Origin of the sequence: Mesorhizobium sp. SARCC-RB16n (assembly GCF_008520305.1) — a bacterium.
Classification (GTDB): Bacteria; Pseudomonadota; Alphaproteobacteria; order Rhizobiales; family Rhizobiaceae; genus Mesorhizobium.
The window spans coordinates 206,587-317,670 of the sequence record NZ_ML703268.1 but is presented as its reverse complement, the minus strand read 5'-3'; the positions used below and the strand labels follow the sequence as shown (position 1 = coordinate 317,670).

At 62.5% G+C, this 111,084-nt stretch carries 115 protein-coding genes, 1 tRNA gene and 2 pseudogenes (2 of these 118 cut by a window edge); 70 read left to right on the top strand and 48 right to left on the bottom strand.

What is annotated here, in order from left to right:
- The 4 genes from C7I87_RS16600 to C7I87_RS16585 all read left to right on the top strand — a co-directional run.
- Positions 1-457, top strand: the 3' portion of a protein-coding gene (locus C7I87_RS16600) for a PIN domain-containing protein (RefSeq protein WP_149905200.1). Its footprint begins 11 nt before the window's first position; only the last 457 of its 468 coding nucleotides appear in the window; its start codon lies beyond the left edge, outside the window; its stop codon occupies positions 455-457.
- Between the two features lie 219 nt (positions 458-676).
- Entirely contained in the window at positions 677-2,179 is a 1,503-nt protein-coding gene (guaB, locus tag C7I87_RS16595) for an IMP dehydrogenase (protein WP_149905199.1), read from the top strand.
- A 31-nt stretch (positions 2,180-2,210) separates the two neighbouring features.
- Positions 2,211-2,753 carry a hypothetical protein gene (locus C7I87_RS16590; RefSeq protein ID WP_188393874.1) on the top strand — a complete coding sequence of 181 codons (543 nt, stop codon included), beginning with the start codon at positions 2,211-2,213 and terminating at the stop codon, positions 2,751-2,753.
- A gap of 25 nt (positions 2,754-2,778) precedes the next feature.
- Positions 2,779-3,198 carry an MAPEG family protein gene (locus C7I87_RS16585; protein ID WP_149905197.1) on the top strand — a complete coding sequence of 140 codons (420 nt, stop codon included), beginning with the start codon at positions 2,779-2,781 and terminating at the stop codon, positions 3,196-3,198.
- A gap of 49 nt (positions 3,199-3,247) precedes the next feature.
- Here C7I87_RS16585 and rnd read toward each other — a convergent pair whose 3' ends face one another.
- Both rnd and C7I87_RS16575 read right to left on the bottom strand, forming a co-directional pair.
- The gene (gene rnd / locus C7I87_RS16580; protein WP_149905196.1) at positions 3,248-4,399 is read right to left on the bottom strand and encodes a ribonuclease D; all 1,152 of its coding nucleotides are present in this window, start codon (positions 4,397-4,399) and stop codon (positions 3,248-3,250) included.
- A 75-nt stretch (positions 4,400-4,474) separates the two neighbouring features.
- Positions 4,475-5,719, bottom strand: coding sequence for an MFS transporter (locus C7I87_RS16575; protein ID WP_149905195.1), 1,245 nt, complete (start codon positions 5,717-5,719; stop codon positions 4,475-4,477).
- Positions 5,720-5,919: 200 nt separating this feature from the next.
- Here C7I87_RS16575 and aspS point away from each other — a divergent pair, with 200 nt between their 5' ends.
- Positions 5,920-7,710: an aspartate--tRNA ligase gene (aspS, locus tag C7I87_RS16570; RefSeq protein WP_188393873.1), complete on the top strand. Its 1,791-nt coding sequence runs from the start codon at positions 5,920-5,922 to the stop codon at positions 7,708-7,710.
- Positions 7,711-7,826: 116 nt separating this feature from the next.
- On the opposite strand, the gene C7I87_RS16565 is transcribed toward aspS, so the two are convergent.
- Positions 7,827-9,017, bottom strand: coding sequence for a hypothetical protein (locus C7I87_RS16565; RefSeq protein ID WP_149905193.1), 1,191 nt, complete (start codon positions 9,015-9,017; stop codon positions 7,827-7,829).
- A 333-nt stretch (positions 9,018-9,350) separates the two neighbouring features.
- Between C7I87_RS16565 and parC the strand changes: the two genes are divergently transcribed.
- Positions 9,351-11,603, top strand: coding sequence for a DNA topoisomerase IV subunit A (gene parC, locus C7I87_RS16560; RefSeq protein ID WP_149905192.1), 2,253 nt, complete (start codon positions 9,351-9,353; stop codon positions 11,601-11,603).
- 208 nt (positions 11,604-11,811) lie between these two features.
- The gene (locus tag C7I87_RS16555; RefSeq protein WP_149905191.1) at positions 11,812-13,026 is read left to right on the top strand and encodes an AI-2E family transporter; all 1,215 of its coding nucleotides are present in this window, start codon (positions 11,812-11,814) and stop codon (positions 13,024-13,026) included.
- Between the two features lie 9 nt (positions 13,027-13,035).
- On the opposite strand, the gene C7I87_RS16550 is transcribed toward C7I87_RS16555, so the two are convergent.
- The 3 genes from C7I87_RS16550 to C7I87_RS16540 form a co-directional block, all read right to left on the bottom strand.
- Positions 13,036-13,932: a DMT family transporter gene (locus C7I87_RS16550; protein ID WP_149905190.1), complete on the bottom strand. Its 897-nt coding sequence runs from the start codon at positions 13,930-13,932 to the stop codon at positions 13,036-13,038.
- A gap of 133 nt (positions 13,933-14,065) precedes the next feature.
- Positions 14,066-14,824, bottom strand: a complete 759-nt coding sequence (locus C7I87_RS16545) for an arginyltransferase (protein WP_015318275.1) — start codon at positions 14,822-14,824, stop codon at positions 14,066-14,068.
- 139 nt (positions 14,825-14,963) lie between these two features.
- A complete protein-coding gene (locus tag C7I87_RS16540) occupies positions 14,964-15,434 on the bottom strand; it encodes an RDD family protein (RefSeq protein ID WP_149905189.1) in 471 nt (156 codons plus the stop codon).
- Positions 15,435-15,639: 205 nt separating this feature from the next.
- Between C7I87_RS16540 and sthA the strand changes: the two genes are divergently transcribed.
- Positions 15,640-17,028 carry a Si-specific NAD(P)(+) transhydrogenase gene (gene sthA, locus C7I87_RS16535; RefSeq protein ID WP_149905188.1) on the top strand — a complete coding sequence of 463 codons (1,389 nt, stop codon included), beginning with the start codon at positions 15,640-15,642 and terminating at the stop codon, positions 17,026-17,028.
- 11 nt (positions 17,029-17,039) lie between these two features.
- Here the strand turns inward: sthA and C7I87_RS16530 are convergent, their stop codons facing one another.
- Positions 17,040-17,312, bottom strand: coding sequence for a DUF4242 domain-containing protein (locus C7I87_RS16530; RefSeq protein ID WP_149905187.1), 273 nt, complete (start codon positions 17,310-17,312; stop codon positions 17,040-17,042).
- 106 nt (positions 17,313-17,418) lie between these two features.
- On the opposite strand from C7I87_RS16530, the gene C7I87_RS16525 reads away from it, so the two are divergent.
- Complete coding sequence (locus tag C7I87_RS16525) at positions 17,419-18,456, top strand: AraC family transcriptional regulator (protein ID WP_149905186.1); 1,038 nt, start codon at positions 17,419-17,421, stop codon at positions 18,454-18,456.
- 53 nt (positions 18,457-18,509) lie between these two features.
- Here the strand turns inward: C7I87_RS16525 and C7I87_RS16520 are convergent, their stop codons facing one another.
- From C7I87_RS16520 to C7I87_RS16500, 5 genes are all read right to left on the bottom strand, one after another.
- Positions 18,510-19,619, bottom strand: coding sequence for a hypothetical protein (locus tag C7I87_RS16520; protein WP_149905185.1), 1,110 nt, complete (start codon positions 19,617-19,619; stop codon positions 18,510-18,512).
- Positions 19,619-20,233 (bottom strand): 5-bromo-4-chloroindolyl phosphate hydrolysis family protein, encoded by a 615-nt coding sequence (locus C7I87_RS16515; protein WP_149905184.1) that lies wholly within the window; start codon positions 20,231-20,233, stop codon positions 19,619-19,621. Before C7I87_RS16515 ends, C7I87_RS16520 begins: the two co-directional genes overlap by 1 nt.
- A gap of 11 nt (positions 20,234-20,244) precedes the next feature.
- A complete protein-coding gene (locus C7I87_RS16510; RefSeq protein WP_149905183.1) occupies positions 20,245-21,816 on the bottom strand; it encodes a substrate-binding domain-containing protein in 1,572 nt (523 codons plus the stop codon).
- A gap of 11 nt (positions 21,817-21,827) precedes the next feature.
- Positions 21,828-22,907, bottom strand: a complete 1,080-nt coding sequence (locus tag C7I87_RS16505; RefSeq protein WP_149905182.1) for a toxic anion resistance protein — start codon at positions 22,905-22,907, stop codon at positions 21,828-21,830.
- A gap of 228 nt (positions 22,908-23,135) precedes the next feature.
- Complete coding sequence (locus C7I87_RS16500; protein ID WP_149905181.1) at positions 23,136-23,795, bottom strand: alpha/beta hydrolase; 660 nt, start codon at positions 23,793-23,795, stop codon at positions 23,136-23,138.
- Positions 23,796-23,996: 201 nt separating this feature from the next.
- Here C7I87_RS16500 and C7I87_RS16495 point away from each other — a divergent pair, with 201 nt between their 5' ends.
- Positions 23,997-25,196 carry an OpgC family protein gene (locus C7I87_RS16495; protein WP_149905180.1) on the top strand — a complete coding sequence of 400 codons (1,200 nt, stop codon included), beginning with the start codon at positions 23,997-23,999 and terminating at the stop codon, positions 25,194-25,196.
- A 5-nt stretch (positions 25,197-25,201) separates the two neighbouring features.
- Here the strand turns inward: C7I87_RS16495 and C7I87_RS16490 are convergent, their stop codons facing one another.
- A complete protein-coding gene (locus C7I87_RS16490) occupies positions 25,202-26,278 on the bottom strand; it encodes a substrate-binding domain-containing protein (protein WP_149905179.1) in 1,077 nt (358 codons plus the stop codon).
- Positions 26,279-26,443: 165 nt separating this feature from the next.
- Between C7I87_RS16490 and C7I87_RS35265 the strand changes: the two genes are divergently transcribed.
- Together C7I87_RS35265 and C7I87_RS35260 are read left to right on the top strand one after the other, a co-directional pair.
- Positions 26,444-26,584 (top strand): hypothetical protein, encoded by a 141-nt coding sequence (locus tag C7I87_RS35265; protein ID WP_188393867.1) that lies wholly within the window; start codon positions 26,444-26,446, stop codon positions 26,582-26,584.
- Positions 26,585-26,727: 143 nt separating this feature from the next.
- Positions 26,728-26,877, top strand: a complete 150-nt coding sequence (locus C7I87_RS35260) for a hypothetical protein (protein WP_188393866.1) — start codon at positions 26,728-26,730, stop codon at positions 26,875-26,877.
- A gap of 15 nt (positions 26,878-26,892) precedes the next feature.
- Here the strand turns inward: C7I87_RS35260 and C7I87_RS16485 are convergent, their stop codons facing one another.
- Complete coding sequence (locus C7I87_RS16485) at positions 26,893-27,258, bottom strand: DUF423 domain-containing protein (protein WP_149905178.1); 366 nt, start codon at positions 27,256-27,258, stop codon at positions 26,893-26,895.
- A 38-nt stretch (positions 27,259-27,296) separates the two neighbouring features.
- On the bottom strand, positions 27,297-28,550 hold the full coding sequence (locus tag C7I87_RS16480; protein ID WP_149905177.1) for a multidrug efflux MFS transporter: 1,254 nt from the start codon (positions 28,548-28,550) through the stop codon (positions 27,297-27,299).
- Between the two features lie 115 nt (positions 28,551-28,665).
- Here C7I87_RS16480 and C7I87_RS16475 point away from each other — a divergent pair, with 115 nt between their 5' ends.
- Both C7I87_RS16475 and C7I87_RS16470 read left to right on the top strand, forming a co-directional pair.
- On the top strand, positions 28,666-29,331 hold the full coding sequence (locus C7I87_RS16475) for a GntR family transcriptional regulator (protein WP_149905176.1): 666 nt from the start codon (positions 28,666-28,668) through the stop codon (positions 29,329-29,331).
- A 129-nt stretch (positions 29,332-29,460) separates the two neighbouring features.
- A complete protein-coding gene (locus tag C7I87_RS16470) occupies positions 29,461-29,694 on the top strand; it encodes a DUF982 domain-containing protein (RefSeq protein ID WP_245458453.1) in 234 nt (77 codons plus the stop codon).
- Positions 29,695-29,741: 47 nt separating this feature from the next.
- On the opposite strand, the gene C7I87_RS16465 is transcribed toward C7I87_RS16470, so the two are convergent.
- Positions 29,742-29,888, bottom strand: coding sequence for a hypothetical protein (locus C7I87_RS16465; RefSeq protein ID WP_084637067.1), 147 nt, complete (start codon positions 29,886-29,888; stop codon positions 29,742-29,744).
- 198 nt (positions 29,889-30,086) lie between these two features.
- Between C7I87_RS16465 and C7I87_RS16460 the strand changes: the two genes are divergently transcribed.
- Positions 30,087-31,058, top strand: coding sequence for a glycosyl transferase family 90 (locus C7I87_RS16460; RefSeq protein ID WP_149905175.1), 972 nt, complete (start codon positions 30,087-30,089; stop codon positions 31,056-31,058).
- A gap of 152 nt (positions 31,059-31,210) precedes the next feature.
- Complete coding sequence (locus C7I87_RS16455) at positions 31,211-32,182, top strand: glycosyl transferase family 90 (protein WP_149905174.1); 972 nt, start codon at positions 31,211-31,213, stop codon at positions 32,180-32,182.
- A 128-nt stretch (positions 32,183-32,310) separates the two neighbouring features.
- On the opposite strand, the gene C7I87_RS16450 is transcribed toward C7I87_RS16455, so the two are convergent.
- Positions 32,311-33,354, bottom strand: a complete 1,044-nt coding sequence (locus C7I87_RS16450) for an aldo/keto reductase (protein WP_149905173.1) — start codon at positions 33,352-33,354, stop codon at positions 32,311-32,313.
- A gap of 283 nt (positions 33,355-33,637) precedes the next feature.
- Here C7I87_RS16450 and ppk2 point away from each other — a divergent pair, with 283 nt between their 5' ends.
- Complete coding sequence (gene ppk2, locus C7I87_RS16445; RefSeq protein ID WP_149905172.1) at positions 33,638-34,558, top strand: polyphosphate kinase 2; 921 nt, start codon at positions 33,638-33,640, stop codon at positions 34,556-34,558.
- A gap of 62 nt (positions 34,559-34,620) precedes the next feature.
- Here ppk2 and C7I87_RS16440 read toward each other — a convergent pair whose 3' ends face one another.
- From C7I87_RS16440 to C7I87_RS16425, 4 genes and pseudogenes are all read right to left on the bottom strand, one after another.
- Positions 34,621-35,268 carry a dihydrofolate reductase family protein gene (locus tag C7I87_RS16440; protein WP_149905171.1) on the bottom strand — a complete coding sequence of 216 codons (648 nt, stop codon included), beginning with the start codon at positions 35,266-35,268 and terminating at the stop codon, positions 34,621-34,623.
- Between the two features lie 181 nt (positions 35,269-35,449).
- A pseudogene (locus tag C7I87_RS16435) lies at positions 35,450-35,764 on the bottom strand (glyoxalase superfamily protein); the annotation flags it as partial.
- Between the two features lie 221 nt (positions 35,765-35,985).
- Positions 35,986-37,017, bottom strand: coding sequence for a porphobilinogen synthase (gene hemB, locus C7I87_RS16430; protein WP_149905170.1), 1,032 nt, complete (start codon positions 37,015-37,017; stop codon positions 35,986-35,988).
- Positions 37,018-37,128: 111 nt separating this feature from the next.
- Positions 37,129-37,950 (bottom strand): DUF2066 domain-containing protein, encoded by an 822-nt coding sequence (locus C7I87_RS16425; RefSeq protein ID WP_149905169.1) that lies wholly within the window; start codon positions 37,948-37,950, stop codon positions 37,129-37,131.
- 187 nt (positions 37,951-38,137) lie between these two features.
- Between C7I87_RS16425 and C7I87_RS16420 the strand changes: the two genes are divergently transcribed.
- From C7I87_RS16420 to C7I87_RS16345, 16 genes and pseudogenes are all read left to right on the top strand, one after another.
- Positions 38,138-39,178, top strand: coding sequence for an enoyl-CoA hydratase/isomerase family protein (locus tag C7I87_RS16420; protein WP_149905168.1), 1,041 nt, complete (start codon positions 38,138-38,140; stop codon positions 39,176-39,178).
- Positions 39,175-39,597, top strand: a complete 423-nt coding sequence (locus C7I87_RS16415; RefSeq protein WP_149905167.1) for a DUF6163 family protein — start codon at positions 39,175-39,177, stop codon at positions 39,595-39,597. The genes C7I87_RS16420 and C7I87_RS16415 overlap by 4 nt, the downstream gene beginning before the upstream one ends.
- Before the next feature lie 238 nt (positions 39,598-39,835).
- Positions 39,836-40,351 carry a transcriptional regulator LdtR gene (ldtR, locus tag C7I87_RS16410; protein ID WP_149905166.1) on the top strand — a complete coding sequence of 172 codons (516 nt, stop codon included), beginning with the start codon at positions 39,836-39,838 and terminating at the stop codon, positions 40,349-40,351.
- 349 nt (positions 40,352-40,700) lie between these two features.
- On the top strand, positions 40,701-41,954 hold the full coding sequence (locus tag C7I87_RS16405; protein WP_149905165.1) for a L,D-transpeptidase family protein: 1,254 nt from the start codon (positions 40,701-40,703) through the stop codon (positions 41,952-41,954).
- Positions 41,955-42,087: 133 nt separating this feature from the next.
- Positions 42,088-43,728: a Na+/H+ antiporter gene (locus tag C7I87_RS16400; RefSeq protein ID WP_149905164.1), complete on the top strand. Its 1,641-nt coding sequence runs from the start codon at positions 42,088-42,090 to the stop codon at positions 43,726-43,728.
- Positions 43,729-43,907: 179 nt separating this feature from the next.
- Positions 43,908-45,221, top strand: coding sequence for a serine hydroxymethyltransferase (glyA, locus tag C7I87_RS16395; RefSeq protein WP_015318249.1), 1,314 nt, complete (start codon positions 43,908-43,910; stop codon positions 45,219-45,221).
- Between the two features lie 98 nt (positions 45,222-45,319).
- Positions 45,320-45,898 carry a hypothetical protein gene (locus C7I87_RS16390; protein ID WP_149905163.1) on the top strand — a complete coding sequence of 193 codons (579 nt, stop codon included), beginning with the start codon at positions 45,320-45,322 and terminating at the stop codon, positions 45,896-45,898.
- Positions 45,899-45,922: 24 nt separating this feature from the next.
- A complete protein-coding gene (locus tag C7I87_RS16385; protein ID WP_149905162.1) occupies positions 45,923-46,252 on the top strand; it encodes a GlpM family protein in 330 nt (109 codons plus the stop codon).
- Positions 46,253-46,349: 97 nt separating this feature from the next.
- Positions 46,350-46,829 carry a transcriptional regulator NrdR gene (gene nrdR / locus C7I87_RS16380; protein WP_015318247.1) on the top strand — a complete coding sequence of 160 codons (480 nt, stop codon included), beginning with the start codon at positions 46,350-46,352 and terminating at the stop codon, positions 46,827-46,829.
- Positions 46,830-46,831: 2 nt separating this feature from the next.
- Complete coding sequence (gene ribD, locus C7I87_RS16375) at positions 46,832-47,968, top strand: bifunctional diaminohydroxyphosphoribosylaminopyrimidine deaminase/5-amino-6-(5-phosphoribosylamino)uracil reductase RibD (protein WP_149905161.1); 1,137 nt, start codon at positions 46,832-46,834, stop codon at positions 47,966-47,968.
- A 6-nt stretch (positions 47,969-47,974) separates the two neighbouring features.
- Positions 47,975-48,592 carry a riboflavin synthase gene (locus C7I87_RS16370; protein WP_149905160.1) on the top strand — a complete coding sequence of 206 codons (618 nt, stop codon included), beginning with the start codon at positions 47,975-47,977 and terminating at the stop codon, positions 48,590-48,592.
- A gap of 69 nt (positions 48,593-48,661) precedes the next feature.
- The gene (locus C7I87_RS16365; RefSeq protein WP_140755390.1) at positions 48,662-48,922 is read left to right on the top strand and encodes a CopG family ribbon-helix-helix protein; all 261 of its coding nucleotides are present in this window, start codon (positions 48,662-48,664) and stop codon (positions 48,920-48,922) included.
- On the top strand, positions 48,922-49,197 hold the full coding sequence (locus tag C7I87_RS16360) for a type II toxin-antitoxin system RelE/ParE family toxin (protein WP_149905159.1): 276 nt from the start codon (positions 48,922-48,924) through the stop codon (positions 49,195-49,197). The genes C7I87_RS16365 and C7I87_RS16360 overlap by 1 nt, the downstream gene beginning before the upstream one ends.
- An 80-nt stretch (positions 49,198-49,277) precedes the next feature.
- Positions 49,278-49,772, top strand: a complete 495-nt coding sequence (ribH, locus tag C7I87_RS16355) for a 6,7-dimethyl-8-ribityllumazine synthase (protein ID WP_149905158.1) — start codon at positions 49,278-49,280, stop codon at positions 49,770-49,772.
- Complete coding sequence (gene nusB, locus C7I87_RS16350; protein WP_015318243.1) at positions 49,769-50,269, top strand: transcription antitermination factor NusB; 501 nt, start codon at positions 49,769-49,771, stop codon at positions 50,267-50,269. The genes ribH and nusB overlap by 4 nt, the downstream gene beginning before the upstream one ends.
- Positions 50,266-51,464 (top strand): annotated as a pseudogene (locus C7I87_RS16345) (MFS transporter). Before nusB ends, C7I87_RS16345 begins: the two are co-directional and overlap by 4 nt.
- 14 nt (positions 51,465-51,478) lie before the next feature.
- Here the strand turns inward: C7I87_RS16345 and C7I87_RS16340 are convergent.
- Positions 51,479-52,051 carry an NADPH-dependent FMN reductase gene (locus C7I87_RS16340; RefSeq protein WP_149905157.1) on the bottom strand — a complete coding sequence of 191 codons (573 nt, stop codon included), beginning with the start codon at positions 52,049-52,051 and terminating at the stop codon, positions 51,479-51,481.
- A 219-nt stretch (positions 52,052-52,270) separates the two neighbouring features.
- Here C7I87_RS16340 and C7I87_RS16335 point away from each other — a divergent pair, with 219 nt between their 5' ends.
- The 6 genes from C7I87_RS16335 (at position 52,271) to C7I87_RS16310 (ending at position 59,515) form a co-directional block, all read left to right on the top strand.
- Positions 52,271-53,182, top strand: a complete 912-nt coding sequence (locus C7I87_RS16335) for a glycine betaine ABC transporter substrate-binding protein OsmF (RefSeq protein ID WP_149905156.1) — start codon at positions 52,271-52,273, stop codon at positions 53,180-53,182.
- A gap of 31 nt (positions 53,183-53,213) precedes the next feature.
- Positions 53,214-54,377, top strand: coding sequence for an ABC transporter permease (locus tag C7I87_RS16330; RefSeq protein ID WP_149905155.1), 1,164 nt, complete (start codon positions 53,214-53,216; stop codon positions 54,375-54,377).
- Positions 54,374-55,312 carry an ABC transporter ATP-binding protein gene (locus tag C7I87_RS16325; protein WP_149905154.1) on the top strand — a complete coding sequence of 313 codons (939 nt, stop codon included), beginning with the start codon at positions 54,374-54,376 and terminating at the stop codon, positions 55,310-55,312. The genes C7I87_RS16330 and C7I87_RS16325 overlap by 4 nt, the downstream gene beginning before the upstream one ends.
- A complete protein-coding gene (locus tag C7I87_RS16320) occupies positions 55,309-56,058 on the top strand; it encodes an ABC transporter permease (RefSeq protein ID WP_149905153.1) in 750 nt (249 codons plus the stop codon). The genes C7I87_RS16325 and C7I87_RS16320 overlap by 4 nt, the downstream gene beginning before the upstream one ends.
- Before the next feature lie 155 nt (positions 56,059-56,213).
- Positions 56,214-57,182 carry a glycosyltransferase family protein gene (locus C7I87_RS16315; RefSeq protein ID WP_149905152.1) on the top strand — a complete coding sequence of 323 codons (969 nt, stop codon included), beginning with the start codon at positions 56,214-56,216 and terminating at the stop codon, positions 57,180-57,182.
- 191 nt (positions 57,183-57,373) lie between these two features.
- A complete protein-coding gene (locus C7I87_RS16310; RefSeq protein ID WP_149905151.1) occupies positions 57,374-59,515 on the top strand; it encodes a sodium-translocating pyrophosphatase in 2,142 nt (713 codons plus the stop codon).
- A 110-nt stretch (positions 59,516-59,625) separates the two neighbouring features.
- Here the strand turns inward: C7I87_RS16310 and C7I87_RS16305 are convergent, their stop codons facing one another.
- The 3 genes from C7I87_RS16305 to C7I87_RS16295 all read right to left on the bottom strand — a co-directional run bounded on the left by C7I87_RS16305 (position 59,626) and on the right by C7I87_RS16295 (position 61,879).
- On the bottom strand, positions 59,626-60,585 hold the full coding sequence (locus C7I87_RS16305) for a glycosyltransferase family 2 protein (RefSeq protein ID WP_246696293.1): 960 nt from the start codon (positions 60,583-60,585) through the stop codon (positions 59,626-59,628).
- Between the two features lie 43 nt (positions 60,586-60,628).
- Positions 60,629-61,018, bottom strand: a complete 390-nt coding sequence (locus tag C7I87_RS16300) for a dTDP-4-dehydrorhamnose 3,5-epimerase family protein (RefSeq protein WP_246696294.1) — start codon at positions 61,016-61,018, stop codon at positions 60,629-60,631.
- A 345-nt stretch (positions 61,019-61,363) separates the two neighbouring features.
- Positions 61,364-61,879 carry an outer membrane protein assembly factor BamE gene (locus C7I87_RS16295; protein ID WP_149905150.1) on the bottom strand — a complete coding sequence of 172 codons (516 nt, stop codon included), beginning with the start codon at positions 61,877-61,879 and terminating at the stop codon, positions 61,364-61,366.
- 114 nt (positions 61,880-61,993) lie between these two features.
- Here C7I87_RS16295 and C7I87_RS16290 point away from each other — a divergent pair, with 114 nt between their 5' ends.
- From C7I87_RS16290 to C7I87_RS16260, 7 genes are all read left to right on the top strand, one after another.
- On the top strand, positions 61,994-62,536 hold the full coding sequence (locus C7I87_RS16290; RefSeq protein ID WP_149905149.1) for a ubiquinol-cytochrome C chaperone family protein: 543 nt from the start codon (positions 61,994-61,996) through the stop codon (positions 62,534-62,536).
- A gap of 3 nt (positions 62,537-62,539) precedes the next feature.
- Positions 62,540-63,088, top strand: a complete 549-nt coding sequence (locus C7I87_RS16285) for a YceD family protein (RefSeq protein WP_149905148.1) — start codon at positions 62,540-62,542, stop codon at positions 63,086-63,088.
- A 113-nt stretch (positions 63,089-63,201) separates the two neighbouring features.
- Complete coding sequence (gene plsX / locus C7I87_RS16280; protein WP_149905147.1) at positions 63,202-64,272, top strand: phosphate acyltransferase PlsX; 1,071 nt, start codon at positions 63,202-63,204, stop codon at positions 64,270-64,272.
- Positions 64,273-64,281: 9 nt separating this feature from the next.
- Positions 64,282-65,253, top strand: coding sequence for a beta-ketoacyl-ACP synthase III (locus tag C7I87_RS16275; RefSeq protein WP_149905146.1), 972 nt, complete (start codon positions 64,282-64,284; stop codon positions 65,251-65,253).
- Positions 65,254-65,355: 102 nt separating this feature from the next.
- Positions 65,356-65,679, top strand: a complete 324-nt coding sequence (locus C7I87_RS16270; RefSeq protein ID WP_010915609.1) for an integration host factor subunit alpha — start codon at positions 65,356-65,358, stop codon at positions 65,677-65,679.
- A gap of 215 nt (positions 65,680-65,894) precedes the next feature.
- Positions 65,895-66,434, top strand: coding sequence for a MerR family transcriptional regulator (locus C7I87_RS16265; protein WP_149905145.1), 540 nt, complete (start codon positions 65,895-65,897; stop codon positions 66,432-66,434).
- An 83-nt stretch (positions 66,435-66,517) separates the two neighbouring features.
- A complete protein-coding gene (locus C7I87_RS16260) occupies positions 66,518-66,820 on the top strand; it encodes a hypothetical protein (RefSeq protein ID WP_149905144.1) in 303 nt (100 codons plus the stop codon).
- 69 nt (positions 66,821-66,889) lie between these two features.
- Here the strand turns inward: C7I87_RS16260 and C7I87_RS16255 are convergent, their stop codons facing one another.
- Positions 66,890-67,867, bottom strand: a complete 978-nt coding sequence (locus C7I87_RS16255; RefSeq protein WP_188393864.1) for an ATP-grasp fold amidoligase family protein — start codon at positions 67,865-67,867, stop codon at positions 66,890-66,892.
- A 126-nt stretch (positions 67,868-67,993) separates the two neighbouring features.
- Between C7I87_RS16255 and C7I87_RS35255 the strand changes: the two genes are divergently transcribed.
- From C7I87_RS35255 to C7I87_RS16240, 3 genes are all read left to right on the top strand, one after another.
- Entirely contained in the window at positions 67,994-68,356 is a 363-nt protein-coding gene (locus tag C7I87_RS35255; RefSeq protein ID WP_188393863.1) for a hypothetical protein, read from the top strand.
- Between the two features lie 343 nt (positions 68,357-68,699).
- A complete protein-coding gene (locus C7I87_RS16245) occupies positions 68,700-68,984 on the top strand; it encodes a helix-turn-helix domain-containing protein (RefSeq protein ID WP_149905142.1) in 285 nt (94 codons plus the stop codon).
- A gap of 186 nt (positions 68,985-69,170) precedes the next feature.
- Positions 69,171-69,632: a YbaK/EbsC family protein gene (locus C7I87_RS16240; protein WP_149905141.1), complete on the top strand. Its 462-nt coding sequence runs from the start codon at positions 69,171-69,173 to the stop codon at positions 69,630-69,632.
- Positions 69,633-70,388: 756 nt separating this feature from the next.
- Here the strand turns inward: C7I87_RS16240 and C7I87_RS16235 are convergent.
- From C7I87_RS16235 to C7I87_RS16215, 5 genes are all read right to left on the bottom strand, one after another.
- Positions 70,389-70,465: transfer RNA gene (locus C7I87_RS16235), tRNA-Pro, on the bottom strand.
- Between the two features lie 56 nt (positions 70,466-70,521).
- Entirely contained in the window at positions 70,522-71,790 is a 1,269-nt protein-coding gene (locus C7I87_RS16230) for an O-antigen ligase family protein (RefSeq protein ID WP_149905140.1), read from the bottom strand.
- Positions 71,787-73,322 carry an undecaprenyl-phosphate glucose phosphotransferase gene (locus C7I87_RS16225; protein WP_149905139.1) on the bottom strand — a complete coding sequence of 512 codons (1,536 nt, stop codon included), beginning with the start codon at positions 73,320-73,322 and terminating at the stop codon, positions 71,787-71,789. Before C7I87_RS16225 ends, C7I87_RS16230 begins: the two co-directional genes overlap by 4 nt.
- An 88-nt stretch (positions 73,323-73,410) precedes the next feature.
- Positions 73,411-74,541: a glycosyltransferase gene (locus tag C7I87_RS16220; protein WP_149905138.1), complete on the bottom strand. Its 1,131-nt coding sequence runs from the start codon at positions 74,539-74,541 to the stop codon at positions 73,411-73,413.
- Between the two features lie 10 nt (positions 74,542-74,551).
- Entirely contained in the window at positions 74,552-75,115 is a 564-nt protein-coding gene (locus C7I87_RS16215) for a polysaccharide biosynthesis/export family protein (protein WP_140755335.1), read from the bottom strand.
- A 258-nt stretch (positions 75,116-75,373) separates the two neighbouring features.
- Here C7I87_RS16215 and C7I87_RS16210 point away from each other — a divergent pair, with 258 nt between their 5' ends.
- Complete coding sequence (locus C7I87_RS16210; RefSeq protein WP_149905137.1) at positions 75,374-77,689, top strand: GumC family protein; 2,316 nt, start codon at positions 75,374-75,376, stop codon at positions 77,687-77,689.
- 29 nt (positions 77,690-77,718) lie between these two features.
- On the opposite strand, the gene C7I87_RS16205 is transcribed toward C7I87_RS16210, so the two are convergent.
- The 6 genes from C7I87_RS16205 to C7I87_RS16180 form a co-directional block, all read right to left on the bottom strand.
- Positions 77,719-78,555, bottom strand: a complete 837-nt coding sequence (locus C7I87_RS16205; protein ID WP_149905225.1) for a GNAT family N-acetyltransferase — start codon at positions 78,553-78,555, stop codon at positions 77,719-77,721.
- A gap of 5 nt (positions 78,556-78,560) precedes the next feature.
- Complete coding sequence (locus C7I87_RS16200; RefSeq protein ID WP_149905136.1) at positions 78,561-79,313, bottom strand: aspartate/glutamate racemase family protein; 753 nt, start codon at positions 79,311-79,313, stop codon at positions 78,561-78,563.
- On the bottom strand, positions 79,310-80,128 hold the full coding sequence (locus tag C7I87_RS16195; RefSeq protein WP_149905135.1) for an ABC transporter permease: 819 nt from the start codon (positions 80,126-80,128) through the stop codon (positions 79,310-79,312). Before C7I87_RS16195 ends, C7I87_RS16200 begins: the two co-directional genes overlap by 4 nt.
- Before the next feature lies 1 nt (position 80,129).
- Entirely contained in the window at positions 80,130-81,041 is a 912-nt protein-coding gene (locus C7I87_RS16190) for an ABC transporter permease (protein ID WP_149905134.1), read from the bottom strand.
- A 90-nt stretch (positions 81,042-81,131) separates the two neighbouring features.
- A complete protein-coding gene (locus C7I87_RS16185; RefSeq protein ID WP_149905133.1) occupies positions 81,132-82,421 on the bottom strand; it encodes an ABC transporter substrate-binding protein in 1,290 nt (429 codons plus the stop codon).
- Between the two features lie 34 nt (positions 82,422-82,455).
- Positions 82,456-83,544 (bottom strand): ABC transporter ATP-binding protein, encoded by a 1,089-nt coding sequence (locus tag C7I87_RS16180; protein WP_149905132.1) that lies wholly within the window; start codon positions 83,542-83,544, stop codon positions 82,456-82,458.
- A 265-nt stretch (positions 83,545-83,809) separates the two neighbouring features.
- Between C7I87_RS16180 and C7I87_RS16175 the strand changes: the two genes are divergently transcribed.
- Complete coding sequence (locus C7I87_RS16175; protein ID WP_149905131.1) at positions 83,810-84,523, top strand: GntR family transcriptional regulator; 714 nt, start codon at positions 83,810-83,812, stop codon at positions 84,521-84,523.
- Here the strand turns inward: C7I87_RS16175 and C7I87_RS16170 are convergent.
- Positions 84,513-85,745, bottom strand: a complete 1,233-nt coding sequence (locus tag C7I87_RS16170; protein ID WP_149905130.1) for a GNAT family N-acetyltransferase — start codon at positions 85,743-85,745, stop codon at positions 84,513-84,515. The two genes, C7I87_RS16175 and C7I87_RS16170, sit on opposite strands and share 11 nt — an antisense overlap.
- An 89-nt stretch (positions 85,746-85,834) precedes the next feature.
- Here C7I87_RS16170 and C7I87_RS16165 point away from each other — a divergent pair, with 89 nt between their 5' ends.
- Complete coding sequence (locus C7I87_RS16165) at positions 85,835-86,893, top strand: polysaccharide deacetylase family protein (RefSeq protein WP_149905129.1); 1,059 nt, start codon at positions 85,835-85,837, stop codon at positions 86,891-86,893.
- 27 nt (positions 86,894-86,920) lie between these two features.
- On the opposite strand, the gene C7I87_RS16160 is transcribed toward C7I87_RS16165, so the two are convergent.
- Positions 86,921-87,136 (bottom strand): DUF2842 domain-containing protein, encoded by a 216-nt coding sequence (locus tag C7I87_RS16160; RefSeq protein ID WP_027143610.1) that lies wholly within the window; start codon positions 87,134-87,136, stop codon positions 86,921-86,923.
- 153 nt (positions 87,137-87,289) lie between these two features.
- On the opposite strand from C7I87_RS16160, the gene C7I87_RS16155 reads away from it, so the two are divergent.
- Positions 87,290-88,381, top strand: coding sequence for a COX15/CtaA family protein (locus C7I87_RS16155; RefSeq protein WP_149905128.1), 1,092 nt, complete (start codon positions 87,290-87,292; stop codon positions 88,379-88,381).
- Between the two features lie 81 nt (positions 88,382-88,462).
- Positions 88,463-88,672, top strand: a complete 210-nt coding sequence (locus tag C7I87_RS35595; RefSeq protein WP_210250637.1) for a hypothetical protein — start codon at positions 88,463-88,465, stop codon at positions 88,670-88,672.
- A 209-nt stretch (positions 88,673-88,881) separates the two neighbouring features.
- On the opposite strand, the gene argC is transcribed toward C7I87_RS35595, so the two are convergent.
- Together argC and speB are read right to left on the bottom strand one after the other, a co-directional pair.
- Entirely contained in the window at positions 88,882-89,808 is a 927-nt protein-coding gene (argC, locus tag C7I87_RS16150) for an N-acetyl-gamma-glutamyl-phosphate reductase (RefSeq protein WP_149905127.1), read from the bottom strand.
- Positions 89,809-89,831: 23 nt separating this feature from the next.
- Positions 89,832-90,839 (bottom strand): agmatinase, encoded by a 1,008-nt coding sequence (speB, locus tag C7I87_RS16145; RefSeq protein WP_149905126.1) that lies wholly within the window; start codon positions 90,837-90,839, stop codon positions 89,832-89,834.
- Between the two features lie 123 nt (positions 90,840-90,962).
- On the opposite strand from speB, the gene C7I87_RS36475 reads away from it, so the two are divergent.
- The 3 genes from C7I87_RS36475 to C7I87_RS16135 all read left to right on the top strand — a co-directional run bounded on the left by C7I87_RS36475 (position 90,963) and on the right by C7I87_RS16135 (position 93,415).
- Entirely contained in the window at positions 90,963-91,433 is a 471-nt protein-coding gene (locus tag C7I87_RS36475) for an acyltransferase family protein (RefSeq protein ID WP_281409060.1), read from the top strand.
- Positions 91,382-92,215, top strand: coding sequence for an acyltransferase family protein (locus C7I87_RS16140; RefSeq protein WP_281409059.1), 834 nt, complete (start codon positions 91,382-91,384; stop codon positions 92,213-92,215). Before C7I87_RS36475 ends, C7I87_RS16140 begins: the two co-directional genes overlap by 52 nt.
- Before the next feature lie 141 nt (positions 92,216-92,356).
- The gene (locus tag C7I87_RS16135; RefSeq protein ID WP_149905125.1) at positions 92,357-93,415 is read left to right on the top strand and encodes a glycerophosphodiester phosphodiesterase family protein; all 1,059 of its coding nucleotides are present in this window, start codon (positions 92,357-92,359) and stop codon (positions 93,413-93,415) included.
- A gap of 67 nt (positions 93,416-93,482) precedes the next feature.
- On the opposite strand, the gene rpsI is transcribed toward C7I87_RS16135, so the two are convergent.
- The 3 genes from rpsI to C7I87_RS16120 form a co-directional block, all read right to left on the bottom strand.
- Positions 93,483-93,965 carry a 30S ribosomal protein S9 gene (gene rpsI / locus C7I87_RS16130; RefSeq protein ID WP_010915637.1) on the bottom strand — a complete coding sequence of 161 codons (483 nt, stop codon included), beginning with the start codon at positions 93,963-93,965 and terminating at the stop codon, positions 93,483-93,485.
- Position 93,966: 1 nt separating this feature from the next.
- Entirely contained in the window at positions 93,967-94,431 is a 465-nt protein-coding gene (gene rplM, locus C7I87_RS16125; protein ID WP_010915638.1) for a 50S ribosomal protein L13, read from the bottom strand.
- 215 nt (positions 94,432-94,646) lie between these two features.
- Entirely contained in the window at positions 94,647-95,111 is a 465-nt protein-coding gene (locus tag C7I87_RS16120; protein ID WP_149905124.1) for a PaaI family thioesterase, read from the bottom strand.
- Between the two features lie 153 nt (positions 95,112-95,264).
- Here C7I87_RS16120 and C7I87_RS16115 point away from each other — a divergent pair, with 153 nt between their 5' ends.
- The 6 genes from C7I87_RS16115 (at position 95,265) to C7I87_RS16090 (ending at position 99,601) form a co-directional block, all read left to right on the top strand.
- On the top strand, positions 95,265-96,086 hold the full coding sequence (locus tag C7I87_RS16115) for an enoyl-CoA hydratase (RefSeq protein ID WP_149905123.1): 822 nt from the start codon (positions 95,265-95,267) through the stop codon (positions 96,084-96,086).
- A 10-nt stretch (positions 96,087-96,096) separates the two neighbouring features.
- Positions 96,097-96,519, top strand: a complete 423-nt coding sequence (locus tag C7I87_RS16110) for a VOC family protein (RefSeq protein WP_149905122.1) — start codon at positions 96,097-96,099, stop codon at positions 96,517-96,519.
- Positions 96,519-97,295: an AAA family ATPase gene (locus tag C7I87_RS16105; protein ID WP_149905121.1), complete on the top strand. Its 777-nt coding sequence runs from the start codon at positions 96,519-96,521 to the stop codon at positions 97,293-97,295. The genes C7I87_RS16110 and C7I87_RS16105 overlap by 1 nt, the downstream gene beginning before the upstream one ends.
- Positions 97,292-97,813 carry a CoA-binding protein gene (locus tag C7I87_RS16100; protein WP_149905120.1) on the top strand — a complete coding sequence of 174 codons (522 nt, stop codon included), beginning with the start codon at positions 97,292-97,294 and terminating at the stop codon, positions 97,811-97,813. Before C7I87_RS16105 ends, C7I87_RS16100 begins: the two co-directional genes overlap by 4 nt.
- Before the next feature lie 156 nt (positions 97,814-97,969).
- Positions 97,970-99,250: an O-acetylhomoserine aminocarboxypropyltransferase gene (locus tag C7I87_RS16095; RefSeq protein WP_149905119.1), complete on the top strand. Its 1,281-nt coding sequence runs from the start codon at positions 97,970-97,972 to the stop codon at positions 99,248-99,250.
- Between the two features lie 6 nt (positions 99,251-99,256).
- Complete coding sequence (locus C7I87_RS16090; protein WP_149905118.1) at positions 99,257-99,601, top strand: cupin domain-containing protein; 345 nt, start codon at positions 99,257-99,259, stop codon at positions 99,599-99,601.
- Positions 99,602-99,652: 51 nt separating this feature from the next.
- On the opposite strand, the gene C7I87_RS16085 is transcribed toward C7I87_RS16090, so the two are convergent.
- The gene (locus C7I87_RS16085; RefSeq protein WP_149905117.1) at positions 99,653-100,903 is read right to left on the bottom strand and encodes a cytochrome P450; all 1,251 of its coding nucleotides are present in this window, start codon (positions 100,901-100,903) and stop codon (positions 99,653-99,655) included.
- Between the two features lie 104 nt (positions 100,904-101,007).
- On the opposite strand from C7I87_RS16085, the gene C7I87_RS16080 reads away from it, so the two are divergent.
- A complete protein-coding gene (locus C7I87_RS16080; protein WP_149905116.1) occupies positions 101,008-102,111 on the top strand; it encodes an NAD(P)/FAD-dependent oxidoreductase in 1,104 nt (367 codons plus the stop codon).
- Between the two features lie 2 nt (positions 102,112-102,113).
- Here C7I87_RS16080 and C7I87_RS16075 read toward each other — a convergent pair whose 3' ends face one another.
- Positions 102,114-102,707: a hypothetical protein gene (locus C7I87_RS16075; protein WP_149905115.1), complete on the bottom strand. Its 594-nt coding sequence runs from the start codon at positions 102,705-102,707 to the stop codon at positions 102,114-102,116.
- A 335-nt stretch (positions 102,708-103,042) separates the two neighbouring features.
- Between C7I87_RS16075 and clpP the strand changes: the two genes are divergently transcribed.
- The 4 genes from clpP (at position 103,043) to C7I87_RS16055 (ending at position 108,395) form a co-directional block, all read left to right on the top strand.
- Entirely contained in the window at positions 103,043-103,672 is a 630-nt protein-coding gene (gene clpP / locus C7I87_RS16070) for an ATP-dependent Clp endopeptidase proteolytic subunit ClpP (RefSeq protein ID WP_027028064.1), read from the top strand.
- A gap of 294 nt (positions 103,673-103,966) precedes the next feature.
- Entirely contained in the window at positions 103,967-105,241 is a 1,275-nt protein-coding gene (gene clpX / locus C7I87_RS16065; RefSeq protein WP_023759839.1) for an ATP-dependent Clp protease ATP-binding subunit ClpX, read from the top strand.
- Between the two features lie 273 nt (positions 105,242-105,514).
- Positions 105,515-107,926 carry an endopeptidase La gene (lon, locus tag C7I87_RS16060; RefSeq protein WP_127869591.1) on the top strand — a complete coding sequence of 804 codons (2,412 nt, stop codon included), beginning with the start codon at positions 105,515-105,517 and terminating at the stop codon, positions 107,924-107,926.
- 196 nt (positions 107,927-108,122) lie between these two features.
- Positions 108,123-108,395, top strand: a complete 273-nt coding sequence (locus C7I87_RS16055; protein WP_027143628.1) for an HU family DNA-binding protein — start codon at positions 108,123-108,125, stop codon at positions 108,393-108,395.
- A gap of 82 nt (positions 108,396-108,477) precedes the next feature.
- On the opposite strand, the gene C7I87_RS16050 is transcribed toward C7I87_RS16055, so the two are convergent.
- Positions 108,478-109,500 carry an aldo/keto reductase gene (locus C7I87_RS16050; protein ID WP_149905114.1) on the bottom strand — a complete coding sequence of 341 codons (1,023 nt, stop codon included), beginning with the start codon at positions 109,498-109,500 and terminating at the stop codon, positions 108,478-108,480.
- Positions 109,501-109,690: 190 nt separating this feature from the next.
- On the opposite strand from C7I87_RS16050, the gene C7I87_RS16045 reads away from it, so the two are divergent.
- Entirely contained in the window at positions 109,691-110,257 is a 567-nt protein-coding gene (locus tag C7I87_RS16045; protein WP_149905113.1) for an SIS domain-containing protein, read from the top strand.
- A gap of 3 nt (positions 110,258-110,260) precedes the next feature.
- Positions 110,261-111,004, top strand: coding sequence for a creatininase family protein (locus C7I87_RS16040; RefSeq protein WP_149905112.1), 744 nt, complete (start codon positions 110,261-110,263; stop codon positions 111,002-111,004).
- A 42-nt stretch (positions 111,005-111,046) separates the two neighbouring features.
- Here the strand turns inward: C7I87_RS16040 and C7I87_RS16035 are convergent, their stop codons facing one another.
- A protein-coding gene (locus C7I87_RS16035) for a carbohydrate ABC transporter permease (RefSeq protein WP_149905111.1) crosses the window boundary here: on the bottom strand, positions 111,047-111,084 show its 3' portion. The gene runs 880 nt beyond the window's last position; 38 of the gene's 918 nt are visible here — the last part of the coding sequence; its start codon lies off the right edge, out of view; the stop codon is at positions 111,047-111,049.

Genomic DNA, 111,084 nt, shown 5'->3' with positions numbered 1-111,084 from the left:
CCTCGACACTAACATCCTTGCTTATGCTGAAGGCGTGAACAACGCCGATAAGCGTGACGCTGTTCTGGAATTGCTCCGCAACGTTCCGCAAGAGGCAGTTGTCATTCCGGTTCAGGTGCTTGGCGAACTGTTCAACGTGCTTGTTCGCAAGGCTGGACGATCTTCGCAGGAAGCTCGGGATGCGCTTCTGGGCTGGCGCGACGCCTTTCCGGTCGCCGGAACATCGCCTGAGGTTATGATGATGGCGGTCGATCTTGCAGCGGACCACCATTTCAGTATCTGGGATGCGGTCATCCTATCAGCTGCCTCGCAATCGAGTTGTCGGCTGCTCTTGTCGGAAGATCTGCACCATGGCTTCACCTGGGGCGGCGTAACCGTTGTCAATCCTTTCACATCGCCACATCATGAATTGCTCGATGCTCTGCTGGGCGCGGACCAGGTTCCAGGAAAAGTGTGAAACGGTTTTTCCCGTCCGGAACTGCGTAGAAACAAGAAGTTGGATCGGTTCCGCGGCGCTATCGACACTGAACCGATCCAGGAACCTTAACGACCATTCAACGATCGGCTTTTCATCGACGCTGCGACGTGTTACCAGCCACCGCCAATCCTGAAAGGGAAGAACGAGTCGGCGCTGTCCATTCCGGTCCAGCGCTTTTTCGCATTCAAAGGGCTGGCCATGGCAAAAATCATCGAAACGTCCACCGGCGCACTGGCGCTGACCTTTGACGACGTGCTTTTGCAGCCAGGTCATTCCGAGGTCATGCCCGGCCAGACCGACATCCGCACCCGCATCGCCGGCGACATCGACCTCAACGTGCCGATCCTGTCGGCGGCGATGGACACGGTCACCGAGGCAAGGCTTGCCATCGCCATGGCGCAGGCTGGCGGCATCGGCGTCATCCATCGCAATTTTTCGCCCGCCGAGCAGGCCGAGCAGGTGCGGCAGGTCAAGAAATTCGAATCCGGCATGGTGGTCAACCCGGTCACCATCGGTCCCGACGCCACGCTCGCCGACGCATTGTCGCTAATGCGTACCTATTCGATCTCGGGCATTCCGGTGGTCGAAAACGGCGGCACCGGCGGCCACAAGACCGGTCGGCTGGTTGGCATCCTGACCAACCGCGATGTGCGCTTCGCTTCCGATCCGGCGCAAAAGGTCTACGAATTGATGACCCGTGAGAACCTGATCACGGTCAAGGAGAATGTCGATCAGGACGAGGCCAAGCGGCTTTTGCACCAGCACCGCATCGAGAAGCTGGTCGTGGTCGACAAAAAGGGCAATTGCGTCGGGCTGATCACCGTCAAGGACATCGAGAAGTCGCAGCTCAACCCGCACGCCACCAAGGATGCGCAGGGGCGCCTGCGCGCCGCGGCCGCCACCAGCGTCGGCGACGACGGCTTCGAGCGCGCCGAGCGTCTTATCGAGGCCGGCGTGGACCTGCTGGTAATCGACACCGCGCATGGCCACTCACAGCGCGTCCTGGACGCGGTGACGCGGGCGAAGAAGCTCTCCAACTCGGTGCGCATCCTGGCCGGCAACGTCGCCACCGCGGAAGGCACGCGGGCGCTGATCGACGCCGGCGCCGATGCCGTCAAGGTCGGCATTGGTCCCGGCTCCATCTGCACCACCCGCATCGTGGCCGGGGTCGGCGTTCCCCAGCTTTCGGCCATCATGTCGGCGGTCGAGACGGCGCACAAATCAGGCGCCTCGGTGATCGCCGACGGCGGCATCAAATATTCCGGCGATCTCGCCAAGGCACTCGCCGCCGGCGCCAGTGCCGCCATGATCGGCTCGCTGCTTGCCGGGACCGACGAAAGCCCTGGCGAGGTCTATCTGCACCAGGGCCGCTCCTTCAAGGCCTATCGCGGCATGGGCTCGGTCGGCGCCATGGCGCGGGGCTCCGCCGATCGCTACTTCCAGGCCGAGGTGCGCGACACGCTGAAACTCGTGCCGGAAGGCATTGAAGGGCAGGTCCCCTACAAAGGACCTGTGTCTGGCGTGTTGCACCAGCTTGCAGGCGGGCTGAAAGCCGCTATGGGTTATGTCGGTGGCCGCGACCTTGCCGATTTCCGGGAACGCGCCACTTTTGTGCGCATATCCAACGCCGGACTTCGTGAAAGCCACGCCCATGACGTCACGATTACCCGCGAAAGCCCCAATTATCCCGGCGGAGCCTGATTCTTCCGGGCTTTGGCACAGCTTGACCGCCATGGTGCTGCGCTTGTCACGCCATGTCGCGGCGCTCTGTTTCCTCTCGGCAGCGGTTTTCATCGCCATGACGGTGATGGAATTCTTCTATTTCCGCCAGTTGAGCGGGGGGCTGCCCTCGCTCGACATGCGCTATTTCGGATTCACGCCCGACGAAGGCATGGCCTGGCTGACGGCGCTTGGCCGGCGCGGTGGCGAGATCATCCTGGTCTGGCATTACCTGACCTTCGATCTTTTGTTTCCGGCCCTGTTGTCGCTGACGCTGGTCAGCCTGATCCTGGCAACCGGCCGGCGCCTGAAGAATTTCCGCGTGCTGCCGGCGCAGGTGCAGGCAATCTTCGCGCTGGTCCTGGTGCTGCCTTATACGCTCGCCGACTACGTCCAGAATATCGCCGTGGCGCGTCTTTTGTCCGACTTCCTCTACGCCAACCCGGACTCGCTGTCATTCGCCTCGGCGCTGATCGTCACCAAATTCGCGCTTCTCGCCGTCCCGTCCATTGTCATTGCCGCTTTCTGGCTGGCGGGCCAAAGACATCAGAATTGAAGCAGAACAGGGCAGGGGCGACTTCATGAACCAGACGACGATCTTCTGGCCGGTGCTTGCGCAAGTTCTGCTGGTCTACATCGTTTATGTCGTCATGGGCCGGCGCCGCCATTTTGCGGTCAAGTCGGGTGAAGCCAAGGTCGGCCAGTACAAGGTTCGTTCGACCGAGCCGGCCTCCACTATCACCGTCGCGAACAGTTTGATCAACCAGTTCGAACTGCCGGTGCTTTTCTACGTGCTGTGCCTGTCACTGCACATGGCCAACGGCGTCAATTACATCACGCTCGCACTAATGTGGATTTTTGTCGCGTCGCGCTATTCTCACGCCTGGGTTCACCTGACCAGCAACAACCTGCTGCTGCGAAACCGCTCCTTCGTCCTGGGCGCGGTGGTGCTGGCGCTGGGCTGGATCTGGCTGGCCCTGCACTTGCTCGCAATCGTCTGAGCTGTGCCAACTCACTTCTCCGCAAGGGGAGAAGGAAAAGACGGCGCGCTTACAGGTCGAACACCGCTATTTTTCGCTTGTCGAACTTGATCCCGATCTCGCCGCGCACCAGCTTCAGCGCCTGTTCGCCGAACACGGCGCGCCGCCAGCCTTGCAGCGCCGGCACGTCGGCCTCCTCGCCCTCGGCGGCGATGCGGTCGATATCGTCGCTGGAGGCGAGCACCTTCGAGGCGACGCCCTGTTTTTCGGCGACGATCCTAAGCAGCACTTTCAAGAGTTCCGCAGCCGCATTCGAGCCCTCGGGCGGCTGGAAGTTTTTCGGCAATTTCGGCATCTGCTCCTTGGGCAGGGCGAGCGCGGTGTTGACCGCGCCGAGCAGTGCCGTCGCCGTCGAGGAGCGTTCCCAGCCCTTGGGCGTGGTGCGCAGCTTGGCAAGGGCTGTTGCATCGCGCGGCCCTTGTTGCGCGATCTCGTAGATCGCGTCGTCCTTGAGCACGCGGCCGCGCGGTACGTCGCGCTCGCGCGCCTCGCGTTCGCGCCATGCCGCCACGCCCTGCACGATCGCCAGCTCCTGCGGTTTGCGAAGCCTCATCTTCAGCCGCTTCCAGGCATCCTCGGGGTGCGGATCGTAGGTCTCGCGCGAGGTCAGGACATCCATTTCCTCGTTCAGCCAGTGGGCGCGATTTTCCCGCGCCAACTCGGCGTTGAGGTGCTGATAGACCTCGATCAGGTGGGTAACGTCGGCCAGCGCATAGTCGAGCTGCTTGTCGGACAGCGGCCGATGGCGCCAGTCGGTGAAGCGCGACGACTTGTCGAGCCGCGCCCCGGTGATGCGCTGCACGAGCTGATCGTAGGACACGCTGTCGCCGAAGCCGCACACCATTGCCGCCACCTGGGTGTCGAACACCGGATGCGGAACGAGATCGCCGAGATGGACGATGATTTCGATGTCTTGCCGGGCGGCGTGGAAGACTTTGACCACCGCCTCGTTGGCCATCAGCCTGAAGAAGGGAGCCAGATCGATATCAGGTGACAGCGGATCGATCAGCGCCGTCACGCCGGGCGCGGCCATCTGGATCAGGCACAGGATTGGCCAGAAGGTCGTTTCGCGGATGAATTCGGTGTCGACGGTAACGAAATCCGACTTTTCGAAAGCGGCGAGAACGGTCTCGAGTTCTTTCTGGGTGGTGATGACGTGCATCAAATCGCTTTTGGCAGGAGTAGGGTCTTCCTAGATTTCAGCCGGGAAGGCATTCGTCAAGCTGTGCTGCTGGCATCACGGCCCGTCCGGGCTGTCTGGATCACTATTTCTCCTGGCCAGCCGCGCGAAAATGGTCGAGGTGCGCAACAGCGCGGTGAAGCGGCTGCGCTTGCCTGCCGGTACTCCAGAGCGTGCCTGCATGCGGTAGAGAATGACGGCGATGAAAACCGCGTAGACCACTGCACTGAAGACAAACAGTGCGCTTGGCCCGAAATACTGCATCGCTGTCGAGGCCGCGAAAGGGCCACCAATGGCGCCGAAGGAATAGAACAGCATCAAGGCAGCGTTGATCAGCACGAACTCGCCGGCATCCGCGCGATCATTGGAATGCGCCGCCGACAGCGAATAGAGCGGCATGGCGAAACAGCCGAAGATGAAGATGATGATGAAGTTGAGCACCGGATTGCTGCCGGCGACGAACACCAGCGCCAGGGCCGAAAGCATCGCGCAGCAGGTCGTCATCAACAACACCCGGCGCCGATCCCAGCGGTCGGAGAGGTAACCGAGCGGATATTGGATGATGGCGCCGCCGAAGATGCCGACGCTGACGAAGGTGACGACGTCGGCGACCGACATGCCGATCTGCTCGGCATAGACCGGCGACAAGGTGCGAAAGGCACTGTTGGTGACGCCGACTGCGATGCAGCCGAAGCAGCCAAGCGGCGAAATTCGCCAGACGCGCGCCAGATCGAGCTTGACCTCCTCCGGCGGCGTCGGGTTGGAGCGGTCGCCGAGCGAGACCGGCACCAGCGACAGCGTGATCATGATCGACATGATGGCGAAGATGGTGAAGCCACCGGCGCCGAAGACCGGGATCAGGAACTGGGCTGATGTCACGGAGCCGGTATCGACCATCCTGTAGATCGCCAGCACGCGGGCGCGGTCCTTGTTGGTGACGCCTGAATTCAACCAGCTTTCGACGATGGTGAACAATCCGGCGAAACAGAAGCCGCCGGCGAAGCGCACCGCGCACCACATCACCGGGTCGAGAACCAGGACCAGCAGCAAAGTGCCGACCGAGGCGATCGCCGCCAGCGCCGAAAACGCCCTGATATGGCCGACCGCCTTCATGATGCGCGTGATGGCCAGGCAGCCGAGCAGGAAGCCGGCAAAATAGAAGGTGCCCATAAGGCCGATGTCGGAAGCCGAAAATCCTTCCTGCGCGCCGCGCAGCGCGATCAGTGTGCTCTGCAGCCCGTTGCCGCCGAGCAGGATGCCTGCGGCGAGGAGAAGCGGGATCAGCGGCCGGATGGAGGACATGAAAGAAGGCAATCACGTGTCGGTGATCTCTTCTTGGACCATTGTTCCAGTCAGTGCCAGCGGCATTTGCCGGCGGCGTTGGGCCATGACGCCCGCTTGCCTTGACAAATCCGGCCTCCCATGCGCTTTTCGCGCAAATTTTGAGGCCGGGCCGCAATGCTTCGGCCTGCCACCCAGCACCCCGGACTTTACCAATGACAATGCATCGTTACCGCAGCCACACCTGTGCCCAGTTGAGAAAGAGCGACGTCGGCTCGACCGTTCGCCTGTCGGGCTGGGTGCATCGCGTGCGCGACCATGGCGGCCTGCTCTTCATCGACCTGCGCGACCATTACGGCCTGACCCAGATCGTCGCCGATCCGGATTCGCCTGCCTTCAAGGTCGCCGAGACCTTGCGCGGCGAGTGGGTCATCCGCGTCGACGGCGAGGTCAAGGCGCGCCTGCCCGAGACCACCAACGCCAACCTGCCGACCGGCGAAATCGAGATTTTCGCCCGCGAGATCGAGGTGCTGTCGGCGGCCAAGGAATTGCCATTGCCGGTGTTCGGCGAGCCGGACTATCCCGAGGACATCAGGCTGAAATACCGCTTCCTCGACCTGCGCCGCGAGACGCTGCACCGGAACATCGTGGCGCGCACGAAAATAATCGCCGAGATGCGCAAGCGCATGAGCGAGGTCGGCTTCACCGAATTCTCGACGCCGATCCTCACCGCGTCGTCGCCCGAAGGCGCGCGCGACTTCCTGGTGCCGTCCCGCATCCATCCCGGCACTTTCTACGCGCTGCCGCAGGCGCCGCAGCAATACAAGCAGCTGATCATGGTGTCGGGCTTCGACCGCTATTTCCAGATCGCGCCCTGCTTCCGCGACGAAGACCCGCGCGCCGACCGCCTGCCCGGCGAATTCTACCAGCTCGATCTTGAGATGAGCTTCGTCGAGCAGGACGACGTGCTGTCGACCATGGAACCGGTGATGCGCGGCGTCTTCGAAACCTTCGCCAACGGCAAGCCGGTGACGCAGAAATTCCAGCGTATTCCCTATGATGTCGCCATGCGCAAATATGGCTCCGACAAGCCGGACCTGCGCAACCCAATCGAGATGCAGGCCGTCTCAGATCATTTCCGCGATTCCGGCTTCAAGGTGTTCGCCAACATTCTGGCCAATGACCCGAAGGCCGAAGTGTGGGGCATTCCGGCCAAGACCGGCGGCAGCCGCGCCTTCTGCGACCGTATGAATTCTTGGGCGCAAGGCGAGGGCCAGCCGGGGCTGGGCTACATCTTTTGGCGCAAGGAGGGCGACAAGCTCGAAGGCGCCGGCCCGCTCGCCAAGAACATCGGCGAGGAGCGCACCGAGGCGATCCGCCAGCAGCTCGGCCTTGCCGACGGCGACGCCGCCTTCTTCGTCGCCGGCGATCCGAAGAAGTTCGTTTCTTTCGCGGGCGCCGCGCGCACCCGTGCCGGCGAGGAACTCAATCTCGTCGACCGCGAACGTTTCGAACTGTGCTGGATCGTCGACTTCCCGTTCTTCGAGTGGAACGAGGAGGAGAAGAAGATCGATTTCGCCCACAACCCGTTCTCCATGCCGCAAGGTGGCATCGATGCGCTGAACGGCGAGGACCTGCTCGGCATTAAGGCCTTCCAGTACGACATGGTCTGCAACGGTTTCGAGATCGCCTCTGGCGGCATCCGCAACCACCTGCCCGAAACCATGGTCAAGGCGTTCGAGACGGTCGGGCTGGACCGCGCCACGGTCGAGGAGCGCTTTGGCGGCCTCTATCGCGCCTTCCAGTATGGCGCGCCGCCACATGGCGGCATGGCCGCCGGTGTCGACCGCGTCGTCATGCTGCTGGTCGGCGCCAAGAACCTGCGCGAAATCACCATGTTCCCGATGAACCAGCAGGCCTATGACCTGTTGATGAACGCGCCGTCGGAAGCGAGCCCGCAGCAGCTTCGCGATTTGGCGCTGCGCGTCGCGCCGACCAAGAAGGACGCCTGACCGGAGCTTCAGGCTTCACTTCAGGTATTCGCTCGAACCGGTTCTTCCGATTCGGCAATCCAACAAAAAAGCCCGGCATCGCTGCCGAGCTTTTGCGTATTGAGAGATCGTTTCGATCAGTCCTCGTTCGCCTTGACGCTGACGCCGAGTGTCTTCGGCAGGTCGAGCGGGTTCGACATGGCGCCCGCCATGATAAGCGCGAACGGCACCGACGCCGGCGGCTCGGCGGAGATTTCGAGGCTCTTCGGATCGTCGAGATATTTGCTCACCGCCGCGGTCACCTGAGCCGTCAACTCGGGATTGTTGAGCTGCGCCATGCCGAACGGCACGATCGCTTTGGCTTGGTTGGCGATGTCCTTGGCCGACATGCCTTGCTGCTTGCCGACATACTCAAGCACCTTGCCGGTCAGCGAATCGTCGTCGAAGCGGATCGAGGCGCTGTTGAACGAGAGCTGCTGCAACAGGCCGAGCATGGCCATGCCTTGCGCCGAATTGTCGGCGCCTTCCGGCTGTGCGGCCATCTTCTTCTGCATTTCCTGCAGCGACTTGATGAAGTCGATCGTGTAGCCGCCGAGGTTGAAGGTCATGCCGAGCGTGCCGGCATTCTCGACGGAGATGTCGTATTTCGACAGTTCCATCTTGCCGTCAGATGGCTGCCAGGTGCCGGCCATTTCGAGATTGCCCGAGATGTTCTGGTAGCCGAGCGCGTTGATGACCTCCTTGGACTTGGGATCGTCGACCAGCGAGAGATCGGCCGTGAACTTCTCCGTGTTGGCGGTGAACTCCATCGCCTTGCCGTCGGCAGGCGGCGTGATCTCGATGGCAAGGCCGTCCATCGAGAAGGCGGTCTTGTCGGCGACCTTGACCGTCATGTTCGACAGTTCGGCGGATTTGTACATCATCAGCGAGCCAAGCGGGCCGGTGGAGCCGTCGGCCGGTACCGTCATGTCGTGGATGACGAAGGGGCTGAGATCGAGGGTGACGCCGTCCTTGCTGTGTTCGAAGGCCGAGGTCGACACGGTGCCGATATCATAGCCGCCATTGGCTTCGGTGACGTTCTCGAGCTTGACGTCGCCGATCGGCAGCGCTTCCTTTTCCGCGGCCGGTTTCACCGACACGCCCTGCAGCACCATGCTGGTGTTGTCACCGGTCACGCCGGTCCAGGAGATCTCGACGCCCTGGGCCGCGAGTGCTGCCTTCAGCCGGTCCGCGACCGCGGCGTCCTGGGCAAGGGCCGCATTCAGCGGCAGTGTGAGCAAGAAGGTCGAAAGAGCGAATTTCCGGAGAGTTGAGCGGTTGATTGTCATCGCAAGGTCCCTGAGAGTGTCCTGAAAATTGTTTTTCAATTCTTTGCGCCATCACCATTCCGTGACGAACTGGACGGGAAAAAGGCGTGTCCCGGCACAATGGTCGAAAATCGCAGCGAAAGGCAAACCCGATCCGAACGCTATTGGAGAATGCGGTGAATTTGGCATGAAGGTCGGGCCGCCAAGCGTGCTTCGCAATAGATGTGGCATGTAACAGATTGATGTTGGCCGGCAAGCACGACCTCGCGGTTTCCTGTTGCAGAAAAGTGCGCAAATCGATCGGTCCGGTGCGCGCCTCTTGCCGCGAATCACCCGCTCGGCTAGGTCCAGCCCATGGGAAAAAGGCTTTTGCCGCCTGACAATGGCGGCGGCGATCATATCGAACCGGTCGACCTGAAGAAGGCGCTGGAAGAGCGCTATCTCGCCTATGCGCTGTCGACCATCATGCACCGGGCGCTGCCGGACGTGCGCGACGGACTGAAGCCGGTCCATCGCCGCATCATGCACGCCATGCGCCTGCTGCGCCTCAATCCCGACCAGGGTTTTGCCAAATGCGCCCGCATCGTCGGCGAGGTGATGGGTAAATTCCACCCGCATGGTGACCAGTCGATCTATGACGCGCTGGTACGGCTGGCGCAGGACTTTTCGATGCGCTATCCCTTGGTCGACGGCCAAGGCAATTTCGGCAACATCGACGGCGATAATGCCGCTGCCATGCGCTACACCGAAGCGCGCATGACCGACGTGGCGACCGAATTGCTTGCCGGCATCACCGAGGATGCCGTCGACTATCGGCCGACCTATAATGAAGAGGACGAGGAGCCGGTTGTGCTCCCCGGTGCCTTCCCCAATCTCTTGGCCAACGGCTCGTCCGGCATCGCGGTCGGCATGGCGACATCGATCCCTCCGCACAATGCGGCCGAACTTTGCGACGCCGCGCTGTACCTGATCGAGCATCGCGACGCACCGGTGGCGAAGCTGATGGATTTCGTCCAGGGGCCGGATTTCCCGACCGGCGGCATCATCGTCGACAGCCGCGCCTCCATCCTCGAAGCCTACGAAACCGGGCGCGGCGGCTTTCGCGTGCGGTCGAAGTGGAATCAGGAAGACCAGGGCAGGGGCACCTGGAGCATCGTCGTCACCGAAATCCCCTATGGCGTGCAGAAGGCGCGGCTGATCGAGAAGATCGCCGAGCTGTTGATGGCCCGCAAGCTGCCGCTGCTCGAGGACGTCAGGGACGAAAGTGCCGAGGACATCCGCGTCGTGCTGGTGCCCAAGAGCCGTTCCGTCGACCCCGGCATCCTGATGGAATCGCTGTTCAAGCTCACGGAGCTCGAAAGCCGTTTCCCGCTCAACATGAATGTGCTGTCGCGCGGCAAGGTGCCCAACGTGCTGTCGTTGAAAGGCGTGCTGCAGGAATGGCTGGATCACCGCCGCGACGTCCTCATCCGTCGCTCGAGACATCGCCTTGGCGAGATCGAGAGGCGACTGGAAATCCTCGCCGGCTACCTGATCGCCTATCTCAACATCGACGAGGTGATCAAGATCATCCGCGAGGAGGATGAGCCAAAGCAGGTCATGATGGCCCGCTGGTCGCTCACCGACACCCAGGCTGAAGCGATCCTCAACATGCGGCTGCGCGCTTTGCGCAAGCTGGAGGAATTCGAGATCCGCAAGGAATTCGATGGCCTGACCGCCGAGAAGAAGCAGATCGAGGCGCTGCTGGCTTCGGATGCAAAGCAGTGGTCGACGATCAAGTGGGAAGTCACTCAGGTTCGCGACAAGTTCGGCCCTGAGACCGATCTCGGCAAGCGCCGTACCCAGTTCGCCGATGCGCCCGAGCACGACCTGACCGACATCGCGCACGCCATGATCGAGCGCGAGCCGGTCACCGTCGTGGTTTCGGAAAAGGGCTGGCTGCGGGCGATGAAGGGGCATCTTGCCGATCTCTCGACGCTGACCTTCAAGGAGGGCGACAGCCTCAAGCTAGCCTTCCATGCCCAGACGACCGACAAGGTGCTGGTCTTCACCACCGGCGGCAAGTTCTACACGATCGGCGCCGATCGGCTACCGGGTGGCCGCGGCCATGGCGAGCCGATCCGCATCATCGTCGACATGGACAATGACCAGGACATCGTCACCGCCTTCGTCCACGATCCCAAGCGCAAGCTGCTGCTCGCCTCTTTCGACGCCAACGGCTTCATCGTTCCGGAGGAAGAGGTGGTCGCCAACACCCGCAAGGGCAAGCAGGTGATGAACGTCAAGACCCCCGACGAAGCCAAGCGCTGCGTGCCGGTCACTGGCGATCATTTGGCCATCGTCGGCGAGAACCGCAAGATGCTGGTGTTCGCGCTCTCGGAGATTCCGGAGATGGGCCGCGGCAAGGGCGTCCGGCTGCAGAAATACAAGGATGGCGGCCTTCTCGACCTCAAGCCGTTCACGCTGGAGACCGGTCTTTCCTGGCAGGATTCGGCCGACCGCACCTTCACCCGTTCGCGCGAGGAGCTGGCCGAGTGGATCGGCGCGAGGGCATCGGCAGGGCGTATGGTGCCGAAAGGTTTCCCGAGGACTGGCAAGTTCGGGTGAGGTGCTGATCTCCCCTAGGGAATGCGAGCCCGTCTCGATCCCTCAGGAAAGCGTAGCGCCTGTGTCGCCTGGCGACCCCTCGTGCCTGCGGGCCATCTCCCCTCGAGGGGCCTCAAAGAGAGAGATCCCAAGACATTTGGACTATCGTCACGATTGCTGCACTATCTCAGTGCATAACTGACTAGATGGGCCGGGGAGAACAGGGCGTTTGAAAGAAACCAGGATCCAGAAACCGGAACGACAGCAGCGCCTGTTCGGGCTTTCGACGCCGCTCCGTTCGGCCGTCATTCCGCCGCTGTCGGCGGCACGCTGGTTGCTGGTGCTGATCGTTGCCGCCGGTGTCTATTTCTTCCACGGTTTCCTGTTCCCGGTACTGGCCGCGCTCGTCATCGCCTTCGCCAGTTGGCCACTCTACCGTCGCCTGCTGGTCGGCGTTGGCGGCAACCGCACCATCGCCGCCACATTTGCCATCCTGTTCATCCTCGCCTTCCTGGTGATCCCGATCGCACTTGCCGGCACCTATGCGATCAACGAGGTGCGCGAATGGGTGGGCTGGGCGATAGAGACCAATCGGCACGGTGCGGTGACGCCGCACTGGATCGCCACCATGCCTGTCGTGGGTGAGTGGCTGAACGAGCAGTGGACGACCAATATCGGCCATCCCGGCGGCATCGGCGAACTGATCCAGCTGGTCAGCGGCGCCAATATCGGCAGCATCTACCGGGGCGCGCTTGCCGCCGGCGGCAGCGCTTTCAGTCTTTTTCTAACGCTGCTGTTCATGATGATTGCCCTGTTTTTCGCCTATCGCGACGGTGAAAATTTCGCCGGCCAGATCGATCGCCTCGGCGAACGCATCCTGCCGACCCGCTGGGAGCGGATCTCGCGCGTCGTGCCGGCGACCATTTCCTCGACCGTGACGGGCATGACCGTGATTGCCATAGGCGAGGGGCTGGTGCTGGGCATCGCCTACTGGCTGGCCGGGGTGCCGTCACCTGTGACGTTGGGCGCGCTGACCGGCGTGATGGCGCTCATCCCCGGCGGTGCACCACTGTCCTTCACCCTGGTGTCGATCTACCTCGCCGCCAGCGGCTCGCCGATGGCCGGCCTGGCGCTGTTCATATGGGGAACGGTCGAGCTGTTCATCGTCGACAAGACCTTGCGCCCCAAGCTCGTGGGCGGGCCGATAAAACTGCCCTTCCTGCCGACCTTTTTCGGCCTGATCGGCGGCGTCAAGACCATGGGTTTTCTCGGCCTGTTTATCGGCCCGGTGCTGATGGCGCTGCTGGTCGCGATCTGGCGCGAGTGGCTGCGCGAGGTGGAACTCTCCGACGAGGCGGCTGCCGGATCGGCCACCGAGATCGAGACCGGTCCGCAGATCGAGGCCCTGCCCGAACCAGGCGCCGCGAAGAAGGCCAGCGCCTGATCTCGGCCTCTACGCCGGATGGTGCACCGCGAGGTCGCCACGTTGCCTGCGCCCGTCATGCAATTGCCATAGCGAATGGGCGACCAGCGTGACAATCAGGATGCCGCCGCCGATCAGGCTGTTGCGGGTCGGCGTCTCGGCGAAGATCATCCACACCCAGATCGGCGCCAACACGGTTTCGAGCAGATAGAACATCGCCACTTCCGGTCCTGTAATGTATTTCGGCCCGGCGGCGAGGCAGAAGAACGAGATCGGCATGATGACGGCGCCGTTGAAGATGATCCACCATGGCGCGTTCACGTGAAAGCCTTCGCCTGTCACCATGAAGGCGGACAGCCCAAGCGGTAGAAGGACGCCGATGAGCGAGGTGAACCCCATATCCTTGCCGCTGGCGCGCGAGATGGTGATGGCGACCGCGATGAAGAAAGCTGAGCAGAGCGCCATGAAATCGCCGAACAACTTGCCGGTACCGACCGAGCCGCCGACGATGACCAGCACGCCGAGGATCATGACCAGCATCGCCACGATCGTCACCGCTCGCGGTCTTTCCCTCAGGAATATCCAGGACAGCAAGCCAGCGAACACAGTGTTGAAGGCCAGGATGAACACCAGATCGGCGGTCGAGGTGTGGAAGACCGCGGTAACGAAGGTGATCGAGGTCAGCCCATAGCATATCGCCACGATCAGTCCGGACCAGCCGGGGATCAGCGGCGGGACATTCCGGCTCAGCGCGCGCCAGACCGACCAGATGATCATCGCGGCGATGAAAGTGGTTCCGGTTCGCAGCAAAAGGATCGTCCAGGCGCCGCCATCCGCAAGGCGGATCAACGGTATGTCGACAGTCAGTATCAGTCCGCCAATGGCGGTTATCAAAAGGCCCTTCTGGTGATCGTGGTGAGAGGACATGCAGGAACTTTCGCAATGAAATGCAGGTGGCGGCCGATCGGCGCAATCGCGCACTCTCTCCAGCCGAGCGGCTGAAAGACCAGCATCCCCTGCCTTGAAACAGTTTAAGCGTGGATCGTGGGAAAACTCAGCGTCAGACCGCTTCGTTGGTGTAGCGCTCCCAGCCTTTTGGACCGAGATGCTCCTGCGGCATGAAGCGCATCTTATAATTCATCTTGCGCGAACCATTGACCCAGTAGCCAAGGTAGACATGGGGCAGTCCCATCGCCTTGGCACGGGCGATGTGGTCGAGGATCATGAAGGTGCCGAGCGAGCGGCTTTCGAAATCGGGATTGAAATAGGAATAGACCATCGACAGGCCGTCGGCCATCTTGTCGGTGAGTGCCACCGCGATGAGTTCGCCCTGACCCTTGCCGGTGATGAAGGTGTCGGGTCCGCGCCGCCGGTATTCGATCACCTTGGTGTCGACATGCGTATCCTCGACCATCATGGCGTAGTCGAGCACCGTCATGTCTGACATGCCGCCGCGGCGGTGGCGGGCATCGAGATAGCCGCGAAACAGCGAATATTGTTCGGTCGAGGGCTCGGCATTGTGCATGGCGCCGACGAGGTCGGAATTGTGCTGCAGCACGCGCTTCATGTTGCGGCTGGCGGTGAATTCCTGGGCCAGGATGCGCACGGATACACAGGCGCGGCAGGTCTCGCAGGCTGGCCTGTAGGCTATGTTCTGCGAGCGGCGGAAGCCGCCTTGCGTGAGCAGGTCGTTCATCTCCGAGGCCTTGTCGCCGACCAGATGCGTGAACACCTTGCGCTCGAACTGGCCGTCGAGGTAGGGGCACGGCGACGGCGCGGTCAGGAAGAACTGCGGCGACTGGGTCGGGTGCTGCGTCATCGAGCCTTGGAAACACTCCTTCGAATCGCTCTACCTTTGGCTCCGGCGGCGAAAAATTCAACAGGATTGTGAAGGTGTGGTTGACTGAACACCTTCACATTTGCGCTCAAAGAGCCGTGGTTTCTCTCGAGGGCCGGTTTTAGCGGCCAGTACGGCTGACGACCGTGCCGAGCAAAAGATCGTGCAACGTGCGCTTGCGGTCCGAAAACAGCGTCACCAGCAGGACCAGCGGCGACAGGATGACGTTGCCTGCCCAGAACAGCACGGAATGCACCACCGCGGTGAGGCCGTCGATCGGCCTGCCGTCGAGACGGTCGAGGCGGATGCCCATCATCTTCATGCCCGTGGTGGCCTGGTCGGCGCTGCCCAGAGTGTTCCAGATGTAGAGGATGGCGACTGCCGGCACCAGGACGCCGAACAGCGTCCAGCCAAGACCGAGGGTCAGAAGCCCGAGGAAGAATACCAGGATGGCGAACGGAATGGTCAGCAGGGCGACGATGATATAGTCGAGCACGCAGGCCAGGATGCGCCTTGTGCGCACGCCTTCATAAGCCCTGACATCGTCGATCCGGGTGTTGATGATTTCGCCGTCGAGAACGCGAGCGTTCATGTCATTTCCTCGTAACAGGGGCCTGCTTAGCCTGCGCCCACCTCATCAGAAATGGTGAAGGCCCATGGTGGAATCAAGATCGGGCCGTTTCGCCGCCGCGCGCCGGGCAGGACAGAACAGGCTGACGGCCTGAACCGGTTGAATTTGCGGTGCGGATGGCGTTAGCTTGCTGCGGCGCAACAAGACGCCGAGGGAACGGGGCAATATGGACTACGACATGCTGGTCATCGGCAGCGGCCCCTCCGGCCGCCGCGCGGCGGTGCAATCGGCCAAACTCGGCAAATCGGTGCTGGTTGTCGACCGGGGCCGGCGTCTTGGCGGCGTCTCGGTGCACACTGGCACCATTCCTTCGAAAACGCTACGCGAAACGGTGCTCAATCTCTCGGGCTGGCGCGAGCGCGGCTTTTATGGACGCGGCTATCGGGTCAAGCAGGATATCTCGGTCGGCGACCTGATCGAGCGCCTGCACAAGACGCTCGACCATGAGGTCGAGGTGCTGCAACACCAGTTCATGCGCAACACGGTCAAAAGTGCGCGCGCGGCGGTAAAATTTCTCGGCCCCAACAAGGTCAGCCTGACATCGGACAATGGCGACTACAGCGAAGTCGGCTTCGCCAATGCGCTGATCGCGGTCGGCACCAGACCGCATCGGCCGGGCGAGGTGCCGTTCGACAAGACCCGTGTCTTCGACAGCGACGAGATGCTTGAACTCCACCGCCTGCCGCGCACACTGACGGTTATCGGCGCCGGCGTCATCGGCGTCGAATACGCCACGATCTTTTCCGCGCTCGACGTACCGGTGACGCTGGTCGAGCCGCGCAACTCCATCCTCGATTTCGTCGACCGCGAGATCGTCGACGATTTCATCCACCAGATGCGCGACCGCGGCATGACGATAAGGCTGGGCAGCGCGGTCAAGGAAATCCGCTCCAAGCCGGAAACCGCGGAGGTGGAACTGGCCGATGGCCGCACGATCCGCTCCGAGGTCGTGCTCTACGCCGCCGGCCGCACCGGCAATATCGGCAGCCTCGGCCTCGACGTGGTCGGGATCGAAGCCGACTCAAGGGGCCGCATCAAGGTCGATCCGCAGACCTTCCAGACCAGCGTGCCCAATATCTATGCCGCGGGCGACGTCATCGGCTTTCCGAGCCTCGCCTCCACGTCAATGGAGCAGGGCAGGGTGGCCGCCTGTCATGCCTTTGGCGTGACCTTGCCGGCGCCGCCGGAGACCTTTCCCTACGGCATCTATGCGGTGCCGGAGATCTCGACGGTCGGCCAGTCCGAGGAACAGGTGCGCCAAAGCGGCGGTGCCTATGAGGTTGGCGTCGCGCGCTTCCGCGAGACGTCGCGCGGCCACATCATGGGCGTCGACACCGGCTTCCTGAAGCTGTTGTTCTCGATCGAGACGCGACGCCTGCTCGGCGCGCATATCGTCGGCGAGGGCGCCACCGAACTCATTCACATTGGCCAGGCGGTGATCAACCTCGGCGGGACGGTCGACTTCTTCGTCAACAATACCTTCAACTACCCAACCCTGGCCGAGGCCTACAAGATCGCAGGCCTCGACGCCTGGAACAGGATGGGGCGCGGGTAGGGGCGCGACGGCTATTCGGCGGTCGCCGGCTCGATAACGTTGCGGACCTGCGAAATCCGGTCGGCCGGAAACCCGGACCTCTCCGCGTGCTGGCGAACCAATCCTTCGTTCGCCGCGTAGTAGACGCAGTAGATCCTGTCGTCGGTCACATAGCTTTGGATCCACTGGATTTTGGGGCCAAGCGCGTCGAGCGTATCGCATGATTTTTGTGCTGCGCCTCGCAATTCAGAGGCTGAAAGCTTTCCGACGGCCGGCATATCGCGTTCGATCACGAATTTGGGCATGAATTCCTCCTGTCGACCAGCCATCATTGACGTGGTCGTCCGTTGGCGCGATGCTTGAGCAGCGCTTCGACGACAGAGAGCTTCCGTCGAAAAATCGTGGCAAGCCATGATCGAAACACCGGGCAGACTGATCGAACGACCGGCAGAGGGCCAACCCGAACCCAGGCAAGACCTGTTGCTTGATGTGCTGTCGCAGGTTCGGCTTTCGGGTTCGATCTTCCTGATGGGAGAGTATCGCGCGCCCTGGGCGCTGGATTCGCCGGAAGCAGCCGACATGGCCAAGCTGCTGGCGGTCGGATCGAAGCGGCTGATTCTGTTCCATATTGTCCAGGAGGGGCATTTCCAGATCAGCGCCCGCGGCGTCCATGTCGAGGCCGGCGCCGGGGACCTCATCGTGCTTCCGCATGGCGACCGGCACCTGATGGGCAATCCCGCGCTCGTTGGAGCCGTGCACGCCGCCGATCTCGTCCCGCCGCCGCCATGGCAAAGCCTGCCGGTGGTTCGCATCGACGGCGGCGGCGAAGCGGCCCGCGTCGTCTGCGGCTACCTGACCTGCGATCAGCTTCTTTTCAATGTCTTCATGCAGCGCCTGCCCGCCGTCTTCGCTGTCCGGCCGCGTCCGGGTGCGCTCACCGAATGGATGCAGGCCTGCTTCACCTATGCGCTGGATGAAAGCGCGAACGCTCGCCAAGGAAGCCGGCTGCTGATGGCGCGGCTGCCGGAGTTGCTTTTCGTCGAAGCCCTGCGGCTCTATTCCGAACAGAAAGCTTCGGATTCGGGATGGCTGGCCGCGGTCAGCGATCCTGTGCTCGGCCGTGCATTGGGCCTGCTCCACTCCGAGCCCAGCCGCAAATGGAGCAATGAAGAGCTGGCGAGACGCGCCGCCACGTCGCGGTCGGTGCTGGACGAGCGGTTCCGCAATCTGCTTGGCCAGTCGCCGATGCGTTACCTGACCGAATGGCGCATGCAACTGGCCGCCGATCTGCTGCGCGACACCAGCCTGAAGCTGCTGTCGGTGGCCGAGCGTTGCGGCTACGGCTCCGAGGAAGCTTTCAGCCGGGCATTCCACCGCTGCCTGGGGGCATCTCCGGCGCAATGGCGCGAGGCAGGCCTGTCCGCGAACAGCGCATCGGTATCGCGCTGACGCCTCAGGCGCATGTTCGCAAGCGACGAAGTCGAACTCGGTTCGACGCGTGCTCAGCCTTCCAACTGGGCAAGCAAAGCCAGCATCACGTCGGCTGACGGCATCGGCAGCACCGCTTCGATTTCCGCCGGCCGCACACCGGCGATCGCGGCATCGGCGCCGCCGGTGACGGTGCCGAGCGGCCCGCGGAATCCGTGTTTCGACCAGGCTAGTTCCTGCAGCTTCGGGCTGGTCAGCGCTTCCAGCAACCCGTCGACCGACGGATCGATGACAATCAGCGGATGTGCCGAGTAGACCGTGGGCCTGGGGTAGAGGATCTCGGGCTTGGCGCCCATGCCGGCCTGGACCCTTTGCCAGCGTGCGGGATCGGCGAGCGCCCATTCCACCAGCTGGTTCTCATAACCCACCACCATCGGCTCGGCGCCCAGACCACCGGCGATATATTGGTCGAACAGTTTTCCCGATGATGACGACTTCAGGCCCATGCCGCGGAAGATCGCCTTGGCTTGGTCGCCATGCTGGGCAAGCAGTTCCTGCGTCGCCACATCGCCGCTCATCAGGCTGAGCACCAGGCCCGCGAACATGAAACCGGAATTGGATCGGTCGGGATCGGTCGAGACGATGCGCGCCCGGCCGTAAAGTTCGTCGATGCCGAGGTCGGACCAGTTCTTGCCGGCCAGGATGGCATCGAGCAAGGCCTTGAGGTCGAGCTGGTTGTAACCGCCCTTGGCGGCGACCGTGACCAGGGCGCTTTTCTTCAACCCTTCGACCACCGGCCCCCAGGTGTAGACGACGATCGGCGAGTTCAGCACCACCTGGTCGTTGCGGATCGAGACGCCATTTTTGCGCGCAAGGTCGACCATGATCGACGAGGAGGGCCACAGGAATTGCGGCTTCTGGGTAAGCAGTGCCGGCTCGCGTACCATCTCCACCGAACCGGCGACACGTGCGTCAAGCTCAAGCCCATAGCCACCGAGCGCATGAACGACATCGGGATCGGCGAGGAAAGCCTGCTTCTCGCCGCCGATGAAACCGAACAGATGCGCCCTGTTGCCGAGATAGCCACGGAACTCGGGACGATCCTTCAGCGTCAGATAGCCGCCGGTGCCGGCAGCGGCGGCGCCCAGCAGACCCAGTCCGAAAGCGCGGCGCGAAATGGCCATCAGCGTCCGATATCCTCTTTCAGCGACTCCTGAATGAGTCGCAGGTCGACGTCGAGCGTGCCGAGTTCGCTATCGGCCAGGCTGTCGGCGTAATGCGCGAAAGCATCCTGCAGTTTGGTGATCACCGCGCCGACATTGGCAAGCCTTGCCTGGCTCGGCGCGCGCCGGTTGGCCAGCGTCGCATAACCTTCCGCCACTTCCGCCGCCTGCGGCACGTAGTAGGTGAGGAAACGCCGCACCGAGGGCGCGGTTTCCGGTTTCGTCTCGACTTTGGAAATCACGTCGGCGGCGATGTCGGACAGGTTCTTCACCTTGGCCTTCATGTCCTTGTCGGCGATCGATCCGGCCGCTGCGGAAAGCCGGTCCGCGGCCGGCTGCGCCTGCGCCAGCAGTTCGCGCGCGAACGCGACGCGGCTGCCGCTTATCGAGCTGAGATCGAGCCCTTCGAACAGCTGGCGCGGCGCCAGAACGAACACCAGCCCGGCAAAGACAAGGGCGGCGATGATCGCCGACACCAGAAACGGGAAATGGGTGTAGAAGCTCAGCCCAAGGAGCAGCGCCGCCGAGACGGCGCCTGCCACGATCCAGTTCCAGTCATTGCCGAAGCCACGCATCCCGGCAGGCTCTAATTGTAGCCGCGCGCGGCGCGGAAGGCGCCGGCCAGGTCGCCGCTGCCGTCGAAGACCCGCGCCGAGGTCGCCTTTGCGAGGCTATCGAGCTGGCTCTTATCCGCATCGCCGAAGGTGACGCCGAAGACCGGCACGTGCACGGGGGCGTCGCGCCAGTGAGCGAGAAACAGGTCAGCGCCGCCATCGGTGCGGCCGTCAGTCATGATGACGATGGCCGGCAGGTATTTCGAAAGATCCGCCGTGGCGACGATCTTCTGCAGGGCCTGGTCGGCGCAGGCGTACATGTCGGTGCCGCCGCCGGCGCGCTGCTGGGCAACGTCCGCCAGCAACTCACTCTGGCCCGCTGCGTCGCCGCTTGCCTGAAATGTGTCGCGCACGACGGCGTCGAAAGGCAGCACGAAGATGCGATCGGACGGCGTCCACTGCACCAGCACTTCGCTCGCCTTTTCCGGCGTGAACAGGAATTGCGCCGCCGCCTGCAACTGTTGCTCCCCCTTGTCCTCCATCGAACCGGAGAAGTCGAAGCACAGCGCCGTCAGCGACGGCTTGCGCAGCGCCTCCTGGTAGAGGTCGAGCGCCTTGCGGATCACCGCGGGCTCCGGCATGCGGATCGACGTCACCAGCTTGCTTGGATCGAAGTTCCAATCCGGCTCGGCGGTCGCCTGGATGGCCGCGCCGCCGAGCGGCAGCCGCCGGCCGGTATCGGCAATGCGCTTGCGCACCGCGTCGGTCTGCAGATAGGCGAGCAGGTCGGTGAAGAATTTCTCGACATCGGCGCCGCGCCCGTGGTCGATGAAGCCGAGCGGCGAGTCGCCGACGGCGACGCCGTCGGCCGGATAGATGGCATAGAGCGGCTCGTTGCCCATTTGCTTGAGCTTGTCGTTGGTCTCCTTCAGCGTCGCTTCGTAGTTCCACATCGCGTCATAGACGGTGCCCTTGCCGGCGCTGTCGACATAGAGGTCGGCGAGCCAGCCCGACGAGCCTGACGAGCGCTCGACACCTTGCAGCAGCGTGCCGACCGTATCGCGCACGCTCGGATTGTCGAGATCGCCGGGCTCGATCACTTCCTTGCCGCCAAGCGCGCTGGACAGCATGGCAAGGTAGGCGCTGGCGCCGGAATTGGACTGCGTCGCCGAGGTCATCAGGAATTTGAGCTTGCCGTCCTTCACCGCGGCCAGGATGTCCTTCATGAACACTGGTTTGCCGACCCAGCCGAGTTCGACGGCCTTGGATTTGCGCACGCCCAGAATGACCGGCATCTGCGCGATCGAGGTCAGGTTGCGCACCTTGCGGCCGGTATCGAACAGGTCGACCCAGACGCTCGATGCCGGCCAGACCGCGTCCTGGTCGAGACCGCCGGGCTTCTGCAGGCCAAGGCCGATGTCGAGCGAGCCCTGATAGGAAATAGTGCAGGTCGCGCCCTGCTTGGTGCAGAATTCCTGAGCGATCGGCTCCAGCACCGTGTTTTCGGAACCGGAGACGATCGAGAATTTCACATGGCTCGAATTGCAGGCCGCTAGCAGCACCGTGAAGGCGAGCAGCAGAACGGACGTCAGCGTCTTCGGCATGGCGGTTCCGATCAGGCCTGGGTCAACGCTTTCTTCAGATTGATCGTCATCTGGTCCATCTGCTTTTCGGCGTCGGCCCGCTTCTGGCGGCCCTCCTGCTGGACCTTCAGGACGCCTTGCACCGTGTCGATGAGGTCGCGATTGGCCTGCGCCAGCGTTTCGACATCGACGATGCCACGCTGCGCCTGCTCTTCGATCGAGATCGCCTGATCCTTCATCATCTTGGAGGTCTGGCGGATCATCTCGTTGGTGGCGTCGGTCACCGTCTTTTGCAGTTCGAGCGCCGACTTCTGGTTGGTCAGGCCAAGCAGAATGACCATCTTCTGCTTCCAGGCAGGCACGGTCAGCGCCGATGTCGCCTGCAAATTCTCGATCAGCGTCTCGTCGCCGGACTGGACGATGCGGATCTGCGGCAATTGCTGGATACCGAGCTGGCGCGCCTGCACCAGGTAGAAGACGCGCTTTTCCAGCCGATCGAGCGCCTGTACCGCGTCTTGATAGGTCTGCGCCTCCAGCGTGCCGCCGACATCGCCGCCGGCCGAATCGGCCGCTGCCTTCAGCTTTGGCAAATCGTTGGCGCGATAGTCGTCGACGAATTTCTTGCCGGCCTGAACATAGGCATCAAGCTTGAGAATGGAATCCTTTGTCTGCTCATGCAGGTCGTCGAGCACGGCAATATCGCGGCGCAGCGTGTCCTTGTGGCGGTCGAGTTCGAGACCGATGCGGTCGATCTGTCCCGCTACGTCCTCGTATTTTTCCTTGAAGCGTTCGAGCCGCGCCTTGAACGAAGAGAACAGGCCGCTGAGAAAACCCTGGTCCTTCAGCGAGGCCGGATCGAGATTTTTGGCCTTCATGATGATGTCGGTCAGGAGATCACCGGTGTCGCCGAGATCGCGGTTGCGCAACTGGCCCAGGATCTTGTCGGCATAGTCGCTGACGGCCTGCTGGGCGCGGTCGCCATAGACCGAAATGCCGGCACGGTCCCTGACGTCGATCGTACTTTCGATTCTGGCGATGTCGGACGGATCGGCAACGATTGCCGGCAATGTCGAAGTGTCGTCGAGCAGAGTGATGCTGTTCTTGTCGGCCATGCACACGTCCCCTCAGTGAACAGTATCTCGATAGCCAATCTGTAACAGTGATATGTCGCCGCTGTGGACAATGGAAGAGCCGGGCCGTTTTGTTGGTGAATCGCTGCGTCCCGACCCGAGCAACCGGTGTATCCTATCCGGCTGCCGCTTGCAGCGATACGGGCCGGCGCGAGCAAGCAGGGAACAGGACGTAGAGGTTTGCGCCTTCCGGCAAAGAGGCCGGTCTGCCTACGTCACGACGCCCGATCCCGCCAGCCAGTACCTGACGATGGCGGCGTCCGGGTCGCCGATTTCGTGGCCCGATGGTACAATCCGGGCGTCTATCTCTGTGCCGTGCCGGCTGAGCAGCGTCACCAGCGCCGGCGCGAAAGGCCCATAGGTCTCGTCGGCGGCTCCGGCAATGATGAGCGTCCGTGTTCCCGCAAGGTCCGTCGCCGGGACCTTGTCGAGCACCGGCATTGCCCTCAACAGCGCCGCCCTGCGGACAATGCCGGGATGGAGCAGCATCAGGCTCGAAACCAGATTGGCGCCGTTCGAATAGCCGAGGAATGTTGCGTGATCGAGATCAAGCCCATGGCGCCCGGCGGCTTTGCTCGCGAATGCCGCGAAGGCAGCTGTCTCCGAGTGGATGCTTGTCTGCTCGAAAGTGGTCGGGGTGATTCGCTCGAACCAGCGAAAACCGTCCTCCTGCGCGATGCGGCCACGCACCGCAATCAGGACGGCGTCGGGTGCAATGCGCTTCGCCAGCGGCACCATGCTTGTCTCGTCGACACCCGATCCATGCAGCAGGAACAGGCATTCACGGCGCCCTTTGCCGGCGCCGAGGAGACGATAAGGAAAGGCCAGATCCAGTGTCAACGGGCCATTTTCGATATTGGCGCCGGTCATATCGCATCCCGTTGATTATATGAGGTTCCGCTCAATTTGCCGGCTTCAAAACGCAATATTTTCATGCTCCGCGAAAGTTGATTGAACCAGGCGCATTCCAGCCCGTTTCTGCGTCGATATACTCCCTGTGGGAGGAATCGAAGCGGTGCGTCGGGGGTCGCATTGCTGGACATGAACAACCAGCTTTGAGGCCTTTTGTCGATGACTACCCCTGTTTCGCCAGATCGCGATTTGCGTATCTTGGAACGCGATACGCGTATCGATGTGCTGCGCGCACTGGCCCTGCTCACGATCTTCATCGACCATGTGCCGGGCACGGTTTTCGAGGCCCTGACCTACAAGAATTTCGGGTTTTCGGATGCGGCCGAAGCGTTCGTGCTGATTTCCGGCATCTCGGTCGCGCTCGCCTACGGCACGAAATTCCGGCCGGGAGGCCGGCTACTGGCGACGTTGAAGATGTGGCGGCGGGCGGGCGTGCTCTACGTCGCCCATATCGTCACGACCATGGTGGTGATGGCCCTGTTCTGCGCCGTGGCGGTGTTTGCCAAGCGGCCGGAACTGCTGAAGCTCATCAATATCGAGCCGCTGATGAAGAACACGCCGCAAGTGCTGGTCGGCATCGTCACGCTCGGCCACCAGCTCGGCTACAACAACATCCTGCCGGTCTATGCAGCGCTGCTTTTGATGGCGCCGGCCTTCGTCCTGTTCGTCAGCTACAGGCCCGTCGCGGCGCTTGTCGTATCGGGCACGCTGTGGCTCGTTGCCGGAATCTGGCAGATCGCGCCGCCCAATTATCCCGAGCCGGGCTTCTGGTTCCTCAATCCACTCTCCTGGCAGTTCCTGTTCAACATCGGCCTTGCCACCATGCTGCATGTCAGGCGCGGCGGTGTCATTCCGGTCAACCGCTGGCTTGTCGGCGCGGCCGCGGCCTATGTGCTGGCGGCGCTGGTGTGGGTGCATAGCCCGCTCTGGGGACAGATAACGTGGTTCAACCTGCCGGTGGTGATCGGCGGCTTCGACAAGACCTTCCTGTCGCTGCCGCGGCTGTTGCACATCCTTGCGGTCAGCTACCTCGTCGTCGCCCTGCCGGCGCTCTCCAGCCTGTTCCGCACCAGCCCCGACCATCCGCTGGCGATATTGGGCAAACGATCGCTGCCAGTCTTTATTGCGGGCACGGTGATCGCCATGGTCGCGCAGGTCATGAAGCTGATCAATCCGGGCGGGTTCGTCTATGATAGCCTGCTGATATCGGCCGGCATCGCCATGCAGTTCGCGCTCGCCTTCTATCTCGAATGGCTATCGACCATCGGCGGCTCGGGCAAGGCCCGTTCGGCCCAAAAGGATACCGCACCGGTTCGTGCGCCTTTCGGCCTCTCTACCGTGGCAAGAGCCAATCGATAGGCGGTTCAGCCGCGGGGCGGACCCGACGAGCTCCGCACGATTAGTTCGACCGGCAGTTGGTGCCGGCTGACCGGCCCGTCGCTCTCCAGGATCGCCCTGACGGCAAGGCGGCCCATCTCGGCAATCGGCTGGGCGATCGTGGTCAATGGCGGCTCGGACACCGCTGCTTCCGGAACACCGTCGAACCCGACGATGGAAACATCGTCAGGCACGTTCAGCCCGCGTGCGCTCAGCCATTCGAGCGCCACCAGGGCTATTCTGTCCGACATGGCCAGGATCGCCGTGGGCGGCGCGTCGGAGGCGAAGATGGTTTCGAGCCCCGCCTTCGTGCTCGCCACGTCGTTGGCGGTCTCATAGACGGGCACTTTGGATGTGTCGACGCCAACCCGCGAAAGCTCCCGGAGATAGCCGGTGAGGCGGTCGCGCGTCCCTGCATAGGTTGCGGCCCGGACCTGTTCAGCCGAAACAAGGCCCGTCCTGTCGTCGGCAAAGGGCAGCGCCAGGACGGCAAAGCGGCGATGTCCGAGATCGGTGAGATGGCGGGCCGCCATGCCGGCGCCGGCGATGTTGTCGACACCGATCGCGGCGACCGACCCGTCCTCGGAATCGAGGTCGAGCGCGACGAAGGGCAGCTTACGCTCGCGTGCCAACTCCACCAGGCGTGAGCCGCCTTCGATGCAGAACACGATGAACCCGTCGACCAGGGCGCTCTGGATGTTCCACGCAAGCTGCTCGTTGTTGGCGGCCGAAACCAGGGAGATGCCGGCTCCCGTCGCATCGCAGGCCTGTGAGATGCCGGCCATCATGACGCGCGCAAACGGATCGTCGAAGAAGTAGGAGAGGGGCTCGGCGGTGGCGACGCCAATGGCGTTGACCTTGCCGGCCCGCAGCAGCCGGCCCTTTGGGTCGGGCCCGCCATACCCCATCGCCTCGGCGGCAGCGCGAACCCGTTCGCGGACTTCCTCGCGCACGATCTCGGGGCGGCTGAACACATTGGACGCGGTGCCGTGCGAAACACCGGCGGCCTTTGCGATATCCGCCAGTCGGACGGGTCGTCGATTGCCTGAGGTGAGTGACGCCATTTGCGCAATGCCTCCTGACATGCATTTAGCACGTTCCCGAGCAGCATCTAGCATTTTGTTTGGATCGATTCAAATTTTGCTTGACCTGCGACAGCCGGGGTTCTATGTTTGAATCGATCCAAGTTGCAGGCATGTTCTGCTTGATTAGCCAGAGGGAGGAGCGCCATGCATCCCGTCAACTATCTCTACGACGACATCTATCGCAACGACTGGAATATCGGCTCGGCCGCCAAAGCCAGGCGTCGTGGTGAAACAGGCCCATGGATTCGCGACCTTCGCTTCCTGGTGGTGCGCAAGCGGAGCTGATCAACCGGCTTTTTTGCGTCCAATGATTGGATCGATTCAAGTGCAAGGAGGATGAGTCATGCATCCCATCAAACATCTGTTCGAAGACATCTATCGCAACTACTCCAATGATTGGATCGATTCAAGTGCAAGGAGGATGAGTCATGCATCCCATCAAACATCTGTTCGAAGACATCTATCGCAACTACTGGGGTATCGCGCCGGCCACCGAACGGCCGGAGGCGCGGCGGCGGGCAAAACCCGCCGCGCGCAATCGCGACCTTTGGATCCGCCGGGAACGCCGCCGGGATTGACCCGGAGCAATCACTTCAGGGTCGTGGACGCGCCACGGCCGAGATCGCTATCGCGAGCCAGCCTGCAATGAGCAGGGTGCCGCCGATCGGCGCCGACATCGGAAACAGCCTCGATCCCCAGAAATCGCGGGCGAGAAGATCACCCGCGAAGAGCAACAGCCCGGCGAGCAGAACGAGGCTTGCGATGCGCAGCCAGCGGTTCGCGCCGACAAGGCCAATGGCAAGAAAGACCGGCGCATGCATCAGGAGGAACGACGCGGCCGTGCCGGTGAAGGCGCCGCCACGGTGCGCGGCCGCTGCCGACAGCGCCACGCCCGCCGCGCCGACGAGACCGCCGGCAAATACGAAGAGACGGCTGCCGTTTGGATCGGCAAGGTTCATGGTCGGCGTGCTCCTTCTTCTTGCCGGTCGGGCGAGCCTCAAGGCTTGCCCGCTTCCAGCGCCATATGCCGCGTCCGCCGCGACTGGACAATCCAGTTGTAGACGGCGCCGAGCGCCATCAGCACCGACGTGCCGAGAAACACCGCCGGCATGCCGAAATGGCCGCCGACAAAACCGCCGGCCAGCGGTCCCGCGACCTGCCCGACATACTGCGCCGAGATCGCCAGGCCAAGCACGTTGCCGCCAACGCCGTCGGGAATGTTGTGCCTGATTACACTGGTGATGCAGGGCAGGAGGCCGCCCAGCGCCAGGCCCATCAGGAAACGCAGGCCGATAAGCTGCCAGCTGTTGGTGACAAAAGCCTGCGGGATGAGCAGCAGCGCCGAAACGGCCAGCGCTCCCACGACAACGTTCCAGTGCCCGATCCGGTCTGCAAGCTTGCCGACCCAGGATGCCGACAGGATGGTGCCGAGTGCCGCCGCCGACATCACAACGCCGGCGACGAGCGTCACCCGGCCCTGGTCCTCGATGAGCTGTTGCACATAGACGGTGATGATCGGCTCGATCGACATTGTGGCGAAGGCGAGCAGCATTCCGGTGGTCAGCATGGCCACGACCGGGCGCTTGTCCGGGATCTGCGACCAGCCGCTTTTCGGCTTTGCCGTCGATGCGGCTTTGGCTGGCTTGGGACGCGGGCTCTCCTTGATGAGGAAGGTGGTCGCCAGGAAAGCGAGAAAGATCACGCCGCCCGACAGGAGGAAGGTGGCGCGAATGCCGATTACCGGCGGCAGCACGCCGCCGAGCAGGGGCCCGACCAGCGAGCCCGCCGTAATCCCCGCCGACAGGACGCCAAGCGCCCAGCCGGAGCGCTCCTTCGGCGTCTGCATGGCCACCAATATGGTTGAACCCGAGGAGTAGCCACCGGCGAAGCCGATCAGCAGGCGCAGCAGGACCAGTTGCCAGACCGTCTCGACCATGCCTGTCAGCGACATGCAGATCGCCATGCCGAAGGAGGCGCGTACCAGCATCACCTTGCGGCCGTAGCGGTCGCCCAGGCGTCCCCACAGCGGCGCGACCATTGCCGCGGCGAAGAAGGTGGCGCCATAGGCGATGCCGGACCATTGTACGATGGCGGCGTGACCCTGTGCACCGAGCTGTTCGACATAGAGCGGCAGGAAGGGCAGCAGCAGGGTCATGGCGACGAGCGTGCTGAACGAGCCCGCGAAGCAGACCGCGAGATTGCGCCGCCAGTGGATGTTGTAGCCGCTTTGCCGCGTGTCTTCCTGCGTCATGTCCTGCCTGCCCGGTATCGGCGCTTGTTGCGGATACCATTTTGGGATACCAAACTGGTATCCGTCATGAACTTCAAGCCGGCCGCTGTCAATGTGGCTTCGGAAAGGACGCGCGATGTCGCAGATGCAGAATGTCGAACGGCAGCTTCGCGAGATGATCCTGGCGCTCGAGATCGGGCCGGGGGAGCGGCTGACCGAACGCTGGATCGAAAGCCGTTTCGGCGCCTCGCGCACGCCCGTCAGGGCAGCACTTCTGCGGCTGGAGACCGAGGGCCTGGTCGGCAGGGATGGGCGCGGCTGGACGGTCTCGCCCATCAACCTGGCCGAGCTCGAGCAGATCGCGGTCTATCGCGAGGCGGTCGAGGTCGCGGCGCTGCGGCTGACATGCGGGCAAGCCGACAAGAGTGTTGTCGATGTCATTGAGGCGATGCTTGATTCGTGCGACGAAAACACGCCGCGCGAGGAATGGCATCGTGTCGGCATGGATTTTCACATCGAACTGGCGCGGCTCTCTGGCAACGAATTCCTGTTCCGGGCGGTTCGTGACGCCATGACGCGCCTGTCGCGCGCCCGCTGGCTGGAAGTGCGTGACGAAACGGCCCTTGGCCGCGCCTGGCTCGAACATCGCGCCATCCTTGCGGCAACACGCCTTGGTCAGGCCGATGAAGCCGCGCGGCTACTGTCGGCCCACATCGTCGGCAGCCGTGACCGGCTGGTGACGTCGCTTGCCAACGACCGACGTGGCCTTCGCGCCAGGGGATTTGCCGTCGTCGCTGCCTAGTGCGGTCTCTGCGCGGCAACGCTCGCCGGAAAAAGAGGCGGCCTCTGGGGTGAAGCGCACTTTCGGCCTCGCTTCAAGCAAGCCGATGGCGTAAGAGCGGCGATGGAAAACAATCGGTTTGAAACGCCCGTGACCGTCAAATCCGTCACGGCGGGAAGCACTCAGCTCTTGCGTTCGGCAAGGGAGGCTTCCGATTACCTTCTCAACAGCTGGCCCGGCAAGCGCAGCGCCAAGCATCGTGCGGCGCTGCAGGCCTGCCACGACGCACTCGCCGGCGACAAGCCGGCGATGAATGCCCGACGCGCTTTCATCGCCGCGGCGCGAGAGGTGGATGTTTTCATCAGCGACAAGGCGCCAGCCTGACATAGGCTGGCACCGACAATTCGGATGGAGGCACGGCCCGCATGCCGTTACTCCTCGGTTTCGGTCTCTGTCTCGGTCTCAGGCTTCGAACGTTCGCGCGCGGCAACCTTGGCCGCCAGCTTTTCAGCCTTCTTGGCTGCTTTCTGGCGGTCGCGCTCCTTGCGTTCCTGATCGTAGTTTGGTGCTCGCGCCATATCGGCTCCTTTTGTCACTGCCTTGCGGCCCTGAACCTGCCTAAGAGCATTAGCCGTCAAACACAACAGCCGAAGCGACAATGCCTCGGTGCTGATGTCGAACAGATGCGGGGCTTGCCAGATGGGCGCCACAATGATGTAGGAAACGCGGGGCGCCAATGAATTGAGACCTGCCTGTTTGTTTTGATCAAGTGACCGATGGCCACAATTTCGCGGACCGCAGCAAGAGTTTTCTATTATGCGAGAAACGTCGCGCGCGATGTCGCTCCGCAAGCGCTGTTTCGCGCCAGGTTGGCCGGCCGTCTCGAAAGGGCCAGGCTTTCCGGTGAGGCGGCGCGCCAGCGCTTGAATTACTACAACAAGTTGCAGCAAGATTTCGCGCCAAGCGCCAATGCCAAGCGCATCAGCAAGCTGCCCTTCACTCCGACCATGTATTATTACGACCTGAAGGAATTCGCCCGCTACTTCGATCCGGATTTGCTCATCGACCTCGAATTCGGCGACGTCAGGCGGGTGCCGAAGGTGCCGGCGATTGTCAAGGATCGGCCGATCCTTGACGATGACGAGAACGCGATCATCATGAAGCTCGACAAGTTTCGTCACTTCCAGATGCCGGCTGACGCCATCTCGTTCGCCGACAAGCTGCCGATCGTCGTCTGGCGCGGCGATCTTAACAATCCGATCAGGACAAGATTCCTCAAGGCCGTGCGCGACCTGCCGTTCTGCGATGCCGGCTCGCACAAGCCGAACGCGCCGGCGGAATACGCCAAGCCTTTTCTCAGTATCAGCCAGCACCAGCGCTACCGCTACATCGTCTCGCTCGAAGGCAATGACGTGGCGACGAATCTCAAATGGATCATGAATTCGAAGTCGCTCTGCATGATGCCGCCACCGACTTATGAGACATGGTTTGCGGAGCGGCAGCTCGAAGCCAATGTGCATTATGTGCCGCTCGAGACGGATTTCTCGAATCTTGCGGACCATGTGGCCTATTTCGAGCGGAATCCGGCGAAGGCAGAGCGCATCATCGCCACCGCGAACGCCTATTGCCGGACATTCGACGACGAGCGGACCGAGCAGGCGATCTCCCTGCTGGTGCTCTACAAGTATTTCGTGCTCTCGGGCCAGATCAAACCTGACGCCGAGGTATGGCGCTACATAACGGGCTAGTTGCTTTCCACGCCGCCCTGTGCGCCTTATCGCGACGGGTAGCCACGCGTTCGAACACTGCCGGAATGCATGGCCCAATGATGCGCAATCATGCCACGGAACCATCCCGGCCATCATTTGTTTAACCGCGTTTATCTCTGATCTAAAGAACGATGGCCACCATAAAACGGACGACGGCAAGGGTCTTTTACTACGCGCGAAACGTCATGCGCGATATCGCACCCCAAGCTATCTTCCGACGACGGTTGGCGGGCCGCCTGGAGCAGGCGAGGCTCTCGGACGAGGCGGTGCGCCGGCGGCTGAATCACTACAACAAGTTGCAGGCCGCTTTTACGCCGGGCCCGGATGCGGTGCGCATCGACAAGATGCCTTTTGAACCAAGCATGTACTATTACGACCTGAAGGAATTTGCCCGCTATTTCGATCCGTCATTGCTTATCGACCTGAAGTTCGGCGACGTCAAAGGCGTGCCCGAGCTGCCGACGCTCGTCAAGGACCGGCCGATCCGCGCCGACAACGGCAACGCTGTCGTCATGAAGTTCAACAAGTTTCGCCACTTCCACATGCCCGTCGACGCCTTCGCCTTCGCCGACAAACGACCGGTCGTGATCTGGCGCGGCGACCTCAACAATCCGATCAGGACACGGTTCCTGGATGTCGCGCGCGACTTGCCGTTCTGCGACGTCGGTTCGCACAAGCGCAATGCGCCGGTTGAGTACAGCAAGCCCTTCCTGAGCATCAGCCAGCACCTGCGCTATCGCTACATCGTCTCGTTGGAGGGCAATGACGTGGCGACCAACCTCAAATGGATCATGAATTCCAACTCGCTCTGTCTGATGCCGCCGCCGACCTACGAGACATGGTTCGGCGAGAGCCAGCTAGAGGCCGGTGTCCATTATGCGCCGCTCGACCCGGACTTCTCCGATCTCCGTGAAAAGGTAGGTTACTTCGAGCAGCATCCGGCCGCGGCGGAGCGCATCATCGCCGCAGCCAATGCCTATTGCCGCAAATTTTCCAATGAACGGGACGAGCAGGTAATCTCCCTGCTAGTCCTCTACAAATATTTCGTGCTCAGCGGCCAGATCGAACCCGATCCCGAACTCTGGCGGTTCATCGGGAGCTAGAGCAATTCCAGGAAAAGTGCACAGCGGTTTTCCGTCCGGAATTGCGTGGAAAAAGAAGTTGGAGCGGGTCAGAGATTCTATCAAACGCTGAACCGCTCCAACTCTTGCTCTCGGCCTGACGCCGCTGATCAGATATCGCTGCGGTCGAGAACCATGTCGGCGGGGCCGAAGCGATCCTTCGCCGTCAGTTGCTGGTGCCAGTAGGGGTAGAGCAGGGGCGGCCGGCTGACCGCGTCGAGGCGCTGGCGTTCCTCGCTGCCGAGTTCCAGGGCGGCGGCCGCGAGATTGTCCTTCAGCTGGACGTCATTGCGGGCGCCGATCACCAGCGAGGAGACGGCAGGGCGGCCGAGCAGCCAGGCAAGGGCCACTTGCGCCGCCGATACACCACGATCCCCGCCGATGTCGACCAGCACATCGACGATCCGCCAGAGCCGGTCCTCGTCGCGGATCGGCGGCTCGGACCAGCCGGCAAGCTGGCGGGCGGTTGGGCTGTCGCGGCGGTATTTGCCCGACAGCAGGCCGCCGGCAAGCGGGCTCCAGACCAGCACGCCCAGTCCCTGGTCGACGGAGATCGGCAGCAGCTCGTACTCGGCCTCGCGCGCTTCCAGCGTATAGTGGATCTGCTGGGTGACGAAGCGTTGCTGGTGACGGCTATCGCTGATGGAAAGCGCCTTCATCACCTGCCAGCCGGAATAGTTGGAGCAGCCGATGTAGCGCACCTTGCCCTGACTGACCAAAGTGTCGAGCGCGGCAATGGTTTCCTCGATCGGGGTGAGGCCGTCCCACTCGTGGACGAAATAGATATCGATGACATCGGTTTTCAACCGCTTCAGGCTTCTCTCGCATTCGCGGATCAGATGATACCGCGACAGGCCCTCGTCGTTCGGGCCCTTGCCGATCCGCATCCGCGCCTTGGACGCGATCAGCACATCGTTCTTGCGTTTGCCGCCGAGCGCTTCGCCTATGATCTCTTCAGACAGGCCGTTCGAATAGACATTTGCGGTGTCGATGAGGTTGATGCCGGCGTCGATGCACATGTCGATCATCCGCTTCGCGTCGGCGAGATCGCTGTTGCCGACCGCGGCAAAGGGCCCGGCGCCGCCGAAGGTCATGGTGCCCAGCGTCAGTGTCGAAACCTTGAGGCCCGAACGGCCAAGGGTGCGGTATTCCATGTCAGATCCTCACGATTTGTTGAAGAGGCGCGCCGCCAAGGGGCAGGCCTGGAATGCGACCGGATATTTGTAGGACAATTCGGTCGGCTTGTCGCCATGCGATGGCGTTGGATCGAGGATAGATCGCTGATTCTGTCGTGCCGGCAATCGCGCCCTCACTGCAATAAAACCGTCACTGCCGGCCTATATTGAAGTCGGCTCAGGTGTTTCCATTCCCGGCCGCCGGCCAGCAATTTGGGGCGCCCAGAGGTAACCGACAGGGCTTGCAAGCGGAGCAGTTGATATGACCGAGCTAAAACAGAATTCCCCTGCCAAGGACTGGCTTGAAGCCGAACTCGCGGACACGCTCGACGAAGATTATGAGCTCGAATTGTCGGAGCCGGCGCTGTCGATGGAGATCGCCAAGATCTACAAGAACTCGCATCCGCCTTCGATCGATCGCATGCAGTATTTTCGCGACCTGATCACCTTGCAGTCCGAACTGATCAAGTTGCAATCCTGGGTCGCCTATCACAAGAAGAAACTGGTGGTGATTTTCGAGGGCCGTGACTCCGCCGGCAAGGGCGGCGTCATCAAGCGCATCACCCAGCGGCTCAATCCGCGTATCTGCCGCGTCGTGGCGCTTCCAGCGCCAACCGAACGCGAGAAGTCGCAATGGTATTTCCAGCGCTATGTCCCGCATTTGCCGGCAGGCGGCGAGATCGTGTTGCTCGACCGCTCCTGGTACAACCGCTCCGGCGTCGAGCGCGTGATGGGTTTTGCCAGCGCCGAGCAGGTCGAGGAGTTCTTCCATGACGTGCCGGAGTTCGAGCGCATGCTGGTGCGCTCGGGCATCACCGTGGTCAAATACTGGTTCTCGATCACCGACGAGGAACAGCAGATGCGCTTCCTGATGCGCATCCACGACCCGATGAAACAGTGGAAGCTGTCGCCGATGGATCTGCAGTCACGTGTGCGCTGGGAACAATACACCAAGGCCAAGGAGGAGACCTTCGCCCGCACCAATATCCCCGAGGCGCCCTGGTTCATCGTCGAGGGCAACGACAAGAAGCGCGCGCGGCTGAACTGCATCGATCATCTGCTGAAGCAGTTGCCGTACGAAGACGTGCCGCACGAGGAGATCACCCTGCCGGAACGCGTCTTCAACCCCGAATATGAACGCCAGGTCCTGCCGCGCGAGCTTTACGTGCCGGAGAAGTATTGAAATAGAGGTTCCCTTCTCCCCGTATAGTGACGGGGAGAAAGGAGCTATGCCAAGGGCTTCGCCTAAGCCCTCTTGATGATCACGTGCGTGGCAAGTTCAGTTGCCACCTGCTCGATGCACTGATAGCCAAGCTTTGGCATGTCGAGGCCGGCAAAAAGGTTCTCGCCCCTGCCAAGCAGCACCGGTGAGATCGCTAGGTGCATCTCGTCGATCAGTTTTTCCTGCAGATATTGCCGAATGGTGGAGACGCCGCCGCCGACCCGCACGTCCTTGCCGCCGGCTGCCGATTTCGCCTGCTCGAGCGTCGAATGGATCCCGTCGGTAACGAAATGGAAGGTCGTGCCGCCTTCCATCGTCAGGGATGCCCGCTTGTGATGGGTCAGCACGAAAACAGGCACATGATAGGGCGGGTTGTCACCCCACCAGCCCTTCCAGTTGTCGTCAGGCCATTCGCCACGGATCGGGCCGAACATGTTGCGGCCCAGGATCCAGGCGCCGAGGTTCTCGAAGCTGCGTGCCGCGAACGCCTCGTTGATATCGGTGGTGCCGCCCTCTGCCCCGAGCACCATTTTGCGGAAGGTGCGGGTGCCGACTACCCATTTGTGCAGGGATTGTCCGCCGATGCCGAGCGGATTTTGCAGATCCTGATCGGGACCGGCGCCATAGCCGTCGAGCGACAGGGTGAATGCGTTGACACGCAATTTGGACACGGGATGTTCCTTGATAGCTGATTTTGTTTCGCAAGCAGTTTATTTTAACAAGCAGATTGCGAAATACAACTGGGATTTCAAGGAAGACGAAGGCTCCTGCCAGATATTGCCGCAAGACGATACCGGATCGTTTTACCGGGAGTTTGACGGGCGGCCGTGTCGACGGCCGCCCGATCATCAGTCAGTCGCCGGTGGTTTCCATGAAGCGGATGTGGTTGCTGAACGGGTCGATGACCTCGACCGTCAGCAGCCCGTCCTCATCTTCCATGCCGGGATTCATGTAGCGGTAGCCCTTGCTCGCGAGTTCCTTGTGGAAGTCGCGGATGCCCTTCATGTAGATGACCATATTGCTGCCTGGCGTCGCGTCGCCGACATGTTCGGACAGGTGCAGGACAAGGTTGCCGCGCGAGACCTGTGTATAAAGCGGGAAGTTGTCGCCGTAGCGGTGCTCCCAGTCCACGGCGAAGCCGAGGTAGCCGAGATAGAATTCGTGCGCCTTGGCGAGGTCGCCTTCGCCCGACGGTGAAACGGGTCAGGAAGCCTCCTCTGGAGGCGTTCGCCATACCTCTTGGGCGAGGCGCGGACTGCCGGCCGCCTCCGGCCGTGCGGCTATGATAACTGCCGCCGCCGCTTTTTGTCACCGGGAATTCGAAGGAACCGCCGACCGGTCGAAAGAGTGGTGACACCTACTGAAAGGCATTGCCCGGGAAGTCGGGCCTATCCCTTCAGCATCACCGCCACTTCGGGCGCGAAATAGGTCAGGATGCCATCGCAGCCGGCACGCTTGAAGGCGAGCAGCGATTCCAGCATCGCCTTCTCGCCATCTATCCAACCATTGGCGCCGGCCGCCTTGATCATCGAATATTCGCCCGACACCTGATAGGCGAAAGTCGGCATCTGGAATTCGTCCTTCAGCCGACGGATGATGTCGAGATAGGGCAGGCCGGGCTTGACCATCAGCATGTCGGCGCCCTCGGCGATGTCCTGTTCGGCCTCGCGCACCGCCTCGTCAGAATTGGCGTGGTCGATATAGTAGGTCTTCTTGTCGCCTTTGAGCAGCCCGGCGGTGCCGACCGCCTCGCGATAGGGGCCGTAGAAGGCCGAGGCGAATTTCGTGGCGTAGGACATGATCGCTACGTCCTGGAAACCGTTGGCGTCGAGCGCGTCGCGGATGGCACCGATACGGCCGTCCATCATGTCGGACGGCGCGATGATGTCGGCGCCCGCGGCAGCCTGGATGACGGCCGCCGCCGCAACCTGTTCCACGGTTTCGTCGTTGACGATGATGCCATCGCGCAGGATGCCGTCATGGCCATGGCTGGTGAATGGGTCCAGCGCCGCGTCGGTGATGATGCCGATCTCGGGCACCGCCTCCTTTATCGCGCGGGTGGCACGGTTGATGACATTGTCCGGGTCGAGGATGTGCGAGCCGGTCTGGTCGCGCAGGCCGAGATCGACATTGGGGAAGGTGGCAAGAGCCGGGATACCGAGCTTGGCCGCGCGTTCGGCCTCCTTGACGGCAAGGTCGACCGACAGGCGGAAGACGCCGGGCATGGCGGCGATCGGTTCGCGGACATTCTTGCCCTCGACGACGAAGATCGGCCAGATTAGGTCGTCGACCGAAAGCCTGTTCTCCTGCACGAGCCGGCGCGACCAGTCGGCCTTGCGCATGCGGCGCAGGCGGCGGCTGCCGGTGACGTCGTCGACGCTGCGCGCGCCGGCAGGTTTTGCTGGGGTGAATTTGTTCATGGCCAAAACTCCGGATCGGCGGCTTTTACCACGAGCCCTTGGTGCTGACCAATGCGACACGTTTGTGCCAGCGTCTGAAGCTGCCACGGCGCTGTATACCACGGCTATTGGTCAGGGCTGCCCATTGCCCGAAAGGATCTGTGCCGCGCCTTTGATGGCCACACGGAACGCTTCGTCGAAACTGACGCCACGCACCTGCCAACGATAGGTCTTGCCGTGATCGGCCAGTCGCCAATCGGCGATCCAGCCTAGCTCCCTGTCGCTCCATAGGATGCTGCCGGCGAGCGCTTGGACGCCACCGGCCTGTTTAGCCAGCCGATCCAGCCTTGCCATGTCGGCGGCACGCAGTGCTTCTTCACTCAAGCCGGCAAGCTGCGCGGTCTTCGGAAATACGACATGTATCAGTATCGGGCCGCTGGCATTGACGAAGGATTCGCGCATCGTCTCGCCACGCTTTTCCTCGGCGCTCAGCACGAAACGCCGGGCGCCCTGTTCGATGGTGAGAAAGACGGCGAGCGTCGGCCGTTCGCCAAGCCAGGGCCTGCTGCCGAGCGACGCCAGCACCTTGTCGATCACATCAGGCTTATAGAGGCAGGTGAGGTCATGCGGCCGGTCATGCGTGCCTTGCTCGTCATGAATTGGAATGCCCTCCAGCCGGTCGCGGTAGCGAAAGCTGTCGACAAAGCTGCCGGCCTTGTCGCGCAGTTCCGCCATTTCTGGTTTCCCAAGCAATCGCTGATCGCCTGAAACCCTGACCAGAACCCGGTCCAGGCAGTCCTTGAAGCCTATCTGGCGGTTCACTTCGCCCTGGCCCGTGACGATGGTCTGCGCCTGGTAGAGCTCTTCGATCGTGGCGGCGAATGCAGCGCACGGTGCCAGGCAGGCGATCATAAGTCCGACCGTCAGAAGCGCGATACGAAGAAATCTGGACATGGCTGAGCCTCCCCGGAAGCCGTCCCGCGCGCGGTATAGGCACGTCGCCTGCAGCGGCGACGGTCTTCGTAGCATCGGCCACCGCTTGCCGCCAAGACCGCGGCCGACAGGCTGCTGCCATTGACGCACCCATGCGCCGCCTTTAGCACTTCAGTCCCGCAGGCGCGGGGACAAGGATTCTCTGGCGATGGATTTTGGTGGAGGCGACGAAATTCGCTTCGAACGGTTGGGCAGGGCCGGCGTCGTCACGCTGACGCGGCCGCAGGCGCTCAATGCCGTCACCCATCGCATGGTCAAGGCGCTGGACAAGGCGCTGCGTTCCTGGGAGCGCGACGACGGCGTGGATGTCGTCGTCGTCAAGGGCGAGGGCAGGGCGTTTTCGGCCGGAGGCGATATCCTGCACATCTACGAAGCTGGCCGGGCCGGAAAGCCGCCGGTCGAATTCTTCGCCGACGAGTATCGGCTCAACGCCTACATCGCCCGTTTCAAGAAACCCTATGTGGCGCTCATCGATGGCATCGTCATGGGCGGTGGGGTCGGCATTTCCTTCCACGGTTCGCACCGCGTGATGACCGAGAATGCCCAGTTCGCCATGCCGGAGGTCGGCATCGGCTTTTTCCCCGATGTCGGCGCCAGTCATCTGCTGCCCGACCTTGGCGGCTCCTTCGGCATGTATCTGGCGCTGACAGGGAATCGCATCCGCTATGGCGATGCGCTGTGGTCGGGGCTGGCCACCCACACCATCAAGGCCGAAGACCAGGCAAGCGTCCTCGATCGGCTGGCGCTGACGGGCGATCCTGAATCGGTGCTGCGCGGTTTCTTTGTTCCGGCCAAGCGGGAAACCGACAGGCCGATCCTGGAGGCGATCGCCCGCCATTTCGCCCAACCGTCGCTGCCGGATCTCATCGACAGCCTGGATCGCGCGGGCAAGGACGAATTCGCGGCCAGGACGCTGGCGACGATCCGCTTGCGCTCGCCGACCAGCCTTCGGGTCGCCTGGCGCCAGATCAGCGCCGGGCAGACATTGTCGATGGACAACTGCATGAGGATGGAGTTCCGCATCCTGAACCGCATGCTGGCCGGCCGCGATTTCTACGAAGGTATCCGCGCCGCCATCATCGACAAGGGATCCAAGCCGCAATGGCGGCCGGCTAAGATCGATGCGGTCAGCGAGGCGGACGTCGAGGCCTATTTTTCTCCGCTCGGCGATCGGGAGCTTGAGCTGTGAGCGAGGTGACATCGAGACGCGTCGTCCTGCAGCCCTCGGCGGTCGAGGTGATCTTCGCCTGGTTCCAGCGCGTCATCGCGGGCTACTGCCTGCTGTTCGGCATCCTGTACTGGATCAAGCTGATCGGATTCTATCCGGGCTCGCTGTGGCGCTTCGACCTTATGCCGGTGCATTGGCAGGTGGCGGCGGTGATGCTCGCCGTGTTCTTTCCCTTCGCTGCCGCGGGGTTGTGGATGCTGGCGTCCTGGGGGCCGGTGATCTGGTTCATATGCGCGGTCACCGAGACGGTCATGTATGCCGGCTTTCCCCAGCTTTTCGGCTATCATCTGCTGATCATCGTCTCGCACGCCTGCGTGGCGCTGCTCTATATCGTCTTTCGCGTCGTCATCTACCTGCAGAAACGACCGGCACGGCACTAAGCCCTTGTGCGCGTTGACGACATGGCGACCGCTTGGATCCGGTCCCGCGATCGTTGCCTAAATCTTTAGGTTAATCATCCTTGCTCGGGTGACCGTTCGTTAAGCGTCTTACGAAACCTCTTACCGGTAAGCTCTTGTTAGCCCTAGCGTTTAAGTCGAATTTTATGAGTATTCGATAGTGTCGCGATCAAGGTGAAAAACAAAAAATCACCAGGGCGACAAACGAGAGGCAAAGACAATGATCAATTCGCGTCCGGCGGCGAAGTCCGCCAACGTTTCCGACGATCGCCGCGAGGCTATCCGTTCCCTGTACATGGAATCGCTGCAGCTGGTCGAGCGGCTGCACCGCCGTCTGCTTGATGTCATCAAGGACGAATTCGACCGCAACGGCCGTTCCGACATCAATGCCATCCAGGCGCTGCTGCTCTTCAACATCGGCAATTCCGAACTGACCGCCGGCGAGCTGCGTTCGCGTGGCTACTATCTCGGCTCCAACGTCTCCTACAATCTGAAGAAGCTGGTCGATCTCGGCTTCATCAACCACCAGCGCTCGCGCATCGACCGCCGTTCGGTCCGCGTCTCGTTGACGCCGAAAGGCAATGAAGTGGCTGATGTGGTCGCCGGTCTCTATGAGCGTCATGTCGGCTCGATCGAACAGGTCGGCGGCATCAACACCGACGAGTTCAAGCAGATGAACCGCGCCCTGCAGCGGCTCGACCGCTTCTGGAACGACACGATCGCCTACCGGATGTAAGACCATCCAGGAGACGGAGCCACGCCGCAGAAGCGTGGCCGAAACAGCGACCTCCAGTCAGGGCCGGTGCCGAAAAGCACCGGTCTTTTCTTTCTTGCGCCCGGCCAAAGCAAATTACGGGCCAAGGCCACGTTGCCGCCATATTCCAATGGAACCGAGGATGGCAGTGATGCTGTGGTGAAGACCATGCGTCCACCCGCAACCGTGTCGCGCCTCTTGCCTTTGTCGCCAATGTGATACGGACCATGGTTGGCTAATTGTTAAGATTGCCGATTTTAGAGTGCGGGCGAGATCGCGCGATGATCGACCCAGCAAGTGATCGAACGCTACAAGAATGTCTGGAATGTCCATGAGAACCAGCCGCCGTTTTTTCCTTTCCGGAGCCTCTGCCCTCGCCGCCGCCGTGGTGGCCGGCCGTGCCAATGCGCAGGATGTGATCGGGGATATCCTGAAATCCTCGGCCCGCGGCAACTGGGATGACCAGTTCGACGCCCGCGCTAGCGAAGGCGGCAAGGTGGCCTCGACGCTGCCGATCTTCAGCCCGCAGACGGTCGCCTTCACCGAGCAGGCGGTCGCGCAGTATCAGAACATCGTCTCGCAGGGCGGCTGGACAGACGTTCCGGCGACCAAGAAGCTTCAGCTCGGCGTCGACGATCCGGACGTGGTGCCGCTGCGCAAGCGCCTGATGGTGGCGGGCGACCTGTCGCAGAGTGCCGGCATTTCGACGGCTTTCGATTCCTATGTCGACTCGGCTGTCAAGCGCTTCCAGTTGCGCCATGGCCTCCCGGCTGACGGCTCGATGGGCAAATACACCTACGCCGCGATGAACGTGTCGGCGCAGATCAGGCTTGGCCAGCTGCAGACCAATCTGCAGCGGCTGAAGGAGAAGGCCGGTACGCTGGGCAGCCGTTATGTCCTGGTCGACATTCCGGCGGCGCAGGTCGAAGCGGTTGAGAACGACCGCGTCGTGCTTCGCCACACCGCTATCGTCGGCAAGATCGATCGCCAGACGCCGATTGTCAATTCCAAGATCAACGAGATCATCGTCAATCCGTACTGGAACGCACCGGTCTCGATCGTGCGCAAGGACATCATTCCGCTGATGCGGAAGGACCCCGACTATCTCAAGAACAGCCATATCCGCCTGTTCGCGCCCGATGGCAGCGAGGTCGATCCGTTGACGGTGGACTGGTCGACGGACGACGCCGCCAAGTTCCGCTTCCGCCAGGATCCCGGCTCGGAAAACGCCATGGCGTCGGTCAAGATCAATTTCCCGAGCCCCGACGGCGTCTACATGCACGACACGCCGCAGCAGAGCCTGTTCGGCAAGATGATGCGCTTCGATTCTTCGGGCTGCGTGCGCGTCCAGAACGTGCGCGATCTCGTGACCTGGATCCTGCGCGACACGCCCGGCTGGGATCGCCAGCATTTCGAGGCAGCCATCAAGACCGGCCAGAACACGCCGATCCAGGTCACCAACCCGGTGCCGGTGCATTTCCTCTATCTCTCGGCCTGGTCGACAGGACCCGGCGTCGTCCAGTTCCGCGACGACGTCTACGCGCTCGACGGCGCCAGCGAACTGCAGATCACGTCTTCTCTATAACTGGCTGACATTTTTGAAAAAAAGCCGCTCTCAGGGCGGCTTTTTTGTTGCGGACGCCGTCAGATCCAGCTCCTCGTCCGGCTGGACGAAGCTCCGACGATTGGCCATGGTCGGCGAACAGCGGAATCGTGCCATGGGCGTCGCCATCTTCATTCTCGTCGTGCTCGTCTTCGTGGCGCTGTCGGGCGCGCTCGTCCGGCTGGTTCGGGTGCCGCTGCCGGTGCTGCAGATCGCCATCGGCGCGGCCCTTGCCTGGCCGGTCAGAGGTCTGGATGTCGAGATCGATCCGGAACTTTTCCTGCTGGTGTTCATCCCGCCGCTTCTGTTCGGTGACGCCTTCACGGCGCCGAAACGCGAACTCGTCGCCCTGCGCGGACCCATACTCGATCTCGCCATCGGGCTCGTCGTCTTCACCATTGTCGGCTTCGGCTATGCGCTGCACTGGCTGGTGCCCAGCATTCCGCTCGTCGTCGCTTTCGCGCTGGCCGCCGTGCTGTCGCCGACCGACGCCGTGGCGGTGTCCTCGATCGTCGACCGGAATGTGGTTCCGTCCCGGCTGATGCACATATTGGAGGGCGAGTCGCTGCTCAACGACGCGTCGGGCCTTGTCATGTTCCGCTTCGCGGTGGTGGCGGCATCGACTGGCAGCTTCTCGCTGGCGGCAGCCTCGCTCAGCTTTCTCTACGCCGTCGCGGCCGGCATCCTGGCCGGTGTCGCGGCCCTGTTCACCGCCGCCAAGGCGCTGCAACTGCTCAGCCGCATTGGCGGCGTGCCGGCCGAGGCGCAGGTGCTCATCACGATCCTGCTGCCCTTCGTCGCCTATCTCGGCGCCGAGCACTTCGGCGCCTCGGGTGTCCTGGCGGCGGTGACCGCCGGCTTGCTGACCGGGACCACCGGTATATTCCGCTTCCTCGGCGTGTCGGCGCGCATGCAGACCCTGTCGCTCTGGGCGACGCTCACTTTCGTCTTCAACGGCGCTCTGTTCATTTTGCTCGGCCTGCAGCTTCCCGACATCATCCGCAAGGTCCCACCGGAATTGTCCAGCCGGCATTGGCTGATCGAGCCGGTGGCGACGGTGCTGGTCCTGACGCTTTGTCTGATCGGCCTGCGCTTCCTGTGGATCTGGGTCGGCGACATCGCCCAGGCGATCGCGGCGCGTCTCGGCAAGCGCAAGGCCACGCCGTTCGGATTTCGCATCCGGCTCGCCGGCTCCGTGGCCGGCGTGCGCGGCGCCATCACATTGGCGGGCATTCTGTCATTGCCGCTGGCTTTGCAGGATGGCTCGCCCTTTCCTGCACGCGATGTGGTGATCTTCCTTGCCGCCGGCGTCATCATCTGCTCGCTCGTCATTGCCAGCTTTGCCTTGCCCAGGATCGCGCGGGGACTGGTCGAGCCAGGCGAGGATCCGGCGGCGGCGGAGGAGCGCCGGGCGCGTGTCGGCGCCGCCAATGCGGCGATCGCCAGGATCGAGAGCATCGCCAACGAGGCAGGCGAGGGCGAGGCGGTCGAGGCCCGGCTGGCCGTCGCCGACAGCATCGTGGCAGGTTACCGTAGACGCATCGCAGCTTCGGACGAAGCAGACGAGGCCCGCGCCGAGGCCCGCGAGGCCGGCAGACTTGAACTGGAACTCAGGGCGGCGGGCATCGAAGCCGAGCGCGCTGCGCTGCGCGACATGTTCCGCAGCCGTGAGATCAATGATCACACGATGCACGCGCTGTTTTCCGAAATCACCTTGACCGAGGCCCTGCTGAAGCAGCGGCGGGGCAGGAAATAGCGGTCTGCCCCGATCCTTTGCCGCAAACCGGCTAGCAAATTTCGCGCCGCAAACGTGGCGAGCCCAAAACAACTGTGTTAATGGCCCGGCGAACGCAATGCATGTCGCCCGGACCGTCCAGTGGTTTGGGACGACGGCATGCACGAATTTGCCCTTCCAACCCTAGGGGAACTCAGGCCATGGCAACAGCAGCGGCGGCGTCCAACAAATTCGAATCCTTCTTCGAAACCACCTTGGAAGATGCCGATCCGGAGATCTTCGGCGCCATTCGCAACGAACTCGGTCGCCAGCGCCACGAGATCGAGCTGATCGCCTCGGAAAACATCGTCTCGCGCGCCGTGCTCGAAGCGCAGGGGTCGATCATGACCAACAAATATGCCGAGGGCTATCCGGGCAAGCGCTACTATGGCGGCTGCCAGTTCGTCGACGTGGCCGAGGAACTGGCCATCGAGCGCGCGAAAAAGCTGTTCGGCTGCAACTTCGCCAACGTCCAGCCGAATTCCGGCAGCCAGATGAACCAGGCGGTATTCCTGGCGCTGCTGCAGCCCGGCGACACCTTCATGGGTCTCGACCTCAATTCCGGCGGCCATCTCACCCACGGCTCGCCGGTCAACATGAGCGGCAAATGGTTCAAGGTCGTCTCCTATGGCGTGCGCAAGGACGACCATCTGCTCGACATGGACGCCATCGAGAAGACCGCGCACGAGACCAAGCCGAAGCTGATCCTGGCCGGCGGCACCGCCTATTCGCGCATCTGGGACTGGAAACGTTTTCGCGAGATCGCGGATGCGGTCGGCGCCTATCTGATGGTCGACATGGCGCACATCGCCGGCCTCGTCGCCGGCGGCGTGCATCCCTCGCCCCTGCCGCACGCCCATGTGGTGACGACCACCACTCACAAATCGCTGCGCGGCCCGCGCGGCGGCATGATCCTGTGCAATGACGAGGATATCGCCAAGAAGATGAACTCGGCGGTGTTCCCCGGTCTGCAGGGCGGCCCGCTGATGCATGTCATCGCCGCCAAGGCGGTGGCCTTCGGCGAAGCACTGAAGCCGAGCTTCAAGGTCTATGCCGAAAGCGTCGCCGCAAATGCCAAGGCGCTGGCTTCCAGCCTCAAGGAGACCGGACTCGACATTGTCTCCGGCGGCACCGACAACCACCTTATGCTGGTTGACCTCAGGCCCAAGAACGCCACCGGCAAGCGCGCCGAGGCGGCACTTGGTCGCGCCAACATCACCTGCAACAAGAACGGCATCCCCTTCGACCCGGAAAAGCCCTTCGTCACTTCGGGCGTGCGGCTGGGCACGCCGGCCGGCACCACGCGCGGCTTCGGCCAGGCCGAATTCCGTGAAATCGGCAAGCTGATCGCCGAGGTGCTGGATGGGCTCAAGGTCGCCAATTCCGACGAAGGCAATGCCGCGGTCGAAGCGGCGGTCAAGGCCAAGGTCGTTGCATTGACCGATCGGTTCCCGCTCTATCCCTATCTCGGTTGACCATCCTTATCCCGGTTGACCCGGCGCGAAGTGTCATCTTTTATCCACCGCCAGTGCGTCACCCCTGATCGGGTGACGCATGGAACTGGAGATTGATGATGCGCAATTTTTGTCTTGCCGCACTCGGTGCCTTCGGCTGGCTGGCCGCTTGCGGACCTGTTTTGGCGCAGACGCAGCCCGGCCCGGACATGCCCGCCACCAGCACTTTTGGCCGATGGACGACCATGGTCGATACGCTCGACACCGGCCAGGATGCGCACAAGACCTGCGCGGCCTCCACGGCGTTCTTCGATGCGGGCGGCAATTCGGGCACGCTGACATTGTCGATCTCGACCGGCGACGCGCTGCCGCCTGATGCTTATCCGGCCGTCATGATCACCATCGACAACCGGACCTTGCCGACCGACAAGAAGATCACGGCCATTTTCGGTGATCCCGGCGTCAAGGTTTCCGCGACGGTTTACTCCAACGATGCCGTCAATGGTCGTCCCAGCTGGACGATCGACAACGAGGCCAAGACAAGTCTCGCCTTGCTGCGGGCCATGCGAAAAGTCACGTCGCTCGACGTCACGTTCGGTAAGCAGACCGTCGCCAGCATTCCGATGGACGGTTTCACGAAGGCCTATCGCAACCTCGGCACATCTTGCGGCTTCCCAACCAAGGACGTTGCGCCCTAACGGCTTGGCTGGAGCAGGGGACCTATGGACATTCTCTGGAAAGGCGTGGTCGGCGGGCTGGTGACCGCGCTGATCGTCTGGGCGTCCAAGCGGGGCAATGTCTTGCCCGGCATCCTGCCGCTGGCGCCGACCTTTGCCGTCATCGCGTTGCTCGCCGTCGGCGCCAAGGGTGATCCAGGCGGATTCCGCGATGCCTGCCTTGCCGGAATGAAGACGATTCCGGCCTATCTCGCCTTCCTCGGCGCCTGTTGGCTGTTCATCGGCAAGGTCGACTATCGTCTGGCTGTTGCCGGCGGCATTGCCGTCTGGCTGCTTGCCGCGCTGGCAATCTTCCTCGCGCCTCGCTATCTCTGAGGCGCGGCAGGCCGTCGACGAAATGGAACTGCTTCAATCCGCACCGGAAAGGCTCTAAGCCTTTCACCCCACAAGATTCGCGAACCCAAGGCTCTCCATGCGCTGTCCCTATTGCCAGTCCGAAGATACGCAGGTGAAGGATTCGCGCCCCGCCGAGGACGGCGCGGCGATCCGCCGGCGGCGTGTCTGCCCAGATTGCGGCGGCCGTTTCACCACGTTCGAGCGCGTGCAGTTGCGCGACCTCGTCGTGGTCAAGAAATCAGGCCGGAAAGTGCCGTTCGACCGCGACAAGCTGTTGCGCTCGGTCGAGATCGCGGTGCGCAAGCGCAATGTCGACCCCGAACGTATCGACCGCGCGGTGACCGGCATCGTGCGCCAACTGGAAAGCTCCGGCGAAACGGAAGTGGCTTCCGGCGAGGTCGGCCGGCTGGTCATGGACGCACTGAAGTCGCTTGACGATGTCGCCTACGTGCGCTTCGCCTCGGTCTATCGCAATTTCCGTGAGGCCAAGGATTTCCACGAGCTGCTCGGCGAGCTGAAGGGGGACGAGGAAAAGAGCGAAGAGGACGCCGGCTGAGCATGGCAGCACCGCACCGCAGCGAGGCCGAGCAGGCGGCCCTTGACCGCCGTTTCATGGCCGCGGCCTTGCGGCTGTCGCGCAAGAATGCCGGTCGCACCTCGACCAATCCATCCGTTGGCACGATCATCGTGCGTGACGACGGTTCAGGTCCGATGATCGTCGGCACCGGCGTCACCGCGATTGGCGGCCGGCCGCATGCCGAAACCGAGGCGCTGGCGGAGGCCGGCGAACTCGCGCGCGGCGCCACCGCCTACGTCACGCTCGAGCCTTGTGCCCATCACGGCCGCACGCCGCCTTGCGCCAACGCGCTGGTCAATGCCGGCATTGCGCGTGTCGTGGGTGCGGCTAGCGATCCCGATCCGCGGGTCTCGGGCAAGGGCTATGCCATCCTGCGCGAAGCCGGTGTCGAAGTGGTGGAAAAGGTGCTGGCCGCCGAAGCTGCCGAACAGATGGCGGGCTATTTGATTCGCTCTCTGAAAAAACGCCCGGAAGTTGTTCTGAAGCTTGCGCTTTCCAGCGACGGCAAGATCGGCAGGGCAGGCGCCGGTCAGGTCGCGATAACAGGCGACATGGCGCGCCGCGAAGTCTACCTGATGCGTGCCGAGGCAGACGCCATTCTGGTTGGCATCGGCACGGCGCTGGAAGATGATCCGGCGTTGACGGTGCGTTTGCCCGGACTGGAGAACCGTTCACCCGCGCGCATCGTGCTCGACCGCCAGATCAGGCTGCCGGAGGGCTCGAAGCTGGTGTCGGGCGTCGATCGCGTACCGCTTTACGTCGCGGCTTGCCTGGAGGCCGATCCGCAGCGCCGGGCGACGCTCGAGCGCGCCGGCGTGCGCTTCATCGGTACGGAGACGCACGAGGGCGGCGTGGCATTGCCGGAGCTGCTCGAGGATCTGGCGGCGCTCGGCATGGCAAGCGTGCTGGTCGAGGGCGGCGCCAAGGTGGCGAGCGCCTTCCTGGCCGACGGGCTGGTCGACCGCATCGTGCTGTTCCAGGGACCGGAAGCAATCGGCGGTGACGGCATTGCATCGCCTGTCGACGCCGGCCATATCCCGGCAGGTTTTCGCAAGCTGCGCGAGATGCGGTTCGGCGAAGACGGTTACGCCGAATGGATCAGGGATTTTCAGGGATAGCGATCGATGTTTACCGGGATTGTCACCGATATCGGCACCGTGGCCGCCATCAAGCCGCTGCGGGAAGGGGTGGGGCTGCGCATAGACACCGCCTACGATCCGCAGACCGTCGCCATTGGCGCCTCGATCTCCTGCGGCGGCGTCTGCCTGACGGTCACGGCGTTGCCCGACGCCGGCGCGAACGCGCGCTGGTTCGAGGTCGAGGCCTGGGAGGAGGCGCTCAGGCTGACGACGGCCTCGGGTTGGAAAACGGGCACCAGGATCAATCTGGAGCGGGCGCTGAAGGTCGGCGACGAACTCGGTGGCCACATCGTTTCGGGCCATGTCGACGGCACCGCCGAGATCGTCGAGCGCAGGGATGAGGGCGACGCAGTGCGCTTCACGCTGGAAGCGCCGCGCCATCTGGCGAAATTCATCGCGCCAAAGGGCTCTGTTGCGCTCGACGGTACTTCGCTGACCGTCAACAGTGTCGAAGGCACCCGCTTCGACGTGCTGTTGATCCATCATTCGCTGACCGTCACGACCTGGGGCGAGCGCAAGGGCGGCGACCGTGTCAATCTCGAGATCGACACCATGGCCCGCTACGCGGCGCGCCTGGCGGAGGCCGCGAAAGAGGGGCTGTAGGTACAGCCTCAATCTCACTCGACGCAATCTACTTTAATCGCTATGATTAAACTTGATTGCGAGGCTCGAATGGACACAAAAGTTATCACCGCTCATGTCCCGCTCCCGCTTGCGGAGAAAGTGGACCAACTGGCTGCTCGACTTGAGCGTCCGCGCGGGTGGATCGTCAAACAAGCCCTTTCCGCTTGGGTTGATTTGGAGGAGGAACGTCGACGGCTCACGCTTGAAGCGCTGGCCGATGTCGACGCTGGTCGGGTTATAGACCACCAGGCCGTTCAGGCCTGGGCCGAGAGTCTGGGTACTGAAAAGCCACTGCCGGTACCACGTTGATGGAGCCGAAGTGGACCAGTAAGGCTTTGTCCGATCTGGTCAGGCTTCACGACTTTCTTGCACCAGTAAACAATCAGGCGGCAGCCCGTGCGGTGCAGTCGCTGGTTGCCGCCCCAGCACGGCTAATCGAGTATCCGCGTATCGGGGAGAAGCTGGAAGAGTTCGAGCCGCGCGAAGTCCGCCGCATTTTGGTCGGCAACTACGAGATTCGCTATGAGATAGCGAACACCACGATTCTGTTGCTGCGCCTGTGGCACACGCGAGAGGATCGATAGGACGACTAGCCCACGGGCAATCTTCCGCTTGCGATCAATCCGGCTTCGGCCTAAGTCACCGGCAACCCCCGGAGACTTCTATGGCTGGCATATCCCAACACGGCAAAGCCTTCATTCGCCCGAAGGCGAAAGCGCATTTGCTCATCATCGAGGCACGCTTTCACGACGACCTTGCCGACGCGCTGCTCGACGGCGCCACAAGCGCGCTCGATGAAGCGGGCGCGACTTACGACGTCGTCACGGTTCCAGGTTCGCTCGAAATTCCCGCAGTGATCACCTTCGCGCTCGATGGGATGGCCGAAGGCGGGACGGATTATGACGGTTTTGTCGCGCTCGGCACCATTATCCGTGGCGATACCTATCATTTCGACATCGTCGCCAATGAATCCAGCCGTGCGCTCATGGACCTGTCCGTGCAGGACTCGGTCTGCATCGGCAACGGCATCCTGACCACCGAGAACGATGCGCAGGCGTGGACGCGGGCCAAGCGCTCGGAAGGCGACAAGGGCGGCTTTGCCGCGCGTGCGGCGCTGACCATGATCGCGCTGAAGGAACAATTGGGAGCGCGATCGTGAGCGAACCCGCTTCGCCAGGACAGCCCGCGGTGCGCCATGCCAACAAGCGCGGTGCTGCCCGTCTGGCCGCCGTGCAGGCGCTCTACCAGATGGATGTTGCCGGCAGCGGCGTGTTCGAGATCACCGCCGAGTACGAGGCGTTCCGCCTCGGCAAGGAAGTCGACGGTGCGCTCTATCGCGAGGCGGACGCGCAATGGTTTCGCGCCATCCTGACGGGCGTCGTCGAGAACCAGAAGACCATTGATCCGATCATCCGCCAGGCGCTGACCGACGACTGGCCGCTGTCGCGCCTTGATTCCACGCTGCGCGCCATTCTGCGCGCGGGCGTCTATGAACTGATGAAGCGCGAGGACGTGCCTGTCGCCGTCATCGTGACCGAGTATGTCGATATTGCCAAGGCCTTCTACGAGGAAGACGAGCCGAAGCTGGTCAATGCCGTGCTCGACCGAGTGTCACGTCGCGTGCGTGGCGAGGGCCGCGGCAAGGACGCTTCATGACGGCCATCGCCGTCGAGGCAGGCAAGGAGGCGCGGCGCACCGCACTGATCCTCGCCGCCTCGCAGGCGATCATCGGCTCGGCGGCTCCGATCGCCATCTCCATGGGCGCGCTGGCCGGGCAATATCTGCTTGGCGCCGACAAATCCCTGGCGACGGCGCCCATCACCGGCTTCAATCTCGGCGTGGCGCTCGGCGCCTTGCCCGCGGCCGCCATCATCCGATGGCTGGGGCAGCGCGGCGGCTTCATGACCGGAACCGTCGTGACCGCGCTCGGCGGGCTGGTCGCCACCCTGGCATTGTTCCACGGCAGCTTCTGGCTGTTCGCGTTCGCATTGCTCGTCATCGGCGTCGGCGGCGCCTTCGTCCAGCAGTTCCGTTTTGCCGCTGCCGACAACGCGCCGCCGGCGTTCAAGGCGCGCGCCATCTCCTTCGTGCTCGCCGGTGGCATCATCACCGCCATTCTCTCATCTTCACCCGCGAATTGTTCGCGCCTGTCATGTTTGCCGGTTCTTTCGCCTCGATCCTGCCGCTGGCGGCGGTCGGCGCCATCATCCTGTCGTTCCTGCGCTTGCCGGCGAGGGCCGCGAGCAAGGTGGACGTCGCCGACGGCGATGCCAGACCTCTTGCCGAAATCGTCACAAAGCCACGTTTCGTCGCGGCGCTCTTCTGCGCCGTCGGCAGTTACGCGCTGATGAGTTTCGTCATGACCGGCGCGCCGCTCGCCATGGTTGGCTGCGGCCTGTCCGAGGACGATGCGACGCTGGGCATCTCCTGGCATGTCATGGCGATGTTCGGGCCAAGCTTCTTCACCGGCTCGCTGATCCATCGCTTCGGCGCCGAGCGCGTTGTCGCCACCGGCCTGCTGTTGCTGACCGGCTGTGCCGTCGTTGCCTTGTCTGGCTTGGCGCTGTGGCAATTCTGGGCGGCGCTGATCTTGCTCGGCCTCGGCTGGAATTTCAGCTTCATCGGCGCCACAGCCATGGTGGCGGCCAGCTACCACCCTTCCGAAAAGGGCAAGGTGCAGGGCTTCCACGACTTCGTCCTGTTCGGCTCCGTCGCCTGCGCGTCGCTGCTGTCGGGCATGGTCTACAACGCCTGGGGCTGGACGATGCTCAACTGGATGATCTTTCCGGTCGCCGCACTTTGCTTCGTGGCACTCGGCGCGCTGAAGATCACAAGCTTGCGGCCGGCTTGACGCCAATTTGAAAGTTATGCGTCCGGCGGCAGAACCTGAAGCACACGCGCTATGAACATGTGGAACTCAGCCATATAGTTGCGCAGGAAGTCCTCCGTGGATTCAACCGTCACCTCGCCGTCGTCCGTGATCAGCCCCGGCGTGAACTGGATATAGGCTTCGGGGGCATTCATCTGCGGTGAGTTGCAGAAACTCAGAACGCTGCGCAGGCTTTGTTGGGCGATAGCGGTCGCGATAGCGCCCGGCGATGTTCCGATGACGGCGGACGGTTTGCGCGCGAATGAATTCTTGCCGTAGGGGCGACTGGCCCAGTCGATTGCGTTCTTCAGTCCGCCGGGGATCGAGCGGTTATACTCCGGGGTGACGAACAGCACGGCCTGGACGGAGGCGATCGCCTTTTTGAAAGCCTGGGCCGCCGGTGGGAAATTGGCGTCATAGTCGTAACTGTAGAGCGGCAGATCCTTGAAGACGATTTCCGTCATTTCGAGTTCGGGAGGGGCAAGTTGAACAAGCGCCTTCGCGAGCTTGCGGTTGATGGATCCCTTGGCAAGGCTGCCGATGAGATAACCGACCTTGTGTATGGCCATGACACGCTCTCCGTGTTTACCGCCCGCACCCTCACGGCATTATCCACCGGAAGGCGGCCGATCGCCAGCCCGCTGTTGCCGCCACGCCGAAATCGGCGCGTCGGGAACAAAAATATTGCGCTGATCCCCCTTTTTATGAAACCGTGTGCCCCGACTGGCCGTTGAAGCCATGCTCATATGCGGCCGCCGCATTCCGGTTCACAGCAAGGGGTTTCTACAATGTTTTCAGTCAAGGTTCTGGCCAGCGCGGCATTGGCGCTGGCCATCACGGCGGCTTCCGCGAGCGCCCAGGTTGTCGTCTCCTCGAAGATCGACACCGAGGGTGGCGTGCTCGGCAATATTATCCAGCTTGTTCTCAACGCCAACAACATCAAGACCACGGACCGCATCCAGCTCGGCGGCACGCCGGTGGTGCGCAAGGCGATCACCGCCGGCGAGATCGACATCTATCCCGAATACACCGGCAACGCCGCCTTCTTCTTCGAGAAGGCCAATGATCCCGTGTGGAAGGATGCCGCCAAGGCCTATGAGACGGCCAAGAAGCTCGACTACGACGCCAACAGGATCGTCTGGCTGTCGCCGGCACCGGCCAACAACACCTGGGCAATCGCGCTGCGCAAGGAAGTCGCCGAAACCAACAAGCTCGCCACGCTGTCCGACTTCGGCAAATATATCGCCGGCGGCGGCAAGATTGTGCTGGCGGCCTCCGCCGAGTTCGTCAATTCGGCTGCAGCCCTGCCGGCCTTCCAGACCACCTATGGCTTCACATTGAAGCCGGACCAGTTGATCACCCTTTCGGGTGGCGACACGGCAGCAACCATCGCCGCGGCCGCCAACCAGACCAGCGGCGCCAACGCGGCCATGGTCTACGGCACCGATGGCGGCATCGCGCCGTCAGGTCTCGTCGTGTTGACTGACGACAAGGGCGTGCAGCCGGTCTACCAGCCGGCGCCGATCATCCGCGAATCCGTGCTGAAGGAGCACCCGGAGATCGAGACGCTGCTGAAGCCGGTCTTCGCCAAGCTCGATCTCGTCACGCTGCAGGAGCTGAACGGCCGCGTGCAGGTCGGCGGCGAGCCGGTCAAGGGCGTCGCCGAGGATTTTTTGAAGAAGAACGGGTTTTTGAAATAGTCAGCCTGAACTCGTGACACCGGTGCGAGGCATGACCATCCGCTTCGACAAGCTCGGCGTGGTCATCGCCGCACTCGCTGCTTACGCCGCGTTTCTCGCACCATTCGCCACCTTCCGCGCCAACCGCATCGTTCCCGGCCAGGCACGCCCGATCCTCGAAGCTCTGCCGGTAACGACCGGTCCGCTGCTTTTGGCGATCCTCGTCCTGGCCGCCCTTGTCGCCCTGTTCAGGACACCGCTAATCTTGCGCCTTGCAGTCAGCGTCGTGGCGCTTGTCGCGCTCGCGCTGCTCATCGGCGTCGCCGGTACATTCCTCACTCCGGCAGGCAATACCTTTGCCCGGGTCTCGCCGGCCTCCGGCTTCTGGATTCTGATCTTCGCCTTCACGCTTTTGCTCGCCGACGTGCTGACCAGGCTCAACCTGTCGCCCTGGGCGCGCGTCGGGGTGCTTGTGGTTGCGGCGCTAGCCATCGGCTTGCTGCTGATTTCGGGACGCTGGGACAGCCTCTCGATCCTCAAGGAATATTCCAACCGCGCCGACAGCTTTTGGGCGGAAGGCTCCAAACATGTGACCCTGGCTCTCGGCTCGTTGCTTGCCGCCGTGATCGTCGGCCTGCCGCTCGGCATCCTGTGCCACCGCGTCGAGAGCCTGCGGGCCGGCGTCCTCAACGTCTTGAACATCATCCAGACCATTCCTTCGATCGCGCTGTTCGGCCTGCTGATCGCGCCGCTCGGCTGGGTCGCAACCCATGTGCCTGGAGCCGCCGCGCTCGGCATCAGGGGCATCGGTACGGCGCCCGCTTTCGTCGCGCTGTTCCTCTATTCGCTGCTGCCGGTGGTGGCCAACACCGTGGTCGGGCTAGCCGGCGTGCCGCGTGCCGCCAACGACGCGGCGCGGGGCATGGGCATGACGGACCGCCAGCGCCTGTTCGGTGTCGAGTTTCCGCTGGCCTTTCCGGTGATCCTGACAGGCATCCGCATTGTCCTGGTGCAGAATATCGGCCTTGCCACCATCGCCGCGCTGATCGGTGGCGGCGGTTTTGGCGTGTTCGTGTTCCAGGGCGTCGGCCAGACGGCGATGGACCTGGTTCTGCTCGGCGCCGTGCCGACCGTCGCGCTCGCTTTCGCCGCGGCCATCATCCTCGACGCGGTGATCGAAATGACCGCCACCAAGCGCAGGGTAGAAACGGCATGATCGAGATCGAAGGCATCACCAAGCGCTATGACGCGACGACGGTCGTCGACAATGTCTCGATGGTCATCGAGCCGCGCACGGTTTGCGTCATTGTCGGCACTTCGGGTTCCGGCAAGACGACGCTGCTGCGCATGATCAACCGGCTGGTCGAGCCGACATCAGGCATCATCAAGCTCGACGGCGCCGACAATCGATCGGTGCCCGGTTACCAACTGCGCCGCAGCATCGGCTATGCAATCCAGGGCCACGGCCTGTTTCCGCATCGCACCGTGGCGCAGAATATCGCCACCGTGCCGGTGCTGCTTGGCTGGGACAAGGCGCGCATCAAGGCTCGCGTCGATGAACTGATGACGCTCTACCAGCTCGACCCCCAGGGATTCGGGCCGCGCTACCCGCACGAACTGTCCGGCGGCCAGCAGCAGCGCGTCGGCGTTGCCCGCGCGCTTGCCGCCGAGCCCAACGTGCTTTTGATGGATGAGCCGTTCGGCGCGCTCGACCCCATCATCCGCACCAAGGCGCAGGAGGATTTGCTGGCGATCCAGAAGCGCTTCGGCACCACCATCATCCTGGTCACCCATGACATGGAGGAGGCCGTGCATATGGGCGACAGGATCGCGGTGATGGATGCCGGCAAGCTCGTGCAATATGCAAGGCCGGCCGAGATTCTGGCGAAGCCGGCCAACACCTTTGTCGAGACGTTGGTAGGCGCCAGCGAAAGGCCATTCAGGCTGCTGTCGCTGGGGCGGGTGCGCGATGCGGTCGAGCAGGGCGTCGCCGAAGGCGAGGCGATCCCTGGCGACGCCAGCCAGCGTGACGCGCTTGCGGAACTTCTCTGGTCCGGCAAGCCGGCGCTGCCGGTGAAGGGCGCCGACGGCAAGCCGCTCGGCCGCGTCACCGTGGATGGCCTGGTCAAGCGGGCGGCGAGGCCGGCATGAAAGCCTGGCTGCCTCTGCTGCTCAGGCTTGCGCTGGTGGTGTTGCTTGTTGCCTTCATCACCAGTCCAGGTTGGTTTGAGCCGTTGCTGAGGCCGCTGACCGAAAATAACGCTCCCGCGATCTACAACCAAGGCAGCCTGCTGACGCTGACGCTGCTGCATCTGCGTACCGTGTTGATCGCGACCGTCGCGGCCACCATCGTCGCTGTGGCGCTCGCTATCCTCGTCACCCGGCCTGCCGGCGCCGAATTTCTGCCGCTGTCGCGCAGCCTGGTCAATATCGGCCAGACCTTGCCGCCAGTGGCGGTTCTGGCGCTCGCCGTGCCGGCGGTCGGCTTCGGCGAGAAGCCGACACTGATCGCGCTGTTTCTCTACGGCCTGCTGCCGATCTTCGAGAACGCGCTCACCGGGTTGACGACACTGCCGGCCAATGTCGTCGAGGCGGCGCGTGGCGCCGGCATGACCGGCTGGCAAAGGCTCACCAAGGTCGAACTGCCGCTTAGCGCGCCGATCATCCTTGGCGGCATCAGGCTGTCGGTGGTGATCAGCTTGGCCACCGCCACCATCGGCTCTACGGTGGCCGCCAGGACGCTCGGCGAGGTGATCATCGCCGGCTTGCTGTCGAACAATCTGGCCTTCATCCTGCAGGGAGGCCTTATCGTGGCGGCACTTGCCGTGCTGATCTATGACGGACTATCCGCGGTCGAGCGCTACACGGCGCGCCGGATGGGACGTGAGGTGGAATAGCTGTCAGCGCGCGTTGGCAGGACAAAGTGATCGAGAATTGCCGCCAAGGGCGCCGACTTCTCAAAGGCCCTTGCCATTGTCTTGAAAATTGCAACGCTTGTTCAACCAAGGTGAGTGCAAGGCGCAGGCTCAACGGCACCAGGTGAGGCAGGAAGATGGATTGGCTAGCAGGCCTCGGTCGCAGGCTTTGGCGCTCCGGTCAAGCAAGGCCGGCGCGGCCAGTCGGCTTCCCGATTGCGGTCCTGTCGTTCGACAGGCCGGGCTATCTGCGCCAGATGCTCTACAGCCTTCGCCCGCAGATCGCCGAGCCGGACAGGGTGGTTCTGTTTCAGGATGGCGGCTGGAACCGCTGGAGCGGTCGCCAGAAGGGCAGTGCCGAACTGATTGCGCAGTGCGTTGCTGCCTTTCGCCGGATTATCCCGTGGGGAGAGGTAGTCGAGGCGCCGGAAAACCTCGGCATCGCGCTGAATTATGAGCGCGCCGAGCGTTACCTGTTCGAGGATTCGCGGGCTGAGAAGGCGCTGTTTCTCGAGGATGATCTGGTGCTTTCGCCCAACTATCTCGGCGTCGTCGGGCAACTCCTCGATCTCGCCGAGCAAGACCAGCGCATCGCCTATGTCGCGGCCTATGGTGATCTCTGGGCCGGCCGGCGCAGCCAGCGGCGCCGAGCACACGACCTCATCCCGATGCACGAGAACTGGGGCGCCGCGCTCACCCGATCCGCCTGGCTGGCCGAGCGTCCTTTTCGCAAGCAATATCTCAAACTGGTCGGCGATTGCGACTATTCCAGGCGCGACCACGAAGCGATCAAGGCTTTCTATTCCGGACGCGGCTGGAAGAATGAGATCACCAGTCAAGATGCCGCCCGCTGGATAGCGTGCGCCGAACGTGGCGCGGTGCGTGTTACCACCTTCGCCTGTCACGCCCGCTACATCGGCATGCACGGCGAACATTCCACTCCCAAGCTGTTCAAGGCGTCGAAGTTCGACAAGACGGTGGTGTTCAGGGGCACTCCGCCTGATTTGGCCGCACCGACGGACGATGAGGTGGCATTGTGGCTGGGTACCGAGCGCCAGCGCTTTCAGGGCGGCGGCAAGCCGTTCTATGTCGGGCACGGGCTGTGATCCGAATTTAATCGGTTTGCACGAAAGCAATGCGGCGAAAGCCGGGCAAAAACCGAACAATATCTTGACGTTCGCAGCCCTGTTTCGCATACACCGATGCGAAGAGGGGGATTCCATGCACGGGATTCCGTCTTTGTCTCAACGGCCCAGGGAGGGGTTCTTTTGGGCCAACAATCGAGGAAAACCCGGCAATGACCATAATTTCCGCCGTCATCGCCTGCGGCTTGCTTTCTGTCCTTTACGCCATATGGGCGACACGTTCGGTCCTTGCGGCCGATCAGGGCAACGCACGCATGCAGGAAATCTCCGCCGCCATTCGCGAAGGCGCGCAGGCCTACCTGGCACGCCAGTACACCACCATCGCCATCGTCGGCGTGGTCGTGCTCCTGCTCGCCTGGTGGCTGCTGTCGATCACCGCCGCCATCGGCTTCCTGATCGGTGCTGTTCTGTCGGGTGCCGCCGGCTTCATAGGCATGCATGTTTCGGTGCGGGCCAATGTGCGTACCGCGCAGGCGGCTTCCAACAGCCTTGCCGCCGGCCTCGATATCGCGTTCAAGTCGGGCGCCATCACCGGCATGCTGGTTGCTGGCCTGGCCCTGCTTGGCGTGTCGATTTATTACCTCATTCTCACCCATTTCCTCGGTCTCCAGCCGAACGATCGCATCGTCATCGACTCGCTGGTCTCGCTCGGCTTCGGCGCTTCGCTGATCTCGATCTTCGCCCGTCTCGGCGGCGGCATTTTCACCAAGGGGGCCGACGTCGGCGGCGATCTGGTCGGCAAAGTCGAAGCCGGTATTCCGGAGGATGATCCGCGCAATCCGGCCACCATCGCCGACAATGTCGGCGACAATGTCGGCGACTGCGCCGGCATGGCCGCCGACCTGTTCGAGACCTATGCCGTGACGGTTGTCGCCACCATGGTGCTGGGCGCCATCTTCTTTGGCGGCACCGCCATCCTTGGTGCCGCGATGCTCTATCCGCTCGCCATCTGCGGCGCCTGCATCCTGACCTCGATCGTCGGCACCTTCTTCGTCAAGCTCGGCTCCAACGGCTCGATCATGGGCGCGCTTTACAAGGGCCTGATCGTGACCGGCCTGCTGTCGGTCGTTGGCCTCGGCGTCGCCACTTCGGCCACGCTCGGCTGGGGCGAGGTCGGCACGGTCGCCGGCATCGTCATAACCGGCAAGAACCTGTTCATCTGCGGCCTCATCGGTCTCGTCGTGACCGGCCTTATCGTGGTGATCACCGAATACTACACCGGCACCAACAAGCGCCCGGTCAACTCGATCGCCCAGGCATCGGTGACCGGCCATGGCACCAACGTCATCCAGGGCCTCGCGGTCTCGCTGGAATCGACGGCGCTGCCGGCGATCGTCATCGTCGGCGGCATCATCTCGACCTACCAGCTCGCCGGCCTCTACGGAACGGCGATCGCCGTCACCACCATGCTCGGCCTTGCCGGCATGATCGTCGCGCTCGACGCCTTCGGCCCGGTCACCGACAATGCCGGCGGCATTGCCGAAATGGCCGGGCTGCCCAAGGAAGTGCGTCACTCCACCGACGCGCTCGACGCGGTAGGCAACACCACCAAGGCGGTGACCAAGGGCTATGCCATCGGTTCGGCCGGCCTCGGTGCACTGGTGCTGTTCGCGGCCTACTCCAACGACCTGAAGTTCTTTGCCGCCAATGGCGACAAGTATCCCTACTTTCAGGGCATGGGCGAGATCTCCTTCGATCTCTCCAACCCTTACGTCGTCGCCGGCCTGATCTTCGGTGGCCTGATTCCGTATCTGTTCGGCGGCATCGCCATGACGGCCGTCGGCCGCGCTGCGGGCGCCATTGTCGAGGAAGTGCGCAAGCAGTTCCGCGAGGATCCGGGCATCATGGCCGGCACCTCGAAGCCAAACTATGCGCGTGCGGTCGATCTTCTGACCAGGGCGGCGATCCGGGAAATGATCATCCCCTCGCTGCTGCCGGTGCTGGCGCCGCTCGTCGTCTATTTCGGCGTACTGTTGATCTCGGGCTCGAAGGCGTCCGCCTTCGCCGCCCTTGGCGCCTCGCTCCTCGGGGTCATCGTCAATGGCCTGTTCGTCGCCATCTCGATGACTTCGGGCGGTGGCGCCTGGGACAACGCCAAGAAGTCGTTCGAGGACGGCTTCACCGACAAGGATGGCGTCAAGCACCTGAAGGGTTCCGAGGCGCACAAGGCTTCGGTGACCGGCGACACGGTCGGCGATCCCTACAAGGACACCGCCGGCCCGGCGGTCAACCCGGCGATCAAGATCACCAACATCGTGGCCTTGCTGCTGCTGGCTGTGCTCGCGCACGGCTGAGCGAGAGCAGTGAAAAAGACAAACCCGCGGGAAGCGATTCCCGCGGGTTTGTCTTTTCAGGTGACTGGTCGCTTGGTCCTGGAGCCCGGGCGCCGCGCCCGGGGCAGCCACTATTCTCCGGTTTCTTCCCGCTTGCTGCCTTTGCGGTAAATGGTCAACAATTCATCCACGCTCGGTTCCCGTACAGGCATGGGCGGCAGGCCGCGTACCTCTCGCAGCATGAGGACAAAGGCACCGCGTCGGTATTTGCGGCGAAACTCGACGGATCTCGGATGAATGCCGCATGCAGCCCAAATCCTGCGTTTCAAATAACTGGATTTCTTCAGCCGGGACGGCACCGCCGCTGCGGCAAGAACCCTGATACGCAGATCGTCCGGTATGCGCATGCCGTCGATGAGTTCCTCCTGTTCCATCGCCGTGTCTTGGAGATAACTGCCGCTGCGCTGGCCGGAGAAGATACTTAGCACCGTCAGATGCGGCATGGTCGCGATCACGGCTCCCTTTCGCCAGGCCCGGAAGAGCCAGTCCTGCGAACTTTCGCAAGAGCATTCGCTGGCAATCCGCCAAGGGCCGAGCCAACCCAGCGATGCCCGCCTGACCACCTGTGCCGATCCGTATCCGGCTGTGACGACGGGATCGTAGAAACCGTCTTTGCCCATTCCGTAAATCGAGGTCTTGAGAGCATCGCCTTTCATCAGCACCGGTTCAATGATGGCTCCGCGAGCGATGACGACATCCGCGCCGGTCGCATCGATCCATCCAGTGGTCGCGGCAAGATGGTCTGGAAACCAGAGGTCGTCGTGATTGAGCAAGGCGACGAATCGGCCGCGTGCCCGGGCAAAGCCGATATTGTTGGGACCGGATTGTTCGCCGAAATTTACCGGCAGGTCGACATAGGCGATGCGGGGATCGGCGAATTCGGCGATGACCGCCGCGGTATCGGGGCGACAGGCATCGCCAATCACCAGAATTTCAAAATCCTGCAGGGTCTGGCGTAAAACGCTGCGCAGCGTCTGTCGCAAGGCCGCGGGACGATTGTGGGTAGCAATCACCACCGAGACGAGCGGCACGCTCCGCCCTGTTGCATCATCGGACAGGCGCGATCCTTCCACGCTACACCAGTTTGTAGGGGATATGGTCCGTATCGGGAGGCAGCCGCCAGTGGTCAGGCGCGTCGTACGCATAAGCCTTATCGACCAGGTTGAGCAGCAGAGCGGTCTCGGGGCCTAGCGCCGCCACGCCGTGCCACACGCCTGGCGGGATGACGACAATCGCCGGCCGCAACGCACCGACGATCTTGTGCCAGACCTTGCCGAAGCTGGGAGAAGCCTTGCGGCCGTCATAGAGCGATATGCGCACGCTGCCGGCGCAGCAGAAAAGCCGATCCAATGTCACCTTGTGTGCATGCCAGCCCGTCACGGCACCCGAATACATCGTGCGCTGGAAGACCTGGCCGACAGGCAGTTGATCGAGATCCCATTCGTCCCGAAAAATCTCGGTCAGATAGCCGTTGGACGTCGCGACCGGCCTGATTTCCTTGATCTTGACACCCTCGATCGTCGGCGGTCAATGGCCAGCCAGTCGGGTGTCACCGTTTGCCGGTCGGATGTCCCCGCGGCCATCCATCCTTCCGGTGCTGCGCGCTCGTCACTGTTCATTTCAAAACCTCAAGCCCGGCGGACTTGATACGGACATGCCTCATTGCTGGCAAGCCGGCTTGGCTTTGACCAAACAAAAACCCGTGAGATCGCTCCCACGGGTTTTCGGTCGCCTGAGACATTTCTGTTCCCCAAGTCAGGGAGCAGGATTCTAGGGAGCAGGATTCTAGGGAAGCAGGATTCCTGGGGATCAGGGAGTGCCGCCGCCGGGAATGCCGGGTGCCAGCTTGCTCGCGCCGTTGATGATCTGGCTGAGGAAGTTCTGGTCCTTGCCGCCGGTGGGCGTGGTGCGCGAAATGAAGTCGAAGATCTTGCCGTCCTTCAAGCCGTAATTGGCGATCTGGGTGACGCGGCTGTCCGGGCCGAAATAAACCGCCAGCACCTTCTGGTCGACCAACCTCGGCTTGTCGAAGGCGACGTAGCGCTTGCGCGTCTGCGAGATATAGTAAAACGCCTCGTTGTCGAAAGTCGCCGTGGTTGACGGCGTGCCGAGCGCCAGAAGCACCTGCTCGCGGCTGGACCCGACCGGCACCGAGTCTATCGCCTGCTTATCGAGGACATAACCTTGCGTGAACGTCTCGCTCGGATTGAGGTCGCCGATCATCTTGTTGGTGTGGCATGCAGACACCGCCGCTACGATGGCCAGCAGCGAGATCGCGCCGGCAGGCCTGGAAGTGAAAGTCGACTTGAAATTCAGCGCGCGCAACAACAATTCTCCATTCCATCGCCGCAACTTGCGCTGGGCCGCAAAACCGGTAAACCAGCTTGCTTGCCGATGCAACAAGGCCAATTCAACAAACGGTCCCCGGAGACCATCCCCATGTTCCAGCGCCTTTTTGGCCGCGAACGCCAAGCTAACCGCGCCATCACCGAGGCGCTTTACGCACAAATCGTGGCGGCGGCGCGGCAGAGTGTTTTTTATTCCCACTGGAATGTGCCGGACACGCCGCTTGGCCGTTTCGAGATGCTTTCGCTGCACATGTTCCTGGTCCAGCACCGCTTGCGCGGCGAGGATGGCGTGGCGCAGGAGATCGCGCAGGTGCTGATCGACGAATTCTTCCTCGATGTCGATCATTCCCTGCGAGAATTGGGCATTGGCGACGTTGGCGTGCCAAAGCGCATGAAGAAACTGGCGAAGATGTTCTATGGCCGCACCGCCGCTTATGATGATGCGCTGGAACGAAACGATCATGAAGCGCTGACCGCGGCCCTTGCCCGTAATGTCTGTCCCGACGCTGGCGCCTGGCCGGAAGCATCGCGTTTGGCCAGGTATGTCGCAGACGCCAGCCGGCAACTGAGTGCGCAGCCGACCGAATCGATCGTTGCCGGCACTCTCGCGTTTCCAGAAGCCAACGGAGGCTGATCGATGAAGCACGCGGATATGAAAAGTCCGGTATCCTTTTTCGCCAATGTCGCCCGGCTGCCGCAGAAGGGGCTGCCGGTTGTGATCGAGGCCGACGCCGCACAGCGCGCCGCGCTCGCCGAGGCGCATGGGCTGCTGTCGGTCGAAGCCTATCGCGCCGAACTGCTGGTCGCGTCGTGGAAGCGCAACGGCGTCAAGGTCAGCGGCCGTGTCGAGGCGGACATCACCCAGGCCTGCATCGTCACGCTCGACCCCGTCCAGGCCCATATCGATGAGCCGGTCGAGGCACTGCTCTTGCCCGAGGACTCCAAGCTCGGACGGCAGGGATTCGAAGGCGGCGGCGAGATCCTGCTCGACGCGGATGGGCCCGACAGTCCCGAGACATTTTCGGGCGACATCATCGATGTCGGAGCGCTTGCCGAACAGTTCTTCGGATTGGCGATCGATCCCTACCCGCGCAAGCCCGGCGCCTCGCTTGGTGCCGGTGACGACACCGGATCGGCCGAGAATGAATTTCAGCAAAAACTGCGATCCTTGCTGGGAAAATCCTGAAAACCTCGTCCGCGACGGAAAAGTCGGTTGTGCGACAGCCTAAAACCGCTATTTTCGCCGAGCCTTTGCGATCTCTAAAACGACTTGCCGCCTAACCGTGAGATGAATACCGCGTGATCAGGATTTCCATCGATGCCATGGGCGGCGATCACGGACCAACCGTGGTCATTCCAGCGCTCATGACGGTCGCGACCCGCCGTCCCGACATCCGCTTCGTCATCTACGGACGTGAAGAACTGGTTCGCCCCGAACTGGCCAAGTTTCCCAAACTGGCCGAGGTCAGCGAGTTCTTCCACTGCGAGGTCGCTGTCAGGATGGACGACAAACCGAGCCAGGCGCTGCGCCATGGCCGCTGGAAATCGTCGATGTGGAAGGCGGTCGAGGCGGTCAAGTCGGGCGCCGCGGATGCATGCATCTCCGCCGGCAACACCGGCGCGCTGATGGCGATGTCGAAATTCTGCCTGCGCACCATGGCCACCATCGATCGCCCGGCGATCGCGGCATTGTGGCCGACATTGCGGGGCGAAAGCGTGGTCCTCGACGTTGGCGCCACCATTGGCGCCGATGCGCATCAGCTCATCGACTTTGCCATTCTCGGCACCGGCATGGCACGCTCCGTGTTCGGCATTGCCCGGCCGACCGTCGGCCTGCTCAATGTCGGCGTGGAAGAGATCAAGGGTCAGGAAGAGGTCAAGGAAGCGGGACGCATGCTTCGCGAAGCCAACATGGCCTCGATGAATTATCATGGCTTTGTCGAAGGCGACGATATCGGCAAGGGCACGGTCGACGTCGTGGTGACGGAAGGCTTCGCCGGCAATATCGCGCTGAAGACGGCGGAGGGCACCGCGCGGCAGATCGCGGGTTATCTGCGCGCCGCGATGAGCCGCACTCTGATGGCCAAGATCGGCTATGTCTTCGCCAAGGGCGCCTTCGACCGCCTGCGCGAAAAGATGGATGTCGGTCGCTCCAATGGCGGCGTGTTCCTGGGGCTGAACGGCATCGTCGTCAAAAGCCATGGCGGCGCCGATTCGGACGGATTCGCCGCGGCAATCGAACTCGGCTACGACATGGTGCGCAACAATCTGCTCGACCGCATCGAGGCCGACCTCGATCTGTTTCATGCGCGCAACCCGCATGCCCTGACATCTAGGAAATCCGACGTCGTTATCGACGCAAAGGAATAGGAAAGAATTTTGATCAGATCAGTTGTGCGCGGCACGGGCGCCGCGCTGCCCCGCCGCATCATGAAGAATGCCGATTTTGAAGGCATGGTCGAGACCTCGGACGAGTGGATCGCCCAGCGCACCGGTATCCGCCAGCGCCATATCGCGGCTGATGACGAGACGACGGCTTCCCTGGGCGAGGCCGCGGCGCGCGCCGCCCTTGCCGATGCCGGATTGACCCCGGACGATATCGATCTGATCGTGCTGGCGACCTCGACGCCCAACAACACATTCCCGGCCACTGCCGTCGAGATCCAGAACCGGCTAGGCATGCAGCACGGTTTTGCCTTCGACATGCAGGCGGTGTGCTCTGGCTTCGTCTATGCGGTGACGACAGCCGACCTCTATATCCGCGGCGGCCTGGCAAAGCGCGTGCTGGTGATCGGCTCGGAGACCTTCTCGCGCATCCTCGACTGGAGCGATCGCTCGACCTGCGTGCTGTTTGGCGACGGCGCCGGTGCGATCGTTCTGGAAGCGGGCGAGGGGGCCGGCGCCATTGCCGACCGTGGCGTCCTGGCGGCCAGCCTGCGTTCCGACGGCGCGCACAAGGAGAAGCTTTTCGTCGACGGCGGGCCGTCCACGACGGGAACGGTCGGTCATCTGCGCATGGAAGGCCGCGAGGTCTTCAAGCACGCGGTCGGCATGATCACCGATGTCATCGAAGCGACCTTCTCGACCGCTGGCATTACCGCCGACGATCTTGACTGGTTCGTGCCTCATCAGGCCAATAAACGCATTATTGACGCTTCGGCAAAAAAGCTTGGGATTGCAGAGCAGAAGGTGGTGGTGACCGTCGATTTGCACGGTAACACCTCGGCTGCCTCCGTACCGCTGGCCCTGTCGGTGGCCGTCGCGGACGGCCGCATCAAGAAGGGTGACCTGGTGCTCCTGGAGGCAATGGGTGGCGGCTTCACCTGGGGCGCCGTTCTGGTTCGCTGGTAAGTGGACAACGGTCCGGTTTCGGTCCTTGACCTTGCCGGATCAATTACTTAGGCTCTGCCGTTGTTGTGCCGATTTTTATGTTTGAACTGATGGGACGGTCGCATGGGGGGAAAAACACTTACGCGCGCCGACCTTGCCGAGGCCGTCTACCGAAAGGTCGGTCTATCGCGCACTGAATCCGCAGAACTCGTCGAGGCGGTGCTGGACGAAATCTGTGAAGCGATCGTGCGCGGCGAGACGGTGAAGCTGTCGTCCTTCGCGACATTTCATGTCCGCTCCAAGAATGAGCGCATCGGGCGCAATCCCAAGACCGGCGAGGAAGTACCGATCCTGCCGCGCCGGGTGATGACCTTCAAATCGTCCAACGTGTTGAAGAACCGCATCTTGCGTTCTCACCAGAACAGCAAGGCCAAGGGCGGCAAATAGTCTTCATTGCACGGTTGAAAACCGGCGCCGCGATGACGGCGGGCTTGAATATTGCTTCACAAACCGCTGAAATAAGGTCCGATTCGGCAGCATGGCCGGATTGGTGTTCTGGTGTATGATCGATTCCGCGCTTGCGGAACAAGCTCTTCCCTTCGTTGAGCGTGATCTCGTCTGAAGACCGTTCCGGGCCGCGCTGCAGCGTGAGGATTTCGCCCATGGACAAGAGCCCTGACGCCTTCCGCACCATCAGCGAGGTCGCAGAAGATCTCGACCTGCCGCAGCATGTGCTGCGTTTCTGGGAGACGCGCTTCAACCAGATCAAGCCGATGAAGCGTGGCGGCGGCCGTCGCTACTACCGGCCGCAGGATGTCGAACTGATCAAGGGCATCCGCCATATGCTCTATGACCAGGGCTACACCATCAAGGGCGTGCAGAAGCTGCTGCGCGAAAACGGCAATCATTTCCTGGTCGCCATCGGCAATGGCGACATGGCCGCCGTGGAGGCGATCTCGCAGCGCAAGCAGGCCGACCAGGTGACGCTGACGCCGGCCGCGCAGCCGCGCGGCGGAGATGACGAACTGGTTGGCCAGCCAAGGGTCAAGCCCAGCCGCCGCTTTTTCGGCCTGGGCAAGAGCGACGAGGAAGGTCCGGTTGCGCCGGACGCGTCGAAGCTCTCGCGTGACAATCGCGCTCTGCTGCAGGAGGCGCTGTTCGACCTCCTTGAATGCAAACGTCTGCTTGACCAGGTGCGCTGACCGAGTGCCTTCGACGCCTTGAAACCGGAACCGGCGGTCGGGTGAGGCGTTACGTTTCCTTCTGCAAGACAAGGAAACGCATGATGGCATCATATTCGACCCTTTCGGACATCCACCTTGAAAAGCAGGTCGCGGCTCTCTCGAGGGAACTCGCGGCGTTGCGCAAGGCAGTGTCAAAGCGGGGTGGCGCTTACTATGAAGGCGGCCGCGATGCTGCCCTTGAGACATATTCGGATCTCGCGGAGCGCCTGCGCGATGCCATGCCGGCGATCCGCAAGCAGGGCCGGGTGATCGAGAGATCGGCCCGCGACCATCCGGCGGCGGCTGCCGCGGTCGGCCTTGTCGTGCTCGGCCTGGTCGCCAGCCTGCTGTTCAGCCGGCGCTGACTGCTACCCCAGGACAAGGAATCTCGAGAGAAATGGCGGCTCGCCTTTCCAGGCCGGCCGCCATTCATATCAGCGATTTTTCGTGCCGCTCTGGCATTTGGCGCGAAGCGCGTCGGCATAGAGGCGCACGGCCCCCTTGTGTTTCCGACGTAGGAATGCGGATTGATCGAGCCGCCACAGCCGCTCGATTTCCGCCGCGATCGCCGGATTCGTCCATGTGCCATACCCAGCGGCCGAATAGACGGTGATCTCGCCGGCATAGAGACGATCGTCGGTGACCAGAAAGTCGATACGGATATAATCGAGGTCGCCGGCTATGCCGGGCGCAATCGAGATCGCCTGACGGACATGGGCGACGAGCCGCGCGTTGACAGGCAAGGCCTGATCCTCGCCGGGATAGTCCGGATCGCGGCCAGGCAACGGATTGGCTTCTCTGTCGAACAGCAGCGAACGCTTGGCGTGCTTATCTTCCGCCCAGACATGGGCTATCACCCCGCTGCAGACATGGACCTTGATGTCGGTGGCTATTGTGCCGCCGCTGAGCGTCAGCCGCTCCTCCACGAAAACAGCCGGTATGACAGGCCAATAGGCCCATTCGCCATTGCGTCGGCCGTAGCGTTTCTTGAGCCAGCGGCTCGCCTTGCGCATAATAATGACGCGATCGGGATCGCCGTTGGAAACGAACGTGTTCATCGCGCAGCCATGGTTTGCCTTGACCACGACGTCTGCGGCCAGCAGGCCCGGTGGGATGTCGGCGGCGTCGCGCCCCGACCAAAGCGTCTTTGGCATGGCAATCTCGGGACAGGCATCCCGGATATGGACCTTCGCCCCGAGCTTGTCGGTCAGCGTCACGAACAGCGGGTTGCGATCGAGGACTTTTCGCCAGAGCAACAACTCGTGGTAGCGCACGGGGGCGGCCGGATTGGGCAGATAGCCCAGTTTCATGAAAAATCGCGCGACAAGGACAGGGTGGCGCAGCGTCAGCCACAAGCGCGCGACCGACAGGACAATGCGGTCTGTCCGGAAAAGAGCGGCCTTGGCCGTCATCGGGGATACCTGGCCTTGTTGGCGAAGCCTGATCCGGAGCAGCGGACCGGTCGGAAATATCCCTTGCAGTATCGCGATTTGGCGTCGCGTTAAAGCTCTTGTTGTCGCAATAGTCCGGGCCTGGCATTGCATGACCAGGAGAAGACCAGCCTTGAACAAGAAGCCAAGGCCGGTCTTCTCGCAGGCAGTCTGACTTGCTTAGGCCTTGTTGCTCATCTTCTTCATGTGGTGGTGGTGATGATGGTGATGGTGATGGTGGTGGTAGCGATGATGGTGACGATAATGATGGTGGTGACGATGGTGATGATGCTTTGCCATTGGGGCCGCGTCCGCGCTCGTCGTGCCGATCACTGGCACCACGAAAGCGATTGCAGCTGCAAGCCCGAGGGCCGAAAGGAGGGACTTCTTCATTGGATCGTTTCCTTTTTTCGCTGGCAGGTATCAATCGGGCCGATATCCCGACCGCCGCGAATGGAATTACGCTCCTGAATTTTTTCGTCAGTATTTCCCGATTGTAGAATCTTGTTTCTGAACTGTTTCCGAGGAAACCGGCCTCCTGCTCCATCATCGACAGAGCCGAGCACCGGTCTCTTGCTTCCTGTTTTGGCCTACATCGGCGGGATCACGTCATGGGGCGAAACTGCCGGGCAAAGCCGCTCGCGCGTTCAAAACAACTTGAGCGGACAGGGCGAGGCAGCCGCATGGGCGCCCCGCTTCACGATCCCGTGACGGCCGGTTTGGTGCTTGGCAAATCGCTGGCGAGAGGGCATCTTCCTGCTCGTCTCAGGCAACATCCATTTTGATCAAACGCTTTCAGCCAACGGAGTTGCCAATGCCCAACAATGCAAAAAGCCACGCCCTCTCCGAACCATTAGCCAACGAGATCGGGCCAGATTACAACACCCTCAGGGCAATGCGGGAAACGCGCGGATATAGCCTCGAAGCGCTTTCCCTGACCTGCGGCCTCTCGGTGGACGAGATCGAGGACATCGAGAGCGGCCGGGCGGCCGACCCGGCGAAACTGCGTCGTATTGCGTCCGCGCTTCGTCTGCCCCAGGACGCTCCCATTGCTTCCGCCGCACCGACTCTGGCCGCTCAAGGCCGGCCCCAGGCATAGAATCGGCAGTAGGCATGCTCAAGAAACCCGCCAAGGCCCGCTTGGCGGGTTTCTTGTTGATGCAATGGCGTTCTCCGGCAGGCCGGGCTTGCCGATTTGCAGATCGCACGTGTTTATACCTGCCGCATCCAAATCCGCGCCAATCGCATCCGCCGTGCATCGGGTCTGAACCATGAGTTTTTCGATATGAGCCTGGATTCCGTTGGAGCCTTCTTCGCGGCCCACGCGCCGGATATCGAGATCATCGTCACGCAATCAAGTTCGGCGACGGTAATGCTGGCTGCGGAGGCGCATGGCGTCCTGCCGGCGCAGATCGCCAAGACGATCTGCCTTCGTGTCGGCGAGCGCACCATGCTGGTCGTGACCAGCGGCATCGCCAGGCTGGACAACCGCAAGTTCAAGGACCAGTTCGGCGGCAAGCCGCGCATGCTGGACGCACAGGAGGTTGTCGCCGCCACGAGCCATCCGGTGGGCGGCGTCTGCCCGTTCGGCCTGCCGTCGCCGCTGCCGGTCTATTGCGACGTCTCGTTGCGCCAATTCGCCGAGGTCGTACCCGCCGCCGGCGCCACCAACGCGGCGGTGCGGATTAGCCCGCAGCGCATGGTTGAGCTGGTTGGCGCCGAGTGGATCGATGTGTGCCAGGGATAGAGGTTAGGCCCATATTTCGTTTGATGATCACTGTAAGATTCTAAATTTGAGACGCGGAAGCTAATCACCTAGAGGATTCTATAAATATCGCCTCGATTGGCATATCATAATATATATATTTCTTTCTGTTGTATGATTAACTCTTGTCCCCCTAAGAACGTAGTGATTTTCTGTAAAAATCGCGCTGTAGGGCTGAGGCAATCAAATGGCGGCATTGGGCTCTAACGAACTCGTTAGCTATGCGCTAAGATTTTGGGGTTCCGAGAACACCGTTGTTACCTTAATATACGGGCTGACCTTTGCGATTTACGTGATAATTTCGCAATGTCCTGACGTTCGACGCATGATAAGGGACTACTATAAGACACTATTATTTTTTGCTTATTCAGGAAACATTTTGATAGTAATACTGCTTGTCAGGCTTTGATGGCTTGAGTCTTCTATTCTGGAGGAGGCGGGAACAAGCGCTGCCGCGCAAGGAGCTATCTTTCACGCATGCATTGTTCGAGTTTTACTCGTCGCTTTTAGTTTCATAATGTACGTCACAGTGCTTCACTACGTTAAGGTAAGACCAATTGGGGGCCTGCCTTCTAAAATCACCGAGGTTAAATCTAAGTGATGGCGTGCGGCGCCCGCCGAGGATAGTCATTTCGGGCTGCCGGGACGGATTGGGCGAGTTGAAGGCCTGTCGTTCCGAAAATTAGAAAGGCGCCTTCCAGCGCCTTCGATAAAAACTAGGGACTTCAAGGAAACTAATGGTCGGAGTGGCCGGATTCGAACCGACGACCCCTTGACCCCCAGTCAAGTGCGCTACCGGGCTGCGCTACACTCCGGACCGGTCGCGATGTATCGTGATAACCCGGCTCCGGTCAACCGATTTCCGCGATAATTATCTCGCCGCGATCGCGGGTTTGATCGAGGCAGGCGATACCGGCTGTAACAGCCGCTGGTGGCGGTATTCCAGGGCGATGGCGCCCCAGATGAGGCCGAGCAGCAGATACATATGGCGCCAGTGATCGATGTCGATGAAGGTGCCGAGCCCGATATTGCCGATGAAGGCGACGTAGGCGCACAGAAGGTAAGGTTGCCACGGCCGGTCGCGAAGCAGGATGCGGAACCCGGCTGAAATCGTCCAGACGACCAGCGTCAGGAACGAGACGAAGCCGAGCCAGCCATAATCCATCAGCATCTTCAGCCAGATGTCGTGCGTGTCCTCGCCATAGATCGTGCCGAAGACCAGCGGCCCGATGCCGAACGGATGTTCCATGGCCATCTGGAAACCGATCGTGTAGCGCGCGAAGCGGCCGAGGCGGGCGGTGTCGTAGCTCTGTTCGAGATGGGCGCGGTTGGAAAACATCTCCGCCACGCCGGGCAATTGCAAGATGACGATGATAGCGATGGCCAGCAGCGACAGCGCGGCGATCGTCATGATCACCACGCGCAGCCGGAACATTCCACTGGCGCTCTGCAGGAACAGGCAGCCGGTGAGCAGGACGGCCGAGACCGCGAACATGCCCCAGGCGCCGCGCGAGAACGAGAAGAAGATGCCGGCGCTGATGATCAGCAGCGGCACAGCCAGCAGCGGCATGCGCGTGACCGGTCCGGTCAGCAGCAGATAGAGCAGGTAGATGCCGGGCAGCACCAGAAACGGCCCGAACACGTTCGGGTCCTGGAAGGCACCGGCGGCTCGGTCGTATTTGGTGAACATTTCCGCGCCGGGGAAAGCATGGAAATAGCCCGCTATACCAAGCAGCGACGTCGCCACGGCCGAGACGACATAGGCGTTGAAGATCAGCCGGTAGAGGTCCGGCTGCGTGGCGGTGACCGATGCGAAGAAGATGGCGCTGAAGGCGAGAAACAGCGACACTGCGAGATAGAGCGGCGTGTTGGCAAGGTTCGCCATCTGCGTCATGGCAATCATACCGCCGATATTCATCGTCATCAGCAGCACCAGAAGCGGCATGGCCGCGCGCGAAATCCTCAGGCCGAAGAGAGCCCAGATGGCGATCAGCCCGGCCATGTAGATTTCGTAAGGTGCCGGCTCGCTGATGACGAAACCCGACAGAAGAATGCCGAGCACGACCGCGCTCGAGGAAATCAGCGCGATCAGCTTGGCGTTGACCGCCGCGCGCGGCAGATCATGGCTGATCGCGCTCAATAGGCGTTTTCCGTATTGAGCAGGCGGATCGGTGTCAGGAACAGGATCCGCAGATCGAACAGCAACGACCAGTTCTCGATGTAATAGAGGTCGTATTCCGTCCGCATGCGGATCTTCTCGTTGGTGTCCATCTCGCCGCGCCAGCCATTGATCTGCGCCCAGCCGGTGACACCGGGCTTGACCTTGTGGCGCGCGAAATAGCCATCGACCACCTCGTTGTAGAGCAGGTTGTGCGATTGCGCGGCGATGGCGTGCGGGCGCGGACCGATGAGCGACAACGAGCCGAGCAGCGAGTTGAAGAATTGCGGCAACTCGTCGATCGAGGTCTTGCGGATGAAGCGGCCGACACGGGTGACGCGCGGATCGTTCTTGGTCACGGTCTGCTTGGCGGTCGGATCCGACCTGTCGGTGTACATCGAACGGAACTTGTAGACCTCGATCACCTCGTTGTTGAAGCCATGCCGCTTCTGTTTGAACAGAACCGGCCCCTTGCTGTCGAGCTTGATGGCGATCGCGGTGCCAAGCATCACCGGCAAGAAGACGACGATGCCGATGAGGCTGAAGATGATGTCGAAGGCGCGTTTGGCGACCGAATCCCAGTCGTTGATCGGCTTGTCGAAAATATCGAGCATCGGCACCGAGCCGATATAGGAATAGGCGCGCGGACGAAATTGCAACGCATTGGAATGCGCTGACAGACGGATGTCGACCGGCAGCACCCACAGTTTCTTCAGCAATTGCAGCACGCGCGATTCGGCGGTCAGCGGCAACGACACGATCAGCATGTCGATGCGGGCGATGCGGGCGAATTCGATCAGTTCCGAAATGGTGCCGAGCTTGGGATAGCCGGCGACGAGGGCTGGCGAACGCTTGTCGCCGCGATCATCGAAGATGCCGCAGATACGGATGTCGTTGTAAGGCTGCTTTTCCACCGAGCGGATGAGCACTTCCGCCGCCTTGCCGCCACCGACGATGACGGCGCGCCGTTCCATGCTGCCATCGCGCGCCCAGCGCCGGATCAGCTTCGACATCATCAGCCTGAGACCGAAGAGGCAGACGAAGGCAACGACGAACCACGTGCCGAACACCAGACGCGAATAGTCTTGCGACATCTTCATGGCGAATGCCGTCAACGCCATCAGGGCGAAGGTCCCGGCCCAGACCAGCAGGATGCGCCCAAAATTGGCGATCGGCCGCATCAGGGCCACGACCTGGTAGCAATCCGTGACATCGAGCAGCACCACGGCGAGGAACGACGCGGCGGCGATCGTCAGCGGATATTGCCAGGCGAGGTAATTGAAGAATCCGACATAGTAGAAATAGACGCAGAGCCCCGAGACCAGCAGCACCGCGAATTCGACCATGCGCAGCACGCCGCTGACCATGATCGGCGACATCGTATCGCGCCGGTATTGCGACGCGACCTGCCGGGCAACGTCGTTCATGCCGCCGGGCTTGTCGCCGTCGGCAGGGCCGTCGAATTTACGCACCGCTTCCGATGAAAAGCGGCGCGCGGGGTCGATCTCGTTCATGGGACAGTCCGCAAAGCTTCCCCAGGGTGATTAGCAAAAGAGAGCTAAGAAACCCTTGAAACAACCTGTGGCTTTGGAGGGGCTTGAGCTAACTTGCGAGCGCGGCGAAGTAAGCCTTCTCGATTTCGGCGGCCATGACGTCGGCACCGAAGCGCGCCCTGAGCGTGGATTCATCGGGCATCAATTTGCGATAGGCGGCAAGGTCGCCCAGCGCCTGGCTCATCTTGTCGGCGAGCTCGGTCGGATCTGGTCGGATCAGGGCAGGAGAGCCTGAACCGAAAATCTCCGGTATGCCGCCGACCGAGGTCGCAATCATTGGTCTTGCCGCGGCAAGTGCCTCCAGCACGGTATAGGGCATGGCTTCGGCGCGCGAGGGAACGACGACGAGCGCCGCCAGCACAAAGGCCTCCCGGGCCGGCATCGGCGGCAGGAAGCGGACATTGCCTTCAAGTCCCAGGCGCTTCACTTGCGCGTGGTAGCGGGGCAGGTCGTCGCCGTCGCCGACCATCACCGCATTCGGTGTGCGCCCGAGCCGGTGCGCGGCGGTGGCCAGGGCATCGATGAAGATGTCGGGGCCCTTGAGGTCCCGCATCATGCCGATATAGAGAAAATCGGCGGCATCGGCCCTGACGATCACGGGTTCGAATTCGGTGGCGCGAAGCCCATTGTAGATCAGTGTGTTCGGGATCGGCGGCTCGCCCACCTTCCTGCGATAGGTCCGTCGCTCGTAGTCGGACACGAACAGCAGGCTATCGGTGAAGCGCGCCATGAGATACTCGAGCGCGAAGAACAGCTTTCCGGTGGCTGTGTTCTCGTCATAATGGAGAGAGCCGCCATGCGGCGAATAGAGGCGGGCTACGCGAGACCTTGATACCCGCAACAATGAGCCGAATAGACGGGCATAGGCGCCACCCTTGGCGCCGTGCCCGTGCAGCACGTCCGGCCGCAATTCCTTGATGATCCCGTAGGTGCTCCGGGCCGAAGTCAGGTCGCCCGGGCCGACATGGCGCTGCATTGGCGTGCGATGGATGCCAAGCGCCAGCATGTCCTTCATCTGCTCGAACAGGCGCTCCTCGAATTCGCCGCCGGTGGTGGAGTCGCAAACGATGCCGACCATATGGCCGGCGGCGACCTGCGCTTCCGTCAGGTCGCGCACGTGCCGGAAAATTCCTCCGACGGGTGAGCGAAAGCAGTGGACGATCCTGAGCCTGTCCGCCACGAGGTGTCTGTCAGAACAGGCGTTCGCGGACGTAGACGGTATCTCCCGGCAGCAGTGGATCGGAGGTGACCACGCGGCCGGTTATGACCTTGCCGTTGATGTCGCGGGTGATGTCGACGCTCTCCTGGTTGGCGCGTGGCGTGAAGCCCCCGGCGATGGCGATGGCCTTCTGCACAGTCAGGCCGGGCACGTAGGAATACTGGCCGGCAGCGCCCACTTCGCCCATGACGAAGATCGGCCGGTAACGATCGATCTCGACCGAGACATCGGGATCGCGCAGATAGCCCTGCCGCAATTTGTCGGCGATCTCTTTTTCCATCTGCTGCGCGGTGTGGCCACGTGCCGGTATGGCGCCGACGAGCGGGAAGGAGATGTAGCCGGACTGGTCGACGCTGTAGCTGTTGGTCAGACCGTCCTGCTCGAACACGGTGACGCGGACGCGATCGCCGGCGCCGAGGCGATAGGGCTGGTCTAGGACCTCGTGAAAGGCGGCCGGCGTCGGCCGGTAACTGGAGCAGCCGGCGAGCATCGATACGGCAAGCAGTGCGCGAAAGAGGGAAGCAGTGCTTTTCATGACCGGACAGGTACCTTCGACTGGCCGCTGCGGCGTCGCAGCAAACATCTGGGATCGGGTCCGTTATCATCCTGTTAGGGTTAATGGCCGGTAAAGGAGCCCGCCGATAGCGCTCAACGCAGGCCAGGGTTTTGCGATTTTATCGATTTTTTGCTGTCGCCCGCCAGTAAACCCTAATGGAAGCTTACCGTGATCTTAACGGCTGAGTTACCATAGTTGTTTACGGTGCATCCTGACCCCAGTTTCGGAGTAGGATGCATGTCCGTTCAATCCGCGGCCGCAGACGTCGACGTTGATCTCAGGCAGCTCTTCGCCAGCCTGGGGCGGAACTGGCTGCGGATTCTGGTCTTCGTTCTCGTGGTGACGGGACTTGCCTTCGCGGCTGCGTCGTTCGCCACACGGTACTACAAGGCCCAAACGCAGGTGGAGATCGCTCCGCGCGAATCCGTCTACACCCGTGCGGCCGGCAACAATGACGGGGACAAGCCGATCCTTGATGAGCAAGGCGTTGCCACCCAGGTCCAGATAATTTCATCCAACGAAATCCTCAAGCAGGTAGCGCGGAAGCTCGGCCTGTCGGGGTTGCACGAATTCGACGAGACGGTCGACATGTCGGCATTGAACCGGCTGCTGGTCCTGTTCGGGTTGAAGAATGATCCGACGGAGATTCCGGTCGAAGAGCGCGTCCTGAAGAAGATGCGCGAGAAGCTCAACGTCTACGGCGTTGAAAAGACTCGCATCATTGCCATCGAGTTCTCTTCGGAGGATCCGAAATTTGCCGCCGCCATCCCCGATGCCATTGCCGCCGCTTATATCGCGGGGCAGGGCGCGGCCAAGAGCGAATCGAACACCGCCGCCGCGGACTTCCTGGCGCCCGAGATCGCCGACCTGTCCAAGCAGGTCAGGGATGCCGAAGCCAAGGTCGCGGCTTACCGCGCCCAGTCAGACCTCCTGATGGGCGGTAACAATTCCACCTTGGCCACACAGCAACTGGCCGAACTGTCGACCGAGTTGTCGCGGGTGCGGGCCAACCGCGCCGCCGCCGAAGGCACGGCCGAGAGCGTGCGCAAGGCACTGCAGAATGGCGGATCGCTGGATTCACTGCCGGAAGTGCTGTCTTCCGATCTGATCCAGCGTTTGCGGGAGCGGCAGGTCGAGTTGCGCGCCAACATCGCCGATCTCTCGACAACGCTGCTCGACAATCATCCGCGTATTCGCGCGGCCAAATCACAGCTCGCCGATCTAGACGCGCAGATTCGCAGCGAAGCCCAGAAGATCATGAAGGGCCTGGCGATGCAGGCCGATGCCGCCAAGGCGCGCGAAAGCCAGCTCGTCGCCGACGTCAACACGCTCAAGGCTGCTTCGGCGCAGGCCGGCGAGCAGCAGGTCGGTCTCGACGCGCTGCAGCGCGATGCCGCCGCCAAGCGCCAGCAGCTCGAAGTTTACCTGACCAACTATCGCGAGGCGGCGTCGCGTCAGGATCGCAACTATGTTCCGGTCGACGCTCGCATCGCCTCGGCGGCTTCGGTCCCCTCCGAGCCGTACTTCCCCAAGGTCGGGCCGATCGTTGGCGCTGCCGCCGCGGCGTCACTTCTGCTGGCGGCGGTGTTCACGCTGCTGCGGGAGCTCTTCTGGGGCCGCGCCATGCGCCCGGCCAGCGGAGCGCGGTTTGAACCGATCGACGAGGTGGCGATGCCGCCAGCCGCTTATGAGGAGCCATCCACCCGCTCGGAGCCGGCAGCCGCCAACCAGTTCGCCAATCGCGCCGCCGAGCCATCATCATGGCCCGAGACGGTCACGGAAACACCGGAGCAGCCACGGCCTGCCGCCGAGGTCGAGCCTGCCGCCAGAGCGGAGCCTGTCGCCGAACCTGAGTCCTTTGGCAAATCCGTGGTCCAGCCTGGGCCCGTGGCCGAGTCTGAACCCATAGCTCAGCCTGAACCTTTGGCGCAGGTCCGGCGGCCGCGCTCCGTGCTCGGCGAGATCGACGTCGAGAAGGCTGCCGAGAAGCTGATCGCCAGCGGGGCCGCGCGCGCCATATTCGTTTCCCCCGAAGGCGACGAGGCGGCGGCGTCGGCGATCCTAGTCGCGCGCGAGGTTTCCGACGCCGGCCTGCGCGTCCTGCTGCTCGACCTCACGGCCTCGGGTGCTGCCTCGCGGCCGATGCTGGACAGCGGTCTTTTCCCCGGCATCACCAATCTGCTGGCGTCGCAGGCGCAGTTCAGTGACGTGATCCATGCCGACCTCTACTCAGACTGCCATGTCATTCCCGTCGGCACCGCCGATCCGGTCCGTGCCATGCGCGCCGCCGACCGGCTGCCGATCATCATGCAGTCGCTGACGACAGCCTATGATCTGGTGGTGGTCGAATGCGGGCCGGCCGATGCACAAGGCATCAGTCGTCTGGGCGGCGAGGCCACCGAGGTGTTCCTGTCCATGCTGGAGCCCGACGACGAGGTGACGCAGGCCGCGGTCAAGCTGATCGAGAGCGGCTATCCCAACCTGACGCTGGTGACGCCGTTCGGTCATGCGCCGCCGGGCACCCCGGTGCCGGGTCGGCGCTCCGCGGCTTGAATGAACCGCCATTCCGCAGCCCGCCTGGCCTATCCCAGTTCCAGCGTCGTCAGGCCGAATATCCTGTCGGCGTCGAGCTTCGGCGGCGGGCCCTTGTACATGCGCGTGGTGGTGAAGGTCGGCGAGAGGCCTGCCGCCTCGAGCGCTGCGATGAAGTCCACCTTGGTGGCCGGAACATCGATGTGAAGGTCGCCTCCTGCGCAGGCGCCTGCCAGGTCTTCGAGCAGTTCCAGCGCGGTCTGCATATCGTCGGCGAAGAGCGGGCCGATCTTGAAGCCGCTGCGGCAGGATCGCGCCACCGCATAGCCGGCCGTTCCCCGCGGCGTGATCGCCGCCAGCGCGCGGTGCGGCGGCAGCAGCCATCGCTGCAGGAAAGAATGGCGGGACGCGGGAAAGCAGAGCGCGTCATATCCGATGATGTCGGGCATCAATTGCGCCGTCACCATGCGAGGCCGTTCGGCACCGATGGCCAGGGCTGCGGGGCGCCCGCTGTAACGAATGGTCTCGTAGAGCGGCCTGAACCCCTTGCTCTCGTAGTTGGCCCGTTGCTCTTCGACGCCATCGAGCCCGATGGTGCGCCCGGCCAGCCTGTTCATGCCCGTGGTCCACGCCGCCTTGCCATAGCCCTTGCCGCGCATGTCCGGACGGCAGATGTAGAGGCCGACGAAACCAAAATCGCGCCCATAGGCCACCGCCGATATCCCGGCGACCATTTCGCTGCCGTCAAAGGCGCCGATGAACCCCCCGGGATCCGCCGCCTGGAATATCGCCGCATCGGCAAGGCCGGGGTTCCAGCCCTCATCAGCCGCCCAGTCGATGAGGTCGGCCAATTCCCCCAGTGACAGCGTGCGGATGATCGGTTTCATGGTGCTCACTCAGCAGCGACTGCTCCTGGGGAGAACGATTTCAGCATACCATGATAGGGCTTGGCGAGCGGGTTCGCATAGGCACCGCGCTTCGATGTCGAGAGGCCAAGAGCCACCAGGGCCTCGGCTTGCTTCAAAGCGGCTCCGACGCCGTCAACGACAGGCAGGCCGAACTCGCTCTGCAACCTGTGGGCAAGATCCGCCATGCCGGCGCAGCCAAGCACGATGGCCTCGGCGCGATCCTCCTCCACGGCCCGGGCGATCTCGTCGCGGAGCTTGCCAACCGCTCCTGATGCCGGGTCCTCGAGTGCCAGCACCGGAATCTCGGCGGCTCGCACGCGCGCCCGACCTGACATGCCGTAGCGTTGCACCAGCCCCTCGACCGGCACACGCGAGCGTTCGGTGGTGGTTACGACAGTGAAACGCTGGGCAATGAAGCAGGCCATGCTAAGTGCGGCCTCGCAGATGCCGATGACAGGGATGGCCGCCATGGCTCTGGCGGCATCGAGGCCGGTGTCGTCGAAGCAGGCGATGATCGCGGCCTGCGCCCCGGCACGTTCGCCGGCGGCGATCTCCGTCAGCAGGCCGGGCACGGCCAGTGCCTCGTCATAATAACCCTCGATCGAGGCCGGTCCCATGGACGAGGTGACGGCGACGATTTCGGTCCAGACACAGGCGACACTGCGCGCGGCCGCAGCGATCGTCTCGGTCATGCTCGCCGTCGTGTTGGGATTTACCACCAGTATCCGCACTGTCACGCTCTGGTCCGGCGGCGGCCGACATAGAGGATGGCGCCTAGCGTCGCCAGGATCACCAGGAAGGAAAACACGGTGGTCACCGTGCCCAGCGCGTAGAGCACCGGCGTGGTGACATTGGTGGTCATGCCGTAGATCTCGAGCGGCAGAGTGTTGAAGGTTCCCGAAGTCATCAGTGTGCGGGCGAACTCGTCATAGGACAGCGTGAAGCCGAACAGGCCGACGCCGATCAGGCTTGGCGCGATCATCGGCAGTACGACATGGGCGAAGGTCTGCCAGGATGAGGCGCCAAGGTCGCGCGCGGCTTCCTCATAGGCAGGCGAGAAGCGGTTGAAGACGGCGAACATGATGAGCACGCCGAACGGCAAGGTCCAGGTCAGATGCGCGCCGAAGGCCGACGTATACCAGGCCGGACGCAAGCCGACCTGCTGGAAGACGACGCCGATGCCAAGCGAAATGATGATCGAGGGTACGACGAGGCTGGCGACCGACAGGTAGAACAAAGCGGTGGCGCCGCGAAATTTCTGGCGGAAGGCCAGCCCGGCCAGCAGCGAGACGACGACGGTGACGATCATCACCATGAGGCCGAGAACCAGCGAGCGCTTGAAGCTGCCGCCGAAATCGCCGACCGCCTGGCGCTCGAACAGATTGGCGAACCAGTGCAGCGACACGCCGTTGAGCGGGAAGGTGAGGCCGCCGGTCTCGCCCTGGAAGGAGAGGATCAGGATCGCCGACAGCGGGCCATAAAGGAACAGTACGAACAGTGCGAAGAACACCGCCAGCGCGTAGAATTCGAGGGTGCGTTTTTCGTGGCTCACGTCACAGTTCCCTGCGGATGTCGACGATGCGCAGGATGCCGGCGACCATCAAGAGCACCAGCACCAGCAGCACCACGGCGTTGGCGGCGGCGGCCGGATATTGCAGCAGCGACATCTGGTTCTTCATCATGAGCGCGACGGATGCGCTCTGGCCGCCCGACATCACCTGCACGGTGGAGAAATCGGCCATCACCAGGGTGACGACGAAGATGGTGCCGATCGCCATGCCGGGCTTGGCCAGGGGGATGATGACGTTCCACAGCACTTGCCAGCCGGACGCGCCGGCATCGCGCGCGGCCTCGACCAGCGAACGGTCGATGCGCATCAGCGTGTTGAAGATCGGCGTCACCATGAACAGCGTGTAGAGATGCACCATGGCGAGCACGACCGCGAATTCCGAGTAGAGCAGCCATTCGATGGGTTTCGGCACCAGGCCCAAATGCACCAGCGTCGAGTTGATCAGTCCGTTGCGGCCGAGCACCGGGATCCACGAGATCATGCGGATAATGTTGGAGGTCAGGAACGGCACGGTGCAGACCAGGAACAGCACCATCTGCATGGCGGTGGTGCGGATATGAAACGCCAGGAAATAGGCGACCCAGAAGCCGATGAACAAGGTCAGCGCCCAGACGATGGCAGCGAATTTGATAGTGTTGAGATAAGTTTTCCACGTGACCCACGAGCCCAGTACGTCGGAATAGTTCGTGGTCAGGAAGTCCGGATACATGGCGGCGAAGTCGTAGTCCCAGAAGGACACGACGACGATCATGATGATGGGCAGGAGCAGGAACGCGCCAAGGATCAGCGCCAGGGGAGCCGATTGCAGGTAGGGCGTGACGACGCCGATGGAGGAGCGGCGTCGTCGGGCTGGTTTGGCGGCGGCGATTGCGGGGCGTTCGAGCGCGACTGTCATCAATGCTTCCGGTTCTTGGCGACGCGGCCTGAGCCGCTTTCCCTTCTCCCGCAAGGGGAGAAGGGGTAGAGGAGGCGCTTGTTGTTTCGCTTACGAGGCGATGAACTCGTTCCAGCGCTTCACCATGTAGCGGTCCTCGTCCATGACCGAGTTCCAGCAGGCGACCTTGCCCATGCGCTCTTCGAAGGAGCCGCCGTCGCGCACTGCGCCAGCCTTCTCCATGACGGTGCCGTCCGGCGCCTTGATCTCGCCCTTGGCCGGCTTGCCCTCGATCCAGTAGCCCCACTCGTCCTCGGACATGAACTTCTTGGCCGAGACCATGTTGGCCGAGTAGTAGCCCTGGCGGTTGAGGTATCCGCCGACCCAGCCCGACGTGTACCAGTTGATGTATTCATAAGCCGCGTCGAGCTCGGCGCCCTTGAGATGGGCGGCGAGGCCAAGGCCGCCGCCCCATGAGCGATAGCCTTCCTTGAGCGGCTGGAAGCGGCAGGCGATGCCCTTGGAGCGCACGGCGGCGACGGCCGGCGACCACATCGACTGAATGACGACTTCGCCCGACGCCATCAGGTTGACGCTCTCGTCGAAGGATTTCCAGAAGGCACGGAACTGGCCGGCTTGCTTGGCCTTGATCAGGAAGTCGATCGTCTTGTCGATCTCGTCCTTGGTCATGTTGCCCTTGTCGGCATATTTGATGTTGCCGGTGGCCTCCATGATCATCGCCGCATCCATGATGCCGATGGACGGGATGTTGAGGATCGCGGTCTTGCCCTTGAAGGCCGGGTCCATGATGTCGGCCCAGGTGGTGATGTCACGGCCGACGAGGTCGGGGCGGATGCCAAGCGTGTCGGCGTTGTAAATGGTCGGCACCATGGTGAACCAGTTGGTCGGTGCCTTGGCGAAGGTCTTGCTATCCTGCGCCTCGACGTAACCAACGGTGTGCGGCGCGGTACCCTGGGCAATCACGCTGTCGGGTGTGAGCTTGCCGGTTTTGAACAGCGGCACCAACTCGTCGTAATATTTCAGCTTGCTGACATCCATCGGCTGCAGCACGCCGGTGGGGAACACCTTCTTGCAGATCCAGTATTCGATGTCGGCGATATCGTAGCTGTCGGGTTGGGTCACGGCGCGCTGCGCGGCGGCGTCGGAATCGGTCGCGGTCATCTCCAGGGTGATGCCGAGGTCGGCCTTGCATTTGTCGGCGATGGCGTTGAGGTTCGACACGCCGGTGCCGAACTGGCGCAGCGTGATGTTGGACTGCGCCCAGATGGTCGGAAAGCCTGTGATGACGCCCGAGCCGGCGGCGAGGCCGACGGCGGCGGCACCTGTCTTGAGCAGCGAGCGGCGCGAAATGCCAGTCTTGGTTTTCGATGTGTTTGTCATGCCTTATTCCCCTGTCTTGTTTGCTTCGTTGAATTCATGAATGAAGATGGCCAAGGACGATCGCATCCTGCGAATCCCAGGCGAGCGGTACGGCGTCGCCAATGGCCACGGGTCTGGCGAAGAAGTCGGAATCGTTGATGATGACGGTGAAATCGTCGATGCCGGCACCGGTGACCGACAGCTTCACCGTGGCGCCGCGATATTCGATGTTGGAGACGATGCCGGTGAAGCCGAGGCCAAGCGCAGGCGCGTCGCCGATGCGCACATGGTCCGTGCGGATGGCGATGTCGATCGGTGCGCCCGGCTCCCGGCCGTGACCGCGGGCGGCGAGCGAGCCGCCGCCAATGACGTCGAAGACGACCATGCCGTCACGTGCCCCGGTGACCCGGCCGGAGATGACATTGTGGTCACCCATGAAGCGCGCGACGAAGGCCGTGGCCGGCCGTTCGAACACGTCGCGAGGAGGCGCCGCCTGTTCGATGCGGCCGTCATTCATCACCACGATCAGGTCCGCCAAGGCCATGGCCTCCTCCTGGCTGTGGGTGACGTGGACGAAGGTGATGCCGAGCGAGGTCTGTAGTTTCTTCAGCTCGACGCGCATGCGGACCTTCAGGAACGGGTCGAGCGCCGAGAGCGGCTCGTCGAGCAGCAGCGCTTCCGGATCGGTGATCAACGCCCGGGCGAGCGCCACGCGCTGCTGCTGGCCGCCGGAAAGCTGCGCGGGCCGGCGCGTCGCATAGGCCTCCATCTGCATCAGCTTCAGCATGTCGAGCGCCTTGGCGCGGCGCTGCTCCTTGTCGACGCCCTTCATCTTCAGGCTGAAGGCGACATTGTCGATGAGGTCGAGATGCGGGAACAACGCATAGGACTGGAACATCATTGCCGTGCCGCGTTTGGCCGGCGGCAGGTCGGTGACGACGGTGTTGCCGAGCCGAACGTCACCGGACGAGATGCTTTCGTGACCAGCGATCATGCGCAACGTCGAGGTTTTGCCGCAGCCGGAGGGGCCGAGCAGGCAGCAATAGGTGCCCGCCGGAATCTTCAGGCTGATGTCCTCGACGGCGGTCGTCGTTCCATAGACTTTCGAAACGGACACGATGTCGATCTCGGCGGCTTTGGACATTCACGCTTCCCCGTTTGGCCGCACTACACAAAGCATCATGCGTGCCAATCCGGGGATGACCGGCCAAGCGCTTGAATTGTCTGAAAGATCAGGATTCTTGCCCACTGGCTATCTCGGAGGCTACTTTGTGCATTGCACAAATTGTGAGCTATTGCGCGCAATTTTGTACAAAAATCGTATGCAATCTTTTTTGGCTTCGTGTTCACTTTGCCTCTCGTGAAAAGACGACGAGTCGCGCTAGAAGAGGGCGGGAACCATCATCGCCATGAACATCACCGATCGGGTCTATTCCGCCGCCGATAGCGCCAACCAGGATCGCGCCCAGGCGATCCGTGACAATCTGCGCGACGCCATCGTCGATCGGAGGCTGGCGCCGGGCACCAAGCTGTCGGAGGGCGAGGTCGGCACGTTGTTCGACGTGTCGCGCACCGTCGCTCGAGCGGCGCTGCAGATGCTGTCTTTCGAAGGGCTGGTGCGCATCGAGCGCAATCGTGGCGCCTTCGTCGCCAATCCATCACCCGAGGAAGCGCGCCAGCTGTTCGCCTCGCGCCGGCTGATCGAGCCGGGTATCGCCACTGCCGCCTGCGAACGGGTAACAGCCGCCGACATCGTCGCCTTCAGGGCGCAACTCGACGAGGAGGGCCGCTTCATCGCCGAGCGCGGTCCGACGGCGCGGCGTTCCGAAATCAAGGCGTCCGGCGATTTCCATCTGCTGCTCGCTTCGGTCGCCGGCAATGCCATCCTGCAGCGCTTCATGGAGGAACTGGTTGCGCGCTCGTCGCTTGTCATTGCACTTTATGGACGGTCTGGCGTATCGGCCTGCGGCCACAGTGAGCACACGGGTATTGTCGGTGCGCTGGAGAGCAGCGATTCCGGGCTGGTGAGCCGCTTGATGCTGCACCACATCGACCATATCGAGGCGGATCTCGATCTGCGCGTCAGGGCAGGTCCGGCGCTCCGTGAGGCTCTCAATTTCTGACGTTTTCGTCTTCCGTGGGAAGAGGGGCTGCGTGCCCGGCAGCCTTGCGGCGCAGCAACTTGGTGAGCTTCCAGATCGTCGGGCTGTTCTTGACAAAGGCCTTCAGCCGCGCGCCTTGGCGAAGTGCCCCTGCCAACGCACGGCCCTTGAGCGTCAGCGGGACCAGGACCTCGAGATGCCGGGTTTCGATATCGCACCATAGCCGCTTGTAGGGTTCGTCTCCGACGGAGAAATCATAAACCGCGAACCCGCTCCGGCAGGCATGCTGGATGTTGTCGAAGAACAGGAAGTCGCCCGGGCTGGTGTTGGCGAGATCGTCCTCGGCGATCGCTCCGAACTCGCAGATCAGGCGACTGCCCGAGCGGCTCGATCCGGTGACGGCGCGCAGCTTGCCGGCGACCTCCAGCCCGTGCAGCACGAAGCTGGGCTTGTCCTCGGCAACTGCTTGCGTGAACAGCCCTCGGAAGAAGGCGCGTGTCCGGTCGTCACCGAAGACGTTGGCAACGCCCATCTTGCGGAAACGCTGTTCCTTCATCTCGAAGAACGCATCGAGCAGCCTCTCCACCTCGTCGGCGCTACGCGCCTCGATCCGCCTGTGGCTGCCGACGGCCTCGAACTTGCGCGTCTGCGAACGATGCTTCTTGCGTTTGCGCTTGCCGCTGGCACGCAGCAGCAGCGCATCGAACCCGCCGCTGAGGTCGACGGCCAGCGAAAGATTGGGGCTGGCGAAATGATCGAGCGATGCCAGCGGATTGGCGATGCCGTCGAGATCGGGCAGCAATCTTTCCAGCGCGATGAGATCGATATCGGGCCGGGATCTGGCAATCGCCGCGAGCATCGACCGGATGGCCGTGAGGTCGCTGCTGGCCAGCCATTGCGGTTCGGCGGCGCAGAAATTGCCATTGGCGTGGCGGCCGCCCATGAACTGGGCGACCCGCAAGGGGCCACGCCTGACCACCTCCAACGCCAATGCGAAGGCCGGCTTGCCCTCCAGGTCAAGCGTGGCGATGAGCAGATCTGGCTTGACCTCGGCGGCCCAGTTCAAGACCCATGCCGCACTCTGCGCCGGCGCACAGAGCGCCGAACTGCAGAACGCCGCATACGATGCGAGCCCCTCGGCGGCGTCAACGGAAACCGACAGCCCCGCGGCATTCCCAGGCAGTGCGCGTGGCGAAGCCTCCGCGAGCCGCTTGCCATCAAATGACGCGGTTGCGTCAACCATACCTCAATCCTTAAGGCGTATTGATCCCGATTTGGGGGGCGCCCGGGCGTATTCCGTGCTTGGATAGCCTAGGCGCAAAAGGTGAATGAATGATCGACGGTGGGGAGGCAATCCGGAAACTGGCGCTCAATTTCGCCCGCTATACCGGCCTCGCACCACTGGCCAGGCCGTTTGTCGGCGGCATTGGCGCCATCCTGATGCTGCACCGCGTGACGGCGACACCTGAAAAGCCCGACAGCGTCAACCGGCACCTCAACATCGCGCCCAGTTTCCTCGATGCGGTGATCGGCGACATGAGAGCGGATGGCTATGCCTTCGTCTCGATGGACGAAGCCGTGGAGCGCATCAAGGCAGGCGGGAAGGGCGGCCGGTTCGCCACCATCACCGCCGACGATGCCTATCGCGACAACATGACGGAGGCCCTGCCGGTGCTGGAGAAGCATGGCGCGCCGCTCACCATCTATGTCGCTCCCGGGCTGATCGATGGTTCCGCCCACCTTTGGTGGGATGTGGTCGAGGATGTCGTCAATGCCCGCGATCGCCTCACCTTGCCGACATCGGACGGCCCGACGGTGATCGATTGCGCGACCCCCGCCAGGAAACATCAGGCTATCGCCCGCCTGCATGCCTATTTCACCACCGAGGTCCGCGAGGAGGACCTGCGGAGCGTGCTGCGCGATCTGGCCGCTTCGAATGGCGTTGACGCGGACGCCCCACGCCTGCGCACGCTGATGAACTGGGATGAGATCCGCACCACCGCCGCGCATCCGCTGGTGACGATAGGCGCCCACACGATCAATCACAGCAATCTGAAACGGCTTTCCGAGCCCGATGCGCGGCGCGAGATCGGGGCTGTCAAGGACATGCTCCGGACCGGGCTCGGCGAGGAGCCGCGCCATTTCGCCTATCCCTACGGCTACGCCAGCGCCGTCGGCTGCCGCGAAGTGGGTTTTGCGCGCGACGCCGGCTATGCCTCCGCCGTGACAACCCGTCACGGCGTGCTGCGCGCCGAACATGCCGGCTTCCTGCATGCCTTGCCGCGGATTTCGGTCAATGGCCGCTACCAGAGCCTGGCCCATATCCGCACCATGCTGTCGGGCGTGACGACGCCACTCGCCAATGCCGGCAAGATGCTCGTTACTGTCTGACTTGCGTACGGCCTGACCGGGCAGGGCTCAGCGCTTGGCGCGCGGCTCCAGCATCAGCCATTTGATGATGCCCATCGCCGGCAGCACCCAGAGCAGGCCGCTGAGCAGGAAGAACAGGAATTGCACCAGCGCGCCCGATTCCGACAGGCGGGCTACCGCGAAGATCGAGGCGACCAGCGCGTAGATAATGACCAGCGCCAACAGCAGGAACATTCCGATCAGCTTTTTCAGGCGAATGGGCATGGTACGGTCTCGTTGATGGCTACCGCTTAGGCCGAACGCAGGACGCGCGCAACCCACGACATCGGGCGCGACGGCGTGCCGCGCTGCCCGGCCTTGCCAGCAGGAGTGCGATGGTCCACCAATCCGCGACATTCAACCTGCCGGGAAGTACCCATGGCCGCCATCACTGCCGCCGCGCCGTATCAGGCCCGCGACCGCGACCTGCATAACCGGGCACTCGTGCGCGGCTGGCTGTACGTCGTGCTTCTCGTGCTGTTTGCGCTGGTGCTGGTCGGCGGCGCCACGCGGTTGACCGAATCCGGCCTGTCGATCACCGAATGGCAGCCGGTCCATGGCGTCATCCCGCCGCTCAATGACGCGGAGTGGCAGGAGGAATTCCGGCGCTATCAGCAGATCCCGCAATACACCGAGCTCAACAAGGGCATGAGCGTCGAGGCATTCAAGTCGATTTTCTGGTGGGAATGGGCGCATCGCCTGCTGGCGCGCAGCGTCGGCTTGGTCTTTGCCTTGCCGCTGCTGGTCTTCTGGGCGACGCGCCGCATCGAGCGCCGCCTTGGGCCGAAACTGGTCGGCATTCTGCTTCTCGGCGGCCTGCAGGGCGCCATCGGCTGGTGGATGGTGGCCTCCGGCCTGGTCGACCGAGTGTCGGTGAGCCAGTACAGGCTGGCGACGCATCTCACGCTGGCGGCACTGATCTTCACCGCAACCATGGTCGTCGCGCGTGGCCTTGCGCCGCATTCCGAACCAGCGGCTGATCGCCCGACGCAGCGTCTGGCTGGTTTCATCGTGCTTCTGGCGCTGATCCAGATTTATCTCGGCGGTCTGGTCGCCGGTCTCGACGCCGGCATGAGCTACAACACCTGGCCGCTGATGGACGGCCGGATCATTCCTGGCGATCTGCTCATCCTCGAGCCGGCGTGGCGCAACTTCTTCGAGAACCCGAAGACGGTGCAGTTCGTTCACCGGCTCGGCGCCTATACGGTTTTCGCCGTCGCCCTCTGGCACATGATTGCCACGCGTCGGCGGCTGCCCGGCTCAACGCATGCGCGACGCGCGACACTGTTGTTCGTTCTGGTGCTGGTGCAGGCTTCGATCGGTATCGGTACGCTGCTGACGCAGGTGCCCCTGCACATGGCGCTGACCCATCAGGCTTTTGCGCTTGTCGTGCTGGGCCTTGCCGCCGCGCATTGGCGCGGCACCAAGGGTGCCTATCCCTTGCCCAACGAGGTTGCCGTCGGACGCTGAGTGCGGCCGATCACATCCAGAATTCGTTCGACTGCGTCGTCTTCTCGCCGTCGAATTCAGCCTGACGCAATGCGGCGGCGGATGGTGCGGACTGGCCCTGATTGGCCTTGGCCCCTTGTCGGCGGCTTTGGCCGCGTCCGCGGCCTGCAAGGCAGCAAGCTTGGCCTTGAGCGCGGCGATATCCTGCTGCAGCTTGGCGGCGTCCACCTGGTCCTGGGCCGCCTTGGCCTGGTCCTCCAAGGCCTGGATCTGCGTTTGGAGCGCGGCTTCCTGAGCCGCGTTGTCGGATGAACTGGACGCGGAGTACTGGATTGCTTGCGAGGAAGCCGAAATCGCGCTGACCATGACGAATCCTAAGTGGAAAGCCTGATTACCTCAATAGCGTCCATTGTGGTGAACGAACGGTTAACGAGGCTGGCATTCACCCTCAAAAGCCGCGCCGCACTGTTCGGATCGCTGTCGCAATCGCTTCCAGCGCCGGGGGGAAACCGGCGCGTCGATCACAGACCGAGCATCAGGTCCATGTTCTGGACGGCTGCACCCGAAGCACCCTTGCCGAGATTGTCGTAGACCGCCAGCAGCAGCGCCTGGGCTCTGCTGTCATTGGCGAAGACATAGACCTTCATGCGGTTGGTGCCGTTGTAGATCTCCGGATCGATGTCCGGCACGCGCTCCAGATGCGCATAGGGCGCCACCTCGACCACACCGCCCTTGATCGCGGCGAAATGGTCAGCAATGGCGGCGTGAAGTTCGGGACCCGTCGGTACGCGGTCAAGGCCACCGAGTTGCAACGGCACAACCGTGATCATGCCTTGCGCGAAATTGCCCACCGCCGGCTGCATGATCGGATCATGCGACAACTTCGCATAGGCCTTCAATTCGGGCACGTGCTTGTGCTGCAGGGTCAGGCCATAGGGCAGGAACTCCGAGGCGTCCTCGCCCCTGGCGACGTAGTCTTCGATCATCGGGCGCCCGCCACCCGAATAGCCCGTAATGCCGTTGACCGCGATCGGGAAATTGGCCGGCAGCAGGCCTGCGGTGACCAGTGGCCTGAGCGTCGCGATCGGCCCCTGCGGCCAGCAGCCGGGATTGGCGACGCGTTTGGCGGTGGCGATCTTCTTCGCCTGCTCCCTGTCCAGTTCGGCGAAGCCATATTCCCAGCCTTCGGCCACGCGATGCGCGGTCGACGCATCGATGACCTTGGTGGTGTCGTTGGTGATCAGCGAGACGCTTTCCTTGGCTGCATCGTCGGGCAAGCACAGGATCGCGATATCGGCGGCGTTGAGGAATTCGGCGCGGGCCGCCGTTTCCTTGCGGCGCTCGACCGGAATGGAAATGATCTCCAGATCGCTGCGCTCGGCAAGCAGCGCCCGGATCTGGAGGCCAGTGGTGCCGTGCTCGCCGTCGATGAAGATTTTCGGTTTCATTGCCTGATCAAATTCCCTGAGGGCTATATGCCGTTGCCATGATTGACCGCGGCGCCATTGTGGTTGCCGTTGTTCAGCTCTTCGAGCCGCGCCTTTCGCTCGGCCAGCAGGCCGAGATACTGCATGGCCACCATCGAACCTGCGATCGCCGTTATATCGGCGTGATCATAGGCCGGCGCAACCTCCACGACATCGGCGCCGACAATATCGACCTGGTTGAGCTGACGCAGCGTCGACAGGATTTTCGCCGAGGACGGGCCGCCCGAAACCGGCGTGCCGGTTCCCGGTGCGTAGGCTGGATCGAGGCAGTCGATGTCGAAGGTCAGATAGGTCTTCTTGCCACCGGTGCGGTCGACGATGGCGTAGGCGATGTCGGAGGCCCGCATTTCCTCGATTTCATGGCCATAGAGAATCTTGATACCGAACGTGTCGGGCGCATGGGTGCGGATGCCGACCTGGATCGAGCGGTCGGGATCGATGATGCCTTCCTTGACCGCGCGGCCGACGAAGGAACCATGGTCGATGCGCTTGCCATCATCGGGCCATGTGTCCTGGTGGGCGTCGAACTGCACCAAGGCGAGCGGCCCGTGGATGGCGGCATGCGCCTTGAGCAGCGGCCAGGTGACGAAATGGTCGCCGCCGAGCGTTAGCAGGAAGGCGCCCGATTTCAGGATCTTGGCCGCTTCGCGCTCGATCGTGCCGGGCGTCTTCTGATGGTTGCCCGAGTCGAGCAGGCAGTCGCCGTAGTCGACCACGGCGAGGTGCTCGAACAGATCGCGTGAAAACGGGTATTGCGGGTCGTTGTCGAGGATCGCCGAGGCGCGGCGGATCGCCTGCGGCCCGAACCGGGCGCCCGGCCGGTTGGTGACGGCTGCGTCGAAGGGAATGCCCCACACCACCGCATCCGCGCCCTTCACGTCCTTGGTATATTTGCGCCGCATGAAAGACAGCGCGCCGGAATAGGTCGGCTCAAGGGCGCCACCCGTTTTGGAGCGGGCGGTGAAGGCATGGTCGATGTTCTTGGTCGCCATTACGGGTCCTCGTTTTCATCGGGGTGCAACAACTACAGAACCGGCATGGAAGATGCCAGTCACGGCTTGGGGAGACGAAATCGCGCCGCCCGGCTGCCACGGCAAGACAGGATTTGTATCATCATGACGCAGACCGCGTTTCTTAATCCGTCGGATGCCGTGGTGTCGACCCGCGCCGGCACGATCGCCGGTGATCGCTTCCAGGTCCTTGATTCGTGGCGCGGCATCTGCGCGTTGCTGATGGCGCTGTTTCATTTCCCGACCGCTTCGGCGATCTCGCAGAGCAGCTTTATCTGTTCGTCCTATCTCTTCGTCGACTTCTTCTTCGTCCTTTCCGGCTTCGTCATCGCCTCCAGCTATGCCAATCGGCTGAGCCGACCGGCAGAGGTTGCCCGCTTTGCGCTGGTCCGTTTCGGCCGCATCTATCCGCTGCATCTGATCATGCTTGCCGCCTTTGCCGCCTTCGAGCTGTTGCGGCTGGTGCTGCCGCAATTGCAGGGCACGGGGCCGCTCCCTTCACCGGCGGCTTCGACCTCAAGAGCTTGGCTGCCAATCTCCTTTTGCTGCAAGGTGTCGGCTTCGAGGATCGGTTGACATGGAACGCGCCAAGCTGGAGCATCTCGGCCGAGTTTTTCGCCTATCTTCTGTTTGCCGGCGTGGTCTTCGTCGCCGGCGCGCGCGCCTGGATATGGTTTGTTGCCGCCGCCGTCACCGCGCCGTTGTTCCTGCTCGGCTTCTCCACGCATCATATGGATGTGTCCTACGATTTCGGCTTCATCCGCTGCCTCTACGGCTTCTCGCTCGGCGCCCTGCTGGCCTGGTTTCAGCATGATTCCATTGCAGGGGCGCGACAGGTTCTGGTCGCAAACGGCCCGCGGCTGAGCTGGACTCTTGCCGAAATCGTCATGGTGGCCGTCATCGTTCTCTTTGTCTCGCTGGCGGGCGACAACGACGCCGGCATCGCCGCGCCCCTTGTGTTCGCCCTGGCGTTGTTTCTTTTCGCCCATGAAGGCGGCTGGATCAGCGCGTTGCTCAGGACGCCATTCATGCTGACGCTCGGCGCGCTGTCCTATTCAATCTACATGGTCCACATCTTCGTCCAGGCGCGCCTGATCAATGTCGCCGGGCTCGTCGAGCGCAAACTCGGCCTCGGCTTGATCGGCGACATCGTGCTGCGTGGCGAGCCCGCGACCGGCTTTGGCGCCAGCTGGACGGGGACTGTGACGATCGTCGTCATGCTTGCGGCCACCATCGCCGCGTCGTGGGTCACATGGCACCTGGGTCGAAATGCCTGCAATGGCCTGGTTTCGCCGGTTGTCGAAGCGCATCTGACCCACATCGCTGGCCAACCGCGAGTGCATGTCGCCCAAAAGTGACCTCGGTTTTGGGAAGACGACAAAGGCCCAAAGCGCGTCGCCTGAATCCGTTTCGACGCGACGCGCTTTAGCCGGCTTCGTTCACCTGGATGTCACTGAGGTCGCCTATCCCCGGCTCGATCCGGCAAGGAGCGATTCTCGATGCGGACGATCTGGCTGAGCCTTCTGCTTTCCACCGCGCTGGCCGCCGCCACCGGTCAGGCCTTGGCCGGCGAAACCCGCGCCAGGCAGATCCTCGACCGCTTCGAACATGCCAACCAGAGGCGCGATCATGTCATGGTGGCTGCTCATCGTGCCGGCAGCATGCAGGCCGGCAAGATGCTCTATGCGGAAAACTCGCTCGCGGCCGTCGAAGGCTCGATCGCGATCGGAGCCGAAATCGTCGAGGTCGACATCAGGCGCTCGAAGGACGGCGAGCTCATCGTCATGCATGACAGCTGGCTCGACCGCACGACGACCTGCAAGGGCGAGGTCATCAATTACACGCTGGGCGAACTGAAGAGATGCCGTCTGGTGATCGAGGGCACTCATGCCGTCACCAACGAACCCGTCTCGACATTGCGCGAGATGCTGATGGCGACGAGGGACAGAATCCTCATCAATCTCGACAACAAGCTCGAAGTCGGCGACCTCTCGGGCATGATCGCGGTGGCTCGGGATCTCGGCATGGCCGACCAGGTCATTGTCAAGGAAAACCTGTGGAACCAGAACAGGATCACCACGGTGAAAGCCGCCATGGCCGCGGCCGGCGGCGGCTTCCAGTTCATGCCGATCCTCGCCGATGACGCGGTGCATGATGCCGGTTTCGCCTCGACGGTCGACCACGCTTTCGCGCCGCGCGCGATCGAGATGATCAACTGGCGGGCTGGCGCAGAGACGTTGACCGAAACCGGCGGGCCGCTCTTCAGCACGCGTATGCGCGCCGAGGCGGTAAGGGGCGACTGGCATATCTGGGCCGACACCTATGCCATCGTCGACAAACCGGGCGGCTTCCTCGCCGGCGGCCGCGGCGACGAGCTGGCGATCCAGGCCAGCCTGCCGCGCGAGGCCTGGGGCTTCTGGGTCGATCGCGGCGCCACCATCATCCAGACCGACGAACCCAGGGCGGCGATCGACTGGCTAACGGCGAACGGTTATCGCGTGCCCTATGCCGGAACCGGCCAACGCATCGAGCCTGCCAAGACCGCCAGCATCAATTGATTTGCCGCGTCCAACGCAAAAAGGCCGCCCGGAGGCGGCCTTTTTCGATATCGACAGATCGAAACGCTTAGCGCTTCGAGAACTGGAAGGAGCGACGGGCTTTCGCCTTGCCGTACTTCTTGCGCTCGACGACGCGGCTGTCGCGGGTCAGGAAGCCACCCTTCTTGAGCACGGCGCGCAGCGCCGGCTCGTAGTAGGTCAGCGCCTTGGAGATGCCGTGCCGAACGGCACCGGCCTGGCCGGAGAGGCCGCCGCCGACGACGGTGGCGACGATGTCGTACTGTCCCGAACGGTTGGACGCGATGATCGGCTGGTTGAGGATCATCTGCAGGACCGGACGCGCGAAATAGGTCGCGAATTCCTTGTCGTTGACGACGATCTTGCCGGAGCCCGGCTTCACCCAGACGCGCGCAATGGCGTTCTTGCGCTTGCCGGTGGCATAGGCGCGGCCCGACTTGTCGAGCTTCTGGACGTGGACGGGGGCCGCGGCCTGCGTGTTCGTGTTGCCGGTGGCGGCGCCCAGTTCTGCGAGCGAGGAAAGCTCAGCCATCTTATGCGACCTTCTTGTTCTTGGAATTCAGCTTGGCCACGTCGAGGACTTCTGGCTGCTGGGCGACATGCGGATGCTCCGCGCCTGCATAGACGCGCAGGTTCTTCATCTGGCGACGGCCGAGCGGACCACGCGGGACCATGCGCTCAACGGCCTTCTCGACGACACGCTCGGGGAAACGGCCCTCGAGCAGCTGGCGCGCGGTGCGCTCCTTGATGCCGCCGGGGTGGCCGGTGTGCCAGTAATAGACCTTGTCGGTGAACTTCTTGCCGGTGAACACCACCTTGTCGGCATTGATGACGATGACGTTGTCGCCGTCGTCGACATGCGGGGTGAAGGTCGGCTTGTGTTTGCCGCGAAGATGATTGGCGATGACAGTGGCAAGACGGCCGACGACGAGACCCTCGGCGTCGATCAGGATCCACTTCTTCACCACATCCGCAGGCTTCTGCGAAAAGGTTGTCATGTTTTCTGCTCTCGGTTTTGACCTTCAGGAGTGAAGGCGTTTCTTGTTGCTTGGATTGGCGAAAGACGCTTGTCATCAGCCAATAACAAAACGGCGGCCTTTGCGGGCCGCTGCTTCGTGACGGCTTATAGGCGAGCTGAGTCACCGCGTCAAGGTGGCGGGAAAGTCTCGTAGCGCAGAAAATGCTATAGAAACAATAGGTTGGATTAAAGGTATTATTTTACCACATCAGGGCTGCGCTGCGGCGGGATCGAATAGGTACCCGTGGCATGGGCGATCGTCTGTCCGTGCGGACCGGCGACGATGTCGATGTCGAACACCATCAGGTTTTTTCCGAGCTTCAGGATGCGGCAATGGCCATCGATCGGCCCCGCCTCAGCCTTGCGCACGAAGTTGATGTTGAGGTTGGTGGTGACCGAGAGCGCATCCGGCCCGGCATGGCTGAGCACGCAGACATAGCCGCCGATGTCGGCCAGCGTGAACAGGGCAGGGCCCGACACCGTGCCGCCGGGGCGCAAATGCCGTTCGCCGGCAGTGAGCCGTACGATGCAGCCGCCCGGAAATACGTCGATCGCCCTGTAGGCGGCGGAACTCTCGTTGAGTTGCGGAAAGACGGTCTCCATCAGCACATTGATTTGCGCTGCGGTCAGCACCGGCTTGAGGTTGGTCTGGGCGGGCATGTCGGTCTCTCGTTCTGCGCATGCCTGTATGGGCGCAGCCGGGTGTTTCTGGCAACACATACATCGCCCTGGCGCAAGCGATGGGTGTTGGACGAAACCCGATCCAATATTAGATAGTCTGCCAGCACGACCGGAATCGCGGAGATCCTAGCCATGGCCGAAATCCTTGCCATCAAGCCTGCTGCCGACGAGGGCCCGGTCACGACGAAGTTGGACAAGGGCGTGCTGCGCCTGACGCTCGCCAATCCGCCCGCCAACGCCCTGTCGCTGGCGGTGATGGCGGCGCTGACGGCGGAACTCGACCGCGCCAAGGCCGACAGGGCCATTCGTGTCATCGTGCTGTCGGCGGCCGGCAAGGTGTTCTGCGCCGGCCACGACCTCAAGGAGATGACCGCACGGCGCGCCGACGCCGACCGCGGCAAGGCTTTCTTCGAACAGACGTTTGCCGCTTGCGTCACGCTGATGCAGACGATCGTGCGCCATCCCCTGCCTGTCATCGCCGAGGTTGACGGCCTGGCGACAGCCGCCGGCCTGCAACTGGTCGCTAGCTGCGACCTGGCGATCGCCTCGCATGAGGCGACCTTCTGTACGCCGGGCGTCAACATCGGCCTGTTCTGTTCGACGCCGATGGTGGCGCTGTCACGCAACGTCTCGCGCAAGCAGGCGATGGAGATGCTCTTGACCGGTGAGACGATCGACGCTGCGACCGCCAAGGAATTCGGCCTGGTCAACCGCGTCGTGCCGCGCGAGTACCTGAATCAGATTGTCAGCAAATACGCGCAAACCATTGCTTCCAAATCGTCGCTGGTGGTGAAGACCGGCAAGGAGGCCTTTTACGCGCAGGCCGAGATGGGCTTGGCGGATGCCTATGCCTATACCGGTCGGATCATGGTCGAGAACATGCTGGCGCGGGACGCGGAGGAGGGCATTGGCGCTTTCATAGGCAAGCGCAAGCCGGAATGGACGGACGAATAGGGCGAGGACCATGGAGCCGCGCATCTCCATCATCACCATCGCCACGGACGACCTGGATCGCGCGGTGCGTTTCTACGAGGCGATGGGTTTGAAACGCCACGCCGGGATCACCGACGGCGTCGCCTTCTTCCAGATGGGTGGCGCCATCCTCGGCTTATTCCCGCGCGCCAGCGCCGAAGAGGATTCCGGCATCACCTTCGCCAAGGCGCCCTCGGCCGTCTATCTCGCCTACAACACCCGTTCCGATGCCGAAGTCGACGAGGTGCTCGCCATGGCCGAAAAGGCAGGCGGAAGGATCGTTAAGCCGGCCGGCCGCGCCTTCTGGGGCGGGTGGTACGGCTATTTCACCGACACTGATGGGCATGTATGGGAAGTCGCACACAACCCTGCCTTTCCGATTGCCGACGACGGCACGATTTCGCTGCCTGATTGATGGGTTACCGCAAGCAGCTGACACGGCTCAAGGCACCGTATCTCAAGCGCATCCTGCTCGACCCCGAGCGGGTAGCGGACTGGGAAAAATACCCCTGGAACCTGCCGCTGTTTCGCGGCCACGAATTCCAGCTCGACTTCACCACGCCGATCACCATCATAGTTGGCGAGAACGGCACCGGCAAATCCACTTTGCTGGAAGCTATCGGCGCGCTGGCCGGCTACGACGAGGCCGGCGGTGGCAAGGGTTACCGCCCGGTCGACCACTCCAGCGCCATCGACAAGAGTGGAGCGGCGCTGGCGAACACATTCCGTGGCCACTGGCTGCCAAAAGTCACCGCCGGCTGGTTCTTTCGCGCCGAATCCTTCTATTCGGTGGCCCGCTATCTCGACCAGGCGGCGCTGGATTCTGGTGGTGCGCCGCCTGATTTCCTGTCCTGGTCGCATGGCGAAGGCTTCATCCGCTTCTTCGAGGAGCGCTGCCGCAGGCAAGGGATCTATATTCTCGACGAGCCCGAGAGCGCGCTGTCGCCGTCGCGCCAGATCGAATTGCTGAAGATGCTGCGGCGCATGGATCAATCGGGCACCGCCCAGGTGATCATGGCGACCCATTCGCCGCTGTTGATGGCCTGTCCCGGCGCGCAACTGTTCCGCATCAGCCGCTTCGGGCTCGAGCCCGCCGACTTTCGTGATACTGACCACTTCCGCATGCTGCGCGATTTCAGCAATGACCCGGATGGTTTTCTCACCGAGGCGTTGTATGAGGACGAGGCATGAATCACGACAGCTACGACAACACCTATATCGGCGGCATCCTCAATTCGGTGAAGACCATCGCCATGGTCGGCGCGTCGGCGAACGACGTCAGGCCGAGCTATTTCGTGCTGAAATACCTGCTGGCCAAGGGGTTTTCGGTGTTCCCGATCAATCCCGGCCAGGCCGGCAAGGAAATCCTCGGCCGAATGACCTATGCCAGGCTGGCCGACATCCCCGAGCCGATCGACATGGTCGATGTCTTCCGCAATGCCGCGGCGGTTGCCGGCATCGTCGACGAGGTGTTGCAACTCGATCCGTTGCCGAAAGTCATCTGGATGCAGCTCGGCGTGCGTCATGACGAGGCTGCCGCACGCGCGGAGGCAGCCGGAATCAAGGTGGTGATGAACCGCTGCCCCAAGATCGAATACGGCAAGCTATCCGGCGAGATCGGCTGGACCGGCGTCAACTCCGGGGTGCTGTCGTCGAAGAAGCCGCTGATGCGCCAGGGCTTCCAGAGTTTTGGCGTGCGCCAGAAATAGACGCAACGCAGGGGCGCAAAATTATTCCGCGGAATACCGCATTATCCTGCAGTATGGTCGAAGGATCGGCACCGAAAGGTATTTTCTTCTTTGCATTCGCACGCCGCCTTCGCCAAGAATGCGCGGCCAATTTGAGAAGTTCAAAGGGAGGTTTCAGTGACCCGTTCGCCCGGTTTCAACACGCTCGCCGTCCATGCCGGCGCCAAGCCCGATCCGGCCACCGGCGCGCGCGCCACGCCGATCTACCAGACGACCTCCTTCGTCTTCGATGACGCCGACCACGCCGCTTCGCTGTTCGGGCTAAAGGCTTTCGGCAACATCTACACCCGCATCATGAACCCGACCCAGGCAGTGCTCGAAGAGCGCGTCGCGGCTCTCGAAGGCGGCACGGCCGCGCTGGCGGTGGCATCCGGCCATGCCGCGCAGGTCATCGTGTTCCACAATCTGATGCAGCCCGGCGACAATTTCGTCGCCGCCAACAAGCTTTACGGTGGTTCGATCAACCAATTCGGCCATGCCTTCAAGAATTATGGCTGGGAGGTGCGCTGGGCCGACACCAATGATCTCTCGACCTTCGAGAACCAGATCGACGACAGGACCAAGGCGATCTTCATCGAGAGCCTGGCCAATCCGGGCGGCACCTTCGTCGACATTGAGAAGATCGGCGACATCGCCCGCAAGCATGGCTTGCCGCTGATCGTCGACAACACGCTGGCCTCGCCCTACCTCATTCGCCCGATCGAGCACGGCGCCGATATCGTCGTGCATTCGCTGACCAAGTTCATCGGCGGTCACGGCAATTCGATCGGCGGCGTCATTGTCGACGGCGGCACCTTCGACTGGTCGAAATCGAGCAAATACCCAATGCTGTCGGAACCGCGCCCCGAATATGGCGGCCTTGTCCTGCACGAAACGTTCGGCAATTTCGCTTTCGCCATCGCCGCCCGTGTGCTCGGCCTGCGCGATCTCGGCCCGGCGATCTCGCCGTTCAACGCCTTCCTTATCCTGACTGGCCTCGAAACCTTGCCGCTACGCATGCAGCGCCATTGCGACAACGCGATCACGGTCGCCGGCTGGCTGTCCAACCATCCGAAGGTCGCCAGGGTGAACTATCCCGGCCTGCCTGGGGACAAAAACAATGCCTTGCAGAAGAAATACTCGCCACAGGGCTCCGGCGCCGTGTTCACCTTCGGCCTCAAGGGCGGCTATGAGGCGGGCATCAAATTCGTCGAGGCACTCGAACTCTTCTCGCATCTGGCCAATGTCGGCGACACCAAGTCGCTGGTCATCCATCCGGCATCGACCACGCACCGCCAGCTTTCTGACGAGCAGAAGGTCAAGGCCGGTGCGGGGCCGGATACGGTGCGGCTGTCCATCGGCATCGAGGATGTGACCGATATCGTCGCCGACCTCGAACAGGCACTCGCCAAGGTTTGATTGCTGATGACCGCGTTTCTTCCTGTCGACACCAAAAGCGTCGAGCCCGAATCCGGCGCGCCCGCGCCGGATCGCGTGATCTCGGGCGATCCGAAATTCCGCACCTGGAACGTCGAGGAGCGCGACAGCGGCCTCTATGCCGGCATCTGGGAATCGACCCCCGGCAAATGGCGCATCGTCTATGACGAATGGGAGTTCTGCCACATTCTCTCCGGCGTCTCGGTGATCGCGGAGGACGGCGGCGAGGCGCGCACGGTCAAGGCCGGCAACAGTTTCGTCTTGAGGCCGGGCTTCAAGGGAAGCTGGGAAGTCCTTGAAACGACTCGCAAGGAGTATGTGATCAAGCTTTGAAAGCTTGATCACATATCGAGGATCGGATCGGATTTCCGGGCAACTCACTAGCTAGAAATCGACGGCAAGCGCCTCCAGCCCATGGAAGTGGTAAGTGTCGCGGAAGCGGGGCTCTTCGGCAAGATGCAGTTGCGGGTGCCGCTCGAACAAAGTCTTCAGCGAAACCTGCAATTCGAGGCGGGCGAGCGGCGCGCCGATGCAGAAATGGATGCCGGCGCCGAACGACACGTTCTTCTGATCAGTCCGCTCCGGCCGGAAGTCCTGCGGTTCGGCGAAGGCAAGCGGATCATGATTGGCCATGCCAAGCAAAAGCCCGATCGTCTGGCCCGGTCGCACAACGATGCCGGGTGAGATTTCGATCTCCTCATAGGCGTAGCGCATGAACATGTGCAGCGGCGCGTCGAAACGCAGGCATTCCTCGACCGTTGCCGCCGTCGCTTCCGGTGAGGTGAAGAAGCGGCGCGGGTCGCCCCCTTGCGTCAGGATCGAGCGCACGGCATTGCCGGTCTGGTGCACTGTCGCTTCATGGCCGGCGTTGAGCAGCAGGATGGCCGAGGAGACCATCTCGTCCTCGGATAATTTCTGGCCGTCGTCCTGGGCCGAGATCAGCAGTGACAGCAGGTCATCGCCCGGGTTCTTGCGCCGCTCGGCGACGTAACGGCGCAGGAAATCGGAAAATTCGCCTGCGGCGCGGTTGGCCGTCTCCTCGGTCTCGCGGGTGCGGCCATGGATGTACATGGCGACCATTTGATGTGACCAGTCGAGCAGCTGCGGGCCCATTTCAACTGGCACGCCGAGCATTTCGGCGATGATGGTGATCGGCAGCGGGGAGGCGAAGGCCGGCAGGAGGTCGACGGCCTTGCGAGGTTCGAAACGATCGATCAATTCATTGGCGAGCGCCTCGACACGCGGCCGCAATCGTTCGACCTGACGCGAGACGAAGGCACGGTTGACCAGTGTCCTTAGCCGGGTGTGCACCGGTGGCTCCAGTTCCAGCATAGAATTGGCTTCGATGCGGTCGAATGCCTTGAGATGACTTCGATCCTCGCCGATGCCGCGGCTATCGGGAATGCCGGTCGGGTTCTGGCGGCCGAAGCGGCGGTCGCGCAGCAGTCGGTTGACATCGTCGAAGCCGCCGAAGCACCAGAAGCCGAACTCTTCCCAGTAAAACGCATTCGAGACGCCATGCAGGAAGGCATAGGCCTCATACGGGTTCAGGAAGAAGGCCGGCTCGTGCGGGTCGAGCCTGAGTTGGCGGGTAGTTGGATCAAGGGCGAGGTAAGGAGGTGTCAATTTGGTCATTCCAGACCAATAGCGCGGCTTGCCAGCTTGGTTCCAGACCGTATGTTGCGTGCGACAGCCCGATGCATTGAGCCAGCCAGTAGGGTCGCGGAAGGTCTGAACGGATGAATGTGATCGTTGTCGGCGCGGGTATCGCGGGTCTCTCCACGGCGTGGTCGCTGGTCAAGGCAGGCCACGCCGTGTCGATCGTCGAGCAGGGGCCGATCCCCAATCCGCTGGCGGCATCGGGCGACCATCACCGCATCATTCGCCGCGCCTACCGCGCTGGAACCGGCTATGGGCGGCTGATCACCGAAGCCTATGAGGCCTGGGACGAGATGTGGGCCGATCTCGGCGAGAATCACCTCGATCCCAGGGGATTCGTCTGCGTTTCGCGCGAGCCCGGCGATGAGGCCGAGGAATACCGCGAGGGTCTGGAAGGGGGCAATTTCCCTTTCGAATTGCTGGAACCGGACGCTGCCGTCGAGCGCTGGCCGTTCCTTGAGGCCGGCTCGTTCCGCTACGCCTATTTCTCGCCGGAAGGCGGCGCGCTGCATTGCCGCGGAATAGCGGCGGGGCTGGCCAAATGGCTGCGCGCCAACGGAGCCAACGTCTACGAGCATAGCAAGGTGACGGAGATCGATGCCGAGGCCGGCCATATCGTGTTGGAAAGCGGCGAGACGATGCAGGCAGACCGCATCGTCGTTGCCGCTGGCGCCTGGGTGCTGAAGCTATTCCCCGAGCTCGGCGGCGAATTGAGGACTTTTCGCACCGCGCTCGCCTATGTCGAGCCGCCGGCCGATCTCAAGGCCGCATGGGAGGCCGCGCCCGTCATTCTCGATGTCGGCGGCAAGACCGACGGCTATATGATCCCGCTCACTCGCGGTGCCGGCATGAAATTCGGCTCGGGCCTGCACAAGGTGCCGACCAGCGACGCCGACTGGAACCGCGAGCCGGTGCCCGGAGAGGGCGAGGCGATCCGCAACCTGTTTTCACCGCCGATCGCCCGGATTGACGAGTACAAGGTGACCGAAGTGGTCACCTGCGCCTACACCTTCACTGATGACGAGAAATTCCTCGCCTATGAGCGAGGCAAGTGCCTGGTCGTCTCGGCCTGTTCCGGCCATGGCTACAAGTTCGGCGCGGCTGTCGGTCGTCGTGTGGCCAAAGCCATGGGCGATGGTGATGTCGGCCGTCTCAAGGCTTGGCTGCGGGCCGAGGTGGCCTAAGCTCAGTCCTGGCAGTGCCTTGGAATATGCACGCGGCGCCAGCCGGACGAGCCTTCGCGCACCAGCACGCGGCGCGGGACGGTCTGGTAGGAGGCGGGAATATCGATGACGCGCCTTTGCTCGGGCCGCACCAGCACCTCCTCGGCGATGCTGTCATATTGCGCCGGAATGACGACGCGCCGCGTGCGCTCGGGCTGGATCACCATCGTCTCGGCGACACGTTCGTAGCGCGCCTTGTGCCAGACCTTGCACAACACCCGGCGGCCATGAATGACACGCCATTCCCACGAGTAGCCGCCATCATCGACCCTGACTGTGTGATAGATGGTCCGGGTGATTGGCGGGATCACCTCATATTGGACCTGGGCCGGCACGGTCATCACGACACGCTCGCGCGTGCCATAAATCGGCGGATCATAGTCGACGATCTGCTGGCCGGGAGGGCTGACCATGACGTCTTCGTAGACAGTGTCGTAAACGGCCGGCGTGCGGACGGGCTCGTAGCATTCGACGGCGCGGCCGCCTGCCGCCGTTTGCGAAATCGAGGCGAGCAGGGTAAGCCCGGCAATGGTGAAGCATGCGGTTTTCCCAGGCATGGCACTCCCCCGTTTGAACTGTAAGCACAAGTTCAACGTTGGATTGTAGGGGAAGCCGTTGCCGAGAAAAGCGGTTTCAGCGCATTTCGTTAAGTGACGAGGTTAAGAAACTGCTACCTGGCGGGGGCAGGCTCGGTATTTCGGTTCGGCGTAGCATCAGCTGCTGCTAATCCTTGCCCGGAAGCTTGATTCGACTTACCCAGATGGCTAGGACGGGTCGGCCTTGCACAAGGATGAGCCGGCATCCTATTTACATCGTAACGATCCAGAACCGATTCTGCCCGAACTGCCAGCCTGCCCGGCGCCGGAAATCCCACCGCGAGAAGAGATAACTGATGAAGAATCCCGTCGAAACCTACATGAACCTCGTTCCGATGGTGGTCGAACAGACCAATCGCGGCGAGCGGGCCTACGACATTTTCTCGCGTCTCCTCAAGGAGCGCATCATTTTTATCACCGGTCCGGTCGAGGACGGCATGGCGACGCTGGTTTGCGCGCAGCTCCTGTTCCTCGAAGCCGAAAACCCGAAGAAGGAAATCAACCTCTATATCAATTCGCCGGGTGGCGTCGTCACTTCGGGCATGGCGATCTACGACACAATGCAGTTCATCAAGCCGGCCGTGTCGACGCTGTGCATCGGCCAGGCGGCCTCGATGGGCTCGCTGCTTTTGACCGCCGGCCACAAGGACATGCGCTTCGCCACGCCGAACGCCCGCATCATGGTTCACCAGCCGTCCGGCGGCTTCCAGGGCCAGGCGTCCGATATCGAGCGTCACGCCCAGGACATCATCAAACTGAAGCGCCGTCTCAACGAGGTCTATGTCAAGCACACCGGCAAGAGCTATGACGAGATCGAGAAGACGCTCGACCGCGACCATTTCATGACCGCCGACGAGGCCAAGGATTTCGGCCTGATCGACAAGGTCATTTCGTCGCGCGAGGCGGCCGAGGGGGCATTGGCATAAAGGCTAGTGGCAGTTGGATGGCACCATCACGCGCTTTTGGCGCGTCTTGCGGCATTTCGGCCACAATTGGCTGTTCCCTCGGACGTTGGGATTGCCTACGTTAAGGCTATGTTGATTTTCGACGGCTTAGCTTTGCATGGGGAAGCTGCGAATCATTGCCACGTTTTCTGATTTGTGTTTCGTACGGAATACGTTGCGGGAGCCGGAACACTGGCGGCGGCGGATTCCCGCGATAAATAGAGTATGCGCCCTTTCAGCCAGACCATCGGCGGGCGGCCATGAAAGGACATGAAAATGAGCAAGGTCGGCAACAACAGCGGTGATTCCAAGAACACGCTCTATTGCTCGTTTTGCGGCAAAAGCCAGCACGAGGTGCGCAAGCTGATCGCCGGCCCGACGGTGTTCATTTGCGACGAGTGCGTCGAGCTCTGCATGGACATCATCCGCGAGGAGAACAAGACCTCGATGGTGAAGTCGCGCGAGGGCGTGCCGACCCCGCAGGAGATCCTCAAGGTTCTCGACGACTACGTCATCGGCCAGCCTTACGCCAAGCGCGTGCTGTCGGTGGCGGTGCACAACCACTACAAGCGCCTCGCGCATGCCGGCAAGAACAACGATGTCGAGTTGGCCAAGTCCAACATCCTGCTGATCGGCCCGACCGGCTGCGGCAAGACGCTGCTCGCGCAGACGCTGGCCCGCATCATCGACGTGCCTTTCACCATGGCCGACGCCACGACGCTGACCGAAGCCGGTTACGTCGGCGAGGACGTCGAGAACATCATCCTGAAGCTGTTGCAGTCGGCCGACTACAATGTCGAGCGTGCCCAGCGCGGCATCGTCTACATCGACGAAATCGACAAGATTTCGCGCAAGTCCGACAATCCCTCGATCACCCGCGACGTGTCGGGCGAGGGCGTGCAGCAGGCGCTGCTCAAGATCATGGAAGGCACGGTCGCTTCCGTGCCGCCGCAGGGCGGCCGCAAGCACCCGCAGCAGGAGTTCCTGCAGGTCGACACCGCCAACATCCTGTTCATCTGCGGCGGCGCCTTCGCCGGGCTGGACAAGATCATCTCGGACCGCGGCAGGAAAACCTCGATCGGTTTTGGCGCCATCGTCGCGTCGCCGGAGGATCGCCGCACGGGTGATGTTTTCCGCCTGGTCGAGCCCGAGGATCTGTTGAAATTCGGCCTCATTCCGGAATTCGTCGGTCGTCTGCCGGTTCTGGCGACGCTCGAAGATCTCGACGAGCCGGCATTGATCCAGATCCTGACCGAACCGAAGAACGCGCTGGTCAAGCAGTATCAGCGCCTGTTCGAGATGGAAAATGTCGACCTGACCTTCCACGAGAACGCGCTTTCGGCGATCGCCAAGCGGGCCATCGAGCGCAAGACCGGCGCGCGCGGCCTGCGTTCGATCATGGAAGCGATCCTGCTCGACACGATGTTCGAACTGCCCGCGCTCGAAGGCGTGCGTGAGGTGGTGATTTCGGAAGAAGTGGTGACCGGCAGCGCCCGGCCGCTCTACATCTATTCCGAACAGAAGGAAAAGAAGGGCAATGTCAGCGCCTGATATGGCACCCGGCCTATATTTTTGTGGAACGGCGCCCTTGCGGCGCCGTTTTGCTGCGAGGAACCGGCACACCTTCGCGATGGAATGGATTGCGGACCATGTTAACTCTTGATCTTTGGCCCGCCTGCATCCACCTAACACAAGAAGGCCGAGGTGCCCGATTTCTGTGCTGTAAAACTCCCGTCATAAACGGTGGTAGGCGGAACGATCCCCGGTCGTTAATATGAGATTCGCGGTTGGCCTGATGGTGACCGCGACATGAAAGGTTGGACAATGGCCAAAATATCCAAGGCTCCCAGCGACGGCGTCTTCGCAGTCCTCCCACTGCGCGACATCGTGGTGTTCCCGCACATGATCGTTCCGCTCTTCGTCGGGCGCGAAAAGTCGATCAAGGCGCTGGAAGAGGTGATGGGTCAGGAGAAGCAGATCCTGCTTGCCACCCAGATGAATGCCGCCGATGACGATCCCGAGCCCGATGCGATCTTCGACATCGGCACGCTCGCCAATGTGCTGCAATTGCTGAAGCTGCCCGACGGCACCGTCAAGGTTCTGGTCGAGGGCGCCTCGCGTGCGAAAATCGTCTCCTTCACCGACCGTCCCGACTTCCACGAGGCCAAGGCCACGGCGCTGGTCGAACCGGAAGAGGAAGAGGTCGAGGTCGAGGCTCTGGCCCGCTCGGTCGTCACCGACTTCGAGAACTACGTCAAGCTGAACAAGAAGATCTCGCCCGAAGTGGTGGGTGCCGCCAGCCAGATCGACGACTATTCCAAGCTCGCCGATACGGTTGCCTCGCATCTCGCCATCAAGATCCCTGAAAAGCAGGAAATGTTGGCCACGCTTTCCGTCAAGGAGCGGCTGGAAAAGGCGATGGGCTTCATGGAAGCCGAAATCTCCGTTCTGCAGGTGGAGAAGCGCATCCGTTCGCGCGTCAAGCGCCAGATGGAGAAGACGCAGCGCGAATACTACCTCAACGAGCAGATGAAGGCGATCCAGAAGGAGCTCGGCGAAGGCGAGGACGGCCGTGACGAGGCCGCCGAGATCGAGGCGCGCATCAAGAAGACCAAGCTCTCCAAGGAGGCCCGCGAAAAGGCGGAAGCCGAGTTGAAGAAGCTCAGGACGATGTCGCCGATGTCGGCTGAATCGACCGTCGTGCGCAACTATCTCGATTGGCTGCTGTCGATCCCGTGGGGCAAGAACTCCAAGGTCAAGCAGGACCTGGCCTACGCGCAGAACGTCCTCGACACCGATCACTTCGGCCTCGACAAGGTCAAGGACCGCATCGTCGAGTACCTTGCCGTGCAAAGCCGCCAGAAGAAGCTGAAGGGGCCGATCCTGTGCCTCGTCGGCCCTCCCGGCGTCGGCAAGACCTCGCTCGGCAAGTCGATCGCGAAGGCAACCGGTCGCGAATTCATCCGCATGGCGCTCGGCGGCGTGCGTGACGAGGCCGAGATCCGTGGTCACCGGCGCACCTATATCGGCTCGATGCCCGGCAAGGTCATCCAGTCGATGAAGAAGGCAAAGAAGTCCAACCCGCTCTTCCTGCTCGACGAGATCGACAAGATGGGCCAGGACTTCCGCGGCGACCCGTCGTCGGCGCTGCTCGAGGTGCTCGATCCCGAACAGAACTCGACGTTCATGGATCATTACCTCGAGGTCGAATACGACCTGTCGAGCGTGATGTTCGTGACGACGGCGAACACGCTGAACATCCCTGCGCCCCTGATGGATCGCATGGAGATCATCCGTATCGCCGGCTACACCGAGGACGAGAAGATCGAGATCGCCAAGCGGCACCTGATGCCGAAGGTGATCCGCGATCACGCGCTGCAGCCGAAGGAGTTCTCCGTCGGTGAGGACGCGATCCGCGCCATCATCCAGACCTACACCCGGGAAGCGGGTGTCAGAAGCCTGGAGCGCGAGCTGATGAAGCTCGGGCGCAAGGCGGTGACCGAGATCCTCAAGACGAAGAAAAAGACGGTCAGCATCACGGCGGCGAACCTCGCCGACTACCTTGGTGTTCAGCGCTACCGCTTCGGTCAGGTCGAGGCTGACGATCAGGTCGGTGTCGTTACCGGGCTTGCCTGGACGGAAGTCGGCGGCGAGCTGCTGACGGTCGAAGGCGTCATGATGCCCGGCAAGGGCCGCATGACGGTGACCGGCAATCTGCGCGACGTGATGAAGGAATCGATTTCGGCGGCGGCCTCCTATGTCCGTTCGCGCGCCATCGATTTCGGCATCGAGCCACCGCTGTTCGACAAGCGCGACATCCACGTGCACTTGCCGGAAGGCGCCACGCCGAAGGACGGTCCGTCCGCGGGCGCGGCCATGGCCACGGCCATTGTGTCGGTGCTGACGGGTATTCCGGTTCGGGCCGATGTGGCGATGACTGGCGAGATAACGCTTCGCGGCCGCATCTTGCCGATCGGTGGCCTCAAGGAGAAGTTGCTCGCCGCACTGCGCGGCGGCATCAAGAAGGTGCTGATCCCGGAAGACAACGCCAAGGACTTGGCGGAGATTCCAGACAACGTGAAGAACGGCATGGAAATCATTCCGGTCTCACGCGTCGGTGAGGTGTTGCGCCATGCGCTGGTGCGGATGCCGGAGCCGATCGAATGGGTCGAACCGGTCAATCCGCCGGCCGCGACCGACAGCGCCGACGATGCCGGAAAGTCGCTTGCGCATTAGTTTTTTCTAAGGTTGCAGCGCACAAACAGAAAGCCGGGCCTCGCGCCCGGCTTTTTCATGTGAAAAACCCCGGAATTCCGGGCTTTTTCCGCTTTTTTCCTGCCTTTTCGACTTGGTTGCGGGAACGCTTCTTTCTAAAGTCCGTTTCCTGCCGGATGAGTCGTAAGTTCCGGTGTTCTCATGGAAGGGAATTTTTATGAACAAGAACGAACTGGTGTCCGCAGTCGCCGACGCCGCGAGCATTTCGAAGGGTGACGCGCAGTCGGCGGTTGATGCAGTGTTTTCTGTCATCTCCGGCGAACTGAAGAAGGGCGGCGATGTCCGGCTTGTCGGCTTTGGCAATTTCACCGTGTCGAAGCGCGCCGCGTCCACCGGCCGCAACCCGCAGACCGGCGCTGAAGTGCAGATCCCGGCACGCACGGTGCCGAAGTTCTCGGCCGGCAAAGGCCTCAAGGACGCCGTCAACTAAGCGCCTTTTTCCATTTTCAAAAGACCAGAAAAGCCGGGCTTGCCCGGCTTTTCATTTTATTGGCATTGCAAAGCTGGAGCGGTCACGCAGTCGGCGCGTCCGCCCGCATCAGGCCTTCCTTCTTGAGATCGGCCCAGAGCGCTGCAGGGAGTTTCGCGTCCAGAAGCGACCGGTTGCTGTCGACTTCTTCAGGCCGCTGACCGCCGGGGATGACCGAAACCACCGACGGGTGCAAGAGAGGGAATTGCAGGGCGGCCTCGATCAGCCTGATACCATGGAGCTTGCAGACAGCCTCGATGCGCGTCACGCGCTCGAGCACATCCTGCGGCGCTTCGGAATAGTTGTAGTAGGCGCCCGGCTTCGGTCCGGTCGCCAGGATGCCGGAATTGTAGGGGCCGCCGAGAACGATGCCGATGCCGCGTTTCTGGCAAAGCGGCAAGAAAGAGGTCAGCGCCTCCTGTTCCAGCAGCGTATAACGCCCGGCAAGCAGGAACAGATCGAAATCGCCGCGCTCGGCCAGTGTCTGCGCCACCTGCCACTCGTTGATGCCGCCGCCAAACGCCTTGATGACGCCCTGGTCGCGCAGGGCGAGCAGGCCATAATAGCCCGAGCGCATGAACTCATCGATGCGCTGGTCGGACGCCTCCTTGCTGCCATGGGTGAAGATGTCGACATCGTGCACGAACAGGATGTCGATGCGATCGACGCCGAGCCGCTCCAGCGAGGCCTCGAACGAGCGCATGACGCCGTCATAGCTGTAGTCATAGACCTCCTTGCGCGACGGCGTGTCGAAGAACTTGCCGATGCCCGTGCGCTCCTCTGGCGGGCAGGCGCGCATGATGCGGCCGACCTTGCTCGACAGCACGTAGTCGTCGCGCTTCCTTGAGCGCAGGAACGGGTTGAGGCGTGTTTCCGACAGGCCGAGCCCATAGAGCGGTGCCGTGTCATAGTAGCGGCAGCCAGTCGCCCAGGCGGCCTCCAGCGTCGCATTGGCGTCCTCGTCGAAGACGGCGCGGTAAAGATTGCCGAGCGGAGCCGTGCCGAAGCCCAGCTCCGTGAAGGTGATGCCGCCATTGCCGATGCGGTCGAAATGCCGTGTCTTCATGTCTTGAGATTTTCCCGGATTGATTTGTCTGACATGACACTATCATGCTCGTGGCTCGGCAAAAGCACCGCTGAGCGTTGGACACGCATTTTCGCGGTTGCTAGCATGAACGAAATCAAGCTGTTCGGGGAAAAAGCGTGACCGGGAATTGCCGATCATCTTCGATTGCCGGCACGCCGGCGGAGGGGCCATGAGCAATTCCGCCTCGCAAATGTTCAGGACCGCGCTCGACGAGCTTGGCGCGGTGCTGGCGCGCGTCGATGGCGACCGGATCGATGCCGCTTGCGGGATGCTGGCGGGTGCCAGACAGATCGTCGCCTATGGCTGCGGCCGCGAAGCCCTGCAGGTGAAGGGCTTCGCCATGCGGCTCTATCATCTGGGCCTGCCGGTTTCGGTGGTCGGCGACATGACCACGCCGCCCGTAGGGCAGGGCGATGTCTTCCTTGTCAGTTCCGGGCCTGGCGAAACCTCGACCGTACTCACCCTGATGCGCATCGCGCGCGAGGCCGGCGCGACCGTCCTGCTCCTGACCGCCCAGGCAGACGGCAGCGCCGCAGGGCTGGCCGATTTGATGCTGCTGATCCCGGCGCAGACCATGGCCGACGACCAAGGGCCGCAAAAGACGTCGGTGCTGCCGATGGGCTCGGTGTTCGAGGGCGCGTTGTTCCTGCTGTTCGAGACCATGGTGCTGAAACTCAGGGAATTGACTTCGGCGTCGCCGGAAGCGATGCGCGCCCGCCACACCAACATGGAATAGATCATGCGCTATGAACTGATGCTGCCGCACCAGATCCGTAAGGCGATCGCTCAGAATTGGCCGGTCGCACTGCCGCTCGGCGTGCTGGAATACCATGGCGAGCACATGGCCGTCGGCATGGACACACTGGCCGTCATCAAGACGCTGGAACTGTTCGAAAAGGAGAGCGACATCGTCATCCTGCCGCCCTTCTATTACGGTGCGGCGAGCTATGCCGTCGCGCCACCGGAAGGCAGCGGCTCCGTTCAGGTCGGCGGCAATCAACTGGCGCCATTCGGCGAGGAACTGTTCTACAGCCTGCTGCGTATCGGTTTCCGCAACATCCACGCCATCATTCATCACCAGACCGAGAATTTCGCCGCCGGCATGCCGACCGATCTCGCTTTCAAGACCGCCGGCAGACAGGCGATCTTCCGCTTCCTCGAGAAGACGCGCGGCGAGGGTTGGTGGGGGTCGGAGGCGATGGCCGATTACTATGCCGGACATGCGGCGGGCGAAAACTTCTTCAACTGGGTGCAGGTGCATCCGCTGATGCCGGCCGCCATGAACGGCCACTATCCGTTCGACCATGCCGGCATCGGCGAGACGTCGCTGATGCTGGCGCTATGTCCGGAAGCAGTGGATGCCGCTCACTTGGCGGATAACAAAAGCTGGTATACGGCGAGCGCGGCGGATGCCTCGGCAGAACTCGGACAGAGGGGCGTCGCCATGATCATGGATCACCTGCGCGCGATCCTGAAAGCCTAGCGCGACCCTACCTTCTCCCACAAGGGAGGTGAAGGCGCCCGGTCACTTCACCGCACCTGCCGTCATGCCCATGATCAGGT

Excerpts from the sequence above, each read along its gene's own strand:
- guaB (WP_149905199.1), top strand. The coding sequence starts at position 677 with ATGGCAAAAATCATCGAAACGTCCACCGGCGCACTGGCGCTGACCTTT.
- C7I87_RS16590 (WP_188393874.1), top strand. The coding sequence starts at position 2,211 with ATGGTGCTGCGCTTGTCACGCCATGTCGCGGCGCTCTGTTTCCTCTCG.
- C7I87_RS16585 (WP_149905197.1), top strand. The coding sequence starts at position 2,779 with ATGAACCAGACGACGATCTTCTGGCCGGTGCTTGCGCAAGTTCTGCTG.
- rnd (WP_149905196.1), bottom strand. The coding sequence starts at position 4,399 with ATGCACGTCATCACCACCCAGAAAGAACTCGAGACCGTTCTCGCCGCT.
- C7I87_RS16575 (WP_149905195.1), bottom strand. The coding sequence starts at position 5,719 with ATGTCCTCCATCCGGCCGCTGATCCCGCTTCTCCTCGCCGCAGGCATC.
- aspS (WP_188393873.1), top strand. The coding sequence starts at position 5,920 with ATGCATCGTTACCGCAGCCACACCTGTGCCCAGTTGAGAAAGAGCGAC.
- C7I87_RS16565 (WP_149905193.1), bottom strand. The coding sequence starts at position 9,017 with ATGACAATCAACCGCTCAACTCTCCGGAAATTCGCTCTTTCGACCTTC.
- parC (WP_149905192.1), top strand. The coding sequence starts at position 9,351 with ATGGGAAAAAGGCTTTTGCCGCCTGACAATGGCGGCGGCGATCATATC.
- C7I87_RS16550 (WP_149905190.1), bottom strand. The coding sequence starts at position 13,932 with ATGTCCTCTCACCACGATCACCAGAAGGGCCTTTTGATAACCGCCATT.
- C7I87_RS16545 (WP_015318275.1), bottom strand. The coding sequence starts at position 14,824 with ATGACGCAGCACCCGACCCAGTCGCCGCAGTTCTTCCTGACCGCGCCG.
- C7I87_RS16540 (WP_149905189.1), bottom strand. The coding sequence starts at position 15,434 with ATGAACGCTCGCGTTCTCGACGGCGAAATCATCAACACCCGGATCGAC.
- sthA (WP_149905188.1), top strand. The coding sequence starts at position 15,640 with ATGGACTACGACATGCTGGTCATCGGCAGCGGCCCCTCCGGCCGCCGC.
- C7I87_RS16530 (WP_149905187.1), bottom strand. The coding sequence starts at position 17,312 with ATGCCCAAATTCGTGATCGAACGCGATATGCCGGCCGTCGGAAAGCTT.
- C7I87_RS16525 (WP_149905186.1), top strand. The coding sequence starts at position 17,419 with ATGATCGAAACACCGGGCAGACTGATCGAACGACCGGCAGAGGGCCAA.
- C7I87_RS16520 (WP_149905185.1), bottom strand. The coding sequence starts at position 19,619 with ATGGCCATTTCGCGCCGCGCTTTCGGACTGGGTCTGCTGGGCGCCGCC.
- C7I87_RS16515 (WP_149905184.1), bottom strand. The coding sequence starts at position 20,233 with ATGCGTGGCTTCGGCAATGACTGGAACTGGATCGTGGCAGGCGCCGTC.
- C7I87_RS16510 (WP_149905183.1), bottom strand. The coding sequence starts at position 21,816 with ATGCCGAAGACGCTGACGTCCGTTCTGCTGCTCGCCTTCACGGTGCTG.
- C7I87_RS16505 (WP_149905182.1), bottom strand. The coding sequence starts at position 22,907 with ATGGCCGACAAGAACAGCATCACTCTGCTCGACGACACTTCGACATTG.
- C7I87_RS16500 (WP_149905181.1), bottom strand. The coding sequence starts at position 23,795 with ATGACCGGCGCCAATATCGAAAATGGCCCGTTGACACTGGATCTGGCC.
- C7I87_RS16495 (WP_149905180.1), top strand. The coding sequence starts at position 23,997 with ATGACTACCCCTGTTTCGCCAGATCGCGATTTGCGTATCTTGGAACGC.
- C7I87_RS16490 (WP_149905179.1), bottom strand. The coding sequence starts at position 26,278 with ATGGCGTCACTCACCTCAGGCAATCGACGACCCGTCCGACTGGCGGAT.
- C7I87_RS35265 (WP_188393867.1), top strand. The coding sequence starts at position 26,444 with ATGCATCCCGTCAACTATCTCTACGACGACATCTATCGCAACGACTGG.
- C7I87_RS35260 (WP_188393866.1), top strand. The coding sequence starts at position 26,728 with ATGCATCCCATCAAACATCTGTTCGAAGACATCTATCGCAACTACTGG.
- C7I87_RS16485 (WP_149905178.1), bottom strand. The coding sequence starts at position 27,258 with ATGAACCTTGCCGATCCAAACGGCAGCCGTCTCTTCGTATTTGCCGGC.
- C7I87_RS16480 (WP_149905177.1), bottom strand. The coding sequence starts at position 28,550 with ATGACGCAGGAAGACACGCGGCAAAGCGGCTACAACATCCACTGGCGG.
- C7I87_RS16475 (WP_149905176.1), top strand. The coding sequence starts at position 28,666 with ATGTCGCAGATGCAGAATGTCGAACGGCAGCTTCGCGAGATGATCCTG.
- C7I87_RS16465 (WP_084637067.1), bottom strand. The coding sequence starts at position 29,888 with ATGGCGCGAGCACCAAACTACGATCAGGAACGCAAGGAGCGCGACCGC.
- C7I87_RS16460 (WP_149905175.1), top strand. The coding sequence starts at position 30,087 with ATGGCCACAATTTCGCGGACCGCAGCAAGAGTTTTCTATTATGCGAGA.
- C7I87_RS16455 (WP_149905174.1), top strand. The coding sequence starts at position 31,211 with ATGGCCACCATAAAACGGACGACGGCAAGGGTCTTTTACTACGCGCGA.
- C7I87_RS16450 (WP_149905173.1), bottom strand. The coding sequence starts at position 33,354 with ATGGAATACCGCACCCTTGGCCGTTCGGGCCTCAAGGTTTCGACACTG.
- ppk2 (WP_149905172.1), top strand. The coding sequence starts at position 33,638 with ATGACCGAGCTAAAACAGAATTCCCCTGCCAAGGACTGGCTTGAAGCC.
- hemB (WP_149905170.1), bottom strand. The coding sequence starts at position 37,017 with ATGAACAAATTCACCCCAGCAAAACCTGCCGGCGCGCGCAGCGTCGAC.
- C7I87_RS16425 (WP_149905169.1), bottom strand. The coding sequence starts at position 37,950 with ATGTCCAGATTTCTTCGTATCGCGCTTCTGACGGTCGGACTTATGATC.
- C7I87_RS16420 (WP_149905168.1), top strand. The coding sequence starts at position 38,138 with ATGGATTTTGGTGGAGGCGACGAAATTCGCTTCGAACGGTTGGGCAGG.
- ldtR (WP_149905166.1), top strand. The coding sequence starts at position 39,836 with ATGATCAATTCGCGTCCGGCGGCGAAGTCCGCCAACGTTTCCGACGAT.
- C7I87_RS16405 (WP_149905165.1), top strand. The coding sequence starts at position 40,701 with ATGAGAACCAGCCGCCGTTTTTTCCTTTCCGGAGCCTCTGCCCTCGCC.
- C7I87_RS16400 (WP_149905164.1), top strand. The coding sequence starts at position 42,088 with ATGGGCGTCGCCATCTTCATTCTCGTCGTGCTCGTCTTCGTGGCGCTG.
- glyA (WP_015318249.1), top strand. The coding sequence starts at position 43,908 with ATGGCAACAGCAGCGGCGGCGTCCAACAAATTCGAATCCTTCTTCGAA.
- C7I87_RS16390 (WP_149905163.1), top strand. The coding sequence starts at position 45,320 with ATGCGCAATTTTTGTCTTGCCGCACTCGGTGCCTTCGGCTGGCTGGCC.
- C7I87_RS16385 (WP_149905162.1), top strand. The coding sequence starts at position 45,923 with ATGGACATTCTCTGGAAAGGCGTGGTCGGCGGGCTGGTGACCGCGCTG.
- nrdR (WP_015318247.1), top strand. The coding sequence starts at position 46,350 with ATGCGCTGTCCCTATTGCCAGTCCGAAGATACGCAGGTGAAGGATTCG.
- ribD (WP_149905161.1), top strand. The coding sequence starts at position 46,832 with ATGGCAGCACCGCACCGCAGCGAGGCCGAGCAGGCGGCCCTTGACCGC.
- C7I87_RS16370 (WP_149905160.1), top strand. The coding sequence starts at position 47,975 with ATGTTTACCGGGATTGTCACCGATATCGGCACCGTGGCCGCCATCAAG.
- C7I87_RS16365 (WP_140755390.1), top strand. The coding sequence starts at position 48,662 with ATGGACACAAAAGTTATCACCGCTCATGTCCCGCTCCCGCTTGCGGAG.
- C7I87_RS16360 (WP_149905159.1), top strand. The coding sequence starts at position 48,922 with ATGGAGCCGAAGTGGACCAGTAAGGCTTTGTCCGATCTGGTCAGGCTT.
- ribH (WP_149905158.1), top strand. The coding sequence starts at position 49,278 with ATGGCTGGCATATCCCAACACGGCAAAGCCTTCATTCGCCCGAAGGCG.
- C7I87_RS16340 (WP_149905157.1), bottom strand. The coding sequence starts at position 52,051 with ATGGCCATACACAAGGTCGGTTATCTCATCGGCAGCCTTGCCAAGGGA.
- C7I87_RS16335 (WP_149905156.1), top strand. The coding sequence starts at position 52,271 with ATGTTTTCAGTCAAGGTTCTGGCCAGCGCGGCATTGGCGCTGGCCATC.
- C7I87_RS16330 (WP_149905155.1), top strand. The coding sequence starts at position 53,214 with ATGACCATCCGCTTCGACAAGCTCGGCGTGGTCATCGCCGCACTCGCT.
- C7I87_RS16325 (WP_149905154.1), top strand. The coding sequence starts at position 54,374 with ATGATCGAGATCGAAGGCATCACCAAGCGCTATGACGCGACGACGGTC.
- C7I87_RS16320 (WP_149905153.1), top strand. The coding sequence starts at position 55,309 with ATGAAAGCCTGGCTGCCTCTGCTGCTCAGGCTTGCGCTGGTGGTGTTG.
- C7I87_RS16315 (WP_149905152.1), top strand. The coding sequence starts at position 56,214 with ATGGATTGGCTAGCAGGCCTCGGTCGCAGGCTTTGGCGCTCCGGTCAA.
- C7I87_RS16310 (WP_149905151.1), top strand. The coding sequence starts at position 57,374 with ATGACCATAATTTCCGCCGTCATCGCCTGCGGCTTGCTTTCTGTCCTT.
- C7I87_RS16290 (WP_149905149.1), top strand. The coding sequence starts at position 61,994 with ATGTTCCAGCGCCTTTTTGGCCGCGAACGCCAAGCTAACCGCGCCATC.
- C7I87_RS16285 (WP_149905148.1), top strand. The coding sequence starts at position 62,540 with ATGAAGCACGCGGATATGAAAAGTCCGGTATCCTTTTTCGCCAATGTC.
- C7I87_RS16270 (WP_010915609.1), top strand. The coding sequence starts at position 65,356 with ATGGGGGGAAAAACACTTACGCGCGCCGACCTTGCCGAGGCCGTCTAC.
- C7I87_RS16265 (WP_149905145.1), top strand. The coding sequence starts at position 65,895 with ATGGACAAGAGCCCTGACGCCTTCCGCACCATCAGCGAGGTCGCAGAA.
- C7I87_RS16260 (WP_149905144.1), top strand. The coding sequence starts at position 66,518 with ATGGCATCATATTCGACCCTTTCGGACATCCACCTTGAAAAGCAGGTC.
- C7I87_RS16255 (WP_188393864.1), bottom strand. The coding sequence starts at position 67,867 with ATGACGGCCAAGGCCGCTCTTTTCCGGACAGACCGCATTGTCCTGTCG.
- C7I87_RS16245 (WP_149905142.1), top strand. The coding sequence starts at position 68,700 with ATGCCCAACAATGCAAAAAGCCACGCCCTCTCCGAACCATTAGCCAAC.
- C7I87_RS16240 (WP_149905141.1), top strand. The coding sequence starts at position 69,171 with ATGAGCCTGGATTCCGTTGGAGCCTTCTTCGCGGCCCACGCGCCGGAT.
- C7I87_RS16225 (WP_149905139.1), bottom strand. The coding sequence starts at position 73,322 with ATGAACGAGATCGACCCCGCGCGCCGCTTTTCATCGGAAGCGGTGCGT.
- C7I87_RS16215 (WP_140755335.1), bottom strand. The coding sequence starts at position 75,115 with ATGAAAAGCACTGCTTCCCTCTTTCGCGCACTGCTTGCCGTATCGATG.
- C7I87_RS16210 (WP_149905137.1), top strand. The coding sequence starts at position 75,374 with ATGTCCGTTCAATCCGCGGCCGCAGACGTCGACGTTGATCTCAGGCAG.
- C7I87_RS16205 (WP_149905225.1), bottom strand. The coding sequence starts at position 78,555 with ATGAAACCGATCATCCGCACGCTGTCACTGGGGGAATTGGCCGACCTC.
- C7I87_RS16190 (WP_149905134.1), bottom strand. The coding sequence starts at position 81,041 with ATGACAGTCGCGCTCGAACGCCCCGCAATCGCCGCCGCCAAACCAGCC.
- C7I87_RS16185 (WP_149905133.1), bottom strand. The coding sequence starts at position 82,421 with ATGACAAACACATCGAAAACCAAGACTGGCATTTCGCGCCGCTCGCTG.
- C7I87_RS16180 (WP_149905132.1), bottom strand. The coding sequence starts at position 83,544 with ATGTCCAAAGCCGCCGAGATCGACATCGTGTCCGTTTCGAAAGTCTAT.
- C7I87_RS16175 (WP_149905131.1), top strand. The coding sequence starts at position 83,810 with ATGAACATCACCGATCGGGTCTATTCCGCCGCCGATAGCGCCAACCAG.
- C7I87_RS16170 (WP_149905130.1), bottom strand. The coding sequence starts at position 85,745 with ATGGTTGACGCAACCGCGTCATTTGATGGCAAGCGGCTCGCGGAGGCT.
- C7I87_RS16165 (WP_149905129.1), top strand. The coding sequence starts at position 85,835 with ATGATCGACGGTGGGGAGGCAATCCGGAAACTGGCGCTCAATTTCGCC.
- C7I87_RS16160 (WP_027143610.1), bottom strand. The coding sequence starts at position 87,136 with ATGCCCATTCGCCTGAAAAAGCTGATCGGAATGTTCCTGCTGTTGGCG.
- C7I87_RS16155 (WP_149905128.1), top strand. The coding sequence starts at position 87,290 with ATGGCCGCCATCACTGCCGCCGCGCCGTATCAGGCCCGCGACCGCGAC.
- C7I87_RS35595 (WP_210250637.1), top strand. The coding sequence starts at position 88,463 with ATGGTGCGGACTGGCCCTGATTGGCCTTGGCCCCTTGTCGGCGGCTTT.
- argC (WP_149905127.1), bottom strand. The coding sequence starts at position 89,808 with ATGAAACCGAAAATCTTCATCGACGGCGAGCACGGCACCACTGGCCTC.
- speB (WP_149905126.1), bottom strand. The coding sequence starts at position 90,839 with ATGGCGACCAAGAACATCGACCATGCCTTCACCGCCCGCTCCAAAACG.
- C7I87_RS36475 (WP_281409060.1), top strand. The coding sequence starts at position 90,963 with ATGACGCAGACCGCGTTTCTTAATCCGTCGGATGCCGTGGTGTCGACC.
- C7I87_RS16135 (WP_149905125.1), top strand. The coding sequence starts at position 92,357 with ATGCGGACGATCTGGCTGAGCCTTCTGCTTTCCACCGCGCTGGCCGCC.
- rpsI (WP_010915637.1), bottom strand. The coding sequence starts at position 93,965 with ATGGCTGAGCTTTCCTCGCTCGCAGAACTGGGCGCCGCCACCGGCAAC.
- rplM (WP_010915638.1), bottom strand. The coding sequence starts at position 94,431 with ATGACAACCTTTTCGCAGAAGCCTGCGGATGTGGTGAAGAAGTGGATC.
- C7I87_RS16120 (WP_149905124.1), bottom strand. The coding sequence starts at position 95,111 with ATGCCCGCCCAGACCAACCTCAAGCCGGTGCTGACCGCAGCGCAAATC.
- C7I87_RS16115 (WP_149905123.1), top strand. The coding sequence starts at position 95,265 with ATGGCCGAAATCCTTGCCATCAAGCCTGCTGCCGACGAGGGCCCGGTC.
- C7I87_RS16110 (WP_149905122.1), top strand. The coding sequence starts at position 96,097 with ATGGAGCCGCGCATCTCCATCATCACCATCGCCACGGACGACCTGGAT.
- C7I87_RS16105 (WP_149905121.1), top strand. The coding sequence starts at position 96,519 with ATGGGTTACCGCAAGCAGCTGACACGGCTCAAGGCACCGTATCTCAAG.
- C7I87_RS16100 (WP_149905120.1), top strand. The coding sequence starts at position 97,292 with ATGAATCACGACAGCTACGACAACACCTATATCGGCGGCATCCTCAAT.
- C7I87_RS16090 (WP_149905118.1), top strand. The coding sequence starts at position 99,257 with ATGACCGCGTTTCTTCCTGTCGACACCAAAAGCGTCGAGCCCGAATCC.
- C7I87_RS16085 (WP_149905117.1), bottom strand. The coding sequence starts at position 100,903 with ATGACCAAATTGACACCTCCTTACCTCGCCCTTGATCCAACTACCCGC.
- C7I87_RS16080 (WP_149905116.1), top strand. The coding sequence starts at position 101,008 with ATGAATGTGATCGTTGTCGGCGCGGGTATCGCGGGTCTCTCCACGGCG.
- C7I87_RS16075 (WP_149905115.1), bottom strand. The coding sequence starts at position 102,707 with ATGCCTGGGAAAACCGCATGCTTCACCATTGCCGGGCTTACCCTGCTC.
- clpP (WP_027028064.1), top strand. The coding sequence starts at position 103,043 with ATGAAGAATCCCGTCGAAACCTACATGAACCTCGTTCCGATGGTGGTC.
- clpX (WP_023759839.1), top strand. The coding sequence starts at position 103,967 with ATGAGCAAGGTCGGCAACAACAGCGGTGATTCCAAGAACACGCTCTAT.
- lon (WP_127869591.1), top strand. The coding sequence starts at position 105,515 with ATGGCCAAAATATCCAAGGCTCCCAGCGACGGCGTCTTCGCAGTCCTC.
- C7I87_RS16055 (WP_027143628.1), top strand. The coding sequence starts at position 108,123 with ATGAACAAGAACGAACTGGTGTCCGCAGTCGCCGACGCCGCGAGCATT.
- C7I87_RS16050 (WP_149905114.1), bottom strand. The coding sequence starts at position 109,500 with ATGAAGACACGGCATTTCGACCGCATCGGCAATGGCGGCATCACCTTC.
- C7I87_RS16045 (WP_149905113.1), top strand. The coding sequence starts at position 109,691 with ATGAGCAATTCCGCCTCGCAAATGTTCAGGACCGCGCTCGACGAGCTT.
- C7I87_RS16040 (WP_149905112.1), top strand. The coding sequence starts at position 110,261 with ATGCGCTATGAACTGATGCTGCCGCACCAGATCCGTAAGGCGATCGCT.